The organism is Stenotrophomonas sp. Y-13, assembly GCF_046267925.1.
Lineage (GTDB): Bacteria > Pseudomonadota > Gammaproteobacteria > Xanthomonadales > Xanthomonadaceae > Stenotrophomonas > Stenotrophomonas acidaminiphila_A.
This window is the reverse complement of sequence record NZ_CP176501.1, coordinates 755,771-866,447: the sequence shown is the minus strand read 5'-3', so window position 1 is coordinate 866,447 and position 110,677 is coordinate 755,771. Positions and strand designations below refer to the sequence as shown.

Genomic DNA, 110,677 nt, shown 5'->3' with positions numbered 1-110,677 from the left:
CCCGTTGGCCGCCAACCCGCGCGCGAAGCGCTTTGGCGGCGTGCGGCTGTCCGCGTGCGCGGGCATGGCGCCGCCGGGCCCCAGGCAGCCGGCCAAGGCATCAGGTTCCCTGCCGCCCGCGCCGACAACGCGCACACCGGGCGATCCGGAAGGGCCCACCGCAGGCGTTTTTCCGTGACCGGCGACACACCCTGCACCGCCCTGGACGCCCGCGCATCGCGACACCCGGGCCGGATCCGGCCCCTGCAATGAAGCTGAATGTCAAGAACGCGCATTCAGGATGAGTTTGGGATTGCCCCCCTACCTTGCGCCCACTTTCCGCTCACCCCCCAGTTCTGGTGAGCACGGCGCAGCCCCCAGGGTCGATTGACCGGGGTCTGCCCACGGGGCGGCCCCGATGCCATGGCCGCCTCCCCATGACGCCAAGCCGCTGCCGTCCTGTCCCTGCCACGCGGGGAACAGGCCGATTGCGGCCCACACGGAGCAAGGAGACCTATGAAACTGGCCTGGATTCTCTGGCTGTCGCAGTTGTTGCCGCAGCCGGCCGCCGATTCGCTGTGCCTGAGTACCACCGTCTATCTGGAAGCCCGCGACCAGACCCTGCGCGGCCAGCAGGCCGTGGCCGAAGTCGCGCTGCGCCGCCTCGACAGCGGCCTGTGGGGCGATTCGATGTGCCAGGTGGTGACCGCACGCAAGCAGTTCGCGCCCACCCTGGTGGCGCCGGACACCCAGCTGCGCAACAACGACGCCTGGGCCGAAGCCGTGGACGTGGCCTTCGCCGCCGAGCGCAACTGGGCGCTGCCGGCCGGCCAGCGCAAGGAGATCGTGCCCGGCGCCAGCCACTTCGCCGCGCATGCCATCGCCAGCCCCAGCTGGCGCAACGCCTACCAGGTCGCCACCATCGGCGGGCACACCTTCTACAAGGTGCAGTCGCTCAAGCCGCGCACGTCCTGACGCGGCGGCATCGCATGCCGGTCACGCCGGCCGACGCGCCGCTGACGATAATGCGGGGGTCATTCCACCCCCGAGGTATCCGATGAAGCTCTACACCAAACCCGGCGCCTGCTCGCTGGCCGACCACATCGCGCTGATCTGGTCCGGCCTGCCGTTCGAAGTCCAGATCGTCGACCATGCCACCATGAAGTCGCCGGCGTACATGGCCATGAACCCGGCCGGCGCGGTGCCGGTGCTCGAGGACGACGGCTGGGTCCTGACCCAGAACGCGGCGATCCTGCATTACATCTGCGACAAGGCCCCGGCCGCCGGCCTGGACGGCGGCAGCGACCCGCGCACCCGCGCCGAGGTCAACCGCTGGCTGTCTTTCGTCAACGCCGACCTGCACCCGGTGTACTACCCGATCTTCGGCTCGACCCGGTATCTGGAGGACGAGGCGGTCATCGCCCGCACCCAGCAGCATTCGCGCGACAAGCTCAAGGGCCTGTACCAGCGCCTCAACGACCGCCTCGCGCAGGTCGACTGGCTGGGCGGGACGCCGCGCCCCTCCATCGCCGACGCCTACACCTACGTGACCCTGCGCTGGGCACGCGGCCTCAAGATCGACCTGGCCGGCATGGACGCGCTGGACCGCTTCGAGCAGCGCATGCAGGCCGACCCGGCGGTGCAGGCCGCGCTCAAGGCCGAAGGCCTGGGCTGAGTCCGCGCTCCAACGCCTGGAAACCGAAGGGCCGCCGGTGGCATAGCCGGCGGCCCTTCGTGTTCTGGAGCCGCTACGCGGCCCCGGCTTCAACGCACTGACACCGGCATCACCAGCCGTGGCGCGTCGCGGTAGAGCGCCGGGTACTGGCGCTTGAGCGCCTCGATCTTCGGCAGGTCGTAGAAGCGGATGTACGCCGCGTCCGGATGCAGCGCGAGGTAGTTCTGGTGGTAGTCCTCGGCCGGATAGAACGGCTTGCCGCCGTCGACCCGGGTCGCGAGCGGCGCGGCGAACACGCCGCTGCGCTGCAACTGGTCGATGTAGGCCAGCGTCGCCGCGCGCTGCGCCGCGTCGTCGGCGTAGACCGCGGAGCGGTACTGGCTGCCGCGGTCCGGGCCCTGCCGGTCGCGCTGGGTGGGGTCGTGGACCACCGAGAAGAACACCTGCATCAGCTGCGCATAGCTCACCCGGGACGGGTCGTAGGTCACCTGCACCGCTTCGGCATGGCCGGTATTGCCGGCGCTGACGCGCGGGTAGCGGGCGTCGGCGCCGCTGCCCCCGATGTAGCCGGACACGGCGCTGTCCACGCCCTTCACGTGCTGGAACACGCCCTGCACGCCCCAGAAACAGCCGCCGGCGAACACCACCCGTGCGCGGTGTACGCCCGGCTGCCGCAGGTCGGCGATGCCGCTGGGCGCGGGAACCTCCGCCGCCGGCGCAGCCGCCGCCGCGTGCACGGGGCGATCGAGGCCGGCCACGCCCAGTACCAGCAGGCCGGCGACCAGCACGGCAACGCCGCCGGCGAACAGTTTTTCCATCGCGGGTTTCATCGTCCGGCCTCCCGGATTCAACCGAAGGTAAAGGCATAGGCGCGTACGCCCGGATCGAGGAACTCGATCTCGAAGCTGCGCTCGCCGACGTCGCCGTCCTGGCGGATCAACTGGTAGAGCCGGTTCTCGTCCACCCGGCCCTCGCCACCGGCGCCCACGTCGGCACCGGCCATCGCACCCGGCGCATGGCCATCGACGCGCACCCGGAAACGCACCGGCCGGCCGTCCACCTGCGGCGCCAGCACCAGGTGCAGATCGCGCGCATGGAAGCGGAAGGCAATGCGGCCGCCGGCCTGCTGTAGGCGTGCGTCCTCCTCGCCCACCAGCCAGCGCCCGCCAAGCGCCCATTGGTTGAGCCGCAGCACGGCCGGCACCGTGTAATCGAAGGCGCGGCCCGCACGCTGTCCGCCCGGCGAGGCGAAATGCTCCGCCCGCGCGTGGCCGATGTAGGTTTCCGGCGAGCGCAGGTTGCCCATGTCCGCCGCGCGCTCGACCGCCGCGCGCGCCGTCGCCGCTATCGCGGGCGCGTCGCCCGGCAACGGATTGCCCGCCTCGCGCAGCAGCCGGCGGATGATCTGCTCGGACTCCTCGTAGCCGCCCTCGCCGAAATGATGGGCGCGGATGCGCCCCTGCGCGTCGATGAAGTAATGCGCCGGCCAGTAGCGGTTGTCGAAGCCCCGCCAGATCGCGAAATCATTGTCGAGCGCCACCGGCCAGCTGACGCCCAGGTCCTCGACCGCGCGCTGCACGTTGCGCACGTCGCGCTCGAACGCGAATTCCGGCGCATGCACGCCCACCACCACCAGGCCGTGGTCGCGGTAACGCTGGTACCACTGGCGAACATGCGGCAGCGCACGCAGGCAGTTGATGCACGAGTAGGTCCAGAAATCGACCAGTACCACCTTGCCGCGCAGGCCCTGCGCATCCAGCGGCGGGCTGTTGAGCCAGCCGCTGGCGCCGGCCAGCGACGGCAGTTGGCCCTCGACCGGCAGCCCCGGCATCGCGCCCTGGTCCGCCGTCATCATCATCGCGCCACCCGGCATTGGGTCGCGCGCCGGCAATGCGTCCAACAGCCCCTGTTCCAGGCGCGCGGTGCTCACCGTCGACAGCCGGGTCAGCACCCCGGTGTCCCAGCCCATGGCGATGGCGACCACCGCCAGCAGGGCGGCGATGCCCAGCCCGCGCCGGATCCATTCGCCCGCGCCCAGGTGCCGCTTGAGCGCGGCGAACACCCGGCCGCCGATCCACACCGCCAGCGCCAGCGACGTCGCCGCTCCCAGCGCGTAGGCCAGCAGCAGCCCGCTGGTGCCGGCATTGGCCCCCTGCAGCGCGGCACCGGTGAGGATCAACCCCAGGATCGGCCCGGCGCAGGGCGCCCACAGCAGGCCGGTGGCGATACCGATCAGCAGCGAACCGGCGACGCCCCCGCCGTCCCCGGCCGACGCATCCAGGCGCCCTCCCAGGCGCTGCAGCGGCGACAGCAGCCGGTTCGCCAGGGCCGGCCACAACAGCGCCAGCGCGAACACCGCCATCACCGCCAGCGCGATCCAGCGGCCGGCCTGGTTGGCCTGCGCCACCCAGCGGCTGCCGACCGCCGCCAGGCTGGCGACCACCGCGAACATCAGCGCCATGCCGGCCAGCAGCGGCAGCCCGCTGCGCAGGAACGGACGGTCCGAGCGCGCGAACACGAACGGCAGCACCGGCAGGATGCAGGGGCTGAGCAGGGTCAGGACACCGCCAAGGTAGGCCAGCAGCAACAGGAACATGGAACGTCCTTTTCTTGGAATCGGGAGGGACGGCGCTCAGGCCGCGACGAAATCCAGCGCCACGCCGTTGATGCAGTAGCGCAGCCCGGTCGGGCGCGGGCCGTCATCGAACACGTGGCCGAGGTGGCCGCCGCAGCGACGGCAGTGCACTTCCACCCGCAGCATGCCGAAGGTGGTGTCGCGGTCCTCGCCCACCGCGCCGTGCAGCGGCGCCCAGAAGCTCGGCCAGCCGGTACCGCTGTCGAACTTGGCGGCGGAGGAAAACAGGGCCAGCGCGCAACCGGCGCAATGGAACGTGCCGCGCCGGTGCTCGCCGTTCAACGGGCTGCTGAACGCGCGCTCGGTTCCCTGGCCGCGCAGCACCGTGTACTGCGCCGGCGTCAGCAGCCGGCGCCATTGCGCGTCGTCATGCATGACCTCGAACGTGCCGCGGCGTGGCGCCGGCGCCGGCGCAGCCCGGCCGCAGGCGCCAACCCCGCAGAGGCCGGCCACCGCCAGCATGCCGCCCATGCCCAGCAGGGTGCGACGGGAAAGGGACATGGCCGGTCTCCAGGCAGGAACGATGGCGCCATGCTGCGCGCGCGGCGGTCAACGAATCCTCACGCGGAGTTAAATTTTCCGTGACACATCGGCGCCCGCTTGCCCCGACAATGGCACCCATTCCCCCAGCGGCCGGATGTGCCGATGAACCGTGCCAAACGCGTGCTGATCGTCGAGGACGACGCCCACATCGCCAACCTGCTGCGCATGCACCTGCGCGACGAAGGCTACGACGTGACCCATGCGGCCAGCGGCGAGGACGGCCTGCGCCTGCTGGAGGACAACGACTGGAGCGCGCTGGTGCTCGACCTGATGCTGCCGGGCGTCGACGGGCTGGAGATCTGCCGGCGCGCGCGCGCGATGACCCGCTACACGCCGATCATCATCACCAGTGCGCGCGCCAGCGAGGTGCACCGCATCCTCGGCCTGGAGCTGGGCGCGGACGACTACCTGGCCAAGCCGTTCTCGATGCTGGAACTGGTCGCGCGGATCAAGGCGCTGCTGCGCCGGGTCGAGGCGATGGCGCAGAACGCGCGCATCGATGCCGGCGCGATCGAGGTCGCCGGCATCCGCATCGATCCGGTCGCGCGCACCGCCGGGGTCGATGGCAATGCCCTGGACCTGACCCCGCGCGAGTTCGACCTGCTGCATTTCTTCGCCCGCCATCCCGACCAGGTCTACTCGCGCATGGAGCTGCTCAACCAGGTCTGGGGCCACCGCCACGAGGGCTACGAACACACCGTCAACACGCACATCAACCGCCTGCGCAACAAGATCGAACGCGACCCGGCCACGCCGCGCCGCATCCTCACCGTATGGGGCCGCGGCTACAAGCTGGCGGCCGGCGGCAACGACGCATGAAGCGGCTCGCGCTGTGGCAACGGCTGTCGCTGGTGTTCTGCGCGCTGCTGCTGGTGTGCTGCGGCGCGCTGGCGTGGATCCAGATGCGCAGCACGCGCCTGCACGAGCAGGAAACCGTGCAGCGCCTTTCGCGCGGGCTGGCCGAACACATCGCGCGCAGCGGCGAACTGATGGACGCACGCGGCATGCGCGATGGCGAGGTCCGCGCCCTGTTCGGCAAGCTGATGGCGGTCAACCCCAGCGTCGAGGTCTACCTGCTCGATGACCAGGGCCGGATCCTCGGCCACGACGCGCCGGATGGCCACCTCAGGCGCGACCGGGTCGACCTGGCGCCGGTCCATGCGCTGCTGCGCGGCGCGCCCTTGCCCATCCTCGGCGACGACCCGCGCAGCAGCACCGCGCGCAAGGTATTCAACGCCGCGCCCCTGCGCGTGCAGGGGAAGCAGGTCGGTTACATCTACGTGGTCCTGGTCGGCGAGCAACGCGAAGCGCTGGCCGCGGACGTCGCGGCCAGTGCCAGCCTGCGCACCACGCTGTGGGCGCTGGCGATCGTGGCCGCCGTGGGCCTGCTCGCCGGCGTGGTCGCCTTCCGCTGGATTACCCGTCCGCTGCGCCGGCTGGCCCGCGACATCCAGGCATTCGACGTCGATGCCGCCCCTGCCGCGCTGCCGGCGCCAGCGGCGCCGCCCCGGCCCGGCGAGCGCGACGAACTGGCGATCCTGCGGCACAGCTTCGCGCACATGGCGCAGCGCCTCGGCGAGCAATGGCAGCAGTTGCGCCAGCAGGACCTGCAGCGCCGCGAACTGGTGGCCAACATTTCCCACGACCTGCGCACGCCGCTGTCGTCGCTGCACGGCTACCTGGAAACGCTGGCGCTGAAGGACGCCACGCTCGACCCCGCCGAGCGCCAGCGCTACCTGTCCATCGCCCTGGCGCAGAGCCACAAGGTCGGCCGCCTGGCGCAGGCCCTGTTCGAACTGGCGCGACTGGAACACGGGGGGGTGGTGCTGGAACCGCAGGCGTTCTCGTTGCCGGACCTGGTACAGGACGTGTTCCAGAAGTTCGAGCTGGCCGCGCAGTCACGCCGGCAATCGCTGGCCGCGGATATCCCCGCCGGCCTGCCGGCGGTGCATGCCGACCTGGCGCTGGTCGAGCGGGTGCTGACCAACCTGATCGACAACGCCATCCGCCACACGCCCGAGGGCGGCCGGGTGACGGTGACCCTGCGCGCGACGGGCGAGGAGGTACAGGTGCGTGTCGCCGACACCGGCCCGGGCATCGCTCCGGAACAGCGCGCGCAGCTGTTCAGCGCGCCGTCCGCGCTGGCCAGCCGGCGCCCGGACAGCGGTGGGCTCGGGCTGCTGGTGGTGCACCGCATCCTGCAGCTGCACCACCGCCGCATCGTGCTGGCCGACAGCGAGGCCGGCGCGGTGTTCGTATTCTCGCTGGCGGTGGCTGGCCGCCGGACGGAGCCACGCGGCGGCCCTGATTGAACCCCAGCGCGGCAGCCGCGACGGTCAGCCGATCTCGCCAATCACCTTGCCGCGGGCGTCCCGCAACTGCGTCGGCACCACTTCCACCTGCAGCCGCCCGCCCGGGAGCGGGTACACGCCACGCTCGGCACGGACCGCGGCCAGCAGCGCCGCGATGCTCGCGTCGCACAGCACGCAGCGCGCGCTGTCCTCGTCCAGCTGCAGGTCGTCGGCCACGCCCGGCTCGAACCGCCACTGCCGCTCCCTGCCCAGCACCACCAGCGGCCGGTCGTGGTGCAGGCGCAGCGGCAGCAGTTCCAGCACGCTGTCCACCTGCCCCGCGCCCAGCACCAGGGTGGTGCCCACGTCCGCGTCGGACCAGTCCAGCGTCTCCACGAACAGCATGCCGGTGCTGGACCCGTCGCGGCGGCTGCCCGCCGCCACCCGGTCCGCCAGCGCCGCATCGGCCAGCAGCGAATCGCGCGCCAGCTCGGTGATCCACGACGGCATCGCCGGCGCCAGCACGTCCATTACCCCGGAGGTCGACCAGCGCCTGACCGCGGCCATCTCGTCGTCGGTCAGGCCGACCATCTGCAGGAAGTCCAGGCGCCCGTTGGGCGTGGCGATCGCCGGCAACTGCGGATCGGCGACGAACGCCAGGTGGCGCAGGCGGGTACCACTGTCCAGCGTGATCGGGCCGTTGGCATCGAGATGATGCCCGGCCTCGAACACGTTGCCGCTGGCGAACACGTAGCGGGCGACGTTCTGCAGCAGGTCCAGCGGCCACGTCGGTGGCGCGCCGCTGCCGTCCTCGCCGGCTTCGGCGGCGAGACGGAAGGTCAGCTCGAAGCCGAAGCCGCTCGCCTCCGGGTCGTCGCTGTGTTTGTCGTACAGCTCGGAAAAGCCGTAGGTGACGTAGTGCCAGTGGGGGCGCGGCAGCGGGCTCCAGTACACGCTGATGCCGTCCAGCGGGTCGTCGCCGCCCAGCGTGTACGAGGCCGCCGTGCCGAAGTGCCGGGGCGCCTGTCCCGCGTGCACCGCGCGCAATGCCGCATTGATGGCGTCCCAGCCCGCGGTTACCACCCCGCCGCCGTCGTGTTTGTCCATGCCTGGCGCTCCTCTGCCCAACCCCCGCGCATGATAGTGCCGGCCGGCGGGTGGCCGCCGCGCTGCCCGCGATCACCGCGCAGCGCGACGCCCGCCGCTGCCATCACGCCAGCACCAGGGCCCGGGTCTCCTCCAGCCAGCGGCTGGCGAATGCCGGGCTCTTGGCCTTGCCCAGCGCCGCCGCCACTTCCGGCCACAGCTGTTCCAGCCCCACCGCACTGCGGCTGCGCTCGATCTTGAGCTGGATCAGGTAGCCCTTCAGGCCCAGGTGCCGGCGTACCGATTCGGCCATCCAGTCGCGCAGTTGCTGGTAGCGCAACGGATCGTCGCCCAGCTGCGTGGTGACCGGCACCGGTGGCGCGCGCTCCACGTTGCCACCGACCACTTCGATCAACCCAAGCGCCAGCAACTGCTCCAGCGCGTCCTCCGGCGCCCGCAACCCCTGCGCCATCTGCAGCAGTTCGCGGCTGTCGCGCTGCCCGTCCACCAGCAGCAGCACCGAGCGCAGCGCCGGCGCCAGGCGCAGGCCACGGTCTTCGATCTCGCGACGGCCAGCCGCCGTCTTGGCATGGATCAACGCCATTCCCCCTCCCCCATTTGTGCATCGCAACCACGATGCGCGCGAACGGCAACCGGGGCCCCCGCCCCATCCTGCTTGCCTGCACCCGCACCGCCCCCTGCGATCGCCGCGCCAGCGGCCTGCGCTATGTCCCCAGCACGCGGCGGATTTCCTCCAGTGCGCCCGGGTCGTCCAACGTCGACAGGTCCCCCGGGTCGCGCCGCTCCGCCAGGGCCTGCAGCGAACGCCGCAGCAGCTTACCCGAACGGGTCTTGGGAAGCGCGTTGACGATATGCACGTGCGCCGGGCGCGCCACCGCCCCCAGCGAGCCGGTGACCTGCTGCATCATCTCCGCCGACAGCGCCGCCAGCTCGTCGGCGGCCGCGGCCTGCTTGAGGGTCACGAACACCAGCGGCACCTGCCCCTTCAGCTCGTCGTGCATGCCGACCACCGCCGCCTCGGCCACCCGCGGGTGGCTGCTGATCGCCTCCTCGATCTCGCGCGTGCCCAGCCGGTGACCGGCCACGTTGATCACGTCGTCGGTGCGGCCGAGGATGAAGGTGTAGCCGTCGGCGTCGCGGATGGCCCAGTCCAGCGAGCTGTAGAGCAACTCGTCGAAATGGCTGAAGTAGCTCTTGATGAAGCGCGCATCGTCGTTCCATACCGTACTCATGCAACCCGGCGGCAGCGGCGGCTGGATCACCAGCACGCCTTTCTGCCCGGGCGCGACTTCGGCCCCGGTACGCTCGTCGATGACCTTCATCCGGTACCCCAGGTTGGGGAAGCCGGGCGAGCCGAACTTCACCGGCTTCATCTCCAGCCCCGGCAGCAGGGTCAACGCCGGCCAGCCGGTCTCGGTCTGCCAGTAGTTGTCGATCACCGGCTTGCGCAGCGCGTCGCCGATCCACTGCGCGGTGGGCTCGTCCAGCGGCTCGCCGGCCAGGAACAGGTACTTCAGTTCGGACAGGTCGTGGCGATGGATGAAATCCACGTCGTGCTTCTTCAGCACCCGGATCGCGGTGGGCGAGGAGAACATCGTGCGCACCCCGTACTGCTCGCACAGCGCCCACCAGATGCCCGGATCCGGATGGGTCGGCAGGCCTTCGTACAGCAGCGATGTGCAGCCGCCGATCAGCGGCCCGTACACGTTGTACGAATGCCCCACCGCCCAGCCGACGTCGGAGGTGGAGAACATCACCTGGCCGGGGGCGCAGTCGAACACCGTGCGCATCGACTGCGCCATCGCCACCGCATAGCCGCCGACATCACGCTGCACGCCCTTCGGCTTGCCGGTGGTGCCCGAGGTGTACAGCAGGTAGCTGGGCGCGTTGGATTCCAGCCATTCCACCGGCACCTGCGCGTCGCCCACCTGCGCGCGCAGCGCGGCGTAATCCTCGTCGCGCCCCGCGATCCTGGGCGTGGCCGCGTCCAGGCCGCGCGAGACGATAAGCACTTTCGGCGGTGGCGACGTGGCCTCGGCACACGCCGCGTCGACCATGGGCTTGTACGGGATCACCTTGCCGCCGCGCATGCCCGCGTCGGCGGCGATCAGCAGCTTGGGCCGGGCATCGTCGATGCGCAGCGCCAGGTTGTGCGCGGCGAATCCACCGAACACCACCGAATGCACCGCGCCGATGCGCGCGCAGGCCAGCATCGCGAACACCGCCTCAGCCATGTTCGGCATGTAGATCACCACGCGGTCGCCGCGGGCGACATCCAGCGCCTTGAGTACGGCGGCGAAGGCATTCACCTCGCGGTGCAGCTCGCGGTAGGTGATCTCGCGGGTCACCTGGGTCTCGGTGGAGATGGCGACCAGCGCCAGCTGGTCGCCGCGATCGGCCAGGTGCCGGTCCACCGCGTTGTAGCAGAGGTTGGTTTCGCCGCCGACGAACCAGCGCCGGAACGGCGGATTGGAGTAGTCCAGGATCTGCCGCGGCGGCTTATGCCAATGGATCGCCCTGGCCTCCTCGGCCCAGAACGCCTCCGGCGCGTCGATGGAACGGCGGTAGGTCTGCTCGTACTGCATGTCGCCTCCGGAACCTGCTGGCCTGCGCCGAGCATAGTCCGGACCAGCGCGCGCCCTCCCTGCGACGATGGTCGTACGACCATCGTTGCAGGGCCGGCCCCGGCCCCGCCCATGGCCGGCCGCACGCCGCGCCGCGACCGGCCTCAGAACGGACTGGGCGACGCGAACGCCATCTCCGCCCCGCTCACCGGGTGCACGAAGCCCAGCCTGCACGCATGCAACTGCACCCGCGGCGCGGGCGCGGCGCCATACAGGCAATCGCCGATGATCGGATGGCCGGCACTGGCCATGTGCAGCCGCAGCTGGTGACTGCGCCCGGTGACCGGTTCCAGTGCCACCCGGGTCCACGCCTGTCCCGCATCGCGCGCCAGCACCCGCCAGCGGGTCAGCGCCGGCTTGCCACGTTCCAGGTCCACCATCTGCCTGGGCCGGTTCGGCCAGTCGCAGATCAGCGGCAGGGCGATCTCGCCCGCCTCGCCCGCGACCCGCCCCTCCACCAAGGCCTCGTAACACTTGTGCACGCGCCGCTGCTCGAACTGCATCGACAGGGCCGCCTGCACCTGCCTGCCGCGCGCGTACAGCATCAGCCCCGAGGTCACCTGGTCCAGCCGGTGCACGGTCAGCACGTCGGGAAACGACGCCTGCAGGCGCGCCACCAGGCAATCCTGGTTCTCCGGCAGGCGCCCGGGCACCGAAAGCAGGCCGGCGGGCTTTTCCACCACCAGCAGTGCGTCGTCGATGTAATGCAGTTCGATCACCGTTTCCGCCTCTGCACGCGGCCATGGGCAGGCCGCCGGCCGTCGCGCGGGAACCCACGCCGCAGCCCTCCAACAAAAAGGGGGAAGCCGAAGCTTCCCCCCGTCGAACCGGTCGCCCGGCCGCTGCGGTCAGAGCAGGTCGGCCACGCCGGCGCGCTCTTCCTCGAGCTCGGCCAGGGTGATGTCGATGTACTTCTTGGAGAAGTCGTCGATCGGCAGGTCCTTGACGATGGTGTACTTGCCGTTCTCGGTGATCACCGGGAAGCCGAACACCACGCCTTCGGGAATGCCGTAGGAGCCGTCGGACGGCACGCCCATCGTCACCCACTTGCCGTTGCTGCCCAGCACCCAGTCATGCACGTGGTCGATGGCGGCATTGGCGGCCGAGGCGGCGGAGGACAGGCCACGGGCGGCGATGATGGCCGCGCCGCGCTTGCCGACGGTCGGAATGAAGGTGTTGGCGTTCCATTCCTGGTCGTTGATCAGCTCGGCCACCGAGGCGCCGCCGGTGGTGGCGAAGCGGTAGTCCGGGTACATGGTCGGGCTGTGGTTGCCCCACACGGTGAACTTCTCGAAGCTGTCCACGGCCTTGCCGGTCTTGGCCGACAGCTGGCTCAGGGCGCGGTTGTGGTCCAGGCGCAGCATGGCGGTGAAGTTCTTCGGGTCCAGGTCCGGCGCCGACTTCATCGCGATGTAGGCGTTGGTGTTGGCCGGGTTGCCGACCACCAGCACCTTCACGTCGCGCTTGGCCACGGCGTTCAGCGCCTTGCCCTGCACGGTGAAGATCTTGGCGTTTTCCAGCAGCAGGTCCTTGCGCTCCATGCCCGGGCCGCGCGGACGGGCGCCGACCAGCAGGGCCACGTCGACGTCCTTGAACGCCACCAGCGGATCGGCGGTGGTAACCACGCCGGCCAGCAGCGGGAACGCGCAGTCTTCCAGTTCCATGACCACGCCCTTCAGCGCGGCCTGGGCCTTCTCATTGTCGATCTCCAGCAGCTGCAGGATGACCGGCTGGTCCTTGCCCAGCATTTCGCCGGAGGCGATGCGGAACAGCAGGGCGTAGCCGATATTGCCGGCAGCGCCGGTCACGGCGACACGTACGGGTGCTTTCATGGGGGTTTCCTCTGCTAAGAAAGGTATCTGGGGACGGCCCCGGCCTCCGCGGCCGCGAAAGCGGGGCTGCAATCGGTGCACATCACGCGAACGGCCACCGTTGCCGGTGGCCGTGGGCGGGGATCAGGCGGCGAGGATCTTGTTCCACTCGGCCACGCGCCCGGCCTGGGCGGCCAGCACGGCGTCGGCATCGCCCTCGATGGTGATCTTGTTGATCAGGTCGCCCTGCTTGACCGCGTCGACCACGTCCAGGCCCTCGACCACCTTGCCGAACACGGTGTGCTTGCCGTCCAGCCAGTCGGTCTTGATGTGGGTGATGAAGAACTGGCTGCCGTTGGTGTTGGGGCCGGCATTGGCCATGGACAGCACGCCGCGCTCGTGGCGCACGCCGTTGTTGGTCTCGTCCTCGAAGCGGTAGCCGGGGCCACCGCGGCCGGAGCCTTCCGGGCAGCCGCCCTGGATCATGAAATCGGCGATCACGCGGTGGAAGTTCAGGCCGTCGTAGAACCCGCGCTGGGCCAGGTTGACGAAATTGGCCACGGTCAGCGGCGCCTTGTCGGCGAACAGCTCGACCTTGATCAGGCCGCGGGAGGTGTCGAAATGGGCGGTCAGGGACATGGGAATCCTTGTGGGAGAAGACGTCTATCGCAGACCGCATAGGATACACCCGCCCCCGGCGGGCGACGTCCCCCGCCCTCACCGCGCCCGCCGCCGGCTGAACGCCCCTCCCGGCGGCCTTCACGGCCCCTTTTCGCGAATCGGCCGCATGCCCGTATAATGTTGGACTTCTTTTCCCCATTCACGGCACCGGCTGGCCGTCTTTCGCATGTCCATCGAAAACCTTCGCAACATCGCCATCGTCGCCCACGTCGACCATGGCAAGACCACCCTTGTCGACCAGTTGCTGAAGCAGTCTGGCACCCTGTCCGAGCGCACGGTGCTGGCAGAGCGCGTGATGGACAGCAACGACCAGGAAAAGGAACGCGGCATCACCATCCTGGCCAAGAACACCGCCATCAACTGGCGCGGCAACCGCATCAACATCGTCGACACCCCCGGGCACGCCGACTTCGGTGGCGAGGTGGAGCGCGTGCTGTCGATGGTGGACTCGGTGCTGCTGCTGGTCGACGCGATGGACGGCCCGATGCCGCAGACCCGCTTCGTCACCCAGAAGGCCTTCGCGATGGGCTTCAAGCCGATCGTCGTGGTCAACAAGGTGGACCGCCCGGGCGCGCGCCCGGACTGGGTGATCGACCAGGTGTTCGACCTGTTCGACAAGCTGGGCGCCACCAATGAGCAGCTGGATTTCCCGATCGTCTACGCGTCGGGCCTGAACGGCTACGCCGGCATGGAAGATACCGTGCGCGACGGCGACATGACCCCGCTGTACGAAGCGATCATGAAGTACGTGCCGGCGCCGGAAGTCGAGGCCGAGGGCCCGTTCCAGATGCGCATCAGCCAGCTGGACTACAACAACTTCGTCGGCGTGATCGGCATCGGCCGCATCCAGCGCGGCAAGGTCCGCAAGAACCAGCCGGTCATCGTCATCGACCGCGAGGGCAACAAGCGCCAGGGCAAGGTGCTGCAGGTGCTGGGCTTCATGGGCCTGGAGCGGATCGAGGTCGAGGAGGCCCAGGCCGGCGACATCGTCGCCATCTCCGGCATCCAGGAGCTGACCATCTCCGACACCGTGTGCGCGCTGGAAGCCCCCGAGGCGCTGCCGCCGCTGACCGTGGACGAACCCACCATCTCGATGACCTTCCAGGTCAACAACTCGCCGTTCGCCGGCAACAAGGACCTGTCCGGCGGCAAGTTCCTGACCAGCCGCCAGCTCAAGGAGCGGCTGGAGCGCGAGACCGTGCACAACGTCGCGCTGAAGGTCGAGCAGCTGGAGGACGCGGACAAGTTCCTGGTCTCCGGCCGCGGCGAGCTGCACCTGTCGGTGCTGATCGAAACCATGCGCCGCGAAGGCTATGAGCTGGCCGTGTCGCGCCCGGAAGTCATCATCAAGGAAATCGACGGGCAGCTGATGGAGCCGATCGAACAGCTGGTGATCGACATCGAAGAGCAGCACCAGGGCGGCGTGATGGAGAAGCTGGGCACCCGCAAGGCGCTGCTGGAGAACATGGAGCCGGACGGCAAGGGCCGCGTGCGCCTGGACTTCAAGATCCCGGCGCGCGGCCTGATCGGCTTCCAGAACGAGTTCAAGACCCTGACCCAGGGTTCGGGCCTGCTGTTCCACGTGTTCGACCACTACGGCCCGAAGGAACAGGGCGCCATCGCCAAGCGCCTCAACGGCGTGATGATCGCCAACGCCCCCGGCCCGACCCCGGCCTATGCGCTGGGCCCGCTGGAAGAGCGCGGCCGCCTGTTCGCCGCCGAAGGCGACCAGGTCTACGAAGGCCAGCTGATCGGCATCCATTCCAAGGACAACGACCTGACGGTCAACGCGATCAAGACCAAGCCGCTGACCAACATGCGCGCTTCGGGCAAGGACGACGCGATCAAGCTGACCCCGGCGCTGAAGTTCTCGCTGGAGCAGGCGCTGGACTTCATCGAGGACGACGAGCTGGTGGAAGTCACCCCGAAGGAAATCCGCCTGCGCAAGAAGTTCCTGACCGAAAGCGATCGCAAGCGCGCCTCCCGCGCCGGCTGATCGCCTTGTCCGCGCGCAAGCCCTACAACCCGGATCCGCACGCGCATCCGGGACTTGCCGCCATCGCCCTGCTGGAAGCGGTCAAGGCCGTGTTGGCCTTTCTGGCCGCCGCGGGCCTGGAGTTCTCCGGGCCCGCCCCCCTGCGCACCTTCGTCAACACCCTGATCCGGCACGTCGGCGGCGATCCCGAACACGGTTCGTCCTCGACGCTGCTGGACATGATCACGCCCGACACCGTGCATGTCGGCGCCCTCGCCCTGGTCGCCTACGGCCTGCTGCGGTCACTGGAAGCCTGGGGCCTGTGGCGCGCGCGCGCCTGGGCATCGTGGCTGGGCTGCATCTCCGCTGCGCTGTACCTGCCGCTGGATGTCTACGCCATCATCCGCCACCCCGGCTGGGCCTCGTGGCTGCTGCTGGGCGTCAACCTGGTGGTGGTCTGGGTGCTTGCCCGGGATATCGGCAAGCGGCGTCCGCCAGCGGCCCGCTGAAGCCCCCCGGACATGGCGCCGGCACGGGGCCCCAAGCCCGCCGCCGGTCGCCTCCGCACGGGCGCCCCATCCGCCCGTTTGCCAAGCCCAGGCCGGCCCGATAGCCTGCGCGGCATGCGCGCCCTCCCGACCTGCTCCCGACTGCTCCTGCCCCTCCTGGCGGCGGTGCTGTGCAGCGCCTGCGACGGCGCCGCCAGCGACACGCCAGCCGGCGAACCGCCGTTCCCCTACCAGGAGGCGGGCATCGCCGAACTGCAGGCGCGGATGACCGCCGGCGAGCTCGACAGCGTCACCCTCACCGATGCCTACCTGCGCCGCATCGCGCTGCTGGACCGCGCCGGCCCGGCGCTGCGCTCGGTGATCGAGATCAACCCGGCCGCGCGACGCGAAGCGGCGCAGCGCGATGCCGAACGCCGCGCCGGGCGCATCCGCGGCCCCCTGCACGGCATGCCGATCCTGCTCAAGGACAACATCGCCGCCACGCCCATGCACAACACCGCCGGTTCGCTGGCGCTGAAGACGTTCCGCCCGCGGCGCGATGCGTTCCTGGTGCAGCGCCTGCGCGACGCCGGCGCGGTGATCCTGGGCAAGACCAACCTGAGCGAGTGGGCCAACTTCCGCTCCAGTGGCTCGACGTCGGGCTGGAGCGCGGTGGGCGGGCAGACCCGCAACCCGTACGCACTGGACCACAACCCGTGCGGCTCCAGCTCCGGCAGCGCCGTGGCCGTCGCCGCCAACCTGGCCGTGGCCGCCATCGGCACCGAAACCGACGGCAGCATCGTCTGCCCGGCCGCGGTGAACGGCATCGTCGGACTCAAGCCCACGGTCGGCCTGGTCAGCCGCGACGGCATCATCCCGATCTCCTTCAGCCAGGACACCGCCGGACCGATGACCCGCAGCGTCGCCGATGCCGCGCTGCTGCTGGGCGCGATCGCCGGGCGCGACGAGTCCGATCCCGCGACCGCGGCGATGCCCGGGCGGGCCGTGTACGACTATGGCGCGCGCCTGCGCCCGGATGCATTGCGCGGCGCGCGCATCGGCGTGCTGCGCAACGCGCTTGCCGAGCGCGCGGAGATAAAGCCGGTGCTGGACCAGGCCGTGGCGGCGATGCGCGCGGCCGGAGCCACCGTCGTCGAAACCACGTTGCCGGATGGAGGCGCCTGGGAAAAGCATGAGCAGACGGTGCTGCTGTACGAGTTCAAGAACGGGCTGAACCGGTATTTCCAGCAGTGGCGGACGCCGGTCGATTCGCTCGCCGCCCTGATCGCCTTCAACCAGGCCCACGCCTCGCAGGAACTGCATCTGTTCGGCCAGGAGCTGCTGCTGCAGGCCGAACAGTCCGGCCCGCTCAACGACCCCGCCTACATCGCCGCGCGCGGCAGCGCCCGCCGGCTCGCCGGCCCGGAGGGCATCGACGCCACCCTGCGCGCGCACCGGCTCGATGCACTGGTCGCGCCCACCACCGGCGCCGCCTGGCGCACCACCCCCGGCCAGGGCGATGCCTACCCTGGTGGCAGCTACGGCGCCGCCGCCGTGGCCGGTTACCCCAGCCTGAGCGTGCCCATGGGCCACGCCGGCGGGTTGCCGCTGGGGTTGCTGTTCATGGGAACCGCCTGGAGCGAGCCGCGCCTGCTGGAGCTGGGGCACGCCTACGAACAGCTGACGCGGGCGCGCCGCGCGCCGGCGTTCGCGGACACCGCGCATGCCCGTTGACGGTGGCTGTGGCGGGGCCGGCACTCACGCCGGTGCGCCGTCCTCGGCACCGGGCGAACGGATGTCCCCCGGGTCGCCCTGCCGCGCCCGCGGCGGCGCCTCGGGCTGGCGCCCGACCTCTGCGCGCAGCCGTGGCAGCGCCGCGGGATGCTCGCGCATCAGGAAGTCGACCATGCGCTCGCGCACGATGCAGCGCAGGTCGAAGGCATCGCCGGAGTTGCGCGCGCTCACCAGCAGCCGCACCTGGATCGCCTGCTCGCTGGTCTCGGTCACCTGGGTCACGCAGACGCGGCCGTCCCACAACGGCGACTGCCTGCAGATGCGCTCGAGCTCGGCGCGTACCGCCGCCACCGGGGTACGGTAGTCCAGCCACAGGAACGCGGTTCCCAGCAGGTCGGCGCTGCGCCGGGTCCAGTTCTGGAACGGGTTCTCGATGAACCACGACAGCGGCACCACCATGCGCCGCTCGTCCCAGATCCGCACCACCACGTAGGAGCTGCCGATTTCCTCGATGCGGCCCCACTCGCCCTCGACGATCACCACGTCATCGAGCCGGATCGGCTGCGTCAGCGCGATCTGCAGGCCGGCGATCAGGTTGCCGAACACCGGCTTGGCGGCGATGCCGGCCACCAGCCCGACGATGCCCGCCGAGGCCAGCAGGGTCTTGCCGACCTGCCGCGCCTGCGGGAACGTCAGCAGCACCGTCGCCACGCCGAACAATACGATCACGCCCATCAACACCCGACTCAGCACCCGGGTCTGGGTCTGGACGCGGCGCGCGGCGAGGTTGTCCGCCACCTCGATCGGGTGGTTGCGCAGGATCGCGCGCTCGCCGGCCGCCACCGCGCGCACCAGCAGCCAGGTCAGGCACGCCACCACGCCCATGTGCAGCAGGCGCTGCATGACCTGCAGCGCCTGCCCCTCCAGCGGCGTGGCGCCCAGCGCCATCCACAGGAACAGCAGTGGCAGGAAGAACGCCAGCGGCAGGCTTACCACGCGCACGATGCGCGCGCGCCGGTAATCACGCCCGCGGGTGCGGCGGAACAGCCACAGCATCAGCGTCCATACCACGAAGCCGGCGACAATCGCCGCCCCCAGCGGCAATGCGTAGGCGCGGATGACGGTCCAGTCGGCCATCGTTGCGTGCCCTCCAGGGATACGAAAGGATGTGCCGCACAGGATGCACCAGGCGCCATGATCGCGATGTCATGCCGCGGATGGGCGCATGCCGCCGCGCCGGCCGCTGCGTGCCCGCAGTGCGGCCGGCAGGCTGCCGCCGGCGCGGCGGGGAAACCTCGCCCGCGCTAGGACGCGTCCGCGCCCTGCTGCCGCTTGCGCACGATCGCCATGGCGATCTCCAGCGACTGCTCGTAGTTCAGCCGCGGGTCGACCGTGGAGCGGTAGGCGCGCTCCAGGTCGCGGTCGGTCAGCTCGCGCGCGCCGCCGGTGCACTCGGTCACGTCCTCGCCGGTGAGCTCCAGGTGCACGCCGCCCAGCCGGGTGCCGGCCGCCGCATGCAGGTCGAACGACGCCTCCACCTCGGCCAGGACGTTGTCGAAACGGCGGGTCTTGTAGCCGTTGCTGGTGCTCTCGGTGTTGCCGTGCATCGCATCGCAGACCCACAGCACGCGGCGGCCGTCGCGCTTCACCGCATCCAGCAGCGGCGGCAGCCTGTCGGCGATCTGCGCCGCGCCCATGCGATGGATGAAGCTCAGGCGGCCGGGCTCGTCGTCGGGGTTGAGCACGTCGATCAGGCGCAGCAGTTGATCCGGCTGTACCGAGGGGCCCACCTTGATCGCGATCGGGTTGCGCACGCCGCGCAGGTACTCCACGTGCGCGCCCTCCAGCGCCGCGGTGCGCATGCCGATCCACGGGTAGTGGGTACTCAGGTTGAACCAGCCATGCTGGCGCGGCACCTGCCGGGTCAGCGCCTGCTCGTAGGGCAGCAGCAGCGCTTCGTGCGAGGTATAGAAATCGACCCGGTTGAGGTTGTGCACCCGGGCGCCGGACAGCGTTTCCATGAACCGCACCGCATCGCCGATGGAGCCCACCATCTTCTGGTACTCGGCCGCCAGCGGCGAGCACCCCACCCAGTCCATGTTCCAGTACTCGGGGTGGTGCAGGTCGGCGAACCCGCCGTCGATCAGGGCGCGCACGAAGTTCATGGTCAGCGCCGAGCGCGAATGCGCCATGATCATCCGCTGCGGATCCGGGACGCGCGCGGCCTCGGTGAACTCCGGCGCGTTGATCACATCGCCTCGGTAGCTGGGCAGGGTCACCCCGCCCCGGGTCTCGGTGTCGGCCGAGCGCGGCTTGGCATACTGGCCGGCGAAACGCCCGACCCGTATCACCGGCTTGCGCAGCCCGTGCACCAGCACCAGGCTCATCTGCAGCAGCACCTTGAGCCGGTTGGAGATCGTGGCGGACTCGCAGTCGGCGAAATTCTCCGCGCAATCGCCCCCCTGCAGCAGGAAGCGCTCGCCCTCCTGCGCCTCGGCCAGCTGCTGCTTCAGCGCCAGGATCTCCCACGAGGTCACCAGTGGCGGCAGCTGCCGCAGCTGCGCCAGCGCAGCCTCCAGCGCCTGCGGATCGGGGTAGGTCGGCATCTGCAGCGCCGGGCGCCCACGCCAGCTGTCCGGCGCCCAGTGCGATGCAGTGGCGGCCGGGGACAAGGACGGGGACAGGTTCATGCGGTTACCGTGGCGATGCGGGGGGAATACAGCGGAAAACAGGCGGACTCAGAACAGGCGCGTCCGGCGCGCGCGCAGGCCGGCATACAGCGCCCACGCCCCGAGCAGCGCGAACCACACCAGGCTCCACATCGGCATGCTCAGGCCGAGGAACGTCCAGTCGATGTTGCCGCAGTCGCCGGTGCCGGTAAGCACGGTACGGAACACCTCGAACGGCCCCATGGTCTCGCTGAGGAAACTCAACGGCGGGCCGCAGCTGCTGCCCAGGTCCTTCGGCAGCAGCTGCACGTAGACGTGGCGCCCGGCGATGCCGGCACCCACGGCCGCGGCGATGAACGCCAGCACGCCGTAGAAGCCGCGGCCACCGCGCGTGGACGGCCCGTGCAGTGCACCCAACAGCAACACCAATCCCAGCGCGGCGAAAGCGATGCGCTGGAAAATGCACAGCGGACAAGGCTCCAGGCCCATTTCCAGCTGCATCCAGATGGCGAACGCCAGAAGGCCCGCGCAGGCCAGGAAGCCCAGCAGGCACTGCGCGCGGAAGCTCCACCGCAAAGGATTCATCATGTCATTCCGGGATCACTGATCCTGCAAGCGTAACAGGCCGGCCGCCGCGCGGCAGCATCACCGCGCCGGTGACCCGGCATGCGCACCCTGCAGCCGTCGCGCCGTGCCATCGCCGGCAGTTCGCCCCGAGGCCCCGGTCGCGCGAACGACGCGGGCAGCGCGCATGCGCGGCCGAATGCGCCCTGCGGCCCCGGCCCCGGAAAAGCGAAAAGCCCGGGCAGTGCCGGGCTTTTCGTTGCAGCGCGTTGCGGGAAGGCGCGATTACTCGGCCACTTCCTCGGCAACGACGGCCGGGCGGTCCACCAGCTCGACGTAGGCCATCGGCGCGTTGTCGCCGGCGCGGAAGCCGCACTTCAGCAGGCGCAGGTAGCCGCCCGGACGGGTGGCATAGCGCGGGCCCAGCACGGTGAACAGGTTGCCGACGGCTTCCTTGTCACGCAGGCGGGCGAAGGCCAGGCGGCGGTTGGCGACGGAGTCGACCTTGGCCAGGGTGATCAGCGGCTCGGCGACGCGGCGCAGTTCCTTGGCCTTCGGCAGGGTGGTCTTGATCAGCTCGTGCTTGAACAGCGAGGCGGCCATGTTCTTGAACATCGCTTCGCGGTGGGCGCTGGTGCGGTTGAACTTGCGGCCCGACTTCTGGTGGCGCATGGGTCTATTCCTTGGTCAATGGTGGTTCGTTGGACATCGTTGTCGCCTTCCTGGCGTTGCTGCTGTGGACTGCGGGTGGTCCTGGCCGCCCCGTTCCCTGGACGACCGGCACCGTGGCTTTCAAGCCATCGGCGCGGGTACTGCTTCATGCCGTTCCCCGCATGGTCGCCCATGCGGGGAAACAGGGTTTGCTCAGCCCAGCATGCCGTGGGCGGAGACGCCGGCCGGCGGCCAGTTCTCCAGCTTCATGCCAAGCGACAGGCCACGCTGGGCCAGCACTTCCTTGATCTCGGTCAGCGACTTCTTGCCGAGGTTCGGGGTCTTGAGCAGCTCCACTTCGGTCTTCTGGATCAGATCGCCGATGTAGTAGATGCTTTCGGCCTTCAGGCAGTTGGCCGAACGCACGGTCAGCTCCAGGTCGTCGATCGGGCGCAGCAGCACCGGATCCACGCCGTTGTTGGCCGGCTTGGCCGCACCGCGGTCGCGGTGGGTGAAGTCACCGAACACCGACAGCTGGTCGCTGAGGATGTCGGCCGCGGTGCGGACGGCTTCCTCGGCGTCGATCGTGCCGTTGGTTTCGATATCGATGACCAGCTTGTCCAGGTCGGTGCGCTGTTCGACGCGGGCCGCTTCCACGGCGTAGGCGACGCGGCGGACCGGCGAGAACGAGGCGTCCAGGACCAGGCGGCCGATGGCGCGGGTTTCTTCGTCCGGACGACGACGCGAGGCCGCCGGCTGGTAGCCGAAGCCACGCTCGACCTTCAGGCGCATGTTGATCGCCGTGTCCTTGGTCAGGTTGCAGATGACCTGCTCGCCGTTGAGGACTTCGACGTTGTGGTCGACCTTGATGTCAGCGGCAGTCACCACACCCGGACCCTGCTTGGACAGGGAAATGGTGGCGCTGTCGCCGGAATGCATGCGGATGGCCACGTCCTTCAGGTTGAGCAGGACTTCGAGCACGTCCTCCTGCAGCCCTTCGACCGTGGTGTACTCATGCAGCACGCCGTCGATCTCGACTTCCGTGATGGCGAAGCCCGGGATGGACGACAGCAGCACGCGACGCAGGGCATTGCCCAGCGTATGCCCGTAACCCCGCTCCAAGGGCTCGATAACGACCTTGGCGCGGGTGTCGGTAAGGCGTTCGATCTGCGGACCGCGGGGACGCAGAACCTGGTTGGCGGTAACCGTCATGTTGCGGGTTCTCCTAGTGAACCCCCGGCCGTCGCCGGGGGTTCTCCAATGTGAATTACTTCGAGTACAGCTCGACGATCAGCGCTTCGTTGATGTCCGCCGGCAGGTCGGCGCGATCCGGCACGGCCTTGAACACGCCGCTGAACTTCTTCGAATCGACTTCGACCCACGACGGGCTCAGGTCATGCTGTTCGGCGATGGTCAGGGCTTCCTGGACGCGCAGCTGCTTGGCAGCCTTTTCCGACAGGGCGATCGCGTCGCCGGCCTTGACCTGGTACGAGGCCAGGTTGACCGACTTGCCGTTCACGGTGACGCCGCGGTGCGAGACCAGCTGGCGCGCAGCGGGACGGGTCACGGCGAAGCCCATGCGGTAGACGACGTTGTCCAGGCGGGTTTCCAGCAGCTGCAGCAGGTTCTCGCCGGTGTTGCCCTTCTTGGTCGAGGCCTTCTTGTAGTAGTTGCGGAACTGGCGCTCCAGCAGGCCGTAGATGCGCTTGACCTTCTGCTTTTCGCGCAGCTGGGTGGCGTAGTCGGACAGCTTGCCCTTGCGGGCGGTGGCGCCGTGCTGGCCGGGCTTCTGCTCCAGCTTGCACTTGGAGTCCAGCGCACGGGCCGGGCTCTTCAGCGACAGGTCGGCGCCTTCGCGACGGGCGAGCTTACAGGTAGGACCGATATAACGAGCCATTTCTTATCGCTCCTTTAGACGCGACGCTTCTTCGGCGGACGGCACCCGTTGTGCGGGATCGGCGTCACGTCGATGATGTTGGTGATCTTGTAGCCGACGTTGTTCAGCGAACGCACGGCCGACTCACGGCCCGGACCCGGACCCTTGATGCGGACTTCCAGCGACTTCACGCCGTAGTCCAGCGCGGCCTTGCCGGCCTTCTCGGCGGCGACCTGCGCAGCGAACGGAGTCGACTTGCGCGAACCGCGGAAGCCGGCACCACCGGAGGTCGCCCAGGACAGTGCATTGCCCTGGCGGTCGGTGATGGTCACGATGGTGTTGTTGAAAGAAGCGTGGACGTGGGCGACGCCGTCGGTGATGACGCGCTTGATCTTCTTCTTGGTCTTAGCAGCAGCGGGCTTAGCCATTTTCTAGGTCCCTTACTTCTTAAGCGCCTTGCGCGGACCCTTGCGGGTGCGTGCATTGGTCTTGGTGCGCTGACCACGCAGCGGCAGGCCGCGACGGTGACGCAGGCCGCGGTAGCAGCCCAGGTCCATCAGGCGCTTGATGGCGATGCCGACTTCACGACGCAGGTCGCCTTCGACGATGTACTTGCCCACTTCGAGGCGCAGACGGTCGATTTCCGGCTCCGACAGGTCGCGGATCTTGGTGGTCGAAGTAACGCCTGCGGCTTCGCAGACCTTCTTCGAGCGGGTACGGCCGATGCCGTAAATGCTTTGCAACCCGACCCAGACGTGCTTCTGGGCTGGCAGGTTGACGCCTGCAATACGCGCCATGACGCGGTTCTCCAGCTGAGTGATGGCCGAATGCGCACCGCGTGGCGCGCCATTCCGGCAGGATGGATCAAAAAAGTGAACTAGCGATTCTAACAAGGTCCCGGTTTGCTTGGAAGCCCGTGGAACACAAGGTTCCATGAGCCCGGCGTGGGGAGTGTGCCCATGCTCCGGCGCCGGATGTGCCTGGCAGGGAGATCGCTCTCCGAGCCGCCCGCGCTACTCCCGCGCGGAACAACCACATCACACCCCCACCCGGAACCGCTGCAGGGGCCGCCCTTCTGTCTTGAAGACCCGCCCCGGGAACCAGGGCGGCCTTCTCGCTATGAAGCGGAAAGTATAGCCGGGGAATCAGCCGCGCGCAAAACCGCCGCGGTTGCCGCCCTTCAGGTTGGCCTTCTTCAGCAGACTCTCGTACTGGTGCGACATCAGGTGCGCCTGCACCTGGGCGATGAAGTCCATCACCACCACCACCACGATCAGCAGCGAGGTGCCGCCGAAGTAGAACGAGGCATTGAGCTGGGTGCGCATCAGTTCCGGCAGCAGGCAGACGATCACCAGGTACAGCGAGCCGGCCGCGGTCAGGCGGGTCAGCACCGCGTCGATGTACTCGGCGGTGGCCTTGCCCGGACGGATGCCCGGGATCAGCGCGCCCGACTTCTTCAGGTTGTCCGCGGTTTCCTGCGAATTGAACACCAGCGCGGTATAGAAGAACGCGAAACCGGTGATCAGCGCGGCGAACACGATCATGTGCAGCGGCTCGCCCGGGCCCAGCGCATTGGCCACCTTCTGCAGCCAGGTGGCGGAGCTGGCCTGGCCGGACCACATCGCCAGCGTGGCCGGGAAGGCCAGGATGCTGGAGGCGAAGATCGCCGGGATCACGCCCGCCATGTTCAGCTTCAGCGGCAGGAACGAGGTCTGGTTCATGTACGCGTTGCGACCGCCCTGGCGGCGCGCATAGTTCACCGTGATCCGGCGCTGGCCGCGCTCGACGAACACCACGAAATAGGTGAACGCCAGCACCACGATGACGATCAGCAGCAGCGAGATGAAGCTCATGTTGCCGTCACGGTACGCATCCAGGGTATGGATGACCGCGGCCGGCAGGCCGGCGACGATGCCGGCGAAGATGATCAGCGAGACACCATTGCCGATGCCGCGCTCGGTGACCTGCTCGCCGACCCACATCAGGAAGATGGTGCCGGCGGTCAGCGCGACCACGGCGGTGAGCACGAAGCCCATGCCCGGCGCGTAGACGACCGGTGCGCCGCCCGGGGACACCTGGTTCTGCAGTGCCAGCGCGATGGAGCCGCCCTGCACGATGGCCAGGAGCACGGCGCCGATGCGCGAATACTGGGTGATCTTGCGGCGGCCCGACTCGCCTTCCTTCTGCATCGCCTTGAGCGCGGGGAAGATGTGGACCGCCAGCTGCATCACGATCGATGCCGAGATGTACGGCATCACGTTCAGCGCGAAGATGCTGAAACGGTGCAGGGCGCCGCCCGAGAACATGTTGAACATGTCCACGATACCGCCGCCCTGCGCCTGCATCAGCGCAAGCATGGCATCGGGATTGACGCCCGGCACCGGCACGTAGCAGCCGATGCGATAGACGAGCAATGCCCCGACTACGAACAGAAGACGCTGGCGAAGTTCAGTGAACTTGCCCATTCCGCCCGCGAGGTTACCGATGCCAGCTTGCGCCATGTTCCCGTTACTCCTGTACGCTGCCGCCGGCAGCTTCGATCGCGGCCTTGGCACCGGCCGTGGCGGCGACGCCCTTCAGGGTGAACGCCTTGGTCACTTCGCCCTTGACGACGATCTTGGCCTTCTTGGCGGTGCTCGGAACCAGCTTGGCGGCACGCAGGGCGGCGAAATCGATCTCGCCGGCCGGCAGCTTGTCCAGCTGGTACAGCAGCACTTCAGCGGTGTCCTTGGCGATCGGCGAACGGAAGCCGATCTTCGGCAGACGGCGCTGCATCGGGGTCTGGCCGCCTTCGAAGCCGGCCTTGATCTTGCCGCCACCCTTGCGGGCGAACGAACCCTTGTGGCCGCGGCCGGCAGTCTTGCCCAGGCCCGAGCCGATACCGCGGCCGACGCGGGTGCGCTCGGTGCGGGCGCCCGGAGCCGGGCTCAGTTCATTGAGACGCAGAGTCATGGTCGATTACTCCTCAACCTGGACGAGGTACTGAACCTTGTTGATCAGGCCGCGAACCTGCGGGCTGTCCTTCAGTTCACGCACATCGTTGAGCTTGTTCAGGCCCAGGGCACGCACTGACAGGCGGTGGCGCGACTGGGTTCCACGCAGGCCGCGCACCAGGCGCACCTTCACGGTCTTGTTGGACTCATTAGCCATGGTTGAGTTCCTCCACCTTCTTGCCACGCTTGGCCGCGATGCGCGCCGGCGACTGCATGCCCGCCAGGCCCTTCACGGTGGCGCGGACCAGGTTGATCGGGTTGCGCGAACCGGTGGCCTTGGCCAGCACGTTCTTCACGCCAACCGCTTCCAGGACGGCGCGCATGGCACCGCCGGCGATCACGCCGGTACCTTCCGAGGCGGGCTGCATGAACACGCGGGCGGCGCCGTGGCCGTCCTTGACCGGATGCCACAGGGTGCCGTTGTTCAGGTCGACGTTGACCAGGTTCTTGCGGGCCTGCTCCATCGACTTCTGGATGGCGACCGGCACTTCGCGCGCCTTGCCATAGCCGAAACCGACCTTGCCTTCGCCGTCGCCGACCACGGTCAGGGCGGTGAAGGTGAACTGGCGACCACCCTTGACGGTCTTGCTGACGCGGTTGACCGCGACCAGCTTCTCGATCATGCCGTCGTCGATCTTCTCTTCGCGGTTGCGGTCGCGGTCGCGACCCCGCTGCTGACGTTCTTCTGCCATGTTGATTCCTTGGTTGTTGGGTATGTACGGCTCGGGGCCGCTTATGGTTGTGGAATGACGCGTTGTTCCGGTGGGCCGCTGCAGAAGAACGGCGCCGTCCGGCCTCGCTCAGGCCGGCGAGCGGGTGGGCAGGAGGCCATCGGCCCCCTGCCCGGATCCCTTAGAACTGCAGGCCGGCCTCGCGCGCGGCGTCCGCCAGGGCCTTGATGCGGCCGTGGTAGCGGTAGCCCGAGCGGTCGAAGGCGACCTTCTCGACGCCGGCGGCCTTGGCGCGCTCGGCGACGATGCGGCCCACCTTGGCGGCGGCGTCGGCGTTCTTGCCGTTCTTCAGACCGTCCTTGACGTCGGCCTGGGTGGTGTTGGCGGCAGCCAGCACCTTCGAGCCGTCGGCGGTGAAGACCTGCGCGTACAGGTGCTGGCCGGTGCGCAGCACCGACAGGCGCGGCACGCCCAGGGTGCGGATGTGCGAACGGGTCGACTTGGCGCGACGCAGGCGAGCGATGTTCTTGTTCATGATCTTTATCCTCGAAAGCTGAAAACCTAGGAATTAGGCCTTCTTGGCTTCCTTGCGAATGATGTTCTCACCGGCGTACTTCACACCCTTGCCCTTGTAGGGCTCCGGCGGGCGGTAGCCACGGATCTTGGCGGCGACTTCGCCGACCACCTGCTTGTCCGCGCCCTGCACGACGATTTCCGTCTGCGTCGGGGTGGCCAGGGTGATGCCTTCCGGCGCCACGAACACGACGGGGTGCGAGAAGCCCAGCGACAGGTTCAGGTCCTTGCCCTGCATGGCAGCGCGGTAACCCACGCCCACCAGCTCCAGCTTCTTCTCGAAGCCTTCGGACACGCCCTTGACCATGTTGGCCAGGATCGAACGCACGGTGCCGGTCAGCGCATCGAAGGAGATGTCCTTCGGATTCAGCGTGACGACGCCATTGTCGATGGTGATTTCAACGCCAGCGGACTTGTTCAGCGACAGGGTGCCCTTCGGGCCCTTCACGCTCACGGATTCCGGCTGGATGTTCAGTTCAACGCCCTTGGGCAGGTTGATCGGCTTCTTGGCTACGCGGGACATGTTCTACTCCTTCTCGCTTAGGCCACGAAGCACAGGACTTCACCGCCGACGCCCTGCTGGCGCGCCTGCGCATCGGTCATGATGCCCTTGGAGGTGGAAATGATGGCAATGCCCAGGCCGTTGAGGACCTTCGGCAGCTCGCTCTTGCCACGGTACTGGCGCAGGCCCGAACGCGAGTAGCGCTTCAGGGTCGCGATGACCGGCTTGCCCTCGAAGTACTTGAGGACGATTTCCAGCTCGGCCTTGTTGTTGTCCAGCTGGTTGACGCGCAGGTCGGTGATGTAACCCTCGTCCTTCAGGACCTGGGCAATCGCCACCTTGATCTTGGACGACGGTGCCTTCACCGTCTGCTTGCCAACCGCGGCCGCATTCTTGATGCGGACCAGCAGGTCGGCGATGGGATCAGTCATGCTCATGTGTATACCTTTGAGTGCACCGATATCCGCTTTCGCGAAAATCTCGAGTTTTCCCGGGATGGGCCGGGGCCCTTTTCCAACGTCACCCGCAATTCCGGCCGGGCAAGACGCGGGAGTATACGACAAAAAGTCCGACTTGCGTCGGACTCCCTGTCTTGCCGGCAGGTCACCCTGCCGGCCCGCCGGCCGGGCCTTGCGGCCCGGCGCGGAGGTCTGTTACCAGCTGGCCTTGCGCAGGCCCGGCACGTCGCCACGCATGGTGGCTTCGCGCAGCTTGTTGCGGCCCAGGCCGAACTTGCGGTACACGCCACGCGGGCGGCCCGACAGTTCGCAGCGGTTGCGCTGGCGGCTCGGCGACGAATCGCGCGGCAGCTTGGACAGCTTGGCCGCGGCTTCGATCTTCTCTTCGTAGCTCGCGTCCACCGAGGACACGATCTTCTTCAGAGCCGCACGCTTGTCGGCGTACTTCTTGGCCAGCTTTTCCCGCTTGATGTCGCGGTTGACCATGGAGGTCTTTGCCATTTCGGTTTCCTCGACGGATCAGTTACGGAACGGGAACTTGAACGCTGCCAGCAGCGCCTTCGCTTCCGCGTCGGTCTTGGCGGTGGTGGTGATGGCGATATCCATGCCGCGGATCGCGTCGACGGCGTCGAAGTCGATTTCCGGGAAGATGATCTGTTCCTTCACGCCCATGTTGTAGTTGCCGCGACCGTCGAACGAACGACCCGACACGCCGCGGAAGTCACGCACGCGCGGCAGCGAGATGTTGATCAGGCGATCCAGGAATTCGAACATGGTGTTGCGGCGCAGGGTGACCTTGCAACCGATCGGCCAGCCATCGCGGATCTTGAACGAGGCCACCGAGATGCGCGACTTGGTGACCACCGGCTTCTGGCCGGTGATCTTGGTCATGTCGGCCACGGCGTTCTCGAGCACCTTCTTGTTGGTCGCGGCTTCGCCGACGCCCATGTTGACGGTGATCTTGACCAGCTTCGGCACTTCCATCGGATTGGTGTAGCCGAACTGCTTCATCAGCGCCGGCACCACTTCTTCCTTGTAGATTTTTTCGAGACGGGAAGTCATCAGCTCATTCCTCAGGCGTCAATCGCCTCACCGCTGGAGCGGAACACACGCAGTTTGCGTCCATCCTCCAGCACCTTGAAGCCAACGCGCTCGCCCTTGCCCGAAGCCGGGTTCAGGACATTGACGTTGGAGATATGGATCGAAGCTTCACGCTCGACCACGCCGCCGGCAACGCCTGCCTGCGGGTTCGGCTTGGTGTGGCGCTTGACGATGTTCACGTTGGCGACGACCACGCGGTCGCCGTCGACGCGGACGACTTCGCCCTGCTTGCCCTTGTCCTTGCCGGTGTTGACGACGACCTGGTCGCCCTTCTTGATACGGTTAGCCATGATTATCTCCTGTCGCTCACAGCACTTCGGGAGCGAGCGAGACGATCTTCATGAACTTCTCGGAACGAAGTTCACGGGTCACCGGCCCGAAGATACGGGTGCCGATCGGCTCCTGCTTGTTGTTCAGCAGGACCGCGGCGTTGCCGTCAAAACGGATCAGCGAACCGTCGGCGCGACGCACACCCTTGCGGGTACGCACCACGACGGCGTCGTACACTTCGCCCTTCTTGACCTTGCCGCGCGGAATCGCGTCCTTCACGGTGACCTTGATGATGTCGCCGATGTGGGCATAACGGCGCTTCGAGCCGCCCAACACCTTGATGCACATCACTTCCTTGGCACCGGAGTTGTCAGCGACGTCGAGGTAGCTCTGCATCTGAATCATGATTCAGGCTCCTTATTTCGCTGCGCGGGTGATGATTTCCACCACCCGCCAGTTCTTGGTCTTGGACAGCGGCGCAATCTCGGTCACACGCACGAAATCACCTTCGTTGCAGGTGTTCTCGGCGTCGTGAGCGTGCAGCTTGGTCGAGCGCTTGATGTACTTGCCGTACAGGGCGTGCTTGACCTGGCGCTCCACCAACACGGTGACCGTCTTGTCCATCTTGTTGCTGACGACACGACCTTCGACCGTGCGCAGCGTCTTGCTTTCAGTATTTTCGCTCATCGCAGCCATCCTTACTTCGTGCTGCCGATCAGGTGCTTGACGCGAGCGATCTCGCGGCGCACCCGGCGGGTTTCGTGGGTCTTCGGCAGCTGGCCGGTGGCGGCCTGCATGCGGAGCGAGAACTGCTCCTTGCGCAGGTCGACCAGGTGGGCCTTCAGTTCGTCAGCCGACTTCTCGCGGAGTTGTTTGATGTCCATCAGCGCACCGTCCGGGTCACGAAAGTAGTGGTGACCGAGAGCTTGGCCGACGCCAGGCGGAACGCCTCGCGCGCCACTTCCTCGGAAACACCCTCGATTTCATAGATCATGCGGCCCGGCTGGATCTGGGCGACCCAGTACTCCACGCCACCCTTACCGGCACCCATTCGGACTTCGATGGGCTTCTTGGTGATGGGCTTGTCCGGGAAAACGCGGATCCACATCTTGCCGCCACGCTTGACGTAACGGCTGATCGAACGACGGGCCGCTTCGATCTGGCGCGCGGTCAGCTGGCCGTGAGCGGTGGCCTTCAGGCCGTACTCACCGAAGCTGACGGCATTGGCGCTCCAGCTCAGGCCGTCGTTGCGGCCCTTGAACATCTTGCGGTATTTGGTTCGCTTGGGTTGCAACATTGCCGTTACCTCGCTTCACGAGCCGGGCGCGACGGACGGTCGGCACGGTCGCCACGATCATTGCGATCGCTGCGCGGGCTGTCGTCCTGCTTTTCCTGGCCAACCTGGGAGAAATCGAAGACCTCGCCCTTGTAGATCCAGACCTTGATGCCGATGATGCCGTAGGTGGTGCTGGCCTCAGCGAAACCGTAGTCGATGTCGGCGCGGAGGGTGTGCAGCGGCACGCGGCCTTCGCGGTACCACTCCGAACGGGCGATTTCAGCGCCGTTCAAGCGGCCAGCCACGTTGACCTTGATGCCCAGGGCACCCAGGCGCATCGCGTTGCCGACCGCACGCTTCATCGCGCGGCGGAACATGATGCGACGCTCCAGCTGCTGCGCGATCGACTCGGCGACCAGCTGCGCGTCCAGCTCCGGCTTGCGCACTTCGGTGACGTTGATGTGCGCCGGGACGCCCATCACTTCGCTCACTTCCTTGCGCAGCTTCTCGATGTCCTCACCACGCTTGCCGATCACCACGCCCGGGCGGGCGGTGTGGATCGTCACGCGCGCGGTCTTGGCCGGACGCTCGATCAGGATCTTGGAGATACCGGCCTGCGCCAGCTTCTTGCGAAGCATCTCGCGGACCTTCAGGTCGGCCGCCAGGTAGCTGGCGAACTCGGCCTTGTTGGCGTACCACTTGGAGTTCCAGTCCTTGGCGATGCCCAGGCGGATACCAATCGGATGAACTTTGTGACCCATCGTTATTTGCCCTCGCCCACGACCACGGTGATGTGGCTGGTGCGCTTGAGAATGCGCGTGCCGCGGCCCTTGGCGCGGGCCATGAAGCGCTTCAGGCTCGGACCTTCATCAACCATGATGGTCTTGACCTTCAGCTCATCGACGTCGGCGCCCTGGTTGTTCTCGGCGTTCGCGATGGCCGACTCCACCACCTTCTTGATGAGGGCGGCGGCCCTCTTGTCCGAGAACTTCAGCAGATTGACCGCACGCTCGGCCGGAAGGCCGCGCACCTGGTCAGCGACCAGACGGGCCTTCTGCGGGGAGATGCGCGCGGTGCGCAGGATTGCTTTCGCTTCCATCGTCATCTCTCCTTACTTGCCCGACTTCTTGTCAGCACCGTGACCCTTGAAGGTCCGGGTGATGGCGAATTCGCCGAGCTTGTGGCCGACCATGTTCTCGTTGACGAGAACCGGTACGTGGTTCTTGCCGTTATGCACGGCGATGGTGATGCCTACCATTTCCGGCAGGATCATCGAACGGCGCGACCAGGTCTTGATCGGCTTCTTGCTGCCCGCAGCGGCCTCCACCTTCTTGACGAGGTGGTGATCGACGAACGGGCCCTTCTTGAGTGAACGTGCCATGGTCGATTAGCCCCTACGATCGCGGACGATGAACTGCTGGGTGCGCTTGTTATGGCGCGTCTTGTAACCCTTGGTCGGGACACCCCACGGGGTGACCGGATGCGGATTACCCTGGCCGGCCTTGGCCTCACCACCACCGTGCGGGTGGTCCACCGGGTTCATGGCGGCACCGCGGACGGTCGGGCGGACACCGCGCCAACGCTTGGCGCCGGCCTTGCCCAGCTTCTCCAGGTTGTGCTCGTCGTTGCCGACTTCACCGATGGTGGCGCGGCACTCGACCGGCACCTTGCGCATTTCACCCGAGCGCAGGCGCAGGGTGGCGTAGATGCCTTCGCGAGCCACCAGCTGCACCGAAGCACCGGCGGCGCGGGCGATCTGGGCGCCCTTGCCCGGCTTCAGCTCGATGCCGTGGATGGTGGTACCGACCGGGATGTTGCGCAGCGGCAGGGTGTTGCCGGTCTTGATCGGCGCATGCGCGCCGGAGATGACCTGGTCACCCGCCTTCAGGCCCTTCGGGGCGATGATGTAGCGGCGCTCACCGTCGACGTAGCACAGCAGGGCGATGTGGGCGGTGCGGTTCGGATCGTATTCGATGCGTTCCACGCGCGCCGGAATGCCTTCCTTGTTGCGCTTGAAGTCGATGATGCGGTAGTGCTGCTTGTGGCCACCACCCACGTGACGGGTGGTGATGCGGCCATGGTGGTTGCGACCACCGGACTTGCTCTGCGACTCCACCAGCGCCGCGTGCGGTGCGCCCTTGTGCAGATCGGGCGTGACCACGCGCAGGGCCGAACGACGGCCTGCGGAGGTGGGCTTGAATTTCATCAATGGCATGGGATGTACCTCAGGCCTTGGCCGTTACATCGATGGACTGGCCATCGGCCAGACGCACGTACGCCTTGCGCCAATCGCCGCGACGGCCAGCGCGGTTACGGAAGGACTTGCTCTTGCCCTTGACGTTGACCACGTTGACGGCCTCGACCTTGACGTCGAACAGCTGCTCGACCGCGGCCTTCACATCGGCCTTGGTTGCTTCGTTCGAGACTTCGAAGACGTACTGGTTGGAGAGTTCCTGCAGGCGCGCGGTCTTTTCGGAGACTCGCGGAGCGCGCAGCACGCTGAAGATTTTTTCGTTGCTGCTCATGCCAGCCACTCCTCGACCTTCTTGACCGCATCGGCGGTGATGACGACCGTGTCGGCACCCACCAGCGCGACCGGATCCAGGCCCTGCACGTCACGCACCTGCACGTAGGGCAGGTTGCGGGCCGACAGGTACAGATGCTCGGACGCCTCTTCGGTGACGATCAGCGGACGCTTGCCCACTTCCAGGCCAGCCAGCTTGCCGATCAGACCCTTGGTGCTGGTCGCTTCCACGTCGAAGGACTCGACGATGGTCAGGCGGCCCTGGCGGTTCAGCTCGGACAGGATGGCGCACATGGCGGCGCGGTACTGCTTGCGGTTGACCTTCTGCTCGAAGCTGCGCGGCTTGGCCGCGAAGGTGACGCCACCGCCGACGAAGATCGGAGCGGTCAGGGCACCGTGGCGAGCGCCACCACCCTTCTGCTTCTTCGACTTCTTGGTGGTGCCGGCCACTTCAGAGCGCGTCTTCTGTGCCTTGGTACCGGCGCGAGCGGCGTTGCGGTAGGCAACGACGACCTGGTGGACCAGATCCTCGCTGAAATCGCGACCGAACACGGCTTCGGAGACCGAGACCTTGTTGTTGCTACCCGTGATAACGAGTTCCATCGTCATCTCTCCTTATGCCTTGCTCGCCGGACGCACGATCACGTCGCCACCGGCAGCGCCCGGAACGGCACCACGGACGGCAATCAGACCACGCTCGACGTCGACCTTGACCACTTCCAGGTTCTGCGTGCTCTGCTGCACGGCACCCATGTGGCCGGCCATCTTCTTGCCCGGGAAAACGCGACCCGGGGTCTGGCGCTGGCCCAACGAACCCGGCGCGCGATGCGACAGCGAGTTACCGTGGGTGGCGTCGCCCATGGTGAAGTTGTAGCGCTTGATGGTGCCCTGGAAGCCCTTGCCCTTGGTGACACCCTGGACGTCGACCTTCTGGCCAACGGCAAAGATGTCCGCCTTGACTTCGCCACCGACGGCGTAATCGCCGATCTGGGCGTCCTCGACGCGGAATTCCCACAGGCCACGGCCGGCTTCGACCTTGGCCTTGGCGAAGTGGCCGGCTTCCGGCTTGTTTACCAGGGCGGCGCGACGGGCGCCAACGGTCACCTGCACGGCGCTGTAGCCGTCGGTCTCGACGGTCTTGACCTGCGCGATGCGGTTCGGGGTGGCTTCGATCAGGGTCACCGGGATGGACTGGCCGTCTTCGGTGAAAACGCGGCTCATGCCGGCCTTGCGGCCCACGAAGCCCAACGAATACTTCTTCGTCATGGTCGCAGTCCTCAGGTCAGCTTGATCTGAACGTCGACGCCGGCAGCCAGTTCGAGCTTCATCAGCGCGTCCACGGTCTTGTCGTTGGGGTCGACGATGTCGAGCACGCGCTTGTGCGTGCGGGTTTCGTACTGGTCACGCGCGTCCTTGTCGACGTGCGGGGAAACCAGAACGGTGTAACGTTCGATCTTGGTCGGCAGCGGGATCGGGCCACGCACTTGCGCGCCGGTCCGCTTGGCCGTTTCAACGATCTCGCTGGCCGAGCGGTCGATCAAGCGATGATCGAACGCCTTCAGCCGAATCCGGATCTTTTGGTCCGCCATGACGGTGTTCCTATAGGTCTAAAGAGCGACAGGCCCGGCCTCTTGTGTACCGGACCCCATGAATGCGCGGCCACACCACCCGGCCGGCGCACGAATCCCTTCAAAACAGCAGGGCGGCCCGGTTTCCCGGCCCGCCCCAGACGCAAACAAACGCGCAGAAAGCGCCCCGATGCCCTGGAGCGACCCACGCGACCTGTCCTTAGTCTGGCGAATACGAAGCGCGTCCTGCCCTTCATTTCGCTGGTTGCGGGGCCCATGCAAGCATGAGCCCCGCGAGTGGTCGTGCATTCTGTCAGCATTCCCGGGGCTTTGCAAGTCCCGGGGGCCGCCTGCCTCTTGCGCTTCAGCTGCCGGCCATGCTTGGCCGGCGGCGGCGGGGGCCATGCCGGCCCCGACGCCTCATTGCGGGTCGGCCGCGGTCTGCAGCAGGCTGTTGAACAGCAGCTTGAACGAGCCGTGGGCCTGCGCGCGGAAGGTGATGTCCGTGCCGAAGAAGGTCAGGCGCCCGGCGCCGACGTCGGCCTCGGCGGCCAGCACCCCGCCCTGCAGGTACTCCTGGCCCCAGGCCCAGCCGCTGCGCAGCGGGGTGGCCGTATCGAAGCGCAGCAGCGGACGGATGTCGGCGCGGTCGGCCGGCAGGTCGAACACCGGCGCATTGTCCCAGCGGCCGTCGGAGAAGTACACGTCCAGCCGCGGCGGCAGCCCCCAGTTGAGTGCGCGCGACTTGTCCACCGCCACCTGCAGCACGCTGCCGGGGATGTAGTACTCGCGCTGGCTCAGGGCCCTGGGCTGGCCATCGGCGCCGGCCACCTGCAGGTGGCTGCGCAGCGGCAGGCCCAACTGCAGCGCCAGCCCGCTGGACGAGCCGGTCGCCACGACATGGCCGCCCGCCTGCAGGAAACGGCGCAGTGCCGCGACCGCGGCCTCGCCCTGCAGCTCGCCCAGCAGCAGGTGGAACTCGGCCGGGAGGGTGGCCGGATCCGGCGAGGCCGGGGCGCGACCGGCCCGGCCCTCGACCGCCAGCTCCGCCGGCAGCGGCAGCGCGCCACTGGGCAGGATCAGCACGTCGAACCGGCTGCGCAGGTCGCCGTCGAGGATCTGCCGCGGGTACACCACCTCATAGTCGAAGCCGAAGCTGTCCAGGACCAGCCGGGTCCAACCGGACACCATGGAGCCGCCGTAGTGGTCCCACAGCGCGATCCGCGGCGCCTTCACCGGCACGCCGCCAGTGACCCGCCGGTCGGCGGCAAGCGCCCGCACGCCGGTCCCGCGCAGGGCGGCGGCCAGCGCGTCGGGCGCGGCCGCCGGCACGAAGAAGGCGCCGTCGCGGTCCTGCAGGCGCCGCACCGGCATGCCCGCCTTCAGCAGGCGATTGACCGCGATCACGCTGTTGTTGGCACGCGCATCCAGTAGGTAGCCATTGGCCGAACCCGGCACCGGCACATCGGCCGGCACCTGCAGCTGCCCGGCCGGCAGCGCCTCGAAGGGGCCGTCGAAGCCCTCCAGCACGCGGTCGAAGGCCACGCCCATCTGGAAGGCCAGCGTCCAACCGGCCGAGTCGTAGGGCGCGATCGGCGGGCCGCCCTCGTACTCGAAGTCATGTGGATGGTCCTGCGGCTCGAACATGTCCAGCACGTGTGGCCGGAAGGCCTGGTCGGCCCGGACCACGAACGAGCCGGCCGGGTACCGACGGCCGGCCACCGCGAACGGCCGGCTGGCGCGCGACACCTCCACACCCGCCAGCTGCAGCGCATTGACGAAGGCCGTCGCGGTCGGGAAGTCCGCCTGGTCGGCCGGAATGATGTAGCCGCGCGGATCCCGCTGGTCCGGACTGCGCAGCAGCGCGTCGACCTGGGCGGCATCAAGCTCCGCGGCAGGCTTGCCGTCCTTGCCGGCCGCGACGCGGGCGGCGGCCAGCGCACTCGGGCGCGGGGTCCAGGTGTCGCGGCTGCCGCGCTCGATGGCGTTGCGGCCCATGCGGTAGATGTTCCACAGCAGCTGTTCGCGATTGCGCGAGGCATAGTCCAGCAACGCCCAGTTGGCGGTCAGGCTGTAGTCGATGGACTGGCGGAAATGCCAGGTCTGCGCCGGCACCGGTGCCGGCAGGTTGCTGTCCGGCAGCTGCCGCTCGGGCAGGAACGGGATCTGCATCGGCGTCGGGTTGCCGGTGATCTCGGTCAGCACGCCGAGCATGTTGTGGAAGTACGGCATGGTGCGCAGGCCGCCATTCCACCAGGTGGAATACACACTGCCACCCTTGGACACCGCGCCGGGCTTGCCCTCCTGCAGGTAACGCAGGTTCATCGCCGAGCCCAGCGCTTCCAGCCCGACCGGGATCATCGCGTCGATGTTGTAGTTGTACGGGTCGCGGTACGGCGGGATGACGATGACCGTGCCCTTGGGCGAGGTCTGGTGGTGGTTGTAGACGATCTGCGGGTACCAGCGCGTGTACATGGCCAGGTTGAGGTTGCGCGTTTCCTGCAGCGCGGCCATGTAGAAGTCGCGGTTGTTGTCGTGCCCGGCGTACTTCTGGTACAGGCGCGGCGGCTTGTCTAGCACGCGTTTGGCCGGCACCGGCTCGCGCATGTACCAGTCCGAGTACAGCTCCTGTCCGTCCGGGTTGGCGTGGACCAGCAGGATGATGGTGTCGTCGAGGATCCGGCGGGTCTCGGCATCGTCGCGGCTGGCCAGCTGCCACACGGTCTCGATCAGCTGGTGCGCACCGACCGTTTCGTTGGCATGCAGGCCACCGTCGATCCACACCACCGCCTTGCCCTGCTCCGCCAGCCCGCGCGCGACCGCGGCGTCGTCGCGCGCCCGCGCCAGTCGTTCGGAGATGGCGCGGTACTCGTCGAGGCGCGCCAGGTTGGCCGGCGCCGAAGCGATCAGCATCAGCTGCGGGCGCCCTTCCGACGTCCTGCCCAGCTCCACCAGCCGGAAGCGGTCCGACGTGGCCGCGACCTTCCGGAAATAGGCTTCGGTCTGGGTGTAGTTGGCGAGCATGTAGTCATCGCCGATGGTGAAGCCGAAGTGCTCCTTCGGTGCCGGCACCGCTGCCTGCGCCACCGCCGCGAACGCCGCCAGCGCCACTGCAAGCGCCCGGCGCCGCCCCTGTCCCACTCCTCGCAACATCCGTCTTCTCCTTCGTTTGTCCTGCCGGCGGCCGACGCCGCCACATGCGGCACCTTAGGGGCATCCATCGCCGGATTCACGTAGCGAAGGTCATGCCGGCCGTACCGGATTGCGGCGCGCCGTGCGCACCCCACGGATACAAGAGCGGGAAAGCGGGCGTTTTCCGCCATCGGCGACCGCAGGGCGCGGCACCCGGCGTGAGCGCCGCCCGCGCCCAGGCGCCACGCCCGCATCCGCCGCTCCGGGCATGGGCCGGGCAGCCGCCCAGCCGGGCACGGCCGCCTGCGCCTGCCGGCATCGCCGTGCGCACGCCCCGGCAAGACCGCCGGCATCCGACCGCGACAACGAAAAAGGGCGGCCCGGAGGCCGCCCTTGTCCGACGCTCCCCGCGAACGGGGAAAACGCGATTACTTGGTGATCTTGGCGACGACGCCGGCACCGACGGTGCGGCCGCCTTCGCGGATGGCGAAGCGCAGGCCTTCGTCCATCGCCACCGGGTTGATCAGCGTGACCGACATCTTCACGTTGTCGCCCGGCATCACCATCTCGACGCCTTCCGGCAGCTGCACGGCGCCGGTGATGTCGGTGGTACGGAAGTAGAACTGCGGACGGTAGCCCTTGAAGAACGGGGTGTGACGGCCACCTTCGTCCTTGGACAGCACGTACACCTCGGCTTCGAACTCGGTGTGCGGGGTGATCGAACCCGGCTTGGCCAGCACCTGGCCGCGCTCCACGTCGTCACGCTTGGTGCCGCGCAGCAGCAGGCCCGCGTTGTCGCCCGCCTGGCCCTGGTCCAGCAGCTTGCGGAACATTTCCACGCCGGTGACGGTGGTCTTCTGGGTCGGGCGGATGCCGACGATTTCGATTTCGTCACCCACCTTGATGATGCCGCGCTCGATACGGCCGGTCACCACGGTGCCGCGGCCCGAGATCGAGAACACGTCTTCCACCGGCATCAGGAACGGCTTGTCGATGTCGCGCTCCGGGGTCGGGATCCAGCTGTCCAGTGCATCGACCAGCTTCAGGATCGCCGGCACGCCGATGTCGCTCTGGTCGCCTTCCAGCGCCAGACGGGCCGAACCGTGCACGATCGGGGTGTCATCGCCCGGGAAGTCGTACTTGCTCAGCAGCTCGCGCACTTCCATCTCGACCAGTTCCAGCAGCTCGGCGTCGTCCACCATGTCGGCCTTGTTCAGGAACACGACGATGTACGGCACGCCGACCTGGCGCGACAGCAGGATGTGCTCGCGGGTCTGCGGCATCGGGCCGTCGGCGGCCGAGCACACCAGGATCGCGCCGTCCATCTGCGCCGCACCGGTGATCATGTTCTTCACGTAGTCGGCGTGGCCCGGGCAGTCCACGTGCGCGTAGTGGCGGGTCGCGGATTCATACTCGACGTGCGCGGTCGAGATCGTGATGCCACGTGCCTTCTCTTCCGGCGCGGCGTCGATCGAGGAGTAGTCCTTGAACTCGCCACCGAAACGCTCGGCACCGATCTTGGTCAGCGCGGCGGTCAGCGTGGTCTTGCCATGGTCGACGTGGCCGATGGTGCCGACGTTGACGTGCGGCTTGGTACGCTCGAACTTACCCTTGGACATTTTGATATTCCTTGATTAGCTGAAAGTTGTGTGGAGAACCTGAGCCCCGCGGGCTCAGGCCTTCTTGATGACGGTTTCGGCGATGTTGTTCGGCGCCGGCTCGTAGTGGTCGAACTCCATCGAGAACGTGGCGCGACCCTGGGTCATCGAACGCAGCTGGGTGGCGTAACCGAACATTTCGCCCAGCGGGATCATCGCATTGATGACAACGCCCGAAACGCTGGTGTCCGAACCCTGCAGCACGCCGCGGCGACGGCTCACGTCGCCCATCACGTCGCCCTGGTAGTCCTCCGGGGTCACGATCTCGACCTTCATGATCGGCTCCAGCAGCACCGGCTTGGCCTTGGCGAAGCCCTGCTTGAACGCCATCGAGGCGGCCAGCTTGAACGCCATTTCCGAGGAGTCGACGTCGTGGTACGAACCGAACACCAGCTTGACCTTCACGTCCACCACCGGGAAGCCGGCCAGCGGGCCGCTGGTGATGGTCTCGCGCAGGCCCTTTTCGACCGACGGGATGAATTCCTTCGGAATCACGCCACCGGTGATCTCGTTCAGGAACAGGAAGTCGTCCTTGATGTCGGCGCCGTGCTTCTCGCGGTCGGCGGCGGTGATCGGGGACATCTCGATCACGACGTGACCGTACTGGCCCTTACCACCGGACTGCTTGGCGTGCTTGTAGTCCGACTTCACGTCCGCGGCCTGGATGGTCTCGCGGTACGCGACCTGCGGTTTGCCGACGTTGGCTTCGACGTTGAACTCGCGCTTCAGGCGGTCGACGATGATGTCCAGGTGCAGCTCGCCCATGCCCGAGATGATCGTCTGGCCCGACTCTTCGTCGGTCTTGACGCGGAACGACGGGTCTTCCTGCGCCAGACGGCCCAGGGCCATGCCCATCTTTTCCTGGTCGGACTTGGTCTTCGGCTCGACCGCCATGGAGATCACCGGCTCCGGGAACGCCATGCGCTCCAGGACGATCGGGGCGTCGATGGCGCACAGGGTGTCACCGGTGGTGACGTCCTTCAGGCCCACCGCCGCGGCGATGTCGCCGGCCAGCACTTCCTTGATCTCTTCGCGGTTGTTGGAGTGCATCTGCAGCACGCGGCCGATGCGCTCCTTCTTGTTGCGCACCGAGTTCAGCACCTGGTCGCCGGCGTTCAGCACGCCCGAGTAGACGCGGAAGAAGGTCAGCGAACCCACGAACGGGTCGGTCATGATCTTGAACGCCAGCGCCGAGAACGGGGCCTTGTCGCTGGATTCGCGCGACATTTCCTTGCTCTCGTCGTCGATGTCGGTGCCCTTGACCGCCGGCACGTCGACCGGCGACGGCAGCAGCTTGATGACGCCGTCGAGCATGGCCTGCACGCCCTTGTTCTTGAACGCCGAGCCGCAGAACATCGGCACGATCTCGGTCGCCAGCGTACGGATACGCAGGGCGTTGTAGATCTCGTCCTCGGTCAGCTCCTCGCCGCCCAGGTACTTTTCCATCAGCTCTTCGCTGGCTTCGGCGGCCGACTCGACCATGAACGCGCGCGCTTCCTCGGCCTGGGCCTGCAGCTCAGCCGGGATGTCGCGGTACTCGAAGCTCATGCCCTGGGACTTCTCGTCCCACGCGATGGCCTTCATCTTCACCAGGTCGACCACGCCCTGGAAGTTGTCCTCGGCACCCACCGGGATCTGCATCGGCACCGGCACGGCACCCAGGCGGGCCTTCAGCTGGTCACGGACCTTGAAGAAGTTGGCGCCGGTGCGGTCCATCTTGTTGACGAACGCGATGCGCGGCACGTGGTACTTGTTGGCCTGGCGCCACACCGTCTCGGACTGCGGCTGCACGCCACCGACGGCGCACAGCACGAACACCGCGCCGTCGAGCACGCGCAGCGAACGCTCGACTTCGATGGTGAAGTCGACGTGCCCGGGGGTATCGATGATGTTGAAGCGGTGCTCCGGCATGGACTTGTCCATGCCCTTCCAGAACGCGGTGGTGGCAGCGGACTGGATCGTGATGCCACGCTCCTGCTCCTGCTCCATCCAGTCCATGGTGGCGGCGCCATCGTGCACCTCACCCAGCTTGTGGCTCTTGCCGGTGTAGAACAGGATGCGCTCGGACGTGGTGGTCTTGCCGGCATCGATGTGGGCCATGATGCCGAAGTTGCGGTAACGCTCGATGGGAGTGGTGCGGGCCACGGGGAGCCTCTCAGATTTTTCGGATTTCGGAATGGCCGAACGCCGCCTTTCGGCGGCCTTCGGGTTGACGCGGCGATTCTGCCACCGCGAGGTGACACCCAGATGGTGTCACCGGCCTGTGTTCACAAGGCCTTCAAACTCACCAGCGGTAGTGCGCGAACGCCTTGTTCGCTTCCGCCATGCGGTGGGTTTCTTCACGCTTCTTGATGGCGCCGCCACGGTTTTCCGAGGCGTCCAGCAGCTCGGCGGCCAGCTTGCGCGGCATCGAGTTCTCGCCGCGCTTGCGGGCCGACTCAATCAGCCAGCGCATGGCCAGCGCCATCTTGCGCGAGGCGCGCACTTCGACCGGCACCTGGTAGGTGGCGCCGCCGACACGGCGGGACTTCACTTCGACGGCCGGAGCCACGTTGTCCAGCGCCTTCTGCACCAGCTCGATGGCATTCGGATTCTTTTCGCCGATCACGTCCATGGCGCCGTACACGATCTTCTCGGCGACCGACTTCTTGCCGCTCTGCATGACCATGTTGATGAAGCGGGCGATGGTTTCGCTTCCGTGCTTCGGATCGGGCAGGACGGAACGCTGCGGAGTATTACCCTTACGCGACATAGTGCTCTCTCCTTAGGCCTTCGGACGCTTGGCGCCGTACTTGGAACGGGCCTGGCGACGCTTGGCGACGCCGGCGGCGTCGAGCGAGCCGCGAACGGTGTGGTAACGCACACCCGGCAGGTCCTTGACGCGACCGCCGCGGATCAGGACCACGGAGTGCTCCTGCAGGTTGTGGCCTTCACCACCGATGTAGGAAATGACCTCTTCCTGGTTGGTCAGGCGGACCTTGGCAACCTTGCGCAGAGCCGAGTTCGGCTTCTTCGGGGTGGTGGTGTAGACACGGGTGCAGACGCCACGGCGCTGCGGGCACTTGTCGAGCGCCGGCGAGGCACTCTTGTAGGTGGTCGCTTGCCGCGGCTTGCGGACCAGCTGGTTGATCGTCGCCATCAGTAGGTTCTTCTGATTGGGGCCGCAAAAACGGCCAGATGCGGAAAATGGAAAGCAGGCCCGAAATTCAGGCCTGCCGAGACAGACGATTGTAGCAACCCGTCCAGAACGCAGTCAAACGCGCCCCTTCCAGGCCAGCCCTGATCCCGGGCCGTTACAGGGGGGCCTCCATGTACCCCGTTCAGGTTGAACCACCGGCCCGGGCGGACCGGCGGTTCTTCAAAGCGCCCGGCCAATGGCCGGACCTACCTCACTCCTCGCCGCCTGCAGCCTGTTCAGCTTCAGCCGACGCAACCTCCGACTCGACCGCCACTGCCGTACCGGCCAGGGTCTCGATCTCCGACTCGGTCAGGCCGGAGGCGCCGCGACGGCGCTTGGTGTGGTACGCAAGACCGGTACCGGCCGGAATCAGGCGGCCGACGATCACGTTTTCCTTCAGGCCGCGCAGGTTGTCCGCGGTGCCGCGCACGGCCGCCTCGGTCAGCACGCGGGTGGTCTCCTGGAACGACGCGGCCGAGATGAACGACTCGGTCGCCAGCGAGGCCTTGGTGATGCCCAGCAGCACCGGCTCGAAGCGGGCCGGCAGCTCGTTGCGGGTCACCAGCTTGGCATTTTCCTCGATCACGCGCTGGCGCTCGGCCTGCTCGCCATTGAGGAACTTGCTGCCGCCCTGGTCGACGATCTCGACCTTGCGCAGCATCTGGCGCGAGATCACCTCGATGTGCTTGTCGTTGATCTTCACGCCCTGCAGGCGGTACACATCCTGGATTTCCTTGACCAGGTAGCGCGCCAGCTCCTCCACGCCCTTCAGGCGCAGGATGTCCTGCGGGCTCGGCTCGCCGTCCACGATGGTTTCACCGCGGCTGACGTGCTCGCCTTCGAACACGATGATCTGGCGGTACTTCGGAATCAGCTCCTCGTGCTCGGAACCATCGGTGTCCTTGATGATCAGGCGCTGCTTGCCCTTGGTGTCCTTGCCGAAGCTGATGATGCCCGAACGCTCGGCAAGGATCGCCGGATCCTTCGGCTTGCGCGCCTCGAACAGGTCGGCCACGCGCGGCAGACCACCGGTGATGTCGCGGGTCTTGGACGCTTCCTGCGGGATCTTGGCGACCACGTCGCCCACGCCCACCGGGGCGCCGTCCTGCAGGTTGACGATCGAGCGCGGCGGCAGCAGGTACTGCGCCGGCAGGTCGGTGCCCGGGATGGTCAGGTCGTTGCCCTTGGCATCGACGATGCGCACCAGCGGACGCAGATCCTTGGCTTGCGAGCCACGACGCTTCGGATCGGTGATCTCGCGCGAGGCCAGGCCGGTCAGCTCGTCGGTCTTCTCGATGACGGTGACGCCGTCGATGAAGTCGATGAAGCGGATGAAGCCGGCCACTTCCGACACGATCGGGTGGTTGTGCGGATCCCAGTTGGCCACGGTCTGGCCGGCCTTGATCTCGGCACCGTCCTTGACCGTGATGGTGGCACCGTACGGCAGCTTGTAGCGCTCGCGCTCGCGGCCGTGGGCGTCGAGCACCGACACTTCGCCCGAACGCGACACCGCCACCAGCGAACCGTTGGCGTGGTCGACGTGCTTGAGGTTGTTGAACTTCACCGAACCGGTGGTCTTGACCGTGATGTTGTCCACCGCCGCCGCACGCGATGCCGCGCCACCGATGTGGAACGTACGCATGGTCAGCTGGGTACCCGGCTCACCGATCGACTGCGCGGCGATGACGCCGACCGCTTCGCCGATGTTGACCAGGTGGCCACGGGCCAGGTCGCGGCCGTAGCAGCGCGAGCACACGCCGAACGAGCTTTCGCAGGTGATGGTCGAGCGCACCTTGATCGACTGCACGCCGGCGTCCTCGAGCTTCTGCACCCAGGCTTCGTCGAGCAGCGTGTTGCGGGTGACGATCGGATCCTCGTCGTTGCCCGGCAGGAACACGTCCTCGGCCACGACGCGGCCCAGCACGCGGTCCTTCAGCGGCTCGACCACGTCACCGCCTTCCACGATCGGGGTCATGGTCAGGCCATCGACGGTACCGCAGTCGACTTCGGTGATCACCACGTCCTGCGCCACGTCGACCAGGCGGCGGGTCAGGTAACCGGAGTTCGCGGTCTTCAGCGCGGTATCGGCCAGACCCTTACGGGCACCGTGGGTGGAGTTGAAGTACTCCTGCACGTTCAGGCCTTCGCGGAAGTTCGCCTTGATGGGCGTCTCGATGATCGAGCCATCCGGGCGCGCCATCAGGCCACGCATGCCGGCCAGCTGGCGGATCTGCGCCTGGCTACCACGGGCGCCGGAGTCGGCCATGATGTACAGCGAGTTCATCGACTTCTGGTCGACCAGCTTGCCCTCGGCGTCCTCGACCTTTTCGGTACCGATGGTTTCCATCATCGCCTTGGCGATGCGCTCGTTGGTACGCGACCAGATGTCGACCACCTTGTTGTAGCGCTCGCCGGCGGTGACCAGGCCCGACTGGTACTGCTCCTGGATTTCCAGCACTTCCTGCTCGGCTTCGCCCAGGATGCCCTTCTTCTCGTCCGGGATCAGCATGTCGTCGATGCCGATCGACACGCCGGCGCGGGTCGCGTAGGCGTAGCCGGTGTACATCAGCTTGTCGGCGAACACCACGGTGTCCTTCAGGCCGAGCAGACGGTAGCTCTGGTTGATCAGGCGCGAGATGTTCTTCTTGGTCATCTCGGTGTTGCACAGCTCGAACGGCAGGCCCTCGGGCATGATCTCGCTCAGCAGCGCACGGCCGACGGTCGTGTCCTGGATCGAGGTCCTGCTGACCTTGTTGCCCTGTTCGTCGCGCTCGACCTGGGTGATGCGCACCTTGACCTTGGCGTGCAGCTCAACCACGCGGTTGTCGTAGGCGCGCTTCACTTCGTTGGTGTTGGCGAACACCATGCCCTCGCCCTTCTTGTTGATCAGGGCGCGGCTGAGGTAGTACAGGCCCAACACCACGTCCTGCGACGGCACGATGATCGGCTCGCCGTTGGCCGGCGACAGGATGTTGTTGGTGGACATCATCAGCGCACGCGCTTCCAGCTGGGCTTCCAGCGAAAGCGGCACGTGCACGGCCATCTGGTCACCGTCGAAGTCGGCGTTGAACGCGGTGCAGACCAGCGGGTGCAGCTGGATCGCCTTGCCTTCGATCAGCAGCGGCTCGAACGCCTGGATGCCGAGGCGGTGCAGGGTCGGCGCGCGGTTCAGCAGCACCGGATGCTCGCGGATGACTTCTTCCAGGATGTCCCAGACCTCGCCTTCCTCGCGCTCGACCAGCTTCTTGGCGGCCTTGATGGTGGTGGCCAGGCCGCGACGCTGCAGCTTGGCAAACACGAACGGCTTGAACAGCTCCAGCGCCATCTTCTTCGGCAGGCCGCACTGGTGCAGCTTCAGGTACGGACCGACGGTGATCACCGAACGGCCCGAGTAGTCCACGCGCTTGCCGAGCAGGTTCTGGCGGAAGCGACCCTGTTTGCCCTTGATCATGTCGGCCAGCGACTTGAGCGGGCGCTTGTTGGTGCCGGTGATGGCGCGGCCGCGGCGGCCGTTGTCCAGCAGCGCGTCAACCGATTCCTGCAGCATGCGCTTTTCGTTGCGCACGATGATGTCCGGCGCGTTGAGCTCCAGCAGGCGGCGCAGGCGGTTGTTGCGGTTGATGACGCGGCGGTACAGGTCGTTCAGGTCGGAGGTCGCGAAGCGGCCACCGTCCAGCGGCACCAGCGGGCGCAGGTCCGGCGGCAGCACCGGCAGCACGGTCATGACCATCCATTCCGGACGGTTGCCCGATTCCAGGAAGGCCTCGACCAGCTTGATGCGCTTGGTCAGGCGCTTGAGCTTGGTTTCCGAACCGGTGGAGGCGATCTCCTCCTTCAGCTTCACCATCTCGGCCTGCAGGTCGATGGTGCGCAGCAGCTCGTACACGGCCTCGGCGCCCATGGCGGCGTCGAAGTCGTCACCGTGCTCCTGCCGCGCCTGCAGGTACTGCTCTTCGGTCAGCAGCTGGCGGCGCTCCAGGGCGGTCAGGCCCGGCTCGGTCACCACGTACGCTTCGAAGTACAGCACGCGCTCGATGTCGCGCAGGGTCATGTCCAGCATCAGGCCGATGCGCGACGGCAGCGACTTGAGGAACCAGATGTGGGCGACCGGCGAAGCCAGGTCGATGTGGCCCATGCGCTCGCGGCGCACCTTGGCCAGGGTCACTTCGGTGCCGCACTTCTCGCACACGACGCCGCGGTGCTTCATGCGCTTGTACTTGCCGCACAGGCACTCGTAGTCCTTCACCGGGCCGAAGATGGCGGCGCAGAACAGGCCGTCGCGTTCCGGCTTGAAGGTGCGGTAATTGATGGTTTCCGGCTTCTTCACCTCGCCGAAGGACCACGAGCGGATCAGGTCCGGCGAAGCCAGGCCGATCTTGATCGCGTCGAAGTCCAGCGTCTGGCGCTGCTGGTTGAAGAGATTGAGCAGGTCTTTCATGGTGTTCTCCGAAAGGAGGAATGCTGTGTCGATGGGCTGTCAGGGCGCTGCCGGCGGCGCCGCCGCATCACTGCGGCGGCGCCTGCTCGATCAGTTGTCTTCCAGTTCCATGTTGATGGCCAGGGAGCGGATTTCCTTCACCAGCACGTTGAAGGACTCCGGCATGCCCGCGACCATCTCGTGCTCGCCGTCGACGATGTTCTTGTACATCTGGTTGCGGCCCTGCACGTCGTCGGACTTCACCGTCAGCATTTCCTGCAGGGTGTAGGCCGCGCCGTAGGCTTCCAGCGCCCAGACTTCCATCTCACCGAAGCGCTGGCCGCCGAACTGCGCCTTGCCGCCCAGCGGCTGCTGGGTGACGAGCGAGTACGGACCGGTCGAACGGGCGTGCATCTTGTCGTCGACCAGGTGGTTCAGCTTCAGGTAGTGCATGTAGCCGACGGTGGTCTTGCGGTCGAAAGCCTCGCCGGTGCGGCCGTCGTACAGCTGCATCTGCGTCTTGCTGGCGTTGAAGCCCAGCTGCTCGGTGTCCTTGTCGCCATCCGGGTATGCCAGGTTCAGCATCTCGCGGATCTCGTCCTCGTGCGCGCCGTCGAACACCGGGGTCGCCATCGGCACGCCGTCGGTCAGATTCTTGGCCAGCGCCACCAGCTCCTCGTCGCTGAACTGCGACAGGTCGACGCGATCACCGGACAGCTTGCTGTCGTGGTTGTAGATCTTGCCGAGGAACTCGCGCAGCTCGCTCACCGCGCGCTGCTGCTCCAGCATCTTCTGGATGCGCTTGCCCAGGCCCTTGGCGGCCCAGCCCAGGTGCACTTCGAGGATCTGGCCGATGTTCATGCGCGACGGCACGCCCAGCGGGTTCAGGCAGATGTCCACCGAGGTACCGTCGGCCATGTACGGCATGTCCTCGACCGGCACCACGTTGGAGACCACACCCTTGTTGCCGTGGCGGCCTGCCATCTTGTCGCCCGGCTGGATGCGGCGCTTCACCGCCAGGAACACCTTGACCATCTTCAGCACGCCCGGGGCCAGATCGTCGCCCTGGGTGATCTTGCCGCGCTTGTCGGCGAAGCGGCGCTCAAACTCCTTCTCGTGCGCCTGGATCTGCTTCTGGGCGCGCTCGATGGCTTCCGAAGCGTCCTCGTCCTTCATGCGCAGGGTGAACCAGTCGGCCTTCTTCAGGCCGTCCAGGAAGGCGTCGGTGATGGTGTCGCCCTTCTTCAGGCCGGCACCGCCATTGGCCACCTTGCCCACGATCTGCGAACGCAGGCGCGCGTAGATCGCCGCTTCCAGGATGCGGAACTGGTCGTCGAAGTCCTTCTTGACGCGCTTGATCTCGTTCTCTTCGATCTGGCGCGCGCGCTTGTCCTTCTCGATGCCGTCGCGGGTGAAGACCTGCACGTCGATGACGGTGCCGTCCATGCCCGGCGGCACGCGCAGCGAGCTGTCCTTAACGTCGGACGCCTTCTCGCCGAAGATCGCGCGCAGCAGCTTCTCTTCCGGGGTCAGCTGGCTCTCGCCCTTCGGCGTGACCTTGCCCACCAGGATGTCGCCGGCGCGGACTTCCGCACCGATGTACACCACGCCGCTCTCGTCCAGGCGGTTCAGCGCCTGCTCGGAGACGTTCGGGATGTCGGCCGAGATTTCCTCCGGCCCCAGCTTGGTGTCGCGCGCGACGCAGGTCAGCTCCTCGATGTGGATCGTGGTGTAGCGATCCTCTTCCACCACGCGCTCGGAGAGCAGGATGGAGTCTTCGAAGTTGTAGCCGTTCCACGGCATGAACGCGATCAGCATGTTCTGGCCCAGGGCCAGCTCGCCGATGTCGGTCGACGGACCGTCGGCCAGCACGTCGCCGCGGGCGATGACGTCGCCCACCTTCACCAGCGGACGCTGGTTGATGCAGGTGTTCTGGTTCGAGCGGGTGTACTTGATCAGGTTGTAGATGTCGACGCCGGCGTCGGTGGCGTCGGTGATCTCGTTCTCGTTGACCTTGACCACGATGCGGCCGGCGTCGATCTGCACGATCTCGCCACCGCGACGGGCATTCACGGTCACGCCCGAGTCACGCGCCACGGCACGCTCGATGCCGGTGCCGACCAGCGGCTTCTGCGCACGCAGGGTCGGAACGGCCTGGCGCTGCATGTTCGCGCCCATCAGTGCGCGGTTGGCGTCGTCGTGCTCCAGGAACGGCACCAGCGCCGCGGCGACCGACACGGTCTGCATCGGCGAGACGTCCATGAAGTGCACTTCCGCCGGCGGCTTCAGCAGCGACTCGCCCTGGTAACGGCACGGCACGAACTGCTCGGTGAGCATGTTCTTGGCATCGGTCAGGGCGTTGGCCTGGGCGATGACGTACTCGTTCTCCTCGATCGCCGACAGGTACTCGACGTCGTCGGTGACCTTACCGTCCACGACCTTGCGGTACGGCGTCTCGAGGAAGCCGTACTGGTTGGTGCGGGCGAACACCGCCAGCGAGTTGATCAGGCCGATGTTCGGGCCTTCCGGGGTTTCGATGGTGCAGACGCGGCCGTAATGGGTCGGGTGCACGTCGCGGACTTCGAAGCCGGCGCGCTCGCGGGTCAGGCCGCCCGGGCCCAGCGCCGAGACGCGACGCTTGTGGGTCACTTCCGACAGCGGGTTGTTCTGGTCCATGAACTGCGACAGCTGCGAGGAGCCGAAGAACTCCTTGATGGCAGCGGCGACCGGCTTGGCGTTGATCAGCTCCTGCGGGGTCAGGCCCTCGGACTCGGCCATCGACAGGCGCTCCTTGACCGCGCGCTCGACGCGGACCAGGCCCACGCGGAACACGTTCTCGGCCATTTCGCCGACCGAACGCACGCGGCGGTTGCCCAGGTGGTCGATGTCGTCGACCACGCCACGGCCGTTGCGGATCTCGGTCAGGACCTTGATCACGTCCAGGATGTCGGAACCGTCGCCATGGGTGGAGACCAGGCGCTTGGATTCTTCGTCGTTGCGCTCGCCGAAGTACTTGCTGTCGTACAGCACGGCTTCGCCGGTGACTTCCTTGCGGCCGACGCGACGGTTGAACTTCATGCGGCCGACCGTCGACAGGTCGTAGCGCTCGAAGGTGAAGAACAGGTTGTGGAACAGGTTCTGCGCGGCGTCCTTGGTCGGCGGCTCGCCCGGGCGCATCATGCGGTAGATCTCGACCAGGGCCTCGAGCTGGGTCTTGGTCGGGTCGATGCGCAGGGTGTTGGACAGGTACGGGCCACGGTCCAGGTCGTTCACCCACAGGGTGCCGACCGCGTCGACGCCGGCCTTGCGGAAGTTCTGCAGCTGTTCTTCGGTGATCTCGTCGTTGGCCTGGGCCAGCAGTTCGCCGGTGTTGGCGTCGACCACGTCGTGCGACAGGATGCGGCCGACCAGGTAGTCGTCCGGCACGGCCAGCGCGGCGATGCCCGAGGCCTGCAGCTGCTTGACGTGGCGCGCGGTGATGCGCTTGCCGGCTTCCACGATGACCTTGTCGCCATCGGCCAGGTCGAAGCCCAGGGTCTCGCCGCGCAGGCGTTCGGCCACCAGCTCCAACTGCACGCCCTCGCCTTCCGGCAGGATGTGGAAGGTGTTGATGTCGAAGAACTCGTTGAGCATTTCTTCGTTGTTGTAGCCGAGCGCGCGCAGCAGGATCGACACCGGCAGCTTGCGGCGGCGGTCGATACGGGTGAACAGCGCGTCCTTCGGGTCGAACTCGAAGTCCAGCCAGGAGCCGCGGTAGGGAATGATGCGGGCGCTGTACAGCAGCTTGCCCGAGCTGTGGGTCTTGCCGCGGTCGTGGTCGAAGAACACGCCCGGCGAACGGTGCAGCTGCGAAACGATGACGCGCTCGGTGCCGTTGACGATGAAGGTGCCGTTGTCGGTCATCAGCGGGATTTCGCCGAGGTAGACCTCCTGCTCCTTCACGTACTTGATCGCCTTGGTGGACGATTCCTTGTCGTAGATGACCAGGCGCACGGTCACGCGCAGCGGCGCGCCGTAGCTCATGCCACGCTGGCGGCACTCGCGCTCGTCGAACACCGGCTCGCCCAGCTTGTAGCCCACGTACTCCAGGGCGGCGTTGCCGCTGTAGCTGGAGATCGGGAACACCGACTTCAGCGCGGCATGCAGGCCGTGGTCGGAGCGCTTGGCCGGGTCAACGTTTTCCTGCAGGAACTCGCGGTAGGAGTCGACCTGGATGGCGAGCAGGAACGGCACCTCGAGGATCGAGCGCTGCTTGCCGAAATCCTTGCGGATGCGCTTTTTTTCGGTGTACGAATAGGACGTCATGGGATCTTCCACCTTGTTGTGCGGGCCGTGCGTCCACGACCCGGAAGGGAACTTTTAAATTGTCAGTTGGAAGTCGCTGGTATTGCCGGCACCAGCACGCCTTCTCCCGCTACTTCCAACTGCCAACTCGTCTGCCTGCCGCCCTGCCCGCCGCGCGATGCGCGGGCCGGCCGGGGTTGGAACGCAGCCCGTGTTAGGCTTTTCACCGCACCGGGCATGCCCGGCTCTACAACGACCAAAGGCCGGGGGCTTTAGGCCCCCAGCCCTGGCTGCATCGCCGTGATTCGATGGCGACGCAAGGGAACTGCTTACTTCAGCTCGACGGTGGCGCCGGCGGCTTCCAGTTCCTTCTTGAACTTCTCGGCGTCTTCCTTCGAAGCGCCTTCCTTCACGACGCCACCGGCCTCGGCCAGATCCTTCGCTTCCTTCAGGCCCAGGCCGGTGATGGCGCGCACGGCCTTGATGACTTCGACCTTCTTGGCGCCGGCATCCTTCAGGATGACGTTGAACTCGGTCTGCTCTTCGACGGCAGCGGCCGGGCCGGCAGCGGCGACGGCCATGACCGGGGCGGCGGCGGAAACGCCGAACTTGTCTTCGATGGCCTTGACCAGCTCCATCACTTCCATCAGGGACTTCTCGGCGATGGCGTCGACGATCTGTTCGTTGGTAAGGGACATTTTGATTACCTTTGGAAAATATTCTGGATTGAGGTTCTATTCAGAACCACGGGAACGTCGAACTCAGGCGGTTTCAGCGGCCGGCTCGGCAGCTTCGACAGCCGCACCACCGTTCTGCTTCTCACCAACAGCCTTGACGGCGCGCGCGAACATGGTGACCGGCTCGGTCAGGACGCGGGCCAGCATGGCCAGGGCCTGATCACGGGTCGGCAGCGATGCCAGCACGTCGACGTGGCTGGCCGGGAAGATTTCCCCACCGATCGCCACGACCTTCGCCTTCAGCTTGTCGTTGCCCTTGGCTGCTTCCTTGATCAGGCGACCGGCGGCGCCGGGCTCCTCGAGCGAAAACGCATACAGCAGCGGACCGACCATCTGGTCCTTAGCGACTGCGAAATCGGTGCCTTCGACGGCGCGCGCGGCCAGCGTGTTCTTGACAACCTTCAAGAAAACGCCGGTTTCGCGGGCCTGCTTGCGCATCGCGGTCATCTGGGCGACCGTGGTGCCAGCGTATTCGGCTGCGATCAAGGAGTGGGCCTTGGCGGCGACGTCTGCCAGTTCGGCGACTACTTCTTGCTTCTGGGACAGATTGAGAGCCATTGCACTCCTCCAATTGAACTCCGCTTACGGCTCCTGCCGTGTGCGGTCCTGTGCGGCATCCGTCCTGGACGCCGGGAACATCGGGATGATGCTCCGGGGGTGGGCCGTTCTAGACCTGGAGTGGGCCAACCTGGGAAACCCAGACGTGCGTGAACCAGAAAAACTCCAGAAGGGCACCATCTACGCAGGGTGATTCCGGGGAATCGATTAAGCGATCCCGCTATACCGGCGGCGACTCCTTGCCAGATCGAGCTTCCCTGCCCGTCGCCGGTATGCGCTGACCGCGCCTGCGGTCTTTGACGGCTACCGCGGACGATGCACTGCCCGCGATGCCTTCAAATGTCACGGCCACGGCACCGAGGCGCCGCATCCGCTTGAAACAATTACTTCAGGGTCAGCGACGACTGGTCGACGGTGACGCCCGGGCCCATCGTCGAGCTGACCGAAACCTTCTGCAGGTAGGTGCCCTTCGAGGTGGCCGGCTTGGCCTTGATCAGGTCCAGCAGCAGCGCCTGCAGGTTCGACTGCAGCGCGGCGTTGTCGAAGCTGGCCTTGCCGATGGTGCAGTGGATGATGCCGGCCTTGTCGGTGCGGTAACGGACCTGGCCCGACTTGGCGTTCTTCACGGCTTCGCCCGGGTTCGGGGAAACGGTGCCGACCTTCGGGTTCGGCATCAGGCCGCGCGGGCCCAGCACGGTGCCCAGCTTGCCGACGACGCGCATGGCGTCCGGGGTCGCGATGACCACGTCGTAGTTCAGGTCGCCGGCCTGCATCTTCTCGGCCAGGTCGTCCATGCCGACGGCTTCGGCGCCCGCGGCCAGGGCTTCGTCAGCCTTGGCGCCGGCCGGGGCGAACACCGCCACGCGCACCGACTTGCCGGTACCGGCCGGCAGCACGGTCGAACCGCGCACCTGCTGGTCGGACTTCTTCGCGTCCACGCCCAGGCGCACGGCGACGTCGATCGACTCGACGAACTTGGCCTTGGTGGCGGTCTTCAGGATGTTGATCGCGTCCTCGAAGGCGTAGCTCTTGCCCGGGACGACGGCGGCCTTGATGGCCTTCTCACGCTTGGTCTGTGCCATCTGATTAACCCTCCACCACCAGGCCCATGGAACGGGCCGAGCCCGCGATCGTACGCACGGCGGCGTCCAGGTCGGCAGCCGTCAGGTCCGGCTCCTTCGCCTTGCAGATTTCTTCAAGCTGCTTGCGGGTGACCTTGCCCACCTTGTCGGTGTTCGGGCGCTTGGAGCCGGAGGTGATGCCCGCCGCCTTCTTGAGCAGCACGGTGGCCGGGGTGCTCTTGGTGATGAAGGTGAAGGTACGGTCCGAGTAGGCCGTGATGATCACCGGCACCGGAATACCCGGCTCCAGCTTCTGCGTGGCGGCATTGAACGCCTTGCAGAACTCCATGATGTTCAGGCCGCGCTGACCCAGCGCGGGACCGACCGGCGGCGAGGGGTTGGCCTGACCGGCCTTCACCTGCAGCTTGATGTAACCGACAACTTTCTTTGCCATTTGAGTGCTCTCCGGGTGCTAGCGCCTTGCGACAACAGGCTCCCCATCGGACCGGGAATCACGCGTCCCGGCATCGCGTTTTGAAATCTTGGAATCGCGGCAAAGGCCACCTCGCGGCGGCCTTTGGTCTCAGCCCCTTTCAGGGAGCCGGTAATTCTAGCAGTTTTTACGCCGCCAACCTGAACAGGCTGGTGGCAAGGCTCAGACCGCCTTCTCGACCTGGCCGAACTCGAGCTCGACCGGGGTGGCGCGACCAAAGATCAGCACCGACACGCGCAGGCGGCTCTTCTCGTAATTGACTTCCTCGACCACGCCATTGAAGTCGTTGAACGGGCCGTCGATGACACGGACCATCTGGCCCGGCTCGAACAGCACCTTCGGGCGCGGCTTCTCGACGCCTTCCTGGACGCGATCCAGGATGGCAGCGGCTTCGTCGTCACGGATCGGCAGCGGGCGGTCGGCGGTGCCGCCAATGAAGCCCAGCACCTTCGGGGTTTCCTTGACCAGGTGCCAGCTTTCGTTGTCGATGCGCGGAATGCCGGCTTCCTCGTGGGTCTCGATCTGGACCAGCACGTAACCCGGGAAGAACTTGCGCTCGGAACGGCGCTTCTGGCCGGAGCGCATTTCCACCACTTCCTCGGTCGGAACCAGGACGTCGCCGAAACGCTCCTCCATGCCCTCGCGGGCGATTCGGTCACGCAGGGCCTGGGCAACCGACTTCTCGAAGCCCGAATAGGCATGGACGACGTACCAACGTTTCACTGTTATCTCCTCAACGCCCCAGGAACCACTGGGTCAGCTTCTGGATCACGAAGTCGAAGCCACCCAGCAGCAGGCTCAGCACGATCACGACCACGATCACCACCCAGGTCATGCGGATGGCTTCCTGGCGGGTCGGCCATACGACCTTGCGCAGCTCGAACCGGGACTCGGAAAGGAATTCGCGGACCTGGTGGCCCTTGGCGGTGAGCATGAACAACGCGCCGCCGGCGACCAGGCCGACGACCACGGCCAGCGCACGCAGCTGACCCGACCAGGCACCCAGCTGCACCGCGCGCGCCGGAGTGGAGAACCAGAACCAGACGAACAAGCCCGCCAGCACCAGCAGGGCGGCGCCAACGTACTTGACCATATCGCCACCGGAGGCGGCGCTCTTGGAATGCTCGATCTTGCTGTTCATCCGACTCTTGCTGCGGGCGCGACCAAGGTCACTGGATAGGTGGCAAGTGGCACGCCAGGAGGGACTCGAACCCCCAACCTGCGGTTTTGGAGACCGCTGCTCTGCCAATTGAGCTACTGGCGTATGACTTGGCTTGTTTCACGTCCCTTAGACGGCGAAGGCGGACCGAGGTTCCCGGCCCGCCATTCGCGTACCAGCGGCAGACTCAACTACCGCCGGGTACTGCAGGCTTACTTGGTGATCTTGGCGACGACGCCGGCACCGACGGTGCGGCCGCCTTCGCGGATGGCGAAGCGCAGGCCTTCGTCCATCGCCACCGGGTTGATCAGCGTGACCGACATCTTCACGTTGTCGCCCGGCATCACCATCTCGACGCCCTCCGGCAGCTGCACGGCGCCGGTGATGTCGGTGGTACGGAAGTAGAACTGCGGACGGTAGCCCTTGAAGAACGGGGTGTGACGGCCACCTTCGTCCTTGGACAGCACGTACACCTCGGCTTCGAACTCGGTGTGCGGGGTGATCGAACCCGGCTTGGCCAGCACCTGGCCGCGCTCCACGTCGTCACGCTTGGTGCCGCGCAGCAGCAGGCCCGCGTTGTCGCCCGCCTGGCCCTGGTCCAGCAGCTTGCGGAACATTTCCACGCCGGTGACGGTGGTCTTCTGGGTCGGGCGGATGCCGACGATTTCGATTTCGTCACCCACCTTGATGATGCCGCGCTCGATACGGCCGGTCACCACGGTGCCGCGGCCCGAGATCGAGAACACGTCTTCCACCGGCATCAGGAACGGCTTGTCGATGTCGCGCTCCGGGGTCGGGATCCAGCTGTCCAGTGCATCGACCAGCTTCAGGATCGCCGGCACGCCGATGTCGCTCTGGTCGCCTTCCAGCGCCAGACGGGCCGAACCGTGCACGATCGGGGTGTCATCGCCCGGGAAGTCGTACTTGCTCAGCAGCTCGCGCACTTCCATCTCGACCAGTTCCAGCAGCTCGGCGTCGTCCACCATGTCGGCCTTGTTCAGGAACACGACGATGTACGGCACGCCGACCTGGCGCGACAGCAGGATGTGCTCGCGGGTCTGCGGCATCGGGCCGTCGGCGGCCGAGCACACCAGGATCGCGCCGTCCATCTGCGCCGCACCGGTGATCATGTTCTTCACGTAGTCGGCGTGGCCCGGGCAGTCCACGTGCGCGTAGTGGCGGGTCGCGGATTCATACTCGACGTGCGCGGTCGAGATCGTGATGCCACGCGCCTTCTCTTCCGGCGCGGCGTCGATCGAGGAGTAGTCCTTGAACTCGCCACCGAAACGCTCGGCACCGATCTTGGTCAGCGCGGCGGTCAGCGTGGTCTTGCCATGGTCGACGTGGCCGATGGTGCCGACGTTGACGTGCGGCTTGGTACGCTCGAACTTACCCTTGGACATGGCTGCTTCTTCTCGGTAACTGGTTGGTTATGGCGCTTTGAGCAAGATGGTGCTCACGAAAGGAATCGAACCTTCGACCTCCTCCTTACCAAGGAGGTGCTCTACCGACTGAGCTACGTGAGCGAGTTTTGTATTATGACATGTTTTCAATTTCGTTCAATGGAGCGGGAGACGGGAATCGAACCCGCACCATCAGCTTGGAAGGCTGAGGTTCTACCATTGAACTACTCCCGCACCGGGAAAACAGCCACAACATGAAACTGGTGGAGGGAGGTGGATTCGAACCACCGAAGGCGTAAGCCAGCAGATTTACAGTCTGCCCCCGTTGGCCGCTTGGGTATCCCTCCGCTCCACCCCTTTTCTGATGACCTTGGCCTAACCGGTCAGGGGTGGGAGAGCCCGCTATTCTGGTGATGGCCCGCGATGCTGTCAACAGAAATTTTCACATTCCGCGAAAATTTCCATCACCGGCAGCGCGACCCGCTCACTCGCCCGGCATCTTCAGCTTCTCGTCGGCGAAAATCGCCACGTGCGGCACGCCGTCGGCACCGATCCAGCCGCGGTACATGCCCTCGGTGTTGAACGGCGTAGCCGCCTTGCCGTCGGCCGACAGCACGATCGCGCCACCATCGCCGCCCATCGCCGGCAGGCGCTTGACGATGACCTCGTCGCCGGCCTGGGCCGGGGTTTCGCCGAGGTACTTCATGCGCGAGCAGATCTCGTGGGCCGCGGCCAGGCGGATGTAGAACTCGCCCCAGCCGGTACCCGACACCGCGCAGCTGTCGCTGGCATAGGTGCCGGCGCCGATGATCGGGGAGTCGCCCACGCGCCCGTAGCGCTTGTTGGTCATGCCGCCGGTGGAGGTGCCCGCGGCCAGCTTGCCCTGCGCGTCGAGCGCGACCGCGCCGACGGTACCGAAATGCTTGGCCGTCTCCAGGTCGGCGTGCGCCTGCCCGGCGGCCTCTTCCTTCAGCGCGCGCTGCAGCTGCTGCCAGCGCTTCTCGGTGCGGAAGTAGGACGGATCCACCTGCTCGATCTTCTGCTCGGCGGCGAACATCTCCGCGCCCTGCCCGATCATCATGACGTGCGGCGAATGCTCCATCACCGCGCGCGCCAGCAGGATCGGGTTCTTGACGGTGTGCACGCCCGCCACCGCGCCCGCGCGCAGGGTGGCGCCGTCCATCAGCGAGGCATCGAGCTCGTTCTTGCCGTCATGGGTGAAGACCGCGCCACGACCGGCATTGAAGGTCGGGTCGTTCTCCAGCACGGTGATCGCGGCGGTGACCGCATCCATCGCCGGCTTGCCGGCCGCCAGCGCCTCGTGCCCCTTGCGCAGCGCCGCCTCCAGCGCGGCGCGCGCCGCGCGCACTTCCTCCGGGTTGAGGTCCTGGCGCTCCACGCCGGCGCCACCGTGGATCACCAGCAGGGGGGAGGCCGGCGCGGCCACCGCCGACACGGAAGACAACGACGCCAGGCCCAGCAATACCGCGGAAGTCAGCTTCATGTTTCTTCACTCAGGAAAGGTGCCCGATTCTAGGCACGCCTTCATGGGTCTGAACAGACGCTGTCGCCACGGCCGCTGCCATCCACGCCCCCCCCCTGAAACGCGGGAAGGGGCCGAAGCCCCTTCCACGTCCATCCGGGCTGCGCGCGCAGGCATCAGTCCGGCTGCAGCTCCAGTTCGCCATCGACCACGTTGGCGATGGCGGTGAAGGCCGGGTTGTCGACGGTGAACCCGTCCAGGTGCAGGCGGCTGCCGGCGCCCACCCCGGTCACCGGGATGGAGCTGAATTCCAGCGATTCGCCGCTGCTCAGGCGGTCGGCGGTGCGGTGCGGCATCACCAGCCAGGCATAGCCGTCGTCGAGCGAGTAGACGCGGCCGCGGCCATCGGCCTCGACGCACAGCGCGGTGTCTTCATCCACGCCGATGCCGACGATGTCGTCCTGCCCCTTCTCCTGGGCGGCGCGGGCGACGAACACGATCAGCCGGCCCAGGCGCTCGCGCTTGGCGAAATGGGTGTCGGTGACCACGTTGGAAAGATAGGGCATGGTCAGGAAGTCCTGGTCCATGGTGACCTTGCTGCCCATCGGGTCGCTCAGCGCGGTGGGCGAGTTGACGCTGCCACCGTCCAGCGCGCCATAGCTGTACCCCCCGAGGATCGCCAGCCCGGCGCTGGTGCCACCGATCGGCTTGCCCGCGGCGACGTGCTCGTTGAGGGCCTGGTTCAGCTCGGTCCCCTTCCAGAAGCGGATGTAGCGGGACTGGTCGCCGCCGGCGATGAAGATGGCGTCGGCGCCGCGCACCACCCGCAGCACCGCCGGGTCGTCGGCGGCCTTGCGGCTGTCGAACACCAGGGTCTGCACCGAGGTGACCCCGCCGATGTCGTAGTACAGCTCGTTCTGCAGGTTGTCGTCGCCGGAGGCGCGCAGGATCACCACGCGGCCGTTGCCGGCGCGCTCGACCCACCAGTGGAAGGCTTCGGGAACCCAGTCGCCGCCGCCCATCAGCATCATCGCCGCCTGGGTCTGGCCGGGCCGCTCGGCGTCCAGGTCGCCCACTTCGTAATAGCGGTAGCCCGGATCCGACAGCCCCCTGCTCCCCGCGGCAACCGCGCCGCCGGCCATGCCGAGCGCCACCAGCACCAGGGCCAACCGCCCGCATCGGGACACCATCCGCCTCATACCGCCCTCCAGACCATCATGTAATCGCTTCCATACCGTAATGCCAGACTTTCCGGCAGTGGTCAAGCGTGTAAAAAAGGTGTTAGATGATCACGCCCCATTCACGTTTGCCGGGGCTCCCGGCGCTTGCGCGGGCCGGCCAGACACTTTCCGGAACACTTTCAGCAGAGACCTGATTCATGCGCAAACACGCAATGGTGTGTTCGATCCAGTTGGCCCTGCTTGGCATGGCCGCCTCCGCAACGGCCTTGGCCCAGAGCACCGACAACGATCAAACCAAGCAACTGGATACCGTGCAGGTCACCGGTTCGCGCATCCCGCGCGCGCAGGTGGAAGGCCCCGCCCCGGTCACCGTGGTGACCGCCGAGCAGATCCAGTCGGCCGGTTTCACCTCCGTCCCCGACGTCCTGCGTTCGCTCAGCCAGAACAGCGGCACCGTGCAGGGCCAGCAGAACACCACCGGCGCACAGTCGACGCCCGGCGCGCAGGCGGTCGACCTGCGCGGCCTCGGCCCCAACCACACCCTGGTGCTGATCAACGGCCGCCGCATCGCCGATTTCCCGCTGCCGCTCAACGGCAGGAGCAACTTCACCGACATCGGCAACATCCCGCTGGGCATGATCGACCGCATCGAGGTGCTGACCGGCAGCGCATCGGCGGTCTACGGCTCGGACGCGATGGCCGGCGTGATCAACTTCATCCTGAAGAAGTCCACCGACGGCACCACCATCGATTACCGCTATGGCGACACCAGCCGCGGCGGTGGCGAATCGCATGACCTGACCCTCACCACCGGCTTCGAGCAGGGCAATTTCAGCGGCATCGTCGGCATGGAGCTGCTCAACAAGCGCCCGCTGTGGGGCACCCAGCGCAACGTGCAGGATTCCACCCTGGACGCGCCGACCGAGCGCCGCCGCCTGCCGCGCCTGATCGCCCAGATCACCAACTGGGAAGACGACGTCAACATCGCGCCCGCCGATGGCTGCAAGGCGCTGTCGGGGCTGAACGACGGCACCACCCACCTGGCCGAGGACCGCTTCGGCGAGCCCTACTGCGGCAGTGAGCGGGCCATCGCGTACCGCACGATCCAGAACGAGCGCAAGGGCATCAACGCCTACGGTTCGTTCGAATACCGCTTCAACGACGAACTGTCGTGGTTCGCCGACCTGCAGGCCGGCCACCAGACGGTGCGCCTGCTGACCGGCACCAACGGCAACGACGTCGTCAGCGACGTCATGGGCTGGGAATTCCACGACCCGGCGTCGACCAACAACTACCGCAACAAGGTGTTCTACAACGCCGCCACCGACAGCCGCGAGATCTGGTCGCGGCAGTTCTCGCCGGAAGAGATCGGCGGGCTGCGCAACCGCATGAACACCACCACCCAGAAGACGCTGGCGGTGACCACCGGCCTCAAGGGCATCTTCGCCGAGGCGTGGAACTGGGAAGCGGCCTGGAACCACTCGCAGTACAAGGCCGACGTGGAGATGCCGCGGATCAAGGCCGACGCCGCCAACCGTTTCTTCCTGGGCGAGCGGCTGGGCTACACCGACAGCGGCTACGCGATCTACAACCCGGACCCGACGCGCCTGTTCACCCCGCTGACGCCGGCCGAGTTCGCCTCCATCGCGGCCATGTCCACGTTCCGCCCGGTGGCCAAGAACGACAACGTCAGCTTCACCGCCGACAACACCGCGCTGTTCTCGCTGCCGGCCGGCGACGTGGGTTTTGCCGGTGCGATCGAGTACGGCCGCCAGTCCTACCGCATCAACCCCGATCCGCTGGCCCTGACCGAGGACGCCTACACCGGTCCGCGCTACGGCGACGGCAGCGGCAGCCGCAACCACTGGAGCGCCGCGGGCGAACTGCGCATCCCGGTGCTGTCCACCCTGCAGGCCAGCCTGGCCGGACGCTACGACCGCTACAGCTACGGCGGCAAGCACCCGGGCAAGTTCACCTACAGCGCGGGCCTGGAATGGCGCCCGCTCGACACCCTGCTGGTGCGCAGCTCCTATGGCACCGGCTTCCGCGCGCCGGACATGCACTACCTGTTCGCCGGCGACGACTACTACCGCACCCGCTACGCCACCGACTACTACCAGTGCCGCAGCGAGGAGCCGGGCTTCAGCGACGGTGACTGCTACGACGATGGCAGCTGGGACGTGAGCACCTTCGACGTCTACAAGGGCAACATCGAGCTGGGCGTGGAGACCAGCAAGTCGTTCTCTGCCGGCTTCGTCTGGTCGCCGCTGGACGGCCTCGACCTGGCGGTGGACTACTACCAGATCAAGGTCATGAACCAGGTCCAGGTGCAGGACCGCGAGCGGCTGCGCATCACCGAGGCCAACTGCCGCCTCGGCAAGACCGACGCCGGCGTGGCCGTGGACATCAATTCGCCGACCTGCCAGGACGCGCTTGCCCGGGTGATCCGCGATGCCGATGGCGACATCAGCAGCGTGCGCTTCGCGCCGATCAACATCGCCAAGGAGGAAACCTCCGGCATCGACGTCGCCGCCAGCTACCGGCTGCAGACCCGGGCCGGCGATTTCCGCGTCAACGGCAACTACACCTGGGTCAAGGACCACACCTTCCAGCGCTACCCGGGCGACGCGTCCGAGGACATGCTGCACTACGAGACCTTCAGCCCCGCGCTGCCGCGGGCCAAGGCGAACGTGGGCGTGAACTGGGACAAGGGCGCGTGGGGCGCCAGCCTGTTCGGCAACTATCTGGGCCGCGTCCCGAACTACGACGACGACGCCTGGACCCAGGCCACCTGGCGCTTCAACGCCGGCGCGCGCTACGACATCAGCGATCATCTGCGGGTGTCGCTGTCGGTCAACAACCTGTTCGACAAGATGCCGCCGAAGGACCCGACCTGGGCCAACTACCCGTACTACGACACCGCCTGGTTCGACAGCACGGGCCGCAGCTACTTCGTGCAGGTCACCTGGAAGCTGGGCGGCAAGCCGCTGTAATACGCCCGCTCCTCGCAACAACGACAAGGCCCGCATCGCGGGCCTTGTCGTTTTCTGTGTCTGGGTAACCCGCCCGTCGATGCCCCCGGGCCCTGCCGGGTTCTCCACAGCGCATGTGCAGAAGGCAGGGAAAAGCCTGTGGAAAACCCTGACGCGCGCCGGTGCTGCAAGGACGGCGCGCACTCTGGCGCATTTTTGTCCAGGGCGGCGGGCGCCGTGGCGACGTCCGGCGCGGGCCACATATGCGAAGGCCCCGCATTGCGGGGCCTTCGCGTTCCGGGCGGTGCGCCGCGGATCAGACGTTGAAGCGGAAGTGCAGCACGTCGCCTTCCTTGACGATGTAGTCCTTGCCTTCCAGGCGCAGCCGGCCGGCTTCCTTGGCGCCCTGCTCGCCCTTGAGGGTGATGAAGTCGTCGTAGCCGATGGTCTCGGCGCGGATGAAGCCACGCTCGAAATCGGTATGGATCACGCCGGCGGCCTGCGGCGCGGTGGAGCCGGCGCGCAGCTGCCAGGCGCGGACTTCCTTCACGCCGGCGGTGAAATAGGTCTGCAGGCCCAGCAGTTTGTAACCGGCGCGGATCACCCGGTTCAGGCCCGGCTCTTCCAGGCCGAGGTCCTTGAGGAACTCGTCGCGGTCGGCGTCGTCCAGCTGCGCCAGTTCTTCCTCGATCGCCGCGCATACCGGCACCACCTCGGCGCCCTCGGCCTCGGCACGGGCGCGCACCGCGTCCAGGTGCGGGTTGTTCTCGAACCCGTCCTCGGCGACGTTGGCGATGTACATCAGCGGCTTGAGCGTGATCAGGAACATGTCGCGGACCAGCGCCTTCTCCTCGGCATCGAGCCCGGCCGAGCGCGCCGAGCGGCCCTGGTCGAGCGCCGCGGCCAGCTTCTCCAGCACCGGCTTGCGCGCCAGCGCTTCCTTGTCGTTGGCCTTGGCCGCGCGGTTGGCGCGGTCCAGCGCCTTCAGCACCGATTCCAGGTCGGCCAGCGCCAGCTCGGTATCGATGGTTTCGATATCGGCGATCGGGTCGACCTTGTTGGCGACGTGGATGACGTTGCCGTCCTCGAAGCAGCGCACCACGTGGGCGATGGCGTCGGTCTCGCGGATGTGGGCCAGGAACTTGTTGCCCAGGCCCTCACCCTTGGATGCGCCGGCGACCAGCCCGGCGATGTCCACGAACTCCATGGTGGTGGGGATCACCCGCTCCGGCTTGACGATGGCCGCCAGCGCCTCGAGCCGCGGGTCCGGCACCGGCACGATGCCGGTGTTCGGCTCGATCGTGCAGAACGGGAAATTGGCCGCGGCGATGCCCGCCTTGGTCAGCGCATTGAACAGGGTCGACTTGCCGACGTTGGGCAGGCCGACGATGCCGCATTTGATACCCATGCAACAAACTCCAGGATTCGGGATTCCGGCCTGCGCTCTCCACGGACGCCTGGGTCCGCGAAAGCGCAGGCCGCAATCACGGCTTGCCCGTGTGCAGGCGCTTCATGGCCTCGTTGAAGTCGCCGGCGACCGCCAGCGGCAGCACGTCGATGGCGTCGTCGATGGCGCGCGCGATCAGCACTTCGTCGTCCTTCGACGGACGGCCCAGCACCCACGGCACCACGCGGTCCTTGTGGCCCGGGTGGCCGATGCCGACGCGCAGGCGGTGGAACCGGCCATGCCCGAGCAGGCGGATGGTGTCGCGCAGGCCGTTCTGGCCACCGTGGCCGCCATCGAACTTCAGGCGCGCCGTGCCCGGCGGCAGGTCCAGCTCGTCGTGCGCGAGCAGGGTCTGTTCCGGTTCGATCTTCCAGAACCGCTGCGCGGCCGTCACCGACTTGCCGGACAGGTTCATGAAGGTGGCGGGCTTGAGCAGCCATACCGGCTGGCCGCCGATGTCGACCCTGGCCACTTCGCCGAACAGCTTGGCGTCGAGCGCCCAGCGCGCGCCCGCCCGTTCGGCCAGGGCCTCAACGAAATGAAACCCGGCGTTGTGCCGGGTCCGGGCGTGTTCGGTTCCGGGATTGCCCAGACCGACGATCAAGCGCAAGCCAGTCATGCGTCCACCGTTGGCTGCGTCCGCCCGTTGCGGGCGGACGCAGCCGGCCGATTACTCGGCGGCTTCCTCGGCAGCGCTCGGCGCCTTGGCGATGACCACGGCGTCGTCGTGGTCCTTGCCCAGCTTCAGCGCCGGGATTTCCACGCCCGCCGGCAGCTTCAGCTGCGACAGGTAGATGATGTCGCCGGCGGTCAGGTTCGCCAGGTCGACTTCGATCGACTGCGGCAGGTCCTTCGGCAGGCAGGCGATGTGCACTTCCTTCAGCTCGTGGGTGACCAGCACGTCGGCGGTCTTGCCGGCCGGGGAGATCTCCTCGTTGATGAAGTGCAGCGGCACGGTGGCGTTGAGCACTTCATTCTCGTTCACGCGCTGGAAGTCCAGGTGCATGACCAGCTGCTTGTACGGGTGGCGCTGCATGTCGCGCAGCAGCACCTTGTAGATGCTGCCATCGAGGTTCAGGTCGATGATCGAGGAGTAGAACCACTCGTTCTGCTGGGCCAGCCAGATTTCGTTGTGGTTGAACTCGACCATCGCCGGCTCGCGGTCACCGCCATAGACGATGCCCGGCACCAGGCCGGCGTGACGCAGGCGGCGGCTCGCACCCTTGCCCTGCACGTCGCGACGGGCGACTTTGATTTCGTGGGACTTTGCCATTGTTGACTACTCTTGGTTGTTGCACCGCATGCGGTGCGTGATGAAGGCATCCCCGCGACCAGGGATGCCGCTGCCGGTCCCGGCACGGCGCCGGGAACCGGGATGCTTCAATCCACGTACATCGAGCTGACCGATTCGCCGAAGGCGATGCGGCGCATCGTCTCGGCCAGCATCTCGGCCACGCTGATCTGGCGGATCTTGGTGCAGACACGGGCCACGTCGGACAACGGGATGGTGTCGGTCACCACCAGCTCGTCGAGCTGGGAGTTGTTCAGGTTGTCCACCGCCGGGCCCGAGAGCACGGCGTGGGTGCAGTACGCGGCGACCTTGACCGCGCCGCGCGCCTTCAGCGCGGCGGCGGCGGCGCACAGGGTGCCGGCGGTGTCGACGATGTCGTCGACCATCACGCAGGTCTTGCCTTCGACGTCGCCGATGATGTTCATCACCGTGGCGACGTTGGCGCGCGGCCGGCGCTTGTCGATGATCGCCAGGTCGGCGTCGTCCAGGCGCTTGGCCACCGCGCGGGCGCGCACCACGCCGCCCACGTCCGGGCTGACCACGATCAGGTTGTCGGTGCCGTAGGCGCGCCAGATGTCGGCCAGCAGCAGCGGCGAGGCGTACACGTTGTCCACGGGCATGTCGAAGAAGCCCTGGATCTGGTCGGCATGCAGGTCGACCGTGAGGATCTGGTCGGTATGCACGGCCGAGAACATCTTGGCGGCGACCTTGGCGGTGATCGGCACGCGCGAGGAGCGCATGCGGCGATCCTGGCGGGCGTAGCCGAAGTACGGCACCACCGCGGTGACGGAGGCGGCGCTCGCGCGCTTGAGCGCGTCGATGATCACCAGCAGCTCCATCAGGTTCTCGGCGCTCGGCGCGCAGGTCGGCTGCACCACGAACACGTCCTGCTTGCGCACGTTCTCCTGGATCTCGACCTGCACTTCGCCGTCGGAGAACTTGGAGACCAGCGCCTTGCCCGGCTGCACGCCCAGCTCCTTGCAGATGCTCTGCGCAAGGGGTTTGTTGGCATTGCCGGAAAAAACCAGCAGGTTCTGGGCGTCTTGCATGTGGGCTTTCTCGGGCGGCGGCGAAAGAGCGGGAGCGGGGGAACATCCTGTGGCGGCAGCGTCCGGCATCCGCGGCCAGCGCTTTGCTTCCCCGCACGGCAACGTGCGGGCTGCCACGGGAAAACCCGGGCAGTGGCAGGGGCGGTAGGATTCGAACCTACGAATGCCAGGATCAAAACCTGGTGCCTTGGGCCTCTTGGCGACGCCCCTGCATCAATCCTTCACTGCTATCGCTTCCAGTGCATCGAGCAGTGGCGAGCGCGCTGCGCCCGCAACCACCCATGCCCGCAGCCGCTCCGGCAACTCCGCCCGGGCGTGCTCGGCGGCAGCGCGCGTAGCGAATTCGACGAAACAACCGCTTCCCGACCCCGTGAGCCGTGCCCGGCCGACGCGCGAAAGCGCCTGGAGCACCGCATCGACGGCGGGCTCCCGGCATCGCAGCACCGGCTCGAACGCATTCCCGAGATCGGTCCCGGAAGCGAAGTCCGCTATTTTCGCGGGCGCGGCATCCCGCGTCAAATCCGGTGAACGGAACAGGTCGGCGGTGGGCACATGCACGCCCGGGTCGACCAGCAGGTACCAGGCCTGGGCCAGGTCCAGCGGCCGCAGCCGCTCGCCAACGCCTTCGGCCCAGGCGTTGCGCCCACGCACGAACACCGGCACGTCCGCGCCCAAGCGCAGCCCCAGCGCCGCCAGCGCCTCCTCGCCCAGGCCGGTGCCCCACAACGCGTTGAGTACGACCAGCACGGTCGCCGCGTCGGACGAGCCACCGCCAAAGCCACCACCGGCCGGAATGCGCTTTTCGACGCGGATATCGACACCTTTGGCGCAGTTGGCGACCTCTTTCAGCGCAATCGCGGCACGCACCACCAGGTCGTCGGCCTCGGCCACGCCGGGAACGGAGCCTCCCTCGCGGCGGACCTGGCCGTCGCCGCGCAGGCGCAGGCCGATGCGATCGCCCCAGTCCAGCAGGCGGAACACGGTCTGCAGTTCGTGATAGCCGTCCGGCCGGCGGCCGGTGATCCGCAGGAACAGGTTCAGCTTGGCCGGCGCCGGCCAGTACGACCAGCCGGCCGCGTCGACAACCGTGTTCATTGCACGCCCATGCTCCATTCATCCACGATCAACCGCACCTTGGCGTCGCCATTGACCGCCTCGATGCGGCGGGGCAGCGCCGGCCGCCCGGCGTCCTGCGGATACCAGTCGAGATAATCGATCCGCCAGCCGCCCTGCTCCAGGACCCGCGGCAATCCCGCGGCGTCGTAGCCAAGGTAGGCGGGGGCCGCGGCGTCGGCGGCGCGCATGCCGCGTACCCAGGCCGCCAGCTGCGCCACCGGGATGTCCCAGCCGGTGGCCTGCCGCAGCAGCTCGCCGGCCTCGGCACCACTGCGCGGACCGCCCTCCAGCCCGTCCAGCCGCACCACCTGCCCGGCACCGCCGCTCAGCTGCCAGCTCTGGCGCGTCACCGGCGCGGCCAGGCTCACCTGGTAGGCGTCGCCGCGCTGCTGCCAGTCGATGCGGCCGTTGCCGCCGTTGCGACCCTTGCTGATCGCGACCCGGCCCTGGAACGACCACGCCGGGACGGTATCGAGCACGGCCAGCCGCGCCGTTTCCACGGTCGGTTCGATGGTCGAATGCACCGGCGTGGACGGCGCCGGCTGCCGCGTCGCCAGCGACCCGCAGCCGGCCAGCGCGCCGGCCAGCAATGGAACCGCCATCCAGCGCCACGTCATTGCCGTCATACGCCAAGCGCCTCGACCGCACGCTGCAGCGCGCGGTTGTCCGGATCCAGCCTGCGCGCCTCGTCGAAGAAGCGCCGCGCCTCGTCCTTCTGCCCGAGCACCCACAGCACCTCGCCGACGTGCGCGGCGATCTCCGGGTCCTTGTTCAGGCTCCATGCCCGGCGCAGCTGCACCAGCGCCTCCTCCCTGCGCCCCAGCCGGTACAGGACCCAGCCATAGCTGTCGACGATGGCCGCGTTGTCCGGCTCGGCCACGCGTGCGCGGTCGATCAGCTCCAGCGCCTCCTGGTAGCGCCCGGTGCGGTCGGCCAGGGTGTAGCCCAGCGCATTGAGCGCGGCCACGTTCTCCGGCTCGGCGACCAGGATCTTGCGCAGGTCGGCCTCGGCGCGCGGGATGTCGTCGCGCCGCTCCCAGGCCAGTGCCCGCGCATACAGCAGCGCGCTGTCGTCCGGGTAGGCGGCAAGGCCGCGGGTGAGGATGCCGACCTCGGCGTCGTTGCGTTCATCGCGCTGCTGCAGCTCGGCTTCGAGCAGGTAGGCATCGCGGCGCACGTCGTCGTCCACCGAGGCATCGGCCTGGATGGCATGGACCTCGTCGGCCGCCTGCGCCTTCTCGCCCAGCTCGTGCAGCGCATTGACCGCACGCAGCCGCGCCTCGCTGCGCTGCGGGCCACCGGGCACGCCGTGGTACCAGTCCACGGCTTCGCGATAGCGCTTGAGGTACTCGGCGATCCGGCCCAGCAGCAGGCGCTGGTCCGGATCCGGCTTGCCGGCCCTGGCGGCGATGTCCTGGTACAGCGCCAGCAGCCCGGCATCGTCTTTCTGCTTGGCCAGCAGCGAGGCGCGCATGCCCCAGGTCTGCACGTCCTGGGTGCCGGCGGAGAGCACCCGTTCGGCCGCGCCGGGCTCGCCGAAGGCGTCGTAGGCGAAGGCCAGCGCGTTGCGCAGCTCGTCGTCGCCGGCGGCCTTGGGCTCGACGCCCTTCAACAGCGCCAGCGCCTCGTCCTTCCTGCCGGCCTGGTTGAGCTGGGACGCATGCAGCAGGGCCACCCGCGGTTCGTCGGGGAAGCGCCTGACCACCTCGCCGACCATGCGCCGCGCCAGCTCCGGGCGGTCCATCCGCAGCGCCAGGCGGCCGAACTCCTGCCAGGCCTCGAGATCGTCGGGAATGGCGTTGGCGTCGACCAGCTGGTCCAGCACCGTCGCCGGCGCCGCCGGGTCGCGGCCGCCCGTGGCCAGCGCCAATACCGCATACCGCCATGCCCGCGGTTCGCGCGAACGCAGCACCGCCAGCAGTTCCTTGCGCGCCAGCCGGGTGTCGCCCTGGCGCAGCGCCAGCGACGCCCGGGTACCGCGTACCGCCAGCGCGCCGGGGGCGCGCTGCGCCCACAGCGCCAGCGCTTCGGCGGCGCGGGCCTCGTCGTCGGCGAGCATGGCGATGCGGGTGGCGCGTTCGGCCAGGCCGACGTCGCCGGCGTGCTCACCCGCGGCCTGCAGGTACCAGCGCGCGGCGTCGGCAAGCTTGCCCGCCTGCAGGGAGAACTCCCCCGCCAGCACCGGGGTCAGCGACGCGGCCTGGGCACGGTCCGCCGGTGGCGGGGCCGCCAGCAGGGGCGCCGACGACAGGAGCAGCAGCGCAACGCTGCCTATACGGATGAGCCGGGTTGGTCTGGAAATGGGCATCTGCGGCAATCGGGCCGTAAAATGGCGGCCATCAACAGCCAGCAGCTTATCGCAAGCAACTGAACAGAATGACCCTGTGGGTGCTCGGACTGAACCATCAGACCGCGCCGGTGGAGCTGCGCGAACGCGCGGCCTTCGGCGGCGATGCGCTGGCGCGCGCGATGACCTCCCTGCGGCAATCGCCGCAACTGGCCGAGGCGGTGCTGCTGTCCACCTGCAACCGCACCGAACTGTATGCCGTGGCCGATGACGGCCGGCACCTGTCGCACTGGCTGGAAAGCCATGCCGGCGACCTGCAGGGGTATCTGTACGAGCACCGCGACGACGCCGCCGTGCGCCACCTGTTCCGCGTCGCCACCGGGCTGGATTCGATGGTGCTGGGCGAGCCGCAGATCCTGGGCCAGGTGAAGGACGCCTGGGCGCTGGCGCGCGACAACGGCGCCATCGGCCAGCACCTGGACCGGCTGTTCCAGCAGACGTTCTCGGTGGCCAAGCGCGCCCGCACCGACACCCGGGTCGGCGCCAACCCCATTTCAGTGGCGTCGACCGCGGTGCGGCTGGCGCAGGATTCGTTCGCCCGGCTGGAGGACTCGGTGGTGCTGCTGGTCGGTGCCGGCGAGACCATCGAGCTTGCCGCCAAGCACCTGGGCGAAGCGCGGGTGAAGCGGCTGCTGATCGCCAACCGTACCCTCGCCCACGCGCAGGAGCTGGCCAGCCGCCATGGCGGCGTGGCGCTGCCGCTGACCGAACTGGAACGCCACCTGGCCGAGGCCGACGTGGTGTTTTCGGCCACCGCCGCACGCGAACCGGTGATCCTGCAGCGGCAGGTCGCCGCCGCGCTGCGCGCGCGCAGGCACAAGCCGATGCTGTTGTTCGACCTGGCGGTGCCGCGCGACATCGAACCCGGCGTGGGCGAGCTGGCCGACGCCTACCTGTACACGGTCGACGACATGGAGCGCGCCGTGGAGGAGAACCGCCGCAGCCGCCGCGAGGCCGCCGCCGAGGCGGAGGCGATCATCGACCTGCAGGTCTCCCGCTACATGGAGAACCTGCGCGCCACCCACCTGCAGGCGCCGCTCAAGCAGCTGCGCGCGTTCGGCGAGGCCACCCGCGCCGAACTGCTGGACAAGGCGCGGCAGCAACTGGCCCACGGCAAGTCCGCCGACGAGGTGCTCGAGCAGCTCGCGCACGGGCTGACCAACCGCCTGCTGCACCCCCCTACCGCCGCGCTGCGGCAGGCCGCGCTGGAAGGCGACGCCGACCTGACCCGTGCCGCCGAGCGCCTGTTCCCGGCCGTGCCCGGGTATCGACACCCCATTGCGAGGACCGATGACGCCGACCCTGCGCCGTAAGCTGCTGGCCCTGGCCGAGCGCCGTGAAGAACTGGAACGCCTGCTTGCCGACCCGGACGTGGTCGCCGACAACACGCGCTTCCGCGATCTCTCGCGCGAATTCGCCCAGCTCGAGCCGGTGGCCAGTGCGCTGGCCGCCGAAAGCCGCGCCCGCGCCGACCTGGCCTCGGCCGAGGCGATGCGCGCCGACCCCGAACTGCGCGAGCTGGCCGAAGAGGAGATCGCCGCGGCGCAGGCGCGCCTGCAGGCGCTGGACGAGGAACTGGCGCTGCTGCTGGTGCCGCGCGACCCGCGCGACGAAGGCAACCTGTTCCTGGAAGTGCGCGCCGGCACCGGCGGCGACGAGGCGGCGATCTTCGCCGGCGACCTGTTCCGCATGTACGCCCGCTATGCCGAACGCCAGGGCTGGAAGGTCGAGATCGAATCGGACAACCCCGGCGAACATGGCGGCTACAAGGAGATCGTGGCCCGCGTGGTCGGCCGCGGCGCGTACTCGAAGCTGAAGTTCGAATCCGGCACCCACCGCGTGCAGCGCGTGCCGGCCACCGAGTCGCAGGGGCGCATCCACACCTCCGCGGCCACCGTGGCGATCATTCCCGAGGCCGACGACGTCGAGGACATCGCCATCAATCCGGCCGACCTGAAGGTGGACACCTTCCGCTCGTCCGGCGCCGGCGGCCAGCACGTCAACAAGACCGAATCGGCGATCCGCATCACCCACGTGCCGACCGGGGTGGTGGTCGAATGCCAGACCGAGCGCAGCCAGCACGCCAACCGCGACAAGGCGATGAAGCGGCTCAAGGCGCAGCTGCTGGACGCCGAGCGCAGCCGGCAGGCGGCCGCGCAGGCCGAATCGCGGCGCCTGCAGGTCGGCAGCGGCGACCGCAGCCAGCGCATCCGCACCTACAACTTCCCGCAGGGCCGGATCACCGACCACCGGGTCGAGGGCCTGACCCTGTACGACCTGCCCAACGTGATCGAAGGCGACCTGGACGCGCTGGTCGGCCGCCTGCTGCACGAGCATCAGGTGGACGAACTGGCGCGCCTGTCCGAAGGCGCCTGAGGCCCGCGCGTCGTCACTGTCGGCGGTCCCGCGGCAGATGCACGACCACGCCCGCACAATCGGCAAATCGCAGCAGAGGGTTCCGCCACCGCATGAATGTCCCGCACGACGAACGCCAGCACCTGCGCAGCGCGGTACAGCGCCAGCCGGGCGACTTCATCGCCTGGGTGATGCTGGCCGACGCCGAGCTGGGCGCCGGCGACGTGGCCGCCGGCGAACGCGCCGCGCAGCGCGCGCTGCAGTTGCGCCATGACCACCCCGAAGCATTGGCGCGGCTGGGGCGCGCGCGCTGGATGCAGGGCCGCCACGAGGAGGCGGCCAACCTGCTGCGCCACGCCTCGCGACAGGTTCCCGGGCACCCCGGCATCGCGCTGTGGCTGGGCCATGCGCTGGAGGACGCCGGCCAGCCCGAAGCCGCCGCCGATGCCTATCGCCGCGCCCATGCACTGCTCCCGGACGAGCCCTATGTGGCCGCGCAGCGCCTGAACTGGCAACGGCGGCTGTGCGACTGGCGCGGGCTGGAGGCGCTGTCGCAGCAGGTCCGCGGCGCGGTGGCGCAGGGCAACCCGGCGGTGGAGCCGTTCGCCTTCCTCAGCGAGGACGCCAGCGCCGCCGAGCAGCTGGCCTGTGCCCGCCAGCGCGCGCAGGTGATCGCCGCGTCCACCCCGCGGCTGCCACCGGCGCGGTTGCGCACCGACGGCCCGCTGCGGGTGGGCTTCCTTTCCAATGGCTTCGGCGCGCACCCCACCGGGCTGCTGACCGTGGCGCTGTTCGAGCAGCTGCGCGCCGACGCCGGGCTGCAGGTACATCTGTTCGCACTCAACGGCGACGACGGCAGCCGTATCCGCCAGCGCCTGCTGGCGGCGGCCCACACGCTGCACGCGGTCGATGGCATGCCGCACGCGGCCATCGCCGCGCGTATCCGCGAGGCCGGCATCGACGTGCTGTTCGACCTGCGCGGCTGGGGTGGCGGCGGCACACCGGAAGTGCTGGCGATGCGGCCGGCGCCGCTGCAGGTCAACTGGCTGGCCTACCCCGGCACCTCGGGCGCGCCGTGGATCGATTACGTGCTGGCCGACGCGTTCGTGTTGCCACCGGCACTGGAGCCGGCGTTCAGCGAAAAGGTGCTGCGGCTGCCGCGCGCGTTCCAGCCCTCGGACAACACCCGCGTGGTCGAGGCGCCACCGCCGCGCGGCGACTGCGGCCTGCCCGGACGCGACGGCAACGGCGGCGGCGTCGTGTTCTGCTGCTTCAACAACAGCTACAAGCTCAACCCGCGCAGCGTCGCGCGCCTGCTGGAGGTGCTGCGTGGGGTCCCCGGCAGCGTGCTGTGGCTGCTGTCGGGGCCGGGCCTGGCCGACCAGCGCCTGCGCGAGGTCGCGCAGCGGCAGGGCATCGATCCGTCGCGCCTGGTGTTCATGCCCAAGCTGCCGCACCCGCACTACCTGGCACGCTACCGGCATGCCGACCTGTTCCTCGACACCCATCCCTACAACGCCCACACCACCGCCTCCGACGCGCTGTGGGCCGGTTGCCCGGTGTTGACCACGCCCGGCCACACCTTCGCCGCGCGCGTGGCCGGCAGCCTCAACCACCACCTTGGGCTGGACGAGATGAACGCCGCCGACGATGCGGCCTTCGTCGCCACTGCGATCCGGCTGGGCAACGACCCGGCCGCGCTGGCCGGCCTGCGCCAACGCCTGGCCGCGGCCCGCCGCGATGACGGCCTGTTCGACATGGCCGGCTTCGCGCGTGATTTCGCCGCGCTGTTGAAGGATCTGCGACAACGCCCGTAGGTGCGGGGCTTGCCCCGCACGGGGCATGGCCGCGAGAGCCCGTGCAGGGCAAGCCCTGCACCTACGGGTGGGGATCCAGCGCAGGCGATGCGCCATGCGGGCCCCGCACCCACGCGCGGAGGCTCAGCGCAGGCGTTTCACCCGGCGCCGGTAATCGCCGACGTTGTCGCCGTCGATACGGCGCTGCTGGGTGCCCTTCACCTCGCCGACCTTGCGCTCCGAGCCGCTCACCGGCTTGGCCACGATCTCGGTCTCGTGCTCGAAGCCATGCGATTTGTCGGTATTGCGGTAGTACCGGTACAGGGCCCAGTACAGCGCGGTCGCGCCGGCCGGGCCTGCGGCCAGCAACCAGAGTCCACTGTCGTCGCTCATGAGGCAGCCACCAGGAATGCGATTGCGAGGGCTTCGATGATCGTGCCGGCGGTGAGCGCGGCCAGCAGCAGTTTCCACTGCTGCACGGGCACGCTGCCCATGGTCTCGCCGGTGCGGCCGTTGACCGCGATGTAGTGCAGCATGCCGCCGTTGCTGCCGGGCTGGTGGTAGGAGTACAGCCACACCGGCAGGTACATCGATACCCAGCGGGTGCCGTGGACCTCCAGCTGCTCCTGCTCCCAGCGCACGCCGCGGTCGTAGCGCGCTACTGAGCGGTGTACCTGCGCACGCGCGATCGACAGCAGCTGGTCCTCCAGCCGCGGGCGCAGCTTCTCCACGTCCAGGTCGCGCTTTTCCGAGGTGTAGCCGGCCAGGTAGGAGGCATTCCACTTCAGCGCGTTCTTGGTGTCGAACGGCAGGATGGCGTTGATGATGTTGTTGGTATTGGTGCGCGTGTCCAGGTTGCCGCGCCCGGCCGACGATTCCAGCGGCAGGTCGTCGACGGTGAAGTCCACCTGCCGCTCCACCTGGTAGACGTCGGCGTCGTAATAGGTCTGCCGGTTCTTCTCGGTGCCGCGGGTGTACTCGCGGGTCTTGATCTCGCCCCTGCCGGCCACCGCCGCGCTGACATTGCCGTCGACGATCATGTACGGCAGGTAGACGCCGACCACGTTCTCCGGGGTGAACTGGTCCTTGAACGCCTTGAGCGCGAACAGGCGGCGCTTGTGCACGAACTGGCGGATGCGCGCGACCGCGTCGTCCTTCTTTATGTGGAACGGCAGCACCGCGTCGGGCACCGCGCCGTTGGCGATCTGCTCGTTGACGCCGAACACATGCCGGCACCAGTGGCAGCGCGCGGTCATGCTGCTCTGGGTGTTGACGGTGACCTCGGCGCCGCAGCCGCTGCATTTGAAGGTCATCAATACCGCGGCATCGGCGTCGATGTCGCGCGCACCGGAGGCGATGACGGTACCGCGCAGCTGGTCGATGGCCTCGCCCAGCCCGAACGCCTCTTCCACCCGCGCGCCATGCCACTCGTGGCGGCAGTACAGGCACACCAGCACGTCGCTGCCGGCCCGCGGGCGGATGTCGGTGGCACCGCATTTGGGGCAGCGGTTGAGGCCGTCCTTCAGCTCGGCGGCGGAGGTATCGATGGCCAGCGGATCGGGCGCCTCGACCTCGTCGCGGATGGCCTGGGGCAGATCGGCGGTCTCCAGCGGGAAACCGCCGGGCGGCGGCGGGACATCGCGCGGCGAGCCGGGCCCGTCCAGCGTCGCCGCCGGCAAGGGCGGCGGCGCGGCGGCGGACCCGGGCAGCGGCGGTGGGCCGTTACGGGGATCGGACATGGGCGTCGTGGGTCCTGCCGGTTACAGGCCCAGCGCCTTGGCTTTCAGCGCGTCGTAGTCGGCCTGGGTGATCAGCCCCAAGTCCAGCATTTCCTTGGCCTTCTTCAGCCTGGCCACCGGATCGTCGGCCGCCGGCGCAACCGGCTGCTGCATGCCGCCGACGCCGAACATGCCCGAGGCCATGCCGACGCCGACCAGGCCGGCCGCACCGCCGTTCTCGCCGGCCGCCTGGATGCCCTGGGCGACGCTGGCCTGCAGGTTGGAATTGCCGCGCGCGCCGGACAGCGCGTCGGCGCGCTGCACGGTCTTGAGCAGCTCGCGGGTGTTGGCGTCGTACTCGATCGAGACGATGGCGGTCTTGACGATGGCCAGGCCGCGGTCGGACTGCCAGTGGTAAGCCTGCTCGACCGCCGCCGACAGGCTCTGCGCGAAGCCGATCGAGTCCTGCTGCAGTTTGGTGATGCGGTTGCCCTTGGCCGGATCGTTCGTGTACAGGCTGAACGCCGGCGCGAGCGAGCCGACCACTTCGTTGAACAGCTGGCTGGCGGCGGCGTTGTCCAGGTCGGTGAAATCGAACACCTGGCCGGGGCGCAGGTAACTGGCCGGCACGAAGTTCTTCACGAACAGGATCGGGTCGACGATCTTCAGCGTGTACGAGCCGCGCGTGACCGCGCCGACCTGGGTGTTGAGGAAGCCGTCATCCCAGTAGATCTCGGACTGGGTGCCGAAGCGGTTGTCCGGCAGTTCCTTGAGCGAGACGAAGAACGCGGCCTGCTGCGCACCCGGCTGGCCGCCGAACTTGAAGCGCTCCCAGCTCTGCTTGATGAAGGTGCTGACCAGGCCGTCGCCGGCGAAGATCGACTGCGAGTTCGGGTCGTCCGAACGCCATTCGTAACCGCCCGGCTCGGCGACGAAGCCGGTGATGGCGCCGTCCTGGAACAGCAGCAGGCCGTAGCCCTCGGGCACGACGATCTTCGAGCCGTTGCTGATGATGTTGGACGAGGCGCCGGTGTTGGAACCACGGCCGGCATTGGTCCCGCGCGGCACCGCGGCGAACAGCGCCGCCGTCGCCGGCAGGCCGTCCGGCACCGTGAAAAAGTCCTTCCACTGGTCGGCCAGCACGCCGCCGATCGCACCCTTTGCTGCCTGGACAAGCCCCATCGCACCGCTCCTGATCCATTGCCGGGCACCACGCCCGGCGCTGCGGCAAAACTACATGAAAACCGATGCGCGGGGAAAAGCCGGTCGGCGGCCGGGAAGGCACCGGGTGCTCCGCCGCGGGCCCGGCAACCCGTCGCTGCCGCGAGGACCGCCCGACTGGTTCACGGTGCCCCGGCTGCGCTAGGCTCGCGCTTCGGGACAGGGAGACCGCCGTGGACAAGCTCAAGCGCAAGCAGTACGAGCAGTTGCTGGAGCCCATGCAACTGGAACTGACCGCGATGGCGCGCTGGGTGCAGCACTCGGGCCAGCGCCTGCTGGTGCTGTTCGAGGGCCGCGACACCGCCGGCAAGGGCGGCGCCATCCAGGACATCGCGCGCCACCTGAACCCGCGCCAGTGCCGCATCGTCGCCCTGCCCAAGCCGACCGACCGCGAGCGCACGCAGTGGTACTTCCAGCGCCATGTGGCGCATCTGCCGGCGGCGGGCGAAATCGTGCTGATGGACCGCAGCTGGTACAACCGCGCCGGCGTGGAAAAGGTCATGGGCTATTGCACCGACGCCCAGTACCAGGCGTTCCTCACCCAGGCACCGGTGTTCGAGCGGCTGCTGGTGGATGACGGCATCCTGCTGTTCAAGTACTGGCTGTGCGTGGACCAGGCGCAGCAGGAAAAGCGCTTCGCCGAGCGTCGCGAGAACCCGCTCAAGGGCTGGAAGCTGTCGCCGGTGGACCTCCGCTCGCGGGTGGAGTACGACGCCTACACCCATGCCCGCGAGGCCATGCTCGAGGCGACCCACACCCACCATGCGCCGTGGACGCTGGTGGATTTCAACGACCAGAAGCGCGGCCGCCTGACCCTGATCCGCGACCTGCTCGACCGCCTGCCGGAAACACGCCTGGACGAGGCGCTGATCGACCTGCCGCCGCTGCCAGACGAACCAAAGAAGGAAAAATACGGCATGGTGAAACCGCTGCCGCCCTACCCCGCGACGTAGATGCGGGGCTTGCCCCGCATGGGGGCGTGGCGGGAAAGCGTGTGCCGGGCGAGCCCGGCACCTACATGGTCCACAGCCGCCTTGGGTGGATGCAGGGCTTGCCCCGCAGGGGGCGTCGGGGAAGGCTGTGCCGGGCGAGCCCGGCACCTGCATGGTCCGCAACTGGTTTCCGTAGATGCGGGGCTTGCCCCGCATGCGGGTCTTGCCGGGCATGCGCCGCGCGGCAGGCGGCGGGGTTTCAGCCCACCTTGCCGCCAGCCTCGACGATGGCCTGCTCGATCTTGCCGGCATCGACCGGGCCCAGGAACTGGTGGGCGACCTTGCCATCGGGCGCGATCAGGTAGGTCATCGGCAGACCGCGCGGCGTGGCGAAGTCCTGCGGCGGGTCGTACGGGTCGAGGATGACGATCGGGTAGGCCACCGGGTGCTTTTCCAGGAAGGCGCGCATGTCGTCCGGTTCGATGTCCTCGTAGGCCAGGCCGACCACCTCGACGTTGCCGCGCATGGCGTGCAGCGCCGACAGTTCCGGCATTTCCTGCAGGCACGGCGCGCACCAGGTCGCCCAGAAATTGACCACCACCCATTTCCCGCGATGGCCGGCCAGGTCGTAGTCCTCGCCGGCCACGGTCCTGGCCTGCAGCCGCGGCAGTGCCGCGGTCTGGGCCACCACGCCTGGGTTGGCGCTGGCGGCAGGCGGTTCGGCCGGCTTCGACGCAGGTGCGGCCGCGGGCTGGCTCTGGGCCCCGGCCCCGGCGGGCGCGCCGGCGTCGGGCGCGCTGCAGCCGGCCAATGCCAGCGCCAGCAGCGCGAAGGGAAGCAATCGGGTCATCGTTCGTCTCCGGTAATGGCATAGATGTCGCCGACGCGGCGCTTGAGCAGCTCGCGCAGCGGCACGCGCAGTTCGTCCAGCGCGCGGCAGGCCGCCTGGCCCAGCGCGTCCTCGCGGAACGGCAGGTATTCCTCGGCGATCGGAATGCGCAGCTGCGAGCTCTCGTACAGCTCGCGCAGGGTGATGCCGTCCAGGTCGCGCGCCAGCAGCCACTGGCCGCGTTCGTCGCGCCGCAGCAGGTTGATCGCCTCCATCTGGCACAGCAGTTCCTGCAGCAGCGAATCGGTGAGCATCGGCTCCAGCGCCAGCAGTTCCTCTTCGTCCAGCCCACGTCCCTGCGCGCGCGCCTCGCGGAAGCGCCCGAGCAGGCGCAGCAGGCCGTACAGCTCGCAGCCCTGCGGCAGGCGCAGGGCGACCGGCTGGTAGCGGAACGCGGCGATCGACGACGCCAGCGAGGCGCCCAGCAGCACCGACACCCAGCCCAGGTAGATCCACAGCAGCAGGATCGGCACGAACGCCACCGTGCCGTACAGCTTCTGGTAGGACTGGAAGCTGCCCAGGTACAGGCCCATGCCCCACTTCACCAGTTCCAGCATCACCACCGCCAGCAGGGCGCCGGGGATGGCATGGCGCCACTTCACGGTGTGGTGCGGGACCACCCGGTAGACCAGCATCACGCAGGCGAACTCGATCAGCACCGGCGCCAGGCGCAGCGCCAGGTCGGCCAGCCAGCGGCCCTCGACGGTGCCGAACAGCGGCAGCGCGAACACCTTGGCCGACACCGCCAGCGAGGCCGCCGCGAGCATCGCGCCCAGGGTCAGCACGGTCCAGTACACCAGGAAGCGGGTCAACCGCGGCCGCGCCGAGGCCACCCGCCAGATGCGGTTGAAGATCTGCTCGATGCTGTTGAGGGTGATCAGCAGCGACGCCACCAGCGCGATGAAGCCGGCCGCGGTGAGCTGGCCGACGCTGGCCGAGAACTGCCGCAGGTAGCCTTCCGCCGCACGCGCGGCCGAAGGCACGAAATTGGAGAACACGTAATCGCTGAGCGCCTCGCTCCAGCGGTCGAACATGGGGAACGCCGACAGCACCCCGAACACCACGATCGCCAGCGGCACCAGCGCGAACACGGTGGTGTAGGCCAGCGCGCCGGCCGCCTCGAACAGGCGGTCGTCGAGGAAACGGTGCCACAGGAAACGGGCGAAACTGGCCCGGCGCCCGCTGTCACGGACCCGTTCCATCCATAGATTGAGCGAATCCAGGGGTTCCATGCGGCAAGGGTACCCGATGCAAAGCGCGGCCCGCATCGCCGATACTGCCGCCTCCCGTGTGATGAGTGGATGGTGCGATGGCGGAAATCCTGGTGCTGTACTACAGCCGCGGCGGCTCGGTGGCGCGGCTGGCGCGGCAGATCGCCCGCGGCATCGGCGAGGTGCCGGGCATGGGCGCGCGCCTGCGCACGGTGCCGCCGGTCGCCGCCGTCACCCAGACCAGCGCGCCGCCGGTGCCGGAAGACGGCGCCCCGTATGTCGAGATCGCCGACCTGGCCGAATGCGCGGGCCTCGTGCTCGGCAGCCCGACCCGCTTCGGCAACATGGCCGCGCCGGTCAAGCATTTCCTCGACGGCCTCGGCGCGGAGTGGGTCAACGGCACCCTGTCCGGCAAGCCGGCGGCGGTGTTCACCTCCACCGCGTCGATGCACGGCGGGCAGGAGTCGACCCTGCTGTCGATGCAGCTGCCGCTGCTGCACCACGGCTGCCTGATCGTCGGCATTCCGTTCACCGAACCGGCGCTGAGCCACACCACCAGCGGCGGCACGCCATACGGCGCCAGCCATGTGGCCGGCGCCCAGGACGACCCGCAGCCGAGCGACGACGAAGCCCACCTGGCGCGCGTGCTCGGCCGGCGCGTGGCCGACATCGCGCGGAGGCTGGCGCGATGAGCACGGCGACACGACGGCACCCGACCCTGCTGCTGGCGCTGATCGCGCTGGCCGCGCTCTACACCTGGTGGTTCCTGGACGACAAGCACTGGCTGGCGACGCAGCTGGTGTTCACCGGGCCGCCGCTGCTGCTGGCCATCGCCCTGCGCCTTGGCTGGCGGCTGGCGCCGTTCTGGTCGGGCGTGTTCGCGCTGGGCTGGTTCAGCCATGGCGTGATGAGCGCATGGAGCCACCCGGAGACCGCGCCGCTGGCGTGGCTGGAAATCGCGCTGTCGCTGCTGGTGATCACACTGGCCAGCCTGCCGGGCCTGCGCGCGCGCTTCGCCAGCAAGCGCCCGTAAAGGCGGGGCCCGCCCCGCACGGGGACTGCCGACAAAAACCCCATGCGGGCGGACCCCGTCCGCGGCGCGGCTTATCATTTGCACCATCACCGTTTGGATTCACCGCCATGATGGAAGACCTCCTGATCGTCACCACCGGTGGCACGATCGACAAGATCTATTTCGACGACAAGTCCGACTACCAGATCGGCGATCCGCAGATCGGCATGATCCTGCGCGAACTGGGCGTGACCTTCCGCTTCAACGTCATCCCGATCCTGCGCAAGGATTCGCTGCACATCACCGACGCCGACCGCGAACTGATCCGCGCCACCATCGCCGCCCAGCCCACCCGCCACGTGCTGGTCACCCACGGCACCGATTCGATGGTGGCCACCGGCAAGGTGCTCAAGACCATCCCCGGCAAGACCATCGTGATGACCGGCGCGCTCAGCCCGGCGCGTTTCCGCGGCTCGGACGCCGAGTTCAACATCGGCTGCGCGATCGGCGCGGTGCAGTCGCTGCCCGAAGGCGTCTACATCGCCATGAACGGCCGCGTGTGGAACCCGGACAAGGTGCGCAAGAACGTCGAGGCCAACCGTTTCGAGTCGCTCTGAGTGGCCCGCGGTACCCGCGCCACCGCCGCGCTGGACAAGGCCGGGGTCGCCCACGGCCTGCATGCCTACGATTACGCCGCCGAGGTGGACAGCAAGGGCATGGCCGCCGCGCAGGCGCTGGGCATCGCGCCGGAACTGGTGTTCAAGACGCTGATGGCGTGGGTGGACAGGCAACCGGTGGTCGCGGTGATCCCGTGCGACCAGCGGTTGTCGCTGAAGAAGCTTGCCGCCGCCTGTGGCGGCAAGCACGCGCAGATGATGGAAGTGGCCGAGGCCGAGCGCCGCAGCGGCTACAAGGTCGGCGGCATCAGCCCGTTCGCGCAGCAGCGCCCGGCCGTCGTGCTGTTCGCCGGCGCCGCGCTGCAACACGCCCGCATCTGGATCAACGCCGGCCAGCGCGGACTGCTGCTGGACATCGCCCCGGACGACGCGCAGCGCGTGCTGCAGGCGCGCTGCGCCGACCTGTGCGAAGAATGACCGCGCGGCTGCCGCGGGCGCGGCACCCGCGGCGGCCCGCCTGAACCCGCAACCGCACACACGACGGCGCCCGCCCACGCAACACCTGCCGGACGCGCGCGGGCAACGGCACCGCCACGCCAGGCAGCCGGCGCGGCTGGAGCGGTGGCCACTCAATAGGAAAAGCCCCGCTTGCGCGGGGCTTTCCGTCCGTGGCCCGGCCCGGGGACTCAGCCGTCCAGGCGCACCAGCCAGCCGTGGCGGTCGGGCAGGCGGCCGTACTGGATGTCGGTCAGCTCCTTGCGCAGCGACATGGTCACCTCGCCGGCCGGCGCGTCCAGGTTGCCGACGGTGAAGCCCTCGCCCTTGAGCTGGCCGATCGGGGTGATGACCGCGGCGGTGCCGCAGGCGAACACCTCGGTGATGTCACCCGACGCCACGCCCTGCTTCCACTCGTCGATGGACACCTTGCGCTCTTCCACGGTCATGCCGCGGTCGCGCGCCAGCTGCAGGATGGATTCGCGGGTGATGCCTTCCAGGATCGAGCCCGACAGCGCCGGGGTGACCAGCCTGTTTTCCTTGCCGTAGACCAGGAACACGTTCATGCCACCCAGCTCTTCCAGGTACTTGCCCTCGACCGGGTCGAGGAACAGCACCTGCGAGCAGCCCTGCGCCTGCGCCTGCTGCTGCGGCAGCAGCGACGCGGCGTAGTTGCCGCCGCACTTGGCCGCGCCGGTGCCGCCCTTGGCCGCACGCGCATAGTCGGTGGACAGCCAGATCGCCACCGGCGCCACGCCCTTGGCGAAGTACGGGCCGGCCGGGCTGGCGATCACGTAGTAGCTGGCCTTGTGCGCGCCGCGCACGCCAAGGAACGCCTCGTCGCCGATCATGAACGGGCGGAAGTACAGGCTGGCCTCGTCGGCGCCGGACACCCAGTCCTTGTCCACCGCGATCATCTGCTTCAGCGACTCGACGAAAATTTCCACCGGCAGCTCGGGCAGCGCCAGGCGCGCGGCCGACCGCTGCAGGCGGCGGCCGTTGGCCTCGGGACGGAACGTCCACACCGACCCGTCGGCATGGCGGTAGGCCTTGATGCCCTCGAAGATCTCCTGCCCGTAGTGCAGCACCGCCGCGGCCGGATCCAGCGCGATCGGACCGTACGGCATCACCGCCGCGTCATGCCAGCCGGTGTCCTTGTCCCAGCGCACGGCCACCATGTGGTCGGTGAAGTGCAGGCCGAAACCCGGCTTCTCCAGGATCTTGGCGCGCTCGGCGGCGCTGCGCGGGTGGTCCGAACGGGTGACGTGGAAGCTCAGAGACTGGGACACCGGATGTTTCCTTCCAGATTGCGGGTTTTGAAGCCGGCCCGCACCCGGGCCAGCGCGTTGGACACCTTACAGCATGCCCGTTTCGAGCCGTGCCGCCTCGGACATCATGTGCTTGCCCCACGGCGGGTCGAACACCAGCTCGACGTCGGCGGCGGCCACGGTCGGGATCATCTCCAGCTTGCTGCGCACGTCGTCGACCAGGATCTCGCCCATGCCGCAGCCGGGCGCGGTCAGGGTCATGCGCACGTCCACTTCGCGCCGGCCAGCGTCCAAGTGCTTGATGTCGACTTCGTAGATGAGCCCGAGATCGACGATGTTGAACGGGATTTCCGGGTCGAAACAGGTCCGCAGCTGCTCCCACACCAGCTTTTCCACGTCCTCATCGCCGGCGCCCTCGGGCAGTTCCAGCCCCGGCGGCGGCTCCTTGCCGATGGCATCGCCGTCCTTGCCGGCGATGCGGAACAGGTTGCCTTCGACGAACACGGTGTAGCTGCCACCCAGCGCCTGGGTGATGTAGCCGTAGCTGCCGGCCGGCAGGGTCACGCTGTCGCCCTGGGGCACCATGACGGCCGGGCAATCGCGTTCGAAATGGACGGGTTCGCTGCTGCGGGAGTACATGTGGATCGATATGGGGACGCGGACGCTACCCGCAAGAGGGCCATTTTAGCCGACTGGGCGCGCCGGCCGCTGAAGGGCTATGCTGCGTGACCTTTTCGGGAATGCCCATGCCACCTGCCCCACGCCCGCCCGGCCGCCCCCAGCATTGGCTCTGGCCCCTGCTGTTGCTGCTGGGCAGCGCCACCCTGGCCATCGCCTGGCTGATGGTCGCACTGGCCACCGGCTCGCAGGCCGGCTGGATGGCGGTCGCCGCGGCCGCAGAAGCCGCCTGGATGCTGCGCCTGGGCACGCTGGCCGCCGGCAGGACCCGTATCGCGCTGGCGATGCTGGCCACGCTGTTGATCGCGCTGGCCGCCAACTGGGGCATCGCCGCGGCCTATATCGGCGGCCCGATGGGCCTGGCGCCCTGGGAATCGGCGCTGCGCCTGGGCCCGCACCTGGCCTGGACCCTGATCGGGCTGGCCAACGGCACCACCGAGATCCTGTGGCTGCTGGCCGGGCTGGCGGTGGCATGGTGGCTGGCGCGCTGAATTGAACTGCCCGGTGCCGCGCAGGTGCCGGGCTTGCCCGGCACGCGGCTTCACCGGCAAGGATTCATGCGGGGCAAGCCCCGCATCTACAGAAGCGCGCGGGTTGCCGGATCGCGCCCGTAGGTGCCGGGCTTGCCCGGCACGGGGCTTCATCGGCAAGGCTGCATGCGGGGCAAGCCCCGCATCTACAGAAACGCGGCGGTTGCCGGATCACGCCGTAGGTGCCGGGCTTGCCCGGCACGGGGCTTCACCGGCAAGACTTCACGCGGGGCAAGCCCCGCATCTACGGAAACGCGCGGGTTGCCGGATCGCGTCCGTAGGTGCCGGGCTCGCCCGGCACGCGGCTTCACCGGCAAGGCTTCATGCGGGGCAAGCCCCGCATCTACAGAAGCGCGGGGGTTGCCGGATCGCGCCGTAGGTGCCGGGCTTGCCCGGCACGTGGCTTCACCGGGCAGGCTTCACGCGGGGCAAGCCCCGCATCTACGGGGTTCCAGATATGCGAGATTGCCGGCTAGCGGCCGGCACTGCCTCAATGCCCGCCGTCCAGCGCCTTCAGCTCGCTGACCAGCGCGCCCGCCACCTCGGCACCATCGCCGTACAGCATGCGCGTGTTGTCGGCATAGAACAGCGCGTTCTCGATGCCGGCGAAGCCGGTGCCCTTGCCGCGCTTGATGACGATGGTGTTGCGGCTGCTGACCACGTCCAGGATCGGCATGCCGTAGATCGGGCTGGACGGGTCGGTCTTCGCCACCGGGTTGACCACGTCGTTGGCGCCGATCACCAGCGATACGTCGGTGCTGGCGAACTCGGGATTGATGTCGTCCATGTCCGCGATCAGGTCGTAGGGCACCCCGGCCTCGGCCAGCAGCACGTTCATGTGCCCGGGCATGCGCCCGGCGACCGGGTGGATGGCGAACTTCACCTTGACCCCGCGTTCGATCAGCCGCTGCGCCAGCTCCCAGATCTTGTGCTGGGCCTGGGCCACCGCCATGCCGTAGCCGGGCACGATCACCACCCGCTCGGCGAAGGCCATCATCGCCGCCACGTCGGCGGCCTCGATCGGCTTCTGGCTGCCGCTGATTTCCGCCGCGCCCTGCCCGCCACCGCCGAAGTTGGAGAACAGCACGCCGCTGATCGGCCGGTTCATCGCCTTGGCCATCAGCCGCGTCAGCAGGATGCCGGCCGCGCCGACCATCATGCCGGCGATGATCAGCGCCTCGTTGCCCAGCACGTAGCCTTCGAAGGACACCGCCAGGCCGGTGAAGGCGTTGTACAGCGAGATCACCACCGGCATGTCGGCGCCGCCGATGGGCAGGGTCATCAGCACGCCCAGCGCCAGCGCGGCCACGAAGAAGGCGATGATCGCCAGCGGCTGCAGGCTCAGCGCCGCCCACACCCCCAGCGCCACCATCGCCACGGCCACCAGCAGGTTGAACGCCTGCTGCCCGGGGAAGGTGACGCGCTTGTCCAGGCGGCCGTCGAGCTTGGCCCAGGCGATGACCGAACCGGACAGCGACACCGCGCCGATGGCCGCGCCGACCACCGCCAGGGCCAGCACCGTGGCCGACGGCTGCCGTGCCGCGAGCGCGGCGATGGCTTCCGCGCTCCAGTGGCTGGTGTCGCGGCCGGCGACGTCGGCGAAGCGCAGCAGCTCCACCGCGCCGATGGCCGCGGCCGAGCCGCCGCCCATGCCGTTGTACAGCGCCACCATCTGCGGCATGTCGGTGATGGCGACCTTCCTGGCCGACACCCAGGCCAGCGCGGTGCCCAGCACCAGCGCCACCAGGATCAGCGCGATGTTGTGCAGCCCCGGCAGGAAGAACGTGGCGACGGTGGCCAGCAGCATGCCCACGCCCGCCCAGTGGATGCCGCTGCGCGCGGTCCTGGGCGAGGCCATGCGCTGCAGGCCCAGCAGGAACAAGGTGGCGGCCACCAGGTAACTCGCCTTGACCAGCAACGCCATGCTCATGCCGCTTCCTCCTGAACCCGGGTCTCCACAATGCCGGCGTGACGATCGCGGCGGTGATGCTCGCGCATCTCGATCGCGGTCTTCAGCAGCCCGATCATGCCCAGCCCGAACGCCACCAGCCCCAGCGACAGCTGCGACAACGCCGCGGTGTCCGCCAGCGCCGCGCCCACCAGCCCCAGCACGATCGGCAGCAGCGCCTCGGCGGTCAGCAGCCAGAGCATCCAGCCGCCCTTGCGCGGGTCCTCCCAGACCCGGCGCGAGAGCCGGTTCTGGGTCCGGGTCGGGTCCTGCAGTGAAGACAGGCCGATGCCGACGCCGGCATACAGCAGGGCGTTGTTGAAGGCATCAAGCAGGCCATCCAGGCCCCTGAACAGGGGCAGCGCGGCATGGCCGAGCGCGACCAGCAGCGCCGGATACTGCAGGTAGCTGAGCCACTGGAACAGCTGCCGCGCCTCGATCCGCCGCGCCGGCGCCGGGGCTACCCGTGCGCTCACTTGCCCGGCCCTTGCGCCGCCCTGGAGCTCTTGAACATCTCCAGCATGCGCTCGGTGACCACGTAGCCGCCGGCGGCGTTGCCCGCGCCCAGGGCGACGGCGATGAAGCCGATGGCCTTCTCCAGCGTGGTATCGGCATGGCCCAGCACCACCATCGCCCCGATCAGCACGATGCCGTGGATGAAGTTGGAACCGGACATCAGCGGGGTGTGCAGGATCACCGGCACCCGCGAGATGATCACGTGGCCGGCGATGGCCGCCAGCATGAAGATGTACAACGCCACGAACCCGTCGTTCATTGCTGCCCTCTCCGAGGCCGGAACTGCCCGTCCCGCATCATAACCATGCGATGAACGCCGGCGCGACCGTTGCCGTCAACCGATCCGCCCGCCGCGCGTTATCGATGCCAGGACCATCCGGAACGCTACCCTGTGCTGGTGACCCCGCCGCCGCTGACGCCCGTTGCCGCCCCCGCCTCGCTGGACGCCTTCCTGGCCGGCGTCGGGCCGCGTGCGTTCCGCTTCGCCGAGGCCGGCCTGCGCCAGCGCGACGATGCGCTGGACGCGGTGCAGGACGCGATGGAACGGATGCTCGGCTACCGCGACCACCCGGCCGAGGAATGGACGCCGCTGTTCTGGAGCATCCTGCGCCGGCGCATCATCGACCTGCGGCGCCGGCGCGGCTTCCGGCTGAAGTTCTGGGCGCCGGCGCAGGACGAGGACGGCCCGATCGACTGGGCTGACGACCGCCCGGGGCCGGCGCAGGAACATGAGCAGCGCGAGGATTACGCGCGGCTGGTGCAGGCATTGCGGCAATTGCCGGCACGCCAGCGCGAGGCGTTCGGCCTGCGCGTGCTGCAGGAGCTGGACGTGGCGACCACCGCCCGGATCATGGGCTGCTCGGAAGGTTCGGTGAAAACCCATCTGTCGCGCGCGCGCGACGCATTGCAGAAACAACTGGAGGCCACGCGGTGAACCGCCTGCCCACATCCCGCAACGACGACTTCGACCGCTCGCTGCGGCAGCTGCAACAGCATGCCGAAGGCGCGGTCTCCGCCGCTACGCTGGCACGCCTGCGCCAGGCGCGCCGGCACGCCACCTCAGGCGCCGACACCGGCGCCTCGCCGTGGCGTCGCCGCGGCTGGTGGCTGGCCACCGCCTGCTCGGCGGTACTGGCGGTAACCGTGGCGGTGCAGTTCAACCGCACCGCGCCGGTACTGCCGCCCAGCGTGGCGGCCGACCCCGCCACCGACCTGTCCAATGATGCCCTGCTGTTCGACGAAAGCCCGGAGCTGTACCTGTGGCTCGGTTCGGACGCGGTGGCGATGGAGTGATGATCATGAACATCCGCCTTTGCCTGCTGCCACTGTTGCTGGCCGTCGCCGCGCCGGCATTCTCCCAGCCGTCGCAGCCGTCGCTGCCCGAGTGGGACCAGCTCACCCCGGCCCAGCGCGAAACCCTGATCGCGCCGATGCGCGACCGCTGGAACGCCTCGCCCGAGCACCGCCAGCGCATGTACGAGCATGCCCGCGGCTGGCAGCAGATGAGCCCCGAGCAGCGCTCGCAGGCGCGCCGCGGCATGCACCGCTTCCAGAACATGTCGCCGCAGCAGCAGCGCGAGGCCCGCGCCCTGTTCGCGAAGATGCGCAGCATGGACAAGGCCCAGCGCCAGGAACTGCGCGAGCAGTGGCACCGGATGACGCCGGAGCAGCGCCGGCAGTGGCTGGAGGCCAATCCGGCCGATTGAAGGGGGGCGGCAAGCACCACGGCCGGCGCCCCTGCGGTTACCGGCGCGCCCCCATCCGGACAGGTCCGCGTCATGCCATGGTGCTTGATGGAGCGCGCGGACGGGCTGAGCGCTACACGGCCCGGCACCGTGGAAATCCGCAGGGCAATGTCGGGCTTTCTTGTTCAGCCCAACCCGCGTGCCATCATTCATTTGACAGAGGCGGCAGCCGTGTCACCCCGGATACCGAGTCGGCATGCAGCAGGACGCGGTTGTCCGCACAGCATTGCGGCGGCGCCTCGGGCCGCCACTCGAACACGCCCGAAACCGTGGCCGCCGCCCGCCGCGCCCGCAACACGTCACGCGTGCCGAACAGCTCTTCCAGAATCACGGGAGGGCCTGCCAGCGTAATGATCCGCACATGCGAATCATCGCAGTCATACAGATAGACACCATGGTGCATGGCCGTCGCGACACAGGCCGGCACCTGCACATGCCTGCCCGCATATTTTTCCGGGCTTTCGGCCAAGTGCCGGTACGCAATCCGTAACGGTTCGTCGGCGAAGGCAGGCCCACTACCCGGGCCGCTTGCCGCCAACCACGCGACGACAACCCCAGTGTGCAGCTTCATACCGGCGGGATCTCCCCCGCGGCCGGGCGCTCGGGCCACACGGTCCTGGCCAGCAGTTCGTCGTTCCAGTCGAAGGCCAGCGCGCCATCCTTGAGGAACAACGAGACGAAATTGAGCACGTTGCGCGCGTACATCTCGCTGGCGTGGATGGCGCCCATGCTGGCCAGGTCGAGCGGGCCGGCCACGGTCACCCCGCCCACGTCGACCGTCTCGCCCGGCCGCGTCGCCTCGCAGTTGCCGCCGGTCTCGGCGGCCAGGTCGACGATCACGCTGCCCGGGCGCATCCCCGCGACCATCGCCGCGGTGACGATCTTCGGTGCCGGGCGGCCGGGCACGGCGGCGGTGCAGATCACCACGTCCACGCCCTTGAGGTGCTCAGCCAGGCGCCGCTGCTGCTCGGCGCGCTCGGCGTCGGTGAGCGGGCGCGCATAGCCGCCCTCGCCGGCGGCGCTGACCCCGAGGTCCAGGAACCTGCCACCCAGTGACTCGATCTGTTCGCGGGTTTCCGGGCGCACGTCGAAGCCCTCCACCTGCGCGCCCAGGCGCCGGGCGGTGGCGATCGCCTGCAGGCCGGCCACGCCGGCGCCGACCACCAGTACCTTCGACGGGCGGATGGTGCCGGCAGCGGTGGTCAGCATCGGGAAGAAGCGCGGCGCCAGCTGCGCGGCGATCAGGGTGGCCTTGTAGCCGGCCATGCCGGCCTGCGAGCTGAGCACGTCCATGGCCTGCGCGCGGGTGGTGCGCGGCAGCCGTTCCAGCGGGAACGCCAGCAGCTGCCGCGCCTGCAGCGCGGCGGCACGCGCGGCATCGGCCTGCGGCTGCAGGGTGCCGACCAGCACCGCACCGGGCTTGAGCTGCCCGATCAACTGCGGCGACGGCGCCTGCACGCACAGCACCAGGTCGGCGGCGTCCGCGGCCTCGTCGATCTGCGCGCCGGCGTCGCGGTAGGCCTGGTCGGTGAACCCGGCGGCCAACCCGGCACCGGCCTGCACCTGCACCTTCGCCCCGGCCGCCAGCAGCTTCTTCACCGTTTCCGGCGTGGCCGCCACGCGCCGCTCGCCCGCCGCGGCTTCCTTCAACACCCGTACCTCAACGGCCATGCCCGTCCCCGATGCGCAGTGGAATACGCCGGGGATCGTAGCAAAGCGGGTCGGGCCTCAGTGCACCGTGGGGGTCTGCGGGTCGAGCCGGTCTATCACGCCCTGCATGGCGCTGTCGAACGCGCCGTCGTCCACGTGCGGGCGCAGGCGGCCGAGCCGCTCCATCACCACCAGCTCCTCCGGCGAGGCCACGCAGAAGCGGATGCCGCGGCGGTTGACGAACAGCAGGCGCGAGGAGATCGGGCTGACCCAGGACAGCTTGCCGGCCTGCACCTTGCCGTCCTTGTCGATGAAATCCAGCCAGGTGCCGATATCCATGGCGCGGTAGCGGGCGGCATCGGCGTGGTCCACGCTCTCCGGGCGCGCCTCGGCGCCCAGGTCCAGCGCCGCCGATTCCTGCGCCGGCGGCGTCGGCAGGCTGACCTGCGGCAGCTCGGGCAGTGCCCGTTCCAGCTCCGGTCGGGCCTCGGCGATGGCCTGCAGCGTGTCGTGCAGCGCGTCGATCGCGCCGACGCTGCCTTCGCCATGCAGGCCGACGCTGGCGAACACCTTGCGCAGCCCCGGCTGGAGGGACTGCAGCCATGGCTTGCCGACCACATGCCGGCGCGCCTCGGCCACTTCCTCCAGCAGCACGTCGGCCAGCCCCAGCGCTTCGGCCACCGACTCGCCGTCGTCGCCTTCGCGCAGCAGGCTCATGGTCAGGTGGTGGTTCCAGGGCTGGCGCAGGAAGCCTTCGATCGCCGCCGGCAGCGGCGCGCCCTGCAGCCGCCGCTCCAGTTCGGCCAGGGCACGGCTGCGGGCCAGCTCCAGCTTCTCCTGGCCGCGCTGGGTTTCGGTCGCGCGGCGCTCGGCGATCTCGATGCGGCGCCGGTGCTGGGCGAGAAACTCGCGGAATTCCTCTTCCAGGGTCAGGAAGATCGCCAGGTTCTCGTTGAACTCGGCGATCAGCCGGTCGATGATCTCCTCGACCTTGCCCATCAGCGCGCGCTCGGCCTGGCTTTCGCCGGCGTTGCCCTCGCAGGCCTCGGCCAGCGAGTTGAGCAGGCGCCGCGCCGGGTGGGTCTTCTGCACGAACATGCGCCGGTCCAGCAGCGCGACCTTGACGAACGGCACCACCAGGCGGCCGATCAGTTCGCGCGAGCGGCCTTCCAGCTCGCGCTCGTCGAGCATCACGTCGAACAGCATGCCGACCAGGTCGATGGCGTCCTCGTCCTGCGGGTCCAGCCGCGCCTGCCCGGGATCGACGCCGAGCCGGGTGGCGCCTGAAATCACTTCGTTCTTGAGCCGCTGCGCCAGCGATTCGCTCTGGTCGCCCACCGCCGCGCGCAGCGTCGCCGTGGGCGTGGCCTGCAGCAGCGACAGCACCGACATCATTTCGTGCTGGCTGAGCGGGCGCTGCTGGCCGACCGCCACCTGCGCGGCGGCGGTGGCGTCCTCGCGCACATGCCGGGTCTGCGCCAGCAGCTCGTGCAGCGCTTCCAGGATCATGTTCTGCCCGCTCGCCGACGGGGTGCCGTCATAGCCCCCCGGGTGGCCGGCCTGCAGTTCGCTGCGGTGCCGCGCCCAACGCTCGGTGAAGCGGCGCGCCCAGGCCGGCGCGTGCTGGGGATCGGAGAGGTCTTCGTCGTCGCCCTGCGCCATGCCGGGATCGGCATCGGCCGGGCGCGGCGGGCGCGCGGCGGGTGCCGGGCGCGGCGGCGGCTGCGAAATGCCCGGCATCACCCCGGCCTGCGCCAGGCGTTCGTCGACATCGCGGTAGATGCGCCCCACCTGCACGGCGAATTCCCGCTCGCACAGCTTGATCAGCACCAGCCGCACTTCGGCGGCCAGGTCGCACACGCCGAACGCCTCGTGCACCGCCACGCCGATATGTTCGGGGCCGATCGGATTGAGATCGATGTCCAGCCCGTCCACGCCGCTGATCCAGGCCAGGCGGCGGTCCAGCCGCGCCAGCACCGGCTTCCATTCGCGCAGCACCACCGCGGCGAAATTGCGCACCGCCAGCCGTGATTCCAGGTCGTGTTCGGAGACCAGGCTCAGCCCGCCATCGCCCTGCCCGGCCTGCGCCAGCGCGGCCTCGGCCGACAGCGGCGCGGCGGCCTCCAGCGCGCTCCACGCCTGGCGCAGGTGCGCGCCGAAACGCGCGGTGATGTCGTCGCGGCGCCGGCGCAGCTCGCGCATGCCGTCGAGGAACACCAGCTGCGACGCGCCCGCGGTCTCGGCGCGGTCGAACAGGGCATCGTCGAACCCGGCCAATACCCGGGCAAACGTGGCCGAAAGCGGGGGCAGCGCGGCTTCGCGCGCCAGCGCCAGCAGGTCCGGGTTATGGCCGGGGCGCTCTGGAGGATGCGGCTGGGACATCATGCGCAGTGGCTCCGCACCTTCGCAGGCGCTGCTCCTGTAAGGATCGTATGGAAGAAAGCGGACAGCCCCCCGGTCTCCGCCCACGCATGGTAGGGGGAGAAGCTGAACAGGGCCAGTGATGCAGTCCGCACTTTGTACCTCGCCACCGGCAACCCGGCATGTCGCGCCATGCTAAGCGTACCGCGGTGAATTGGCGAGAAATCCGCCAGGCGGGGGCTTCGACCGAGTGCTCAGATTCGCCCGCCCCCGCCGGACGGCCCTGCGCACCCCGGTGTCTATAATCCATGGCCGTCTTTCCCACGAATGCCCCATGTCCGATTCCTGCTTCCTGCAAGCGCTGGACCAGCGCCGCTCGGTCCCGTCCCTGCAACTGGCCGAACCGGGTCCGGACGACGCCACCGTGCTGGCCATGCTGGCGGCCGCGACGCGCGTGCCCGACCACGGCAAACTGGTGCCGTTCCGCGTGCTCCGCGTGCGGGGCGAGGCCCGCCACGCGCTGGGCGAGTACCTGGCCCGGCGCAGCCGCGAGCGCACCCCGGATGCCGCGCCGGCGGTGATCGAGAAGGACCGCCAGCGCTTTTCGCATGCGCCGCTGGTGCTGACAGTGGTCGCGCGCCTGCAGGACAACCCCAAGGTGCCCGCGCAGGAGCAGCTGCTGACCGCCGGCTGCGTCTGCTTCGCCCTGCTGCAGGCCGCGCAGGGCTTCGGCTTCGGCGCGCAGTGGCTGACCGCCTGGATGGCCTATGACGAAGGCGTAGCACGCCACCTGGGGCTGGCCGCGAACGAACGCATCGTCGGCTTCATCCATATCGGCACACCGAAGCTGCAGATGCCCGAGCGCGCGCGGCCGGATCCGGCCAGCCTGCTGCAGGACTGGCAGCCGTGAGCGATGCCGGGGCCCCGCGGCCGCTGTACCTGGTCGACGCCAGCCTGTACGTGTTCCGCGCCTGGCACTCCATGCCCGACAGCTTCCAGGACGCGCAGGGCTGGCCCAGCAACGCCGTGCATGGCTTCGCCCGCTTCCTGCTGGACCTGCTGGAGCGCGAGCGCCCGGCGCACATCGCCATTGCTTTCGACGAGGCGCTGGACAGCTGTTTCCGGCACCGCCTGTATCCGGCCTACAAGGCCAACCGCGAGCCGGCGCCGGAGGCGCTGCGCCGCCAGTTCGCGCACTGCAAGGCGCTGTGCGCGGCGCTGGGGCTGGAAGTGCTGGCCGACCGCGACTACGAGGCCGACGACCTGATCGGCAGCGCGCTGCACGCGGGCCGTGGCCAGGCGCTGCGCGGGGTGATCGTCTCGGCCGACAAGGACCTGTCGCAGCTGCTGCTGGATCACGACGAGCAATGGGACTACGCGCGCAACCAGCGCTGGGGCGCGGACGGGGTCAAGGCGCGCCACGGCGTGCATGCGCACCAGATCGCCGACTACCTGGCGCTGTGCGGCGACGCGGTGGACAACATCCCCGGCATCAGCGGCATCGGCGCCAAGTCGGCGGCGGTGCTGCTGGCCCACTTCGGCAGCCTCGACGCGCTGCTGGAGCGGATCGACGAGATCCCGTTCCTGCGCCTGCGCGGCGCCGCGCAGATGGCCGTGCGGCTGCGCCAGCAGCGCGAACTGGCGCTGCTGTTCCGGCAACTGACCACCATCGCCGTGGATGCGCCGCTGGCCCCGGCCACGCCCGGGTTCACCCGCTTGGCGGCCGACGCCGACATGCTCGACGGCCTGTGCGGATCGCTGCGCTTCGGCCCGCTCACCCGGCGCCGGCTGCGGGCCGCCGCCGGCCTGGAAACCGCATCCCCTTCCACCTACGAACCCGCATGAGCCAGAACACCGCAGCCCCCCGCGTCGTCTACGAAGGCCGCTACCAGCGCATGGTGGTGCGCGGCACCTGGGAATACAGCGAACGCACCCATGCCGGCGGCCTGGCCGCGATCATCATCGCCGTCACCCCCGACGACGAGGTGCTGTTCGTCGAGCAGTTCCGGGTACCGCTGCAGGCGCGCACGATCGAAATGCCGGCCGGGCTGGTCGGCGACATCACCGCCGGCGAATCGATCGAGGCCTCGGCGGTGCGCGAACTGGAAGAGGAAACCGGCTGGACCGCCGACCATGCCGAAGTGCTGATGATCGGCCCGACCTCCTCCGGCGCCAGCAGCGAGAAGATCGCCTTCGTGCGCGCCACCGGCCTGCGCCGGGTGGGCGACGGCGGTGGCGACGACAGCGAGGACATCACCGTGCACAGCGTCCCGCGCGCGCGCGCCGCGGCATGGCTGGTGGAGAAAATGGGCCAGGGCTACGAGCTGGACGCCAAGCTCTGGGCCGGGCTGTGGATGATCGAACACCACCTGGATGGCCGCCCGCGATGAGCCGGCTCGACGCCCCCGCCGACATCCTCGCCCCGCCGCTGCTGGGCCCGCAGGACCCGCCGCCGTTCACCGTGCACAACCCGTACGGCCGTTCGCCGTTCCTGCTGCTGGCCGACCACGCCGGGCAACGGGTTCCCGCCGCGCTCGGCGACCTGGGCGTGGCGCCGGCCGAACGGGACCGGCACATCGGCTGGGACATCGGCATCGCCGGCACCACCCGGGCACTGGCGCGGCAGCTGGACGCCTTCGCCATCGAGCAGACCTATTCGCGGCTGGTGATCGACTGCAACCGGCCGCTGGCCTCGCCGACGCTGATCCCCGAAACCAGCGATGGCACCGCCATCCCGGGCAACGCTGGATTGAGCCGGTCGCAACGGCAGCAACGCATCGGCGCCATCCACGCGCCGTATCACGCCCGCATCGCCACCGAACTGGACCGCCGCCGCGATGCCGGCATGCCGACGTTGCTGGTGATGATGCACAGCTTCACCCCGGTGATGAACGGCGCCGCCCGCCCATGGCATGCCGGCGTGCTCTACCACCGCGACGCGCGGTTCGCGCAGGCGCTGCTGCAGGCGCTGCGCGAGGAAGGCGACCTGGTGGTCGGCGACAACCAGCCGTATGCGGTCAGCAGCACCAGCGACTACGCGGTGCCGGTGCACGGCGAGGGCCGCGGACTGGTGCACGTGGAGCTGGAAATCCGCCAGGACCTGATCGCCGATGCCGCCGGCCAGCAGGCCTGGGCGGCGCGGCTGCAGCGCATCTTTCGCGCCCTGCAGCCGACGCTGCTGGCGCACGCCGCCGCCGGCTAGCGCGGCGCGGTGCCGGCACGCGGCCGGCACCGCCGCCAGGCTCAGGCGAAGCTGTCGGTGGCGCGTACCAGCGCGTCGACGTTCTCGGCCTCGAACGCCGAATGCCCCGAGGCCGGGGTGATGTGCAGCTGCGCTTTCGGCCAGGCCTTGTGCAGGTCCCAGGCGTTGGCCAGCGGGCACACCACGTCATAGCGGCCGTGCACGATCACGCCCGGGATGTCGGCGATGCGGTGCGCATCGCGCAGCAGCTGGTCCTCGACCTCGAAGAAGCCGCCGTTGACGAAGTAGTGGTTCTCGATGCGGGCAAAGGCCAGCGCGAACCGCGGGTCTTCGTGGCTGTTGATGAAATCGTCGTCCACGTGCAGGAAGCTGGTGGCCCCCTCCCACACGCTCCAGGCCTTGGCCGCGGCCAACCGGGTCGCCTCGTCGTCACTGGTCAGGCGCCGGTGGAACGCCGAGATCAGGTCGTGCCGCTCCACCGCCGGGATCGCGTTGACGTAGTGGTCCCAGGCGTCGGGGAACAGGCGGCTGGCGCCTTCCTGGTAGAACCACTCCAGTTCCCAGCGGCGCAGCATGAAGATGCCGCGCAGGACCAGCTCGGTCACGCGCTGAGGATGGGCCTGCGCATAGGCCAGCGCCAGGGTCGAGCCCCAGCTGCCGCCGAATACCTGCCAGCGGTCGACACCCAGGTGCACGCGCAGCTTCTCGATGTCGGCCACCAGGTCCCAGGTGGTGTTGTCCACCAGGTCGGCGTGCGGGGTGGAGCGGCCGGCGCCACGCTGGTCGAACAGGATGATCCGGTACTTCGCCGGGTCGTGGAACTGGCGCATCTTGGCGGTGCAGCCGCCGCCCGGGCCGCCATGCAGCATCACCACCGGCTTGCCGTCGGGGTTGCCGCACTGTTCGTAGTACAGCGTGTGGCGCTCGTCGACCTTGAGCGTACCGGTGTCGTAGGGCGTGATGGCGGGGTAAAGCGTGCGCATGCGCGGACTCACTGGCTGGGAGAACGCCCGATTGTAGAGCGCGGCGGCCGGGGCCGGGTCGCGCCCCCGGGGCGCGGCCCGCTATGCGGCGCAGACCCGGTTGCGGCCCTCGCGCTTGGCGCGATAGAGCTGGCGGTCGGCCGCCGCCAGCAGCGTGCGCGGCGATTCCTGCCCGGGACGGCACTCGGCCACGCCGATGCTGGCGGTGACCACCAGGCCCGGGTCCACCTCGTCCATGCGCGCGCGGGCCAGGGCCAGGCGCAGTGCCTGCAGCCGCTGCAGCGCCTGCTCCAGGGTGAGGCCGCGCAGCACCGCCAGGAATTCCTCGCCACCATGCCGCGACACGAACTGCTCGCCGTCCAGGTGCTGGCGCAGCAGCTCGGCCACTTCGCGCAGCACCCGGTCGCCGCCGTGGTGGCCGTGGCGGTCGTTGATCTGCTTGAAATGGTCGATGTCGATCAGTGCCACGCACAGCGGCTCGCCGCGGTCGCCGGCGCGCTCGAGCGCCTGGCGCAGGTGGAACTCGGCCGCACGCCGGTTGGGCAGGCCGGTCAGCACGTCGTGGGTGGCCTGGTGCTCCAGCCGCTGCAGCAGGCGGTCGCGTTCGATCCCGGCCAGCTCCAGCGCGCGGTTCTTGTCGCTCAGTTCCTCGGTGCGCGCGGCGATCACCCGGCTGAGCCGGCGCTGGCTGCGCCGGTAGCTGGCGGTGCGCAGCCAGAACCCCAGCACCACGGCCGCGACCAGCGCCAGGCCGAGCAGCACCCGCGAGGACGTGCGCTTCCACAGCGGCGGCACCACCTCCAGCGCCATCTGCGCGGTGCCCACCTCGGACTGCCGTGCCCAGTCCCGCGGCAACGCCATGGCCTGCACTTCCAGCCGGTAGCGGCCGGGCGGCAGGTTGGTGTACACGGCCTCGGTATCGCTGCCCGCCTCCACCCACCCGGCATCGAAGCCCCGCAGGCGGTAGCGGTAGCGCATCTTGTCCGGCGCGCGGAAATTGAGCGCGGTGTAGGCCACCGCCACCCGGCGCGCGCCCGGCTCCAGCCGCAGCAGCGCCGCCGGGGCCCGGGCGACGCCGTCCACCGATACCGACTCGAATACCACTGGCGACGCCCTGCCGTCGTAGCGGCCCGCGATCCGCGGGTCGATCAGGCCCAGCCCGGCCGAGGTCGGGAAGGCCAGCGCGCCGTTGTGGACACGCCAGCCGGCGGGCATGGAGGCGCCGTTGCCCTGGCTGCCGGGCATGCCGTCGCTGTGGTCCAGCACGTGCACGGCCAGCTGCCTGCGGGTGCCGGCGTCGATCTGGTCCAGCTCGGCGCGGGCGACGCGGAACACGCCGATATTGCTGGGCAACCACAGGTTGCCGGCCTGGTCGTCGATGATCCGGAACAACTTGTCGCGCGGCAGTCCATGGCGATGGTCGTAGACCCGGAAGCTGCCGTTGCGCATGCGCAGCAGGCCGCGGTCGCTGGCGATCCACAGGTCGCCATCCGGGTCGCGCAGGAAATCGAACACATACTGCGCGGGGATGTCGCCCTCGGCGCTCCAGGTGCGCAGCACGTCGTCGGGCCCCAGCGCGGCCATGCCGCCGGTGGTGCCGATCCACAGCGTGCCGTCCGGGTCGCGGTACAGCGCCTGCACCGTGGCCCCGGGCTGGTCCCTGCTGTCCAGGCGCAGTTGCAGGCGTCCATCGCGGTAATGGCTCAGGCCGTGGGTACCGCCGATCCACAGGCCGCCGTCAGGGTCGGCCAGCAGCGCGCGCACGATCGGCTCGCGCTGCCCGCCGACGCGGATCCGCTGCTTCACCCTGCCCTGCGCATCCAGCCCGAACACCCCCTGGTCGTAGGTCCCCGCCCACAGCATGTCGTCACGCCAAGCCAGCGCCAGCACCGACGGGTCGCGGCCGTTTCCGGCGGCCAACCGCACCGGGTGCATGCGCCGCTGGTACCAGCGGTCCAGCCCCTCGGCGTGGCCGATCCACAGCGCGCGGTCCCCGCTCTGCAGGACCACGCGCACGTAATCGCTGCGCAGGCCATCGGCGCGGGTGAAGCCGACCGCCGCCACTTCCGCCACGCGGTGCAGGCCATGGGTGCTGCCACTCCATACCAGGCCCTCGCGGTCGGCGAGCAGCGCCGCGCTGACCGGGCCGGGGGTGGGCAGCCGCTCGTCGCCGTCGCCGGCATGCCGCAGCAGCTCGCCGCTGCTGCTGGACAGGCTCATCCAGATCGCCCCGAGCCGGTCGCGCAGCACCGCGTCCACCCGCCGGCCGGGCTGCAGGTGGGTGACCTTGCCGGCGCCATCGCGCCAATACACGCCATTGTCGGTGGCCAGCAGCCAACCGCCGGCGCCGTCGCCGGCAATGCCACGCACGGCATGGGTACCCGCCCAGTCCGCCCAGGGCATGGCGCGCCCGTCCTGCAGCCGATAGGCGCCGGCATCGGTGGCGACCAGCACCGCGCCGTCACCGCCATCGACCAGTGCATTGACCCGCACGCCGGGCAGGCCGGCTGCGGCGCCGGCGGCGTGGATCCGGCCATGGGTGTCCATCCGCAGCAGGCGGTTGGCCGAGGCGATCCACAGGTCGCCGCCGGCATCGCGCAGCAGCGCGGTCACCGGCAGGCGGCGCGCGCTGGGCTCGCCCAGGTGCTGCCAGCGCCCGCGGTGGTAGCGGAACACGCCATCGGCGGCGGTCCCGAACAGCACCCCGCCATCGGCCTCGGCAAGGATGCAGAACACGCCCGACAGCTCCGCGCCCGGGGTGTTCTGGCGGTCGAACACGGTGAAGTGGCGCCCGTTGAAGCGGACCACGCCCTCCCAGGTTCCGGCCCATATGAAGCCGTCGCGGTCCTGCGCCAGCGCATGCACCAGGTTGTGCGGCAGTCCGTCGGCCATGGTCCAGTCGCTGACCATGTAGTGGCGGCCGTCCGCCGCCCGCGCCGCCGGCAGCCATGCCAGGCAGGCAAGTACCAGGACCGCGTACCAGCACCAGGACGGCGGCCATGCGCTGCGCTCGCGGGAACCGGTGCCCCGGGCGATGTCGATACTACGGGCCAACGGAACCGCCCCCCTTCGCGGTCTGGCGCGGCCGGCCACCCAGGCCCGCCGCGCCAGACCAATCTACCACCGCCGGGGCGCGGCCATCCGCTGGCAGCGCCGGCGGCTGACCGGTTCAGCTTGCCGCTTCGTCCGGCCGCACCCGGAACCAGGCCGCGTACAGCGCCGGCAGGAACACCAGGGTCAGTACCGTGCCGACGATCAGCCCGCCCATGATCGAGATCGCCATGGAGCCGTAGAAGGCGCTGCGCGACAGCGGGATCATCGCCAGCACCGCGGCCAGCGCGGTCAGCACGATCGGCCGGAAGCGGCGCACGGTGGCACCGATGATGGCGTGCCAGCGGTCATGCCCGGCGTCGATGTCCTGCTGGATCTGGTCCACCAGGATCACCGAGTTGCGCATGATCATGCCCGCCAGGGCGATGGTGCCCAGCAGCGCGACGAAGCCGAACGGCACCCGGAAGATCAGCAGGAACAGGGTCGCGCCGATGATGCCCAGCGGTGCGGTGACCAGCACCATCGCCGCACGCGAGAAGCTGCGCAGCTGCAGCATCAGCAGGGTCACCACCACGATCAGGAACAGCGGCATGCCGGCCTTGATCGAGTTCTGCCCGCGCGCCGAATCCTCCACCGTGCCGCCGACTTCCAGCAGGTAGCCGTCAGGCAGGGCGGCGCGGATGCCGTCCAGGGTCGGCAGGATCTGCCCGGTGACCTCCGGCGGCAGCAGGCCGTCGGCGATGTCGGCACGCACGGTGACCGTGGGCAGGCGGTTGCGGTGCCAGATGATGCCGTCCTCGAACACGTACTCGAGCCGGGCCACCTGCGCCAGCGGTACCGCGGTGCCGCTGGGCGTGGGAATGGCCAGGCTGGCGAGCATGTCCAGCCGCGCGCGCTCGTCGTCCGGGCCGCGCAGCAGCATGCCGATCTGGCGGTTGCCCTCGCGGTAGGTGCTCACCTGCATGCCCGACAGCGAGCTGCTCAGGAAGTGCGCGATCTGCGCGCTGCTCACCCCCAGCGCGCGCGCGCGCTCCTGGTCCACCACCAGCCGCACCACCTTGCTCGGCTCTGACCAGTTGAGGTTGACGTTGGCCACGTGCGGGTTCTGCCGCACCTTGGCGGCGACCTCCCGGGCGATGGCCTGCACCCGGTCGATGTGCTCGCCGGACACGCGGAACTGCACCGGGTAGCCCACCGGCGGCCCGTTCTCCAGCCGGGTCACGCGCAGCTGCACGTCGGTGAAGCGCGGCACCACCTCCTTCAGCAGCCAGTCGCGCACCGCTTCGCGGGCGTGGATGTCCTGCGCCAGCACCACGAACTGGGCGAAGTTGGTCGCCGGCAGCTGCTGGTCCAGCGGCAGGTAGAAGCGCGGCGAGCCGCTGCCCACGTAACCGACGTAGTTGGCGATGTCCTGGCGCTGCTTGAGCAGCGCCTCCAGCTTGTGCGCCTGCGCCTGGGTGGCGGCCAGCGACGCGCCTTCGGCCAGCTCGATGTCCACCATCAGCTCCGGCCGGGTCGAGTCCGGGAAGAACTGCTGCGGCACGAAGCGGAACATGGCCAGCGAGAACACGAACAGGCCGATGGTGGCGAAGATCACCAGCCAGCGGCGGCGCAGGCAGGCATCCAGGAAACGCCGGAAGCGCTGGTAGAACGCGCTCTTGTAGGGGTCGTGGTCGTGTTCCAGCTGCCGCGGCCGGATCAGGTTGGCCAGCGCCGGGTTGCGGTCGGCCCAGCGCAGCCGCAGCGCATGCCAGCGGCCGGCCAGACTGCCCGGCCGTGGCGGCTGCGGGTTGTGCAGGTCCGGCAGCATCTTGTCGCCCAGGTACGGGATGAACAGCACCGCGGCGATCCACGACACCACCAGGGCGATGGTCACCACCTGGAACAGCGAGCGGGTGTACTCGCCGGTGCTGGAGGCGGCGGTGGCGATGGGCAGGAAGCCGGCAGCGGTGATCAGCGTGCCGGTCAGCATCGGGAACGCGGTCGACTCCCAGGCGAAGCTGGCCGCGCGCAGGCGGTCGTAGCCCTGTTCCATCTTGGTGGCCATCATCTCCACCGCGATGATCGCATCGTCCACCAGCAGGCCCAGCGCCAGCACCAGCGCGCCCAGCGAGATCTTGTGCAGGCCGATGTCGAACTGGTGCATGACGAAGAAGGTCATCGCCAGCACCAGCGGGATCGACACCGCCACCACCAGCCCGGTGCGCCAGCCCAGCGAGAAGAAGCTCACCAGCAGCACGATCACCACCGCCTCGGTCAGCACCTTGACGAACTCGCCCACCGAATCCTCGACCGCGTGCGGCTGGTCGGAGACCTTGCGCAGCTCCATGCCCGCCGGCAGCGTCTTCTGCAGCCGCGCGAACGCGTCGTCCAGGGTCTTGCCGAGCTTGAGGATGTCGCCGCCGTCCTTCATCGCCACCGCGATGCCGATGGCGTCCTCACCCATGAAGCGCATCTTCGGCGAGGCCGGGTCGGCGAAGCCGCGCTTGACCTGGGCGATGTCACCCAGGCGCACGGTGCGGTCGCCGGCGCGGATCGGGAACGCGGCGATGTCTTCCACCGACTGGAACTGGCCGGTGACGCGCAGCTGCACGCGGTCGCTGCCGGTCTCGAACCAGCTAGCCGGGGTCACCGCGTTCTGGTCGGCCAGCGCCTGCTGCACCTGCTGCAGCGACACGCCCAGCGTGGCCAGCTTGGTGTTGGACAGTTCGATCCACACCTTTTCGTCCTGCAGGCCGAGCAGGTCGACCTTGCCGACGTCGGCCACGCGCTGCAGCTCCAGCTGGATGCGGTCGGCGTAGTCGCGCATCAGCGCGTAGTCGAAGCCCTTGCCGGTCAGTGCGTAGATATTGCCGAAGGTGTCGCCGAACTCATCGTTGAAGAACGGCCCGACCACCTCGGCCGGCAGCTGCGAACGGATGTCGCCGACCTTCTTGCGCACCTGGTAGAACAGTTCCGGCACATCCTTGGAGCGCATCGAATCGCGCGCCATGAAGATCACCTGCGATTCGCCCGGCCGCGAGTACGACTGGATGAACTCGAACTGCCCGGTGTTCATCAGCGCCTTCTCGATCGGCTCGGTCACCTGCCGCGAGACCTGCTCGGCGGTGGCGCCCGGCCACGCGGTCTGCACCACCATCGCCTTGAACGTGAACGGCGGATCCTCGGACTGGCCGAGGTGCTTGTAGGACCAGGCGCCGATGACCGCCAGCGCGATCATCATGAACAACACCAGCGCGCGGTTGCCCAGGGCCCACTCGGAAAGATTGAAGCGGCGCACGCCTCAGTCCTCCCGCTTGGCGGACGCGGGCGCGGCGAGTACCGGCTTGTTGGCCCGGTCCACCGCGGTCACCGGCTGGCCCTCGCGCAGCAGGTGGCCGCCCGCGGCGACCACCCAGTCTTCGCGCTTCAGGCCCGCCAGCACCGGCACGCGCTCCGCGCCGTAGGCGCCCAGCGTCACCGGCCGCAGCTGCAGCGTGCCCTTGGCCGGGTCCACCACCCACACACCGGCCTGCTGCTGCGTCTTGCCCGGCTGCACCGCGGCCAGCGGCACGCTCAGCGCGCCGCCCTTGGCGTGGGCCACGTAGACGCGCGCGCTCTGCCCCAGTTCCACCGCATCCAGCGCTTCGGCCGCCAGGCTCACGCGCGTGGCATAGGTGCGCGCCTGGGCATCGGCGGCCGGGGCGATCTCGCGGATGGTGCCGGGCCAGCGCTTGCCGGGACGGTTCCACAGTTCCACTTCCACCGCCTGGCCCACCGCGAAATCGCGGATCCCGCTCTCCGGCAGGGCGATGGCGACCTCGCGGGCGCCGTCGGCGGCCAGCGTATAAATGGCCTGGCCGGCGGCGACCACCTGCCCGGCCTCGGCCTGGCGGCTGGCGATCACGCCATCGGCGGGGGCGCGCAGCTGCGCGTAGGCCGCCTGGTTGCGGGCCACGTCCAGGTTGGAACGGGCCGCATCGGCCTGGCCCTGCGCCGCCTTCAGCGCGGCGGTCTGCGCATCCAGCGCCGAGCGGCTGACCAGCTGCTGCGCGGCCAGCGCGGCATAGCGCTTGTGCTCGTCGCGCGCGCGCACCAGATCGGCCTCGGCGGCGGCGTACTGCGCCTGCGCCGCCCGCGCCTGCAGCGCGTAGTCGGCCACGTCCAGTTCGGCCAGCAGCTGGCCCTCGCGCACCCGCTGGCCGGCATCGACCTCGCGCCGCAGCAGGTTGCCGCCAACCCGGAACGACAGCACGGTTTCCTCGCGCGCCCGCACTTCGCCGGGGTATGCGCTGATGGCCTGGCCGCCGTCCTGGGGGTGGACGACCAGAACCGGTACGGCAGGTGCGGGAGCAGGTTCGGATTTACCGCAGGCAGCCAGCACGGCCACCAGCAGGGAACCGCCAATCCATCGGGCAATGTTCATGGGTGAGGATCGCAGGTGAGGAAGGGGATGAGGGGGAAGGTTGGCGGTTCAGCGCCATTACTGAACGAGCCGGTATAGTATAAATATCGAACCAGCTGGTCTAGTATTGTCGAATGTCCGCGCATCATCCTTCCCCACCCACCGGCAAGCCGACTCCGCGCGGCGCCGGTCCCGGCCGCCCCAAGGACCTGGGCAAGCGTGCCGCGATCCTGGAAACGGCCAAGGAAATGTTCATCGAACTGGGTTTCAACGGCGTGAGCATGGACGGCATCGCCGCCGGCGCCGGCGTTTCCAAACTCACCGTCTACAGCCATTTCGGCGACAAGGAGACGCTGTTTTTCGAGGCGATCCAGGCCAAGTGCGTGGAAATGATGCCCGACGACCTGTTCGTGACCGACAGCGAAGGCCCGCTGCGCGAACAGCTGCGCGGCATCGGCCACGCCTTCTTCGCCCTGATCAGCAGTGACGAGGCCATCGCCACCCAGCGCATGATGATGACCCCGGAAACCGACGACCGGATCCGCGAGATGTTCTGGCAGGCCGGCCCCAAGCGCACCGAAAGCGCGCTGGCCGAGTTCCTGGAGGCCCGCGCGGCCCGTGGCGAGCTGGCGATCGACGACCCGCGCCTGGCCGCGCGCCAGTTCTTCTGCCTGATCAAGGGCGAGCTGCACGCGCACATGATGTGCGGGCTGTGCGCGGCCCCGGAGCAGCCCGACGCCGAGGCCCACATCGCCACCACGGTCGACTTCTTCATCCGCGCCTATGCGCCCCGCCCTTAACCTGAACGAACCGGAGGTCGTGGTGACTTCCGGCACTGCGGACCTGCCGCGGGCACGGCGATGCTTGCCCCGCACTGCCCGCGCCAACCGGTAAAATGGCCGGCCCACTGCGCCGGATTGACGAGACACCATGACGATCGATTACTCCCACGCCCGCGAACTGATGGTCGAACAGCAGGTACGTCCCTGGGACGTGCTGGACCTGCGCGTGCTGGACGTCCTGGCGCGGCTGCCGCGCGAGGCCTTCGTGGCCGAATCGCACAAGGCGCTGGCCTATGCCGACATCGAACTGCCGCTGGGCCATGGCCAGAAGATGATGAAGCCGGTGGTCGAAGGCCGCATGCTGCAGGCGCTGGACCTGCAGCCGGGCGACGAGGTGCTGGAGATCGGCACCGGCAGCGGCTTCATCAGCGCCTGCCTGGGCGAACTGGCCCGCGAAGTACTGAGCCTGGAGATCCAGCCGGAACTGGCCGAGCGCGCGCGCGCCAGCCTGGACGCGGCCAAGCTCGGCTCCAACGTGCGCATCGAAGTCGCCGACGCGCTGCACTGGCAGACCCAGCGCCACTTCGACGCCATCTGCATCACCGGCGCGGTGGACACCGTGCCGGCGCACATCCTCAAGTGGCTGCGCCCCGGCGGCCGCCTGTTCGTGATCCAGGGCCGCTCGCCGGTGATGGAAGCGGTGCTGGTGAAGGCCGACGGCAGCGTGCAGTCCCTGTTCGAAACCGACATCGATTATCTGCAGGGCGCCGCCCCGGCCCCGCAGTTCCAACTCTGATCCGCTACATCCAAGGAAGCCGCAATGATCCGCCGATCCCTCGCCCTTGCGCTGGCTGTCGCCCTCTCGCCGCTGGCGGCCAACGCCGCCGACCTGCTGCAGGTCTACGAAATGGCCCGCAACGGCGATCCGCAGCTGGCCTCCGCAGAGTCCAGCCGGCTGTACACCAAGGAAGGCCAGGTGCAGGCCCGCGCGGCCCTGCTGCCCTCGCTGGGCGGCTCGGCATCGCTGAACCGCACCCGCACCTCGCAGGACGGGGTCAGCGGCTCGACCACCGCCACCTCGCGCAAGTACGGCATCAGCGGTGAGCAGACCCTGTTCAACTGGACCCAGTTCGCCAACCTGCGCGCGCAGCGCGAAATCAGCAAGGCCGCCGACTTCGACCTGGAATCGGCGAACGACGACCTGATCGTGCGCACCGCCACTACCTACTTCAACGTGCTGGTGGCGATCGAATCGCTCAGCGCCGCGCAGACCAACGAGGCGGCCGCCAAGAAGCAGTTCGACTATGCCGACAAGCGCCTGGAAGTCGGCCTGGCGCCGATCACCGACGTGCATGAAGCGCGCGCCCAGTACGACCAGGCGCGCGCCAATACCATTCTCGCCCGCAACACCCTGACCGATGCCTACCAGGCGCTGAGCGAACTGACCGGGCAGCCGGTGCAGGGCCTGCGCAGCCTGCCGGAGGACTTCCGCCCGGCGCTACCGGCCAACCGTGGCGACGTCGACAAGCTGGTGGCCGATGCGATCGCGCAGAACCCGGCGCTGAAGGCGCAGGAGCTGAAGGTCAACGCCGCCGTGGCCAGCGTCTCGGCCGCCCGCGGCGGGCACTACCCGACCCTGTCGCTGGGCGGCACCTGGGGCAAGAGCGCCAGCTGGGGCGACAGCGTCGGCGGCTCCTCGTTCGGCCCGGACGCGACCACCAACTCGATCGGCCTGACCCTGAACGTGCCGATCTTCTCCGGTGGCGCCACCCAGTCCTACGTGCGCCAGGCCCTGGCCCAGCGCGACATCGCCCAGGATGGCTACGAGCAGCAGAAGCGCGCGCTGGACCGCAACACCCGCAATGCCTACCAGGCCGTGGTGGCCGGCATCAGCGAGGTCGAGGCACGGCGCCTGGCCGTGGTGTCGGCGCAGAGCGCGTACGACGCCTCGCAGGTGGGGCTGGAAGTCGGTACCCGCACCGTGCTGGACGTGGTGCAGAACCAGCGCACCCTGTTCCAGGCCAAGCTGGACTATGCGCAAGCCCGCTACACCTTCCTGCTCAGCCGGCTGCAGCTCAGCCAGGCCATCGGCGCGCTGGACGTGGCCGAGGTGCAGGACATCAACCGCCTGCTGACCCAGGATGCCGAGGCGCAGCTGGCGCCGGGCAGCATGCAGTAAGCCCCGCCGCTGTACCGGCGTGGAGGCGCGAAAGGCGGGCCCCGGCCCGCCTTTCGCGTTCCTGCATGGGCCACCGCCCGTAGCGGTGCCCGGGGTTCTGCCGGCGCCCTACTCCGGTGCCGGCAGCCGCGGCCCGATCAGTTCCAGGGTCCGCTCCAGCGCGCCGCGGCCATTGGCCACCAGCGCCGCACCGGCCTGCACCATCTGCTGGCGCGCCGCCGCGTCGCCCAGCAGGCGCAGCAGTTCGTCGCCGAGCTGGGCGACATCGTCGCGGATGCTCAGCGCCCCGGCTTCGCTCATGCGCCGCGAGATCTCCGCGAAGTTGTGCAGGTGCGGGCCGGTGATCACCGCCGTGCCCATCGCCGCCGGCTCCAGCAGGTTGTGCCCGCCGATCGCCTGCAGGCTGCCCCCGACGAAAGCCACCTGCGCGCAGGCGAAGAACGGCATCAGTTCGCCCAGCGTGTTGAGCACGAACACCTGGGTATCGGCCGCGGGCCACTGCTCGACGCTGCGCGTGGCCACGCGCCAGCCCTGGCCGCGCGCCAACGCCTCGACCCTGGCGAACCGCTCCGGATGCCGTGGCGCCCACAACAGCAGCGCATCGGGATAGCGCTCCAGCACCCGCGCGTGCAGGTCCATGACCGGCTGTTCCTCGCCCTCGTGGGTACTGGCGGCGATCCAGGTCACGCGTCCTGCCGGCACATGCGCGTGGAACGCGGCCAGCAGCGGCGCCGGATCCGGCGGATGGATGTCGAACTTCAGGTTGCCCAGCGCGCAGACCTGCTCCTGGCGCGCACCGAGCACGACGAAACGGCGCGCGTCCTCGCGCGACTGCGCGGCCACGCAGGTCACCGTGCGCAGCGCGCGCCCGACCAGCGGCCGCAGCAGCCGGTAGCCCTTCAACGAGCGTGCCGACAGCCGTGCGTTGAGGATGTAGACCGGGATCCGGCGATCGCGGCAGCCGAACAGCAGGTTCGGCCACAGCTCGGTTTCCAGGATCAACGCCAGGCTCGGGCGGAAATGATCGAGGAACCGGCCGGCGCTGCCGGGCACGTCATAGGGCAGGTAGACGTGGTCCACCGCGTCGCCCCACAACGCGCGTACCCGCTGCGAGCCGGTAGGAGTGATGGTGGTGATGACCCAGCGGATGTCCGGGCGCTGCCGGCGCAGCGCGTCCACCACCGGCGCGGCGGCGTTGACCTCGCCCACCGACACCGCGTGCAGCCAGACACAGGGCCGGCGGCCGCTCTGCGGATACGACGCATAGCGTTCGTCCCAGCGCTTGAAATATTCGCGCACGCGGAAGCCACGCCATACCAGGTGGTAGACGGTGATGGGCAGCAGCAGGTACAGCAAGGCCGAGTACAGGCCCCGCAGCAACAGTTCGACGGGATCCTTGCGCATGCGGCGAGGATACCTAGGAGCGGGGAATTAGTGGATGGAAACGCGTGGAAGCCAGCCTGCGCCGCTGTGGCTTTCACCGGTTCCGGGTTCCCATCCACGGGTTCCTCATTAGAATCCCCCCATGTCCGACACCCCCACCTCCGCCACCCGCCCGTCACTGTGGCAGCCGCGCCATTGGCCGACGTTCGCCTGGCTGGCGCTGGCCATGCTGGGCGCACGCCTGCCCTGGCTGCTGCAGCGGGCGATCGGCCGCGGCATCGGCTGGCTGGCGCTGCACCTGGCCGGTACCCGCCGGCATGCCGCCGAAGTGAACATCCGCCTGTGCTTTCCCGAGCAGGACGACGCCTGGCGCCGGCAACTGCTGCGCGACAGCTTCGACGCGCTGGGCGTGGGCATCTTCGAATTCGCCCGCGCCTGGTGGGGCAGCATCGACGCGATCCGCCCGCGGGTGCGGATCGAGGGCCTGGAGCACCTGCAGGCGCTGCGGGCGCAGGGCCGCGGCGTGTTGCTGGTGTCGGGGCATTTCATGACCCTGGAAATGTGCGGGCGCCTGCTGTGCGACCACGTGCCGCTGGCCGGCATGTACCGGCGCTACCGCGACCCGGTGATGGAATGGGCGGTCAAGCACGGGCGCCTGCGCTACGCCAGCGCGATGTTCGCCAACGAGGACATCCGCGCCACCGTGCGCCACCTCAAGAAAGGCGGCCTGCTGTGGTACGCGCCCGACCAGGACATGCGCGGCAAGGAGTCGGTGTTCGTGCCGTTCTTCGGGGTGCCGGCCTCCACCATCACCGCGACCCACCAGTTCGCGCGCATGACCGGCTGTGCCGTGGTGCCCTTCTTCCACCGCCGCGAAGGCGGGCGCTACGTGCTGAAGATCGCGCCGCCACTGGCGGACTTCCCGACCGGCGACGCGGTCGCCGACACGGCGCGCGTCAACGCCGCCATCGAGCAGATGGTGCGCGAAGCGCCGGCCCAGTACCTGTGGATCCACCGCCGCTTCAAGCGCCAGCCGGAAGGACGCAGCCGCTTCTACCAGCGCGACTGATCGCCGCCGCCGGCCGACGGCGGCGGGTACGCGAGCAGCGCGCCCACGAACAACGCGGCCAGCAGCAGGGTCGCGCCCCCCCAGAACGCCGAGTAGAACGCCAGGTGGGTGTTGAACGGGAACACCGTCACCGCCAGCGCCAGCGTCGCCGGACGCGCACGGGTCCGCGCCTCCTCGCCGGCGTAGCGCCACGCGCGCCACGCCATTGCCGCACCGGCCAGCCACAGCAACAGGCCCAGCACGCCGGTTTCGGCCAGTATCTCGAGCACCAGCTGGTGCGCATGCAGCGCCGGCCCCGCACCCCAGGCAGCGTATTGCCCGTGCGCCGGATCGCACTGTGGGAACGCGTTGCGGAACTCGCGCGCGCCCACCCCGTTGAGTGGATGGGCGCGCACCATGCACAGCGCCGCGGACCAGATCTGGCCGCGCCCGGACAGCGCCGCATCCATTCCGGCGGCATCGCCGGTCAAGGCCAGGGTGGTGCGGGCCACGCGCTC

At 68.5% G+C, this 110,677-nt stretch carries 109 protein-coding genes and 5 tRNA genes (1 of these 114 only partly in view); 28 read left to right on the top strand and 86 right to left on the bottom strand.

All coding sequences use genetic code 11. The annotated features are described in order from the left end of the window. Positions 1–495: 495 nt before the first annotated feature. Both ACJ7VY_RS03805 and ACJ7VY_RS03800 read left to right on the top strand, forming a co-directional pair. Positions 496–954 carry a cell wall hydrolase gene (locus ACJ7VY_RS03805; RefSeq protein WP_054663411.1) on the top strand — a complete coding sequence of 153 codons (459 nt, stop codon included), beginning with the start codon at positions 496–498 and terminating at the stop codon, positions 952–954. An 82-nt stretch (positions 955–1,036) separates the two neighbouring features. After that, a complete protein-coding gene (locus ACJ7VY_RS03800) occupies positions 1,037–1,654 on the top strand; it encodes a glutathione S-transferase N-terminal domain-containing protein (protein ID WP_312348145.1) in 618 nt (205 codons plus the stop codon). Positions 1,655–1,743: 89 nt separating this feature from the next. Here ACJ7VY_RS03800 and msrA read toward each other — a convergent pair whose 3' ends face one another. Genes msrA through msrB form a run of 3 tightly spaced genes read right to left on the bottom strand, consistent with a single transcriptional unit; the run spans position 1,744 to position 4,790 of the window. After that, positions 1,744–2,484: a peptide-methionine (S)-S-oxide reductase MsrA gene (msrA, locus tag ACJ7VY_RS03795; protein ID WP_409476388.1), complete on the bottom strand. Its 741-nt coding sequence runs from the start codon at positions 2,482–2,484 to the stop codon at positions 1,744–1,746. Between the two features lie 17 nt (positions 2,485–2,501). Then, positions 2,502–4,250, bottom strand: a complete 1,749-nt coding sequence (locus tag ACJ7VY_RS03790) for a cytochrome c biogenesis protein DipZ (RefSeq protein WP_409476387.1) — start codon at positions 4,248–4,250, stop codon at positions 2,502–2,504. Between the two features lie 36 nt (positions 4,251–4,286). Then, positions 4,287–4,790, bottom strand: a complete 504-nt coding sequence (gene msrB / locus ACJ7VY_RS03785; protein ID WP_409476386.1) for a peptide-methionine (R)-S-oxide reductase MsrB — start codon at positions 4,788–4,790, stop codon at positions 4,287–4,289. A gap of 144 nt (positions 4,791–4,934) precedes the next feature. Between msrB and ACJ7VY_RS03780 the strand changes: the two genes are divergently transcribed. Further along, positions 4,935–5,651: a response regulator transcription factor gene (locus ACJ7VY_RS03780; protein ID WP_409476385.1), complete on the top strand. Its 717-nt coding sequence runs from the start codon at positions 4,935–4,937 to the stop codon at positions 5,649–5,651. Further along, entirely contained in the window at positions 5,648–7,144 is a 1,497-nt protein-coding gene (locus ACJ7VY_RS03775) for a sensor histidine kinase (RefSeq protein WP_409476384.1), read from the top strand. The genes ACJ7VY_RS03780 and ACJ7VY_RS03775 overlap by 4 nt, the downstream gene beginning before the upstream one ends. Before the next feature lie 24 nt (positions 7,145–7,168). On the opposite strand, the gene ACJ7VY_RS03770 is transcribed toward ACJ7VY_RS03775, so the two are convergent. The 6 genes from ACJ7VY_RS03770 to ACJ7VY_RS03745 all read right to left on the bottom strand — a co-directional run bounded on the left by ACJ7VY_RS03770 (position 7,169) and on the right by ACJ7VY_RS03745 (position 13,304). Continuing rightward, positions 7,169–8,230, bottom strand: coding sequence for a suppressor of fused domain protein (locus ACJ7VY_RS03770; RefSeq protein ID WP_312348155.1), 1,062 nt, complete (start codon positions 8,228–8,230; stop codon positions 7,169–7,171). Positions 8,231–8,333: 103 nt separating this feature from the next. Beyond that, positions 8,334–8,813 (bottom strand): hypothetical protein, encoded by a 480-nt coding sequence (locus ACJ7VY_RS03765; RefSeq protein ID WP_240211771.1) that lies wholly within the window; start codon positions 8,811–8,813, stop codon positions 8,334–8,336. 121 nt (positions 8,814–8,934) lie between these two features. Beyond that, positions 8,935–10,815, bottom strand: coding sequence for a propionate--CoA ligase (prpE, locus tag ACJ7VY_RS03760; protein ID WP_313228993.1), 1,881 nt, complete (start codon positions 10,813–10,815; stop codon positions 8,935–8,937). Positions 10,816–10,958: 143 nt separating this feature from the next. Continuing rightward, positions 10,959–11,573, bottom strand: coding sequence for an RluA family pseudouridine synthase (locus tag ACJ7VY_RS03755; protein ID WP_409476383.1), 615 nt, complete (start codon positions 11,571–11,573; stop codon positions 10,959–10,961). Between the two features lie 129 nt (positions 11,574–11,702). Continuing rightward, a complete protein-coding gene (locus ACJ7VY_RS03750; protein WP_161613304.1) occupies positions 11,703–12,686 on the bottom strand; it encodes a malate dehydrogenase in 984 nt (327 codons plus the stop codon). Between the two features lie 123 nt (positions 12,687–12,809). Continuing rightward, a complete protein-coding gene (locus tag ACJ7VY_RS03745; protein WP_056931941.1) occupies positions 12,810–13,304 on the bottom strand; it encodes a peptidylprolyl isomerase in 495 nt (164 codons plus the stop codon). 208 nt (positions 13,305–13,512) lie between these two features. Between ACJ7VY_RS03745 and typA the strand changes: the two genes are divergently transcribed. The 3 genes from typA (at position 13,513) to ACJ7VY_RS03730 (ending at position 17,543) form a co-directional block, all read left to right on the top strand. Further along, positions 13,513–15,342 (top strand): translational GTPase TypA, encoded by a 1,830-nt coding sequence (gene typA / locus ACJ7VY_RS03740; RefSeq protein ID WP_104938149.1) that lies wholly within the window; start codon positions 13,513–13,515, stop codon positions 15,340–15,342. Between the two features lie 5 nt (positions 15,343–15,347). Next, entirely contained in the window at positions 15,348–15,830 is a 483-nt protein-coding gene (locus ACJ7VY_RS03735; protein WP_104938148.1) for a DUF2127 domain-containing protein, read from the top strand. 114 nt (positions 15,831–15,944) lie between these two features. After that, positions 15,945–17,543: an amidase gene (locus ACJ7VY_RS03730; protein ID WP_409476382.1), complete on the top strand. Its 1,599-nt coding sequence runs from the start codon at positions 15,945–15,947 to the stop codon at positions 17,541–17,543. Between the two features lie 24 nt (positions 17,544–17,567). Here ACJ7VY_RS03730 and ACJ7VY_RS03725 read toward each other — a convergent pair whose 3' ends face one another. The 50 genes from ACJ7VY_RS03725 to ACJ7VY_RS03480 all read right to left on the bottom strand — a co-directional run bounded on the left by ACJ7VY_RS03725 (position 17,568) and on the right by ACJ7VY_RS03480 (position 59,944). Continuing rightward, positions 17,568–18,680 (bottom strand): mechanosensitive ion channel family protein, encoded by a 1,113-nt coding sequence (locus ACJ7VY_RS03725; protein ID WP_409476381.1) that lies wholly within the window; start codon positions 18,678–18,680, stop codon positions 17,568–17,570. Positions 18,681–18,847: 167 nt separating this feature from the next. After that, positions 18,848–20,233, bottom strand: a complete 1,386-nt coding sequence (locus tag ACJ7VY_RS03720; protein WP_104938145.1) for a class II 3-deoxy-7-phosphoheptulonate synthase — start codon at positions 20,231–20,233, stop codon at positions 18,848–18,850. A gap of 48 nt (positions 20,234–20,281) precedes the next feature. Then, positions 20,282–20,797, bottom strand: a complete 516-nt coding sequence (locus tag ACJ7VY_RS03715; RefSeq protein WP_161613300.1) for a disulfide bond formation protein B — start codon at positions 20,795–20,797, stop codon at positions 20,282–20,284. A 264-nt stretch (positions 20,798–21,061) separates the two neighbouring features. Then, on the bottom strand, positions 21,062–21,448 hold the full coding sequence (gene rplQ / locus ACJ7VY_RS03710; protein ID WP_161613299.1) for a 50S ribosomal protein L17: 387 nt from the start codon (positions 21,446–21,448) through the stop codon (positions 21,062–21,064). Positions 21,449–21,640: 192 nt separating this feature from the next. Then, a complete protein-coding gene (locus tag ACJ7VY_RS03705) occupies positions 21,641–22,639 on the bottom strand; it encodes a DNA-directed RNA polymerase subunit alpha (RefSeq protein WP_104938143.1) in 999 nt (332 codons plus the stop codon). A gap of 55 nt (positions 22,640–22,694) precedes the next feature. Further along, positions 22,695–23,324: a 30S ribosomal protein S4 gene (rpsD, locus tag ACJ7VY_RS03700; protein WP_054663355.1), complete on the bottom strand. Its 630-nt coding sequence runs from the start codon at positions 23,322–23,324 to the stop codon at positions 22,695–22,697. Between the two features lie 14 nt (positions 23,325–23,338). After that, positions 23,339–23,731 (bottom strand): 30S ribosomal protein S11, encoded by a 393-nt coding sequence (gene rpsK / locus ACJ7VY_RS03695; protein ID WP_054663352.1) that lies wholly within the window; start codon positions 23,729–23,731, stop codon positions 23,339–23,341. A 12-nt stretch (positions 23,732–23,743) separates the two neighbouring features. Beyond that, on the bottom strand, positions 23,744–24,100 hold the full coding sequence (gene rpsM / locus ACJ7VY_RS03690; RefSeq protein ID WP_054663350.1) for a 30S ribosomal protein S13: 357 nt from the start codon (positions 24,098–24,100) through the stop codon (positions 23,744–23,746). 348 nt (positions 24,101–24,448) lie between these two features. Continuing rightward, complete coding sequence (gene secY, locus ACJ7VY_RS03685) at positions 24,449–25,804, bottom strand: preprotein translocase subunit SecY (RefSeq protein WP_054663347.1); 1,356 nt, start codon at positions 25,802–25,804, stop codon at positions 24,449–24,451. Positions 25,805–25,811: 7 nt separating this feature from the next. Next, complete coding sequence (gene rplO / locus ACJ7VY_RS03680; protein WP_054663344.1) at positions 25,812–26,255, bottom strand: 50S ribosomal protein L15; 444 nt, start codon at positions 26,253–26,255, stop codon at positions 25,812–25,814. Between the two features lie 6 nt (positions 26,256–26,261). Continuing rightward, positions 26,262–26,453, bottom strand: a complete 192-nt coding sequence (rpmD, locus tag ACJ7VY_RS03675; RefSeq protein ID WP_005408214.1) for a 50S ribosomal protein L30 — start codon at positions 26,451–26,453, stop codon at positions 26,262–26,264. Then, positions 26,446–26,988, bottom strand: coding sequence for a 30S ribosomal protein S5 (gene rpsE, locus ACJ7VY_RS03670; RefSeq protein WP_054663341.1), 543 nt, complete (start codon positions 26,986–26,988; stop codon positions 26,446–26,448). Before rpsE ends, rpmD begins: the two co-directional genes overlap by 8 nt. 160 nt (positions 26,989–27,148) lie before the next feature. Further along, positions 27,149–27,502 carry a 50S ribosomal protein L18 gene (gene rplR / locus ACJ7VY_RS03665; RefSeq protein ID WP_054663339.1) on the bottom strand — a complete coding sequence of 118 codons (354 nt, stop codon included), beginning with the start codon at positions 27,500–27,502 and terminating at the stop codon, positions 27,149–27,151. Between the two features lie 33 nt (positions 27,503–27,535). Further along, complete coding sequence (gene rplF / locus ACJ7VY_RS03660) at positions 27,536–28,063, bottom strand: 50S ribosomal protein L6 (protein ID WP_104938142.1); 528 nt, start codon at positions 28,061–28,063, stop codon at positions 27,536–27,538. A gap of 17 nt (positions 28,064–28,080) precedes the next feature. Then, the gene (gene rpsH, locus ACJ7VY_RS03655; RefSeq protein ID WP_104938141.1) at positions 28,081–28,479 is read right to left on the bottom strand and encodes a 30S ribosomal protein S8; all 399 of its coding nucleotides are present in this window, start codon (positions 28,477–28,479) and stop codon (positions 28,081–28,083) included. Positions 28,480–28,695: 216 nt separating this feature from the next. After that, complete coding sequence (rpsN, locus tag ACJ7VY_RS03650; RefSeq protein ID WP_054663332.1) at positions 28,696–29,001, bottom strand: 30S ribosomal protein S14; 306 nt, start codon at positions 28,999–29,001, stop codon at positions 28,696–28,698. 18 nt (positions 29,002–29,019) lie between these two features. Beyond that, on the bottom strand, positions 29,020–29,562 hold the full coding sequence (rplE, locus tag ACJ7VY_RS03645) for a 50S ribosomal protein L5 (protein ID WP_104938140.1): 543 nt from the start codon (positions 29,560–29,562) through the stop codon (positions 29,020–29,022). Positions 29,563–29,573: 11 nt separating this feature from the next. Then, positions 29,574–29,891 carry a 50S ribosomal protein L24 gene (gene rplX, locus ACJ7VY_RS03640; RefSeq protein WP_054663326.1) on the bottom strand — a complete coding sequence of 106 codons (318 nt, stop codon included), beginning with the start codon at positions 29,889–29,891 and terminating at the stop codon, positions 29,574–29,576. Positions 29,892–29,907: 16 nt separating this feature from the next. Next, positions 29,908–30,276, bottom strand: coding sequence for a 50S ribosomal protein L14 (gene rplN, locus ACJ7VY_RS03635; RefSeq protein ID WP_003479595.1), 369 nt, complete (start codon positions 30,274–30,276; stop codon positions 29,908–29,910). A gap of 12 nt (positions 30,277–30,288) precedes the next feature. Next, positions 30,289–30,558, bottom strand: coding sequence for a 30S ribosomal protein S17 (gene rpsQ, locus ACJ7VY_RS03630; protein WP_055767498.1), 270 nt, complete (start codon positions 30,556–30,558; stop codon positions 30,289–30,291). Positions 30,559–30,569: 11 nt separating this feature from the next. Next, positions 30,570–30,755: a 50S ribosomal protein L29 gene (gene rpmC, locus ACJ7VY_RS03625; RefSeq protein ID WP_055767495.1), complete on the bottom strand. Its 186-nt coding sequence runs from the start codon at positions 30,753–30,755 to the stop codon at positions 30,570–30,572. Continuing rightward, complete coding sequence (gene rplP, locus ACJ7VY_RS03620) at positions 30,755–31,168, bottom strand: 50S ribosomal protein L16 (RefSeq protein WP_054663318.1); 414 nt, start codon at positions 31,166–31,168, stop codon at positions 30,755–30,757. The genes rpmC and rplP overlap by 1 nt, the downstream gene beginning before the upstream one ends. Positions 31,169–31,173: 5 nt before the next feature. Then, positions 31,174–31,908, bottom strand: a complete 735-nt coding sequence (rpsC, locus tag ACJ7VY_RS03615) for a 30S ribosomal protein S3 (RefSeq protein ID WP_054663315.1) — start codon at positions 31,906–31,908, stop codon at positions 31,174–31,176. Positions 31,909–31,910: 2 nt separating this feature from the next. Next, positions 31,911–32,246 (bottom strand): 50S ribosomal protein L22, encoded by a 336-nt coding sequence (rplV, locus tag ACJ7VY_RS03610; RefSeq protein ID WP_409476380.1) that lies wholly within the window; start codon positions 32,244–32,246, stop codon positions 31,911–31,913. A gap of 12 nt (positions 32,247–32,258) precedes the next feature. Next, entirely contained in the window at positions 32,259–32,528 is a 270-nt protein-coding gene (gene rpsS, locus ACJ7VY_RS03605) for a 30S ribosomal protein S19 (protein WP_104938139.1), read from the bottom strand. A 6-nt stretch (positions 32,529–32,534) separates the two neighbouring features. After that, entirely contained in the window at positions 32,535–33,362 is an 828-nt protein-coding gene (gene rplB, locus ACJ7VY_RS03600) for a 50S ribosomal protein L2 (RefSeq protein ID WP_056931946.1), read from the bottom strand. Between the two features lie 10 nt (positions 33,363–33,372). Beyond that, positions 33,373–33,672, bottom strand: coding sequence for a 50S ribosomal protein L23 (gene rplW, locus ACJ7VY_RS03595; RefSeq protein ID WP_054663307.1), 300 nt, complete (start codon positions 33,670–33,672; stop codon positions 33,373–33,375). Continuing rightward, a complete protein-coding gene (gene rplD, locus ACJ7VY_RS03590; RefSeq protein WP_054668595.1) occupies positions 33,669–34,274 on the bottom strand; it encodes a 50S ribosomal protein L4 in 606 nt (201 codons plus the stop codon). Before rplD ends, rplW begins: the two co-directional genes overlap by 4 nt. 12 nt (positions 34,275–34,286) lie before the next feature. Next, complete coding sequence (gene rplC / locus ACJ7VY_RS03585) at positions 34,287–34,937, bottom strand: 50S ribosomal protein L3 (protein WP_054663304.1); 651 nt, start codon at positions 34,935–34,937, stop codon at positions 34,287–34,289. 11 nt (positions 34,938–34,948) lie between these two features. Next, positions 34,949–35,260: a 30S ribosomal protein S10 gene (gene rpsJ / locus ACJ7VY_RS03580; protein WP_005408208.1), complete on the bottom strand. Its 312-nt coding sequence runs from the start codon at positions 35,258–35,260 to the stop codon at positions 34,949–34,951. Positions 35,261–35,659: 399 nt separating this feature from the next. Then, positions 35,660–38,392 (bottom strand): M14 metallopeptidase family protein, encoded by a 2,733-nt coding sequence (locus ACJ7VY_RS03575; RefSeq protein WP_409476379.1) that lies wholly within the window; start codon positions 38,390–38,392, stop codon positions 35,660–35,662. Between the two features lie 407 nt (positions 38,393–38,799). Then, positions 38,800–39,990 (bottom strand): elongation factor Tu, encoded by a 1,191-nt coding sequence (tuf, locus tag ACJ7VY_RS03570; protein WP_056931948.1) that lies wholly within the window; start codon positions 39,988–39,990, stop codon positions 38,800–38,802. 54 nt (positions 39,991–40,044) lie between these two features. Then, positions 40,045–42,174, bottom strand: coding sequence for an elongation factor G (gene fusA / locus ACJ7VY_RS03565; RefSeq protein WP_161613296.1), 2,130 nt, complete (start codon positions 42,172–42,174; stop codon positions 40,045–40,047). Between the two features lie 139 nt (positions 42,175–42,313). Next, a complete protein-coding gene (gene rpsG / locus ACJ7VY_RS03560) occupies positions 42,314–42,781 on the bottom strand; it encodes a 30S ribosomal protein S7 (RefSeq protein WP_104938134.1) in 468 nt (155 codons plus the stop codon). Positions 42,782–42,793: 12 nt separating this feature from the next. After that, a complete protein-coding gene (gene rpsL, locus ACJ7VY_RS03555; protein WP_004145320.1) occupies positions 42,794–43,168 on the bottom strand; it encodes a 30S ribosomal protein S12 in 375 nt (124 codons plus the stop codon). Between the two features lie 250 nt (positions 43,169–43,418). Then, on the bottom strand, positions 43,419–47,645 hold the full coding sequence (rpoC, locus tag ACJ7VY_RS03550; protein WP_161613295.1) for a DNA-directed RNA polymerase subunit beta': 4,227 nt from the start codon (positions 47,643–47,645) through the stop codon (positions 43,419–43,421). A 90-nt stretch (positions 47,646–47,735) separates the two neighbouring features. Continuing rightward, positions 47,736–51,929 (bottom strand): DNA-directed RNA polymerase subunit beta, encoded by a 4,194-nt coding sequence (gene rpoB / locus ACJ7VY_RS03545; protein ID WP_409476378.1) that lies wholly within the window; start codon positions 51,927–51,929, stop codon positions 47,736–47,738. Positions 51,930–52,237: 308 nt separating this feature from the next. Next, positions 52,238–52,606 (bottom strand): 50S ribosomal protein L7/L12, encoded by a 369-nt coding sequence (rplL, locus tag ACJ7VY_RS03540; protein ID WP_054663288.1) that lies wholly within the window; start codon positions 52,604–52,606, stop codon positions 52,238–52,240. A 63-nt stretch (positions 52,607–52,669) separates the two neighbouring features. Then, complete coding sequence (gene rplJ, locus ACJ7VY_RS03535; protein WP_104938131.1) at positions 52,670–53,203, bottom strand: 50S ribosomal protein L10; 534 nt, start codon at positions 53,201–53,203, stop codon at positions 52,670–52,672. A gap of 383 nt (positions 53,204–53,586) precedes the next feature. After that, positions 53,587–54,285, bottom strand: coding sequence for a 50S ribosomal protein L1 (rplA, locus tag ACJ7VY_RS03530; RefSeq protein ID WP_054663283.1), 699 nt, complete (start codon positions 54,283–54,285; stop codon positions 53,587–53,589). 4 nt (positions 54,286–54,289) lie between these two features. Beyond that, on the bottom strand, positions 54,290–54,718 hold the full coding sequence (gene rplK / locus ACJ7VY_RS03525) for a 50S ribosomal protein L11 (RefSeq protein WP_054663281.1): 429 nt from the start codon (positions 54,716–54,718) through the stop codon (positions 54,290–54,292). A gap of 201 nt (positions 54,719–54,919) precedes the next feature. Beyond that, complete coding sequence (nusG, locus tag ACJ7VY_RS03520) at positions 54,920–55,480, bottom strand: transcription termination/antitermination protein NusG (protein ID WP_056931950.1); 561 nt, start codon at positions 55,478–55,480, stop codon at positions 54,920–54,922. A 10-nt stretch (positions 55,481–55,490) separates the two neighbouring features. Continuing rightward, positions 55,491–55,898, bottom strand: a complete 408-nt coding sequence (gene secE / locus ACJ7VY_RS03515; protein WP_104938130.1) for a preprotein translocase subunit SecE — start codon at positions 55,896–55,898, stop codon at positions 55,491–55,493. Between the two features lie 47 nt (positions 55,899–55,945). Continuing rightward, positions 55,946–56,021 (bottom strand) — tRNA-Trp (locus tag ACJ7VY_RS03510). A gap of 107 nt (positions 56,022–56,128) precedes the next feature. Beyond that, positions 56,129–57,319, bottom strand: coding sequence for an elongation factor Tu (gene tuf, locus ACJ7VY_RS03505; protein WP_056931948.1), 1,191 nt, complete (start codon positions 57,317–57,319; stop codon positions 56,129–56,131). A 47-nt stretch (positions 57,320–57,366) separates the two neighbouring features. Next, positions 57,367–57,442, bottom strand: a tRNA-Thr gene (locus ACJ7VY_RS03500). Between the two features lie 37 nt (positions 57,443–57,479). Further along, a tRNA-Gly gene (locus ACJ7VY_RS03495) sits at positions 57,480–57,553 on the bottom strand. Positions 57,554–57,580: 27 nt separating this feature from the next. Next, positions 57,581–57,666, bottom strand: a tRNA-Tyr gene (locus ACJ7VY_RS03490). A gap of 137 nt (positions 57,667–57,803) precedes the next feature. Then, positions 57,804–58,823, bottom strand: coding sequence for an isoaspartyl peptidase/L-asparaginase family protein (locus tag ACJ7VY_RS03485; RefSeq protein WP_104938129.1), 1,020 nt, complete (start codon positions 58,821–58,823; stop codon positions 57,804–57,806). A 155-nt stretch (positions 58,824–58,978) separates the two neighbouring features. After that, positions 58,979–59,944: a cyanophycinase gene (locus tag ACJ7VY_RS03480; RefSeq protein WP_409476782.1), complete on the bottom strand. Its 966-nt coding sequence runs from the start codon at positions 59,942–59,944 to the stop codon at positions 58,979–58,981. Positions 59,945–60,180: 236 nt separating this feature from the next. Between ACJ7VY_RS03480 and ACJ7VY_RS03475 the strand changes: the two genes are divergently transcribed. Next, on the top strand, positions 60,181–62,976 hold the full coding sequence (locus tag ACJ7VY_RS03475) for a TonB-dependent receptor (RefSeq protein ID WP_161613289.1): 2,796 nt from the start codon (positions 60,181–60,183) through the stop codon (positions 62,974–62,976). 295 nt (positions 62,977–63,271) lie between these two features. Here ACJ7VY_RS03475 and ychF read toward each other — a convergent pair whose 3' ends face one another. The 8 genes from ychF to ACJ7VY_RS03435 form a co-directional block, all read right to left on the bottom strand. Next, positions 63,272–64,363 (bottom strand): redox-regulated ATPase YchF, encoded by a 1,092-nt coding sequence (ychF, locus tag ACJ7VY_RS03470; protein WP_104938127.1) that lies wholly within the window; start codon positions 64,361–64,363, stop codon positions 63,272–63,274. 76 nt (positions 64,364–64,439) lie between these two features. After that, a complete protein-coding gene (pth, locus tag ACJ7VY_RS03465) occupies positions 64,440–65,021 on the bottom strand; it encodes an aminoacyl-tRNA hydrolase (RefSeq protein ID WP_104938126.1) in 582 nt (193 codons plus the stop codon). A 51-nt stretch (positions 65,022–65,072) separates the two neighbouring features. Beyond that, the gene (locus ACJ7VY_RS03460) at positions 65,073–65,675 is read right to left on the bottom strand and encodes a 50S ribosomal protein L25/general stress protein Ctc (RefSeq protein WP_104938125.1); all 603 of its coding nucleotides are present in this window, start codon (positions 65,673–65,675) and stop codon (positions 65,073–65,075) included. A gap of 107 nt (positions 65,676–65,782) precedes the next feature. Beyond that, the gene (locus ACJ7VY_RS03455) at positions 65,783–66,742 is read right to left on the bottom strand and encodes a ribose-phosphate diphosphokinase (RefSeq protein WP_056931954.1); all 960 of its coding nucleotides are present in this window, start codon (positions 66,740–66,742) and stop codon (positions 65,783–65,785) included. Between the two features lie 133 nt (positions 66,743–66,875). Further along, positions 66,876–66,952 (bottom strand) — tRNA-Gln (locus ACJ7VY_RS03450). A gap of 3 nt (positions 66,953–66,955) precedes the next feature. Further along, complete coding sequence (gene ispE / locus ACJ7VY_RS03445; protein ID WP_409476377.1) at positions 66,956–67,837, bottom strand: 4-(cytidine 5'-diphospho)-2-C-methyl-D-erythritol kinase; 882 nt, start codon at positions 67,835–67,837, stop codon at positions 66,956–66,958. Then, positions 67,834–68,484, bottom strand: coding sequence for a lipoprotein insertase outer membrane protein LolB (gene lolB, locus ACJ7VY_RS03440; protein WP_409476376.1), 651 nt, complete (start codon positions 68,482–68,484; stop codon positions 67,834–67,836). Before lolB ends, ispE begins: the two co-directional genes overlap by 4 nt. Continuing rightward, the gene (locus ACJ7VY_RS03435) at positions 68,481–70,166 is read right to left on the bottom strand and encodes a tetratricopeptide repeat protein (RefSeq protein WP_409476375.1); all 1,686 of its coding nucleotides are present in this window, start codon (positions 70,164–70,166) and stop codon (positions 68,481–68,483) included. The genes lolB and ACJ7VY_RS03435 overlap by 4 nt, the downstream gene beginning before the upstream one ends. Positions 70,167–70,234: 68 nt before the next feature. On the opposite strand from ACJ7VY_RS03435, the gene hemA reads away from it, so the two are divergent. The 3 genes from hemA (at position 70,235) to ACJ7VY_RS03420 (ending at position 74,377) form a co-directional block, all read left to right on the top strand. Further along, a complete protein-coding gene (gene hemA, locus ACJ7VY_RS03430; protein ID WP_409476374.1) occupies positions 70,235–71,518 on the top strand; it encodes a glutamyl-tRNA reductase in 1,284 nt (427 codons plus the stop codon). Continuing rightward, positions 71,496–72,581 carry a peptide chain release factor 1 gene (gene prfA / locus ACJ7VY_RS03425; RefSeq protein ID WP_161613284.1) on the top strand — a complete coding sequence of 362 codons (1,086 nt, stop codon included), beginning with the start codon at positions 71,496–71,498 and terminating at the stop codon, positions 72,579–72,581. The genes hemA and prfA overlap by 23 nt, the downstream gene beginning before the upstream one ends. Positions 72,582–72,673: 92 nt before the next feature. Continuing rightward, positions 72,674–74,377, top strand: coding sequence for a tetratricopeptide repeat protein (locus tag ACJ7VY_RS03420; RefSeq protein ID WP_409476373.1), 1,704 nt, complete (start codon positions 72,674–72,676; stop codon positions 74,375–74,377). 123 nt (positions 74,378–74,500) lie between these two features. Here the strand turns inward: ACJ7VY_RS03420 and ACJ7VY_RS03415 are convergent, their stop codons facing one another. Genes ACJ7VY_RS03415 through ACJ7VY_RS03405 form a run of 3 tightly spaced genes read right to left on the bottom strand, consistent with a single transcriptional unit; the run spans position 74,501 to position 77,256 of the window. Then, positions 74,501–74,749: a hypothetical protein gene (locus tag ACJ7VY_RS03415; RefSeq protein WP_240213396.1), complete on the bottom strand. Its 249-nt coding sequence runs from the start codon at positions 74,747–74,749 to the stop codon at positions 74,501–74,503. Next, complete coding sequence (locus tag ACJ7VY_RS03410) at positions 74,746–76,095, bottom strand: TFIIB-type zinc ribbon-containing protein (protein ID WP_409476372.1); 1,350 nt, start codon at positions 76,093–76,095, stop codon at positions 74,746–74,748. The genes ACJ7VY_RS03415 and ACJ7VY_RS03410 overlap by 4 nt, the downstream gene beginning before the upstream one ends. A gap of 21 nt (positions 76,096–76,116) precedes the next feature. Beyond that, positions 76,117–77,256 (bottom strand): SPFH domain-containing protein, encoded by a 1,140-nt coding sequence (locus ACJ7VY_RS03405; RefSeq protein WP_240213398.1) that lies wholly within the window; start codon positions 77,254–77,256, stop codon positions 76,117–76,119. Between the two features lie 212 nt (positions 77,257–77,468). Between ACJ7VY_RS03405 and ppk2 the strand changes: the two genes are divergently transcribed. Beyond that, positions 77,469–78,248 (top strand): polyphosphate kinase 2, encoded by a 780-nt coding sequence (gene ppk2 / locus ACJ7VY_RS03400; RefSeq protein ID WP_161613280.1) that lies wholly within the window; start codon positions 77,469–77,471, stop codon positions 78,246–78,248. Between the two features lie 238 nt (positions 78,249–78,486). Here ppk2 and ACJ7VY_RS03395 read toward each other — a convergent pair whose 3' ends face one another. Both ACJ7VY_RS03395 and ACJ7VY_RS03390 read right to left on the bottom strand, forming a co-directional pair. Then, on the bottom strand, positions 78,487–79,077 hold the full coding sequence (locus tag ACJ7VY_RS03395; RefSeq protein WP_409476371.1) for a TlpA family protein disulfide reductase: 591 nt from the start codon (positions 79,075–79,077) through the stop codon (positions 78,487–78,489). Then, positions 79,074–80,348 carry a YihY family inner membrane protein gene (locus ACJ7VY_RS03390; protein ID WP_104938113.1) on the bottom strand — a complete coding sequence of 425 codons (1,275 nt, stop codon included), beginning with the start codon at positions 80,346–80,348 and terminating at the stop codon, positions 79,074–79,076. The genes ACJ7VY_RS03395 and ACJ7VY_RS03390 overlap by 4 nt, the downstream gene beginning before the upstream one ends. A 77-nt stretch (positions 80,349–80,425) precedes the next feature. Here ACJ7VY_RS03390 and wrbA point away from each other — a divergent pair, with 77 nt between their 5' ends. From wrbA to ybaK, 4 genes are all read left to right on the top strand, one after another. After that, positions 80,426–81,019: an NAD(P)H:quinone oxidoreductase gene (gene wrbA / locus ACJ7VY_RS03385; protein ID WP_161613277.1), complete on the top strand. Its 594-nt coding sequence runs from the start codon at positions 80,426–80,428 to the stop codon at positions 81,017–81,019. After that, entirely contained in the window at positions 81,016–81,360 is a 345-nt protein-coding gene (locus ACJ7VY_RS03380) for a DUF2069 domain-containing protein (protein WP_409476370.1), read from the top strand. The genes wrbA and ACJ7VY_RS03380 overlap by 4 nt, the downstream gene beginning before the upstream one ends. Positions 81,361–81,470: 110 nt before the next feature. Then, positions 81,471–81,956, top strand: coding sequence for an asparaginase domain-containing protein (locus tag ACJ7VY_RS03375; protein WP_104940122.1), 486 nt, complete (start codon positions 81,471–81,473; stop codon positions 81,954–81,956). Then, positions 81,957–82,433, top strand: a complete 477-nt coding sequence (gene ybaK, locus ACJ7VY_RS03370) for a Cys-tRNA(Pro) deacylase (RefSeq protein WP_409476369.1) — start codon at positions 81,957–81,959, stop codon at positions 82,431–82,433. It abuts the gene before it with no gap. A 209-nt stretch (positions 82,434–82,642) separates the two neighbouring features. On the opposite strand, the gene ACJ7VY_RS03365 is transcribed toward ybaK, so the two are convergent. Next, on the bottom strand, positions 82,643–83,740 hold the full coding sequence (locus ACJ7VY_RS03365; protein WP_104938110.1) for a branched-chain amino acid aminotransferase: 1,098 nt from the start codon (positions 83,738–83,740) through the stop codon (positions 82,643–82,645). Between the two features lie 66 nt (positions 83,741–83,806). Continuing rightward, positions 83,807–84,358: a putative Fe-S cluster assembly protein SufT gene (gene sufT, locus ACJ7VY_RS03360; RefSeq protein ID WP_161613274.1), complete on the bottom strand. Its 552-nt coding sequence runs from the start codon at positions 84,356–84,358 to the stop codon at positions 83,807–83,809. A gap of 107 nt (positions 84,359–84,465) precedes the next feature. On the opposite strand from sufT, the gene ACJ7VY_RS03355 reads away from it, so the two are divergent. Further along, on the top strand, positions 84,466–84,888 hold the full coding sequence (locus ACJ7VY_RS03355) for a hypothetical protein (protein ID WP_104938109.1): 423 nt from the start codon (positions 84,466–84,468) through the stop codon (positions 84,886–84,888). A gap of 529 nt (positions 84,889–85,417) precedes the next feature. On the opposite strand, the gene ACJ7VY_RS03350 is transcribed toward ACJ7VY_RS03355, so the two are convergent. From ACJ7VY_RS03350 to ACJ7VY_RS03340, 3 genes are read right to left on the bottom strand one after another with little or no spacing between them, the layout of a single operon-like run. Beyond that, a complete protein-coding gene (locus ACJ7VY_RS03350; RefSeq protein WP_312348272.1) occupies positions 85,418–86,857 on the bottom strand; it encodes an NAD(P)(+) transhydrogenase (Re/Si-specific) subunit beta in 1,440 nt (479 codons plus the stop codon). Beyond that, positions 86,854–87,351: a hypothetical protein gene (locus ACJ7VY_RS03345; protein ID WP_240213404.1), complete on the bottom strand. Its 498-nt coding sequence runs from the start codon at positions 87,349–87,351 to the stop codon at positions 86,854–86,856. The genes ACJ7VY_RS03350 and ACJ7VY_RS03345 overlap by 4 nt, the downstream gene beginning before the upstream one ends. Continuing rightward, positions 87,348–87,650 carry an NAD(P) transhydrogenase subunit alpha gene (locus ACJ7VY_RS03340; RefSeq protein WP_104938106.1) on the bottom strand — a complete coding sequence of 101 codons (303 nt, stop codon included), beginning with the start codon at positions 87,648–87,650 and terminating at the stop codon, positions 87,348–87,350. Before ACJ7VY_RS03340 ends, ACJ7VY_RS03345 begins: the two co-directional genes overlap by 4 nt. A gap of 132 nt (positions 87,651–87,782) precedes the next feature. Between ACJ7VY_RS03340 and ACJ7VY_RS03335 the strand changes: the two genes are divergently transcribed. From ACJ7VY_RS03335 to ACJ7VY_RS03325, 3 genes are read left to right on the top strand one after another with little or no spacing between them, the layout of a single operon-like run. Further along, the gene (locus ACJ7VY_RS03335) at positions 87,783–88,325 is read left to right on the top strand and encodes an RNA polymerase sigma factor (protein WP_313228946.1); all 543 of its coding nucleotides are present in this window, start codon (positions 87,783–87,785) and stop codon (positions 88,323–88,325) included. Further along, a complete protein-coding gene (locus ACJ7VY_RS03330) occupies positions 88,322–88,684 on the top strand; it encodes a hypothetical protein (RefSeq protein WP_409476368.1) in 363 nt (120 codons plus the stop codon). The genes ACJ7VY_RS03335 and ACJ7VY_RS03330 overlap by 4 nt, the downstream gene beginning before the upstream one ends. Next, entirely contained in the window at positions 88,684–89,097 is a 414-nt protein-coding gene (locus tag ACJ7VY_RS03325) for a DUF3106 domain-containing protein (RefSeq protein WP_409476367.1), read from the top strand. The genes ACJ7VY_RS03330 and ACJ7VY_RS03325 overlap by 1 nt, the downstream gene beginning before the upstream one ends. Positions 89,098–89,281: 184 nt before the next feature. Here ACJ7VY_RS03325 and ACJ7VY_RS03320 read toward each other — a convergent pair whose 3' ends face one another. The 3 genes from ACJ7VY_RS03320 to ACJ7VY_RS03310 are packed head-to-tail and all read right to left on the bottom strand — an operon-like array spanning position 89,282 to position 93,171. Next, complete coding sequence (locus tag ACJ7VY_RS03320; protein WP_158681811.1) at positions 89,282–89,707, bottom strand: hypothetical protein; 426 nt, start codon at positions 89,705–89,707, stop codon at positions 89,282–89,284. Beyond that, positions 89,704–90,807 carry an NAD(P) transhydrogenase subunit alpha gene (locus tag ACJ7VY_RS03315; RefSeq protein WP_409476366.1) on the bottom strand — a complete coding sequence of 368 codons (1,104 nt, stop codon included), beginning with the start codon at positions 90,805–90,807 and terminating at the stop codon, positions 89,704–89,706. Before ACJ7VY_RS03315 ends, ACJ7VY_RS03320 begins: the two co-directional genes overlap by 4 nt. A gap of 57 nt (positions 90,808–90,864) precedes the next feature. Continuing rightward, entirely contained in the window at positions 90,865–93,171 is a 2,307-nt protein-coding gene (locus tag ACJ7VY_RS03310; RefSeq protein ID WP_409476365.1) for a DUF1631 domain-containing protein, read from the bottom strand. A 310-nt stretch (positions 93,172–93,481) separates the two neighbouring features. On the opposite strand from ACJ7VY_RS03310, the gene ACJ7VY_RS03305 reads away from it, so the two are divergent. Genes ACJ7VY_RS03305 through ACJ7VY_RS03290 form a run of 4 tightly spaced genes read left to right on the top strand, consistent with a single transcriptional unit; the run spans position 93,482 to position 96,349 of the window. Continuing rightward, positions 93,482–94,057 carry a nitroreductase gene (locus tag ACJ7VY_RS03305; RefSeq protein WP_293765391.1) on the top strand — a complete coding sequence of 192 codons (576 nt, stop codon included), beginning with the start codon at positions 93,482–93,484 and terminating at the stop codon, positions 94,055–94,057. Then, positions 94,045–94,992 carry a 5'-3' exonuclease H3TH domain-containing protein gene (locus tag ACJ7VY_RS03300; protein WP_409476781.1) on the top strand — a complete coding sequence of 316 codons (948 nt, stop codon included), beginning with the start codon at positions 94,045–94,047 and terminating at the stop codon, positions 94,990–94,992. The genes ACJ7VY_RS03305 and ACJ7VY_RS03300 overlap by 13 nt, the downstream gene beginning before the upstream one ends. Further along, entirely contained in the window at positions 94,989–95,537 is a 549-nt protein-coding gene (locus ACJ7VY_RS03295) for an NUDIX hydrolase (RefSeq protein WP_161613264.1), read from the top strand. Before ACJ7VY_RS03300 ends, ACJ7VY_RS03295 begins: the two co-directional genes overlap by 4 nt. After that, positions 95,534–96,349 carry an N-formylglutamate amidohydrolase gene (locus ACJ7VY_RS03290; RefSeq protein ID WP_409476364.1) on the top strand — a complete coding sequence of 272 codons (816 nt, stop codon included), beginning with the start codon at positions 95,534–95,536 and terminating at the stop codon, positions 96,347–96,349. Before ACJ7VY_RS03295 ends, ACJ7VY_RS03290 begins: the two co-directional genes overlap by 4 nt. A 41-nt stretch (positions 96,350–96,390) precedes the next feature. Here the strand turns inward: ACJ7VY_RS03290 and pip are convergent, their stop codons facing one another. The 4 genes from pip to ACJ7VY_RS03270 form a co-directional block, all read right to left on the bottom strand. Next, positions 96,391–97,332, bottom strand: a complete 942-nt coding sequence (gene pip, locus ACJ7VY_RS03285; RefSeq protein WP_161613262.1) for a prolyl aminopeptidase — start codon at positions 97,330–97,332, stop codon at positions 96,391–96,393. 81 nt (positions 97,333–97,413) lie between these two features. Further along, complete coding sequence (locus tag ACJ7VY_RS03280) at positions 97,414–100,386, bottom strand: diguanylate cyclase (RefSeq protein ID WP_409476363.1); 2,973 nt, start codon at positions 100,384–100,386, stop codon at positions 97,414–97,416. Between the two features lie 115 nt (positions 100,387–100,501). Beyond that, complete coding sequence (locus tag ACJ7VY_RS03275; protein WP_409476362.1) at positions 100,502–103,663, bottom strand: efflux RND transporter permease subunit; 3,162 nt, start codon at positions 103,661–103,663, stop codon at positions 100,502–100,504. A gap of 3 nt (positions 103,664–103,666) precedes the next feature. Then, positions 103,667–104,788: an efflux RND transporter periplasmic adaptor subunit gene (locus tag ACJ7VY_RS03270; protein ID WP_313228926.1), complete on the bottom strand. Its 1,122-nt coding sequence runs from the start codon at positions 104,786–104,788 to the stop codon at positions 103,667–103,669. A gap of 113 nt (positions 104,789–104,901) precedes the next feature. On the opposite strand from ACJ7VY_RS03270, the gene ACJ7VY_RS03265 reads away from it, so the two are divergent. The 3 genes from ACJ7VY_RS03265 to ACJ7VY_RS03255 all read left to right on the top strand — a co-directional run bounded on the left by ACJ7VY_RS03265 (position 104,902) and on the right by ACJ7VY_RS03255 (position 107,728). Next, positions 104,902–105,567: a TetR/AcrR family transcriptional regulator gene (locus ACJ7VY_RS03265; protein ID WP_104938099.1), complete on the top strand. Its 666-nt coding sequence runs from the start codon at positions 104,902–104,904 to the stop codon at positions 105,565–105,567. A gap of 130 nt (positions 105,568–105,697) precedes the next feature. Beyond that, complete coding sequence (locus tag ACJ7VY_RS03260) at positions 105,698–106,345, top strand: protein-L-isoaspartate O-methyltransferase family protein (protein WP_161613260.1); 648 nt, start codon at positions 105,698–105,700, stop codon at positions 106,343–106,345. 24 nt (positions 106,346–106,369) lie between these two features. Further along, positions 106,370–107,728, top strand: a complete 1,359-nt coding sequence (locus ACJ7VY_RS03255) for a TolC family outer membrane protein (RefSeq protein WP_409476361.1) — start codon at positions 106,370–106,372, stop codon at positions 107,726–107,728. A 108-nt stretch (positions 107,729–107,836) separates the two neighbouring features. Here ACJ7VY_RS03255 and waaA read toward each other — a convergent pair whose 3' ends face one another. Next, positions 107,837–109,132: a lipid IV(A) 3-deoxy-D-manno-octulosonic acid transferase gene (waaA, locus tag ACJ7VY_RS03250; RefSeq protein ID WP_409476360.1), complete on the bottom strand. Its 1,296-nt coding sequence runs from the start codon at positions 109,130–109,132 to the stop codon at positions 107,837–107,839. 121 nt (positions 109,133–109,253) lie between these two features. On the opposite strand from waaA, the gene ACJ7VY_RS03245 reads away from it, so the two are divergent. Next, the gene (locus tag ACJ7VY_RS03245; protein WP_104938095.1) at positions 109,254–110,180 is read left to right on the top strand and encodes an LpxL/LpxP family Kdo(2)-lipid IV(A) lauroyl/palmitoleoyl acyltransferase; all 927 of its coding nucleotides are present in this window, start codon (positions 109,254–109,256) and stop codon (positions 110,178–110,180) included. On the opposite strand, the gene ACJ7VY_RS03240 is transcribed toward ACJ7VY_RS03245, so the two are convergent. Next, on the bottom strand, positions 110,165–110,677 hold the 3' portion of the coding sequence (locus tag ACJ7VY_RS03240) for an O-antigen ligase family protein (protein WP_409476359.1). Its footprint extends 834 nt past the window's final position; 513 of the gene's 1,347 nt are visible here — the last part of the coding sequence; the start codon falls outside the window, past its right edge — the gene reads right to left on this strand; it ends in the stop codon at positions 110,165–110,167. The two genes, ACJ7VY_RS03245 and ACJ7VY_RS03240, sit on opposite strands and share 16 nt — an antisense overlap.

Excerpts from the sequence above, each read along its gene's own strand:
- ACJ7VY_RS03265 (WP_104938099.1), top strand. The coding sequence starts at position 104,902 with ATGTCCGCGCATCATCCTTCCCCACCCACCGGCAAGCCGACTCCGCGC.
- ACJ7VY_RS03790 (WP_409476387.1), bottom strand. The coding sequence starts at position 4,250 with ATGTTCCTGTTGCTGCTGGCCTACCTTGGCGGTGTCCTGACCCTGCTC.
- ACJ7VY_RS03730 (WP_409476382.1), top strand. The coding sequence starts at position 15,945 with ATGCGCGCCCTCCCGACCTGCTCCCGACTGCTCCTGCCCCTCCTGGCG.
- rplE (WP_104938140.1), bottom strand. The coding sequence starts at position 29,562 with ATGACTTCCCGTCTCGAAAAAATCTACAAGGAAGAAGTGGTGCCGGCG.
- ACJ7VY_RS03485 (WP_104938129.1), bottom strand. The coding sequence starts at position 58,823 with ATGAAGCTGACTTCCGCGGTATTGCTGGGCCTGGCGTCGTTGTCTTCC.
- ACJ7VY_RS03720 (WP_104938145.1), bottom strand. The coding sequence starts at position 20,233 with ATGAACCTGTCCCCGTCCTTGTCCCCGGCCGCCACTGCATCGCACTGG.
- msrB (WP_409476386.1), bottom strand. The coding sequence starts at position 4,790 with ATGTCCCTTTCCCGTCGCACCCTGCTGGGCATGGGCGGCATGCTGGCG.
- rpsG (WP_104938134.1), bottom strand. The coding sequence starts at position 42,781 with ATGTCGCGTAAGGGTAATACTCCGCAGCGTTCCGTCCTGCCCGATCCG.
- rplQ (WP_161613299.1), bottom strand. The coding sequence starts at position 21,448 with ATGCGCCACCAGAAGTCGGGCCGCAAGTTCAACCGCACCAGCGCCCAC.
- lolB (WP_409476376.1), bottom strand. The coding sequence starts at position 68,484 with ATGACGGCAATGACGTGGCGCTGGATGGCGGTTCCATTGCTGGCCGGC.
- rpsC (WP_054663315.1), bottom strand. The coding sequence starts at position 31,908 with ATGGGTCACAAAGTTCATCCGATTGGTATCCGCCTGGGCATCGCCAAG.
- rplB (WP_056931946.1), bottom strand. The coding sequence starts at position 33,362 with ATGCCATTGATGAAATTCAAGCCCACCTCCGCAGGCCGTCGTTCGGCC.
- secY (WP_054663347.1), bottom strand. The coding sequence starts at position 25,804 with ATGGCGCAAGCTGGCATCGGTAACCTCGCGGGCGGAATGGGCAAGTTC.
- rplO (WP_054663344.1), bottom strand. The coding sequence starts at position 26,255 with ATGACTCTGCGTCTCAATGAACTGAGCCCGGCTCCGGGCGCCCGCACC.
- sufT (WP_161613274.1), bottom strand. The coding sequence starts at position 84,358 with ATGTACTCCCGCAGCAGCGAACCCGTCCATTTCGAACGCGATTGCCCG.
- ACJ7VY_RS03725 (WP_409476381.1), bottom strand. The coding sequence starts at position 18,680 with ATGGCCGACTGGACCGTCATCCGCGCCTACGCATTGCCGCTGGGGGCG.
- ACJ7VY_RS03460 (WP_104938125.1), bottom strand. The coding sequence starts at position 65,675 with ATGGCAAAGTCCCACGAAATCAAAGTCGCCCGTCGCGACGTGCAGGGC.
- ACJ7VY_RS03395 (WP_409476371.1), bottom strand. The coding sequence starts at position 79,077 with ATGACCCGATTGCTTCCCTTCGCGCTGCTGGCGCTGGCATTGGCCGGC.
- ACJ7VY_RS03480 (WP_409476782.1), bottom strand. The coding sequence starts at position 59,944 with ATGGCCGGCGGCGCGGTTGCCGCGGGGAGCAGGGGGCTGTCGGATCCG.
- ACJ7VY_RS03765 (WP_240211771.1), bottom strand. The coding sequence starts at position 8,813 with ATGGCGTTGATCCATGCCAAGACGGCGGCTGGCCGTCGCGAGATCGAA.
- ACJ7VY_RS03350 (WP_312348272.1), bottom strand. The coding sequence starts at position 86,857 with ATGAGCATGGCGTTGCTGGTCAAGGCGAGTTACCTGGTGGCCGCCACC.
- ACJ7VY_RS03390 (WP_104938113.1), bottom strand. The coding sequence starts at position 80,348 with ATGGAACCCCTGGATTCGCTCAATCTATGGATGGAACGGGTCCGTGAC.
- rplK (WP_054663281.1), bottom strand. The coding sequence starts at position 54,718 with ATGGCAAAGAAAGTTGTCGGTTACATCAAGCTGCAGGTGAAGGCCGGT.
- ACJ7VY_RS03435 (WP_409476375.1), bottom strand. The coding sequence starts at position 70,166 with ATGCCCATTTCCAGACCAACCCGGCTCATCCGTATAGGCAGCGTTGCG.
- rpsE (WP_054663341.1), bottom strand. The coding sequence starts at position 26,988 with ATGGCAGAAGAACGTCAGCAGCGGGGTCGCGACCGCGACCGCAACCGC.
- ACJ7VY_RS03305 (WP_293765391.1), top strand. The coding sequence starts at position 93,482 with ATGTCCGATTCCTGCTTCCTGCAAGCGCTGGACCAGCGCCGCTCGGTC.
- rpsM (WP_054663350.1), bottom strand. The coding sequence starts at position 24,100 with ATGGCGCGTATTGCAGGCGTCAACCTGCCAGCCCAGAAGCACGTCTGG.
- rpsQ (WP_055767498.1), bottom strand. The coding sequence starts at position 30,558 with ATGAGCGAAAATACTGAAAGCAAGACGCTGCGCACGGTCGAAGGTCGT.
- ACJ7VY_RS03770 (WP_312348155.1), bottom strand. The coding sequence starts at position 8,230 with ATGGACAAACACGACGGCGGCGGGGTGGTAACCGCGGGCTGGGACGCC.
- rplP (WP_054663318.1), bottom strand. The coding sequence starts at position 31,168 with ATGTTGCAACCCAAGCGAACCAAATACCGCAAGATGTTCAAGGGCCGC.
- ACJ7VY_RS03410 (WP_409476372.1), bottom strand. The coding sequence starts at position 76,095 with ATGTCCGATCCCCGTAACGGCCCACCGCCGCTGCCCGGGTCCGCCGCC.
- msrA (WP_409476388.1), bottom strand. The coding sequence starts at position 2,484 with ATGAAACCCGCGATGGAAAAACTGTTCGCCGGCGGCGTTGCCGTGCTG.
- ispE (WP_409476377.1), bottom strand. The coding sequence starts at position 67,837 with ATGAACACGGTTGTCGACGCGGCCGGCTGGTCGTACTGGCCGGCGCCG.
- rplN (WP_003479595.1), bottom strand. The coding sequence starts at position 30,276 with ATGATTCAGATGCAGAGCTACCTCGACGTCGCTGACAACTCCGGTGCC.
- ACJ7VY_RS03320 (WP_158681811.1), bottom strand. The coding sequence starts at position 89,707 with ATGAAGCTGCACACTGGGGTTGTCGTCGCGTGGTTGGCGGCAAGCGGC.
- rplX (WP_054663326.1), bottom strand. The coding sequence starts at position 29,891 with ATGGCTAACCGTATCAAGAAGGGCGACCAGGTCGTCGTCAACACCGGC.
- hemA (WP_409476374.1), top strand. The coding sequence starts at position 70,235 with ATGACCCTGTGGGTGCTCGGACTGAACCATCAGACCGCGCCGGTGGAG.
- ACJ7VY_RS03420 (WP_409476373.1), top strand. The coding sequence starts at position 72,674 with ATGAATGTCCCGCACGACGAACGCCAGCACCTGCGCAGCGCGGTACAG.
- ACJ7VY_RS03780 (WP_409476385.1), top strand. The coding sequence starts at position 4,935 with ATGAACCGTGCCAAACGCGTGCTGATCGTCGAGGACGACGCCCACATC.
- ACJ7VY_RS03340 (WP_104938106.1), bottom strand. The coding sequence starts at position 87,650 with ATGAACGACGGGTTCGTGGCGTTGTACATCTTCATGCTGGCGGCCATC.
- secE (WP_104938130.1), bottom strand. The coding sequence starts at position 55,898 with ATGAACAGCAAGATCGAGCATTCCAAGAGCGCCGCCTCCGGTGGCGAT.
- ACJ7VY_RS03355 (WP_104938109.1), top strand. The coding sequence starts at position 84,466 with ATGCCACCTGCCCCACGCCCGCCCGGCCGCCCCCAGCATTGGCTCTGG.
- ACJ7VY_RS03295 (WP_161613264.1), top strand. The coding sequence starts at position 94,989 with ATGAGCCAGAACACCGCAGCCCCCCGCGTCGTCTACGAAGGCCGCTAC.
- ACJ7VY_RS03375 (WP_104940122.1), top strand. The coding sequence starts at position 81,471 with ATGGAAGACCTCCTGATCGTCACCACCGGTGGCACGATCGACAAGATC.
- tuf (WP_056931948.1), bottom strand. The coding sequence starts at position 57,319 with ATGTCCAAGGGTAAGTTCGAGCGTACCAAGCCGCACGTCAACGTCGGC.
- ACJ7VY_RS03800 (WP_312348145.1), top strand. The coding sequence starts at position 1,037 with ATGAAGCTCTACACCAAACCCGGCGCCTGCTCGCTGGCCGACCACATC.
- rpsJ (WP_005408208.1), bottom strand. The coding sequence starts at position 35,260 with ATGGCGGACCAAAAGATCCGGATTCGGCTGAAGGCGTTCGATCATCGC.
- rplV (WP_409476380.1), bottom strand. The coding sequence starts at position 32,246 with ATGGAAGCGAAAGCAATCCTGCGCACCGCGCGCATCTCCCCGCAGAAG.
- ACJ7VY_RS03705 (WP_104938143.1), bottom strand. The coding sequence starts at position 22,639 with ATGACGGTTACCGCCAACCAGGTTCTGCGTCCCCGCGGTCCGCAGATC.
- rpmC (WP_055767495.1), bottom strand. The coding sequence starts at position 30,755 with ATGGACATCAAACAACTCCGCGAGAAGTCGGCTGACGAACTGAAGGCC.
- ACJ7VY_RS03575 (WP_409476379.1), bottom strand. The coding sequence starts at position 38,392 with ATGTTGCGAGGAGTGGGACAGGGGCGGCGCCGGGCGCTTGCAGTGGCG.
- ACJ7VY_RS03775 (WP_409476384.1), top strand. The coding sequence starts at position 5,648 with ATGAAGCGGCTCGCGCTGTGGCAACGGCTGTCGCTGGTGTTCTGCGCG.
- prfA (WP_161613284.1), top strand. The coding sequence starts at position 71,496 with ATGACGCCGACCCTGCGCCGTAAGCTGCTGGCCCTGGCCGAGCGCCGT.
- rpoC (WP_161613295.1), bottom strand. The coding sequence starts at position 47,645 with ATGAAAGACCTGCTCAATCTCTTCAACCAGCAGCGCCAGACGCTGGAC.
- rplR (WP_054663339.1), bottom strand. The coding sequence starts at position 27,502 with ATGAACAAGAACATCGCTCGCCTGCGTCGCGCCAAGTCGACCCGTTCG.
- wrbA (WP_161613277.1), top strand. The coding sequence starts at position 80,426 with ATGGCGGAAATCCTGGTGCTGTACTACAGCCGCGGCGGCTCGGTGGCG.
- rpsN (WP_054663332.1), bottom strand. The coding sequence starts at position 29,001 with ATGGCAAAGACCTCCATGGTCAACCGCGACATCAAGCGGGAAAAGCTG.
- waaA (WP_409476360.1), bottom strand. The coding sequence starts at position 109,132 with ATGCGCAAGGATCCCGTCGAACTGTTGCTGCGGGGCCTGTACTCGGCC.
- ACJ7VY_RS03405 (WP_240213398.1), bottom strand. The coding sequence starts at position 77,256 with ATGGGGCTTGTCCAGGCAGCAAAGGGTGCGATCGGCGGCGTGCTGGCC.
- ACJ7VY_RS03475 (WP_161613289.1), top strand. The coding sequence starts at position 60,181 with ATGCGCAAACACGCAATGGTGTGTTCGATCCAGTTGGCCCTGCTTGGC.
- rplC (WP_054663304.1), bottom strand. The coding sequence starts at position 34,937 with ATGACGAAGAAGTATTCGTTGGGCTTCGTGGGCCGCAAGGCCGGCATG.
- rplW (WP_054663307.1), bottom strand. The coding sequence starts at position 33,672 with ATGAGCAGCAACGAAAAAATCTTCAGCGTGCTGCGCGCTCCGCGAGTC.
- rpsD (WP_054663355.1), bottom strand. The coding sequence starts at position 23,324 with ATGGCTCGTTATATCGGTCCTACCTGTAAGCTCGCCCGTCGCGAAGGC.
- rpsH (WP_104938141.1), bottom strand. The coding sequence starts at position 28,479 with ATGAGCATGACTGATCCCATCGCCGACCTGCTGGTCCGCATCAAGAAT.
- pth (WP_104938126.1), bottom strand. The coding sequence starts at position 65,021 with ATGACTGGCTTGCGCTTGATCGTCGGTCTGGGCAATCCCGGAACCGAA.
- rpoB (WP_409476378.1), bottom strand. The coding sequence starts at position 51,929 with ATGACGTCCTATTCGTACACCGAAAAAAAGCGCATCCGCAAGGATTTC.
- ACJ7VY_RS03310 (WP_409476365.1), bottom strand. The coding sequence starts at position 93,171 with ATGATGTCCCAGCCGCATCCTCCAGAGCGCCCCGGCCATAACCCGGAC.
- rpsS (WP_104938139.1), bottom strand. The coding sequence starts at position 32,528 with ATGGCACGTTCACTCAAGAAGGGCCCGTTCGTCGATCACCACCTCGTC.
- pip (WP_161613262.1), bottom strand. The coding sequence starts at position 97,332 with ATGCGCACGCTTTACCCCGCCATCACGCCCTACGACACCGGTACGCTC.
- typA (WP_104938149.1), top strand. The coding sequence starts at position 13,513 with ATGTCCATCGAAAACCTTCGCAACATCGCCATCGTCGCCCACGTCGAC.
- ACJ7VY_RS03315 (WP_409476366.1), bottom strand. The coding sequence starts at position 90,807 with ATGGCCGTTGAGGTACGGGTGTTGAAGGAAGCCGCGGCGGGCGAGCGG.
- rplF (WP_104938142.1), bottom strand. The coding sequence starts at position 28,063 with ATGTCCCGCGTAGCCAAGAAGCCGATCAACCTGCCCAAGGGCGTTGAA.
- rpsK (WP_054663352.1), bottom strand. The coding sequence starts at position 23,731 with ATGGCTAAGCCCGCTGCTGCTAAGACCAAGAAGAAGATCAAGCGCGTC.
- ACJ7VY_RS03415 (WP_240213396.1), bottom strand. The coding sequence starts at position 74,749 with ATGAGCGACGACAGTGGACTCTGGTTGCTGGCCGCAGGCCCGGCCGGC.
- ACJ7VY_RS03325 (WP_409476367.1), top strand. The coding sequence starts at position 88,684 with ATGATCATGAACATCCGCCTTTGCCTGCTGCCACTGTTGCTGGCCGTC.
- rplJ (WP_104938131.1), bottom strand. The coding sequence starts at position 53,203 with ATGGCTCTCAATCTGTCCCAGAAGCAAGAAGTAGTCGCCGAACTGGCA.
- ACJ7VY_RS03255 (WP_409476361.1), top strand. The coding sequence starts at position 106,370 with ATGATCCGCCGATCCCTCGCCCTTGCGCTGGCTGTCGCCCTCTCGCCG.
- ACJ7VY_RS03805 (WP_054663411.1), top strand. The coding sequence starts at position 496 with ATGAAACTGGCCTGGATTCTCTGGCTGTCGCAGTTGTTGCCGCAGCCG.
- ACJ7VY_RS03260 (WP_161613260.1), top strand. The coding sequence starts at position 105,698 with ATGACGATCGATTACTCCCACGCCCGCGAACTGATGGTCGAACAGCAG.
- ACJ7VY_RS03290 (WP_409476364.1), top strand. The coding sequence starts at position 95,534 with ATGAGCCGGCTCGACGCCCCCGCCGACATCCTCGCCCCGCCGCTGCTG.
- ACJ7VY_RS03750 (WP_161613304.1), bottom strand. The coding sequence starts at position 12,686 with ATGAAAGCACCCGTACGTGTCGCCGTGACCGGCGCTGCCGGCAATATC.
- ACJ7VY_RS03715 (WP_161613300.1), bottom strand. The coding sequence starts at position 20,797 with ATGAATCCTTTGCGGTGGAGCTTCCGCGCGCAGTGCCTGCTGGGCTTC.
- ACJ7VY_RS03380 (WP_409476370.1), top strand. The coding sequence starts at position 81,016 with ATGAGCACGGCGACACGACGGCACCCGACCCTGCTGCTGGCGCTGATC.
- rpsL (WP_004145320.1), bottom strand. The coding sequence starts at position 43,168 with ATGGCGACGATCAACCAGCTGGTCCGCAAGCCGCGGCAAGCGACCACC.
- prpE (WP_313228993.1), bottom strand. The coding sequence starts at position 10,815 with ATGCAGTACGAGCAGACCTACCGCCGTTCCATCGACGCGCCGGAGGCG.
- rpmD (WP_005408214.1), bottom strand. The coding sequence starts at position 26,453 with ATGGCTAATGAGTCCAACAAGACCGTGAAGGTGCGCCTGGTGCGCGGC.
- rplA (WP_054663283.1), bottom strand. The coding sequence starts at position 54,285 with ATGGCACAGACCAAGCGTGAGAAGGCCATCAAGGCCGCCGTCGTCCCG.
- ychF (WP_104938127.1), bottom strand. The coding sequence starts at position 64,363 with ATGGGTATCAAATGCGGCATCGTCGGCCTGCCCAACGTCGGCAAGTCG.
- tuf (WP_056931948.1), bottom strand. The coding sequence starts at position 39,990 with ATGTCCAAGGGTAAGTTCGAGCGTACCAAGCCGCACGTCAACGTCGGC.
- rplL (WP_054663288.1), bottom strand. The coding sequence starts at position 52,606 with ATGTCCCTTACCAACGAACAGATCGTCGACGCCATCGCCGAGAAGTCC.
- rplD (WP_054668595.1), bottom strand. The coding sequence starts at position 34,274 with ATGGAACTCGTTATCACGGGTAGCAACAACAAGGTCTCGGTCTCCGAA.
- ACJ7VY_RS03270 (WP_313228926.1), bottom strand. The coding sequence starts at position 104,788 with ATGAACATTGCCCGATGGATTGGCGGTTCCCTGCTGGTGGCCGTGCTG.
- ACJ7VY_RS03245 (WP_104938095.1), top strand. The coding sequence starts at position 109,254 with ATGTCCGACACCCCCACCTCCGCCACCCGCCCGTCACTGTGGCAGCCG.
- ACJ7VY_RS03455 (WP_056931954.1), bottom strand. The coding sequence starts at position 66,742 with ATGCAAGACGCCCAGAACCTGCTGGTTTTTTCCGGCAATGCCAACAAA.
- ACJ7VY_RS03745 (WP_056931941.1), bottom strand. The coding sequence starts at position 13,304 with ATGTCCCTGACCGCCCATTTCGACACCTCCCGCGGCCTGATCAAGGTC.